The sequence below is a fragment of the Paenibacillus sp. 2KB_22 genome, assembly GCF_052115745.1.
In the GTDB taxonomy this organism is placed as follows: Bacteria; Bacillota; Bacilli; order Paenibacillales; family Paenibacillaceae; genus Paenibacillus.
On the sequence record NZ_JBFRHG010000005.1, the window covers coordinates 173,015 to 288,357 of the forward strand.

Annotated in this window: 109 protein-coding genes, 1 pseudogene and 1 riboswitch (2 of these 111 running past the window's edge); of the genes and pseudogenes, 41 read left to right on the forward strand and 69 right to left on the reverse strand. The window is 46.4% G+C overall.

Annotated features, from left to right (window positions below; genetic code table 11):
• Both AB4111_RS24750 and AB4111_RS24755 read right to left on the reverse strand, forming a co-directional pair.
• Positions 1-357 carry the 5' portion of a hypothetical protein gene (locus tag AB4111_RS24750; protein ID WP_442033612.1) on the reverse strand. Its footprint begins 63 nt before the window's first position, so the window shows 357 of its 420 coding nt (coding positions 1-357); it begins with the start codon at positions 355-357; the stop codon falls past the left edge of the window.
• A gap of 128 nt (positions 358-485) precedes the next feature.
• The gene (locus AB4111_RS24755; RefSeq protein WP_442033613.1) at positions 486-1,886 is read right to left on the reverse strand and encodes a phospholipase D-like domain-containing protein; all 1,401 of its coding nucleotides are present in this window, start codon (positions 1,884-1,886) and stop codon (positions 486-488) included.
• A 287-nt stretch (positions 1,887-2,173) separates the two neighbouring features.
• Positions 2,174-2,286: riboswitch (TPP riboswitch) on the forward strand.
• 220 nt (positions 2,287-2,506) lie between these two features.
• On the opposite strand from AB4111_RS24755, the gene AB4111_RS24760 reads away from it, so the two are divergent.
• From AB4111_RS24760 to AB4111_RS24780, 5 genes are all read left to right on the forward strand, one after another.
• Entirely contained in the window at positions 2,507-3,547 is a 1,041-nt protein-coding gene (locus tag AB4111_RS24760; RefSeq protein ID WP_442033614.1) for an ABC transporter substrate-binding protein, read from the forward strand.
• Positions 3,548-3,766: 219 nt separating this feature from the next.
• Positions 3,767-4,057 (forward strand): MTH1187 family thiamine-binding protein, encoded by a 291-nt coding sequence (locus AB4111_RS24765; RefSeq protein ID WP_105601532.1) that lies wholly within the window; start codon positions 3,767-3,769, stop codon positions 4,055-4,057.
• Positions 4,057-4,815: an ABC transporter permease gene (locus tag AB4111_RS24770; RefSeq protein WP_442033615.1), complete on the forward strand. Its 759-nt coding sequence runs from the start codon at positions 4,057-4,059 to the stop codon at positions 4,813-4,815. Before AB4111_RS24765 ends, AB4111_RS24770 begins: the two co-directional genes overlap by 1 nt.
• Positions 4,816-4,901: 86 nt before the next feature.
• Positions 4,902-5,810 (forward strand): ABC transporter ATP-binding protein, encoded by a 909-nt coding sequence (locus AB4111_RS24775; RefSeq protein ID WP_442033616.1) that lies wholly within the window; start codon positions 4,902-4,904, stop codon positions 5,808-5,810.
• Between the two features lie 105 nt (positions 5,811-5,915).
• Complete coding sequence (locus tag AB4111_RS24780) at positions 5,916-6,722, forward strand: TatD family hydrolase (protein ID WP_442033617.1); 807 nt, start codon at positions 5,916-5,918, stop codon at positions 6,720-6,722.
• A gap of 133 nt (positions 6,723-6,855) precedes the next feature.
• Here AB4111_RS24780 and nfsA read toward each other — a convergent pair whose 3' ends face one another.
• From nfsA to AB4111_RS24825, 9 genes are all read right to left on the reverse strand, one after another.
• Positions 6,856-7,599: an oxygen-insensitive NADPH nitroreductase gene (nfsA, locus tag AB4111_RS24785; RefSeq protein WP_442033618.1), complete on the reverse strand. Its 744-nt coding sequence runs from the start codon at positions 7,597-7,599 to the stop codon at positions 6,856-6,858.
• Positions 7,592-8,191, reverse strand: a complete 600-nt coding sequence (locus AB4111_RS24790) for a TetR family transcriptional regulator (RefSeq protein ID WP_091018425.1) — start codon at positions 8,189-8,191, stop codon at positions 7,592-7,594. Before AB4111_RS24790 ends, nfsA begins: the two co-directional genes overlap by 8 nt.
• Positions 8,192-8,346: 155 nt before the next feature.
• On the reverse strand, positions 8,347-9,507 hold the full coding sequence (locus AB4111_RS24795; RefSeq protein WP_442033619.1) for a YhgE/Pip domain-containing protein: 1,161 nt from the start codon (positions 9,505-9,507) through the stop codon (positions 8,347-8,349).
• A 354-nt stretch (positions 9,508-9,861) separates the two neighbouring features.
• Positions 9,862-12,348 (reverse strand): heavy metal translocating P-type ATPase, encoded by a 2,487-nt coding sequence (locus AB4111_RS24800; protein WP_442033708.1) that lies wholly within the window; start codon positions 12,346-12,348, stop codon positions 9,862-9,864.
• Between the two features lie 219 nt (positions 12,349-12,567).
• Positions 12,568-12,768, reverse strand: a complete 201-nt coding sequence (locus tag AB4111_RS24805) for a copper ion binding protein (protein WP_253429412.1) — start codon at positions 12,766-12,768, stop codon at positions 12,568-12,570.
• A gap of 59 nt (positions 12,769-12,827) precedes the next feature.
• A complete protein-coding gene (locus tag AB4111_RS24810) occupies positions 12,828-13,184 on the reverse strand; it encodes a metal-sensitive transcriptional regulator (protein WP_074096703.1) in 357 nt (118 codons plus the stop codon).
• 167 nt (positions 13,185-13,351) lie between these two features.
• Positions 13,352-13,843 carry a GNAT family N-acetyltransferase gene (locus tag AB4111_RS24815; RefSeq protein WP_442033620.1) on the reverse strand — a complete coding sequence of 164 codons (492 nt, stop codon included), beginning with the start codon at positions 13,841-13,843 and terminating at the stop codon, positions 13,352-13,354.
• Positions 13,844-13,965: 122 nt separating this feature from the next.
• A complete protein-coding gene (locus AB4111_RS24820; protein WP_036616704.1) occupies positions 13,966-14,151 on the reverse strand; it encodes a hypothetical protein in 186 nt (61 codons plus the stop codon).
• A 106-nt stretch (positions 14,152-14,257) separates the two neighbouring features.
• Positions 14,258-14,545: a hypothetical protein gene (locus tag AB4111_RS24825; protein WP_442033621.1), complete on the reverse strand. Its 288-nt coding sequence runs from the start codon at positions 14,543-14,545 to the stop codon at positions 14,258-14,260.
• A gap of 135 nt (positions 14,546-14,680) precedes the next feature.
• Here AB4111_RS24825 and AB4111_RS24830 point away from each other — a divergent pair, with 135 nt between their 5' ends.
• Positions 14,681-14,866 (forward strand): hypothetical protein, encoded by a 186-nt coding sequence (locus AB4111_RS24830; RefSeq protein WP_076329734.1) that lies wholly within the window; start codon positions 14,681-14,683, stop codon positions 14,864-14,866.
• A gap of 65 nt (positions 14,867-14,931) precedes the next feature.
• On the opposite strand, the gene AB4111_RS24835 is transcribed toward AB4111_RS24830, so the two are convergent.
• The 8 genes from AB4111_RS24835 to AB4111_RS24870 form a co-directional block, all read right to left on the reverse strand.
• Positions 14,932-15,102: a hypothetical protein gene (locus AB4111_RS24835; RefSeq protein ID WP_442033622.1), complete on the reverse strand. Its 171-nt coding sequence runs from the start codon at positions 15,100-15,102 to the stop codon at positions 14,932-14,934.
• 76 nt (positions 15,103-15,178) lie between these two features.
• Complete coding sequence (locus AB4111_RS24840; RefSeq protein WP_442033623.1) at positions 15,179-15,532, reverse strand: hypothetical protein; 354 nt, start codon at positions 15,530-15,532, stop codon at positions 15,179-15,181.
• 254 nt (positions 15,533-15,786) lie between these two features.
• Entirely contained in the window at positions 15,787-16,554 is a 768-nt protein-coding gene (locus AB4111_RS24845; RefSeq protein WP_442033624.1) for a nucleoside phosphorylase, read from the reverse strand.
• A gap of 1 nt (position 16,555) precedes the next feature.
• Positions 16,556-17,227 (reverse strand): sulfite oxidase-like oxidoreductase, encoded by a 672-nt coding sequence (locus AB4111_RS24850; protein WP_210109989.1) that lies wholly within the window; start codon positions 17,225-17,227, stop codon positions 16,556-16,558.
• A gap of 47 nt (positions 17,228-17,274) precedes the next feature.
• Positions 17,275-18,198, reverse strand: coding sequence for an ABC transporter permease (locus tag AB4111_RS24855; protein WP_076332630.1), 924 nt, complete (start codon positions 18,196-18,198; stop codon positions 17,275-17,277).
• Positions 18,182-19,249 (reverse strand): ABC transporter permease, encoded by a 1,068-nt coding sequence (locus AB4111_RS24860; RefSeq protein WP_105601547.1) that lies wholly within the window; start codon positions 19,247-19,249, stop codon positions 18,182-18,184. The genes AB4111_RS24855 and AB4111_RS24860 overlap by 17 nt, the downstream gene beginning before the upstream one ends.
• Positions 19,246-20,745 carry an ABC transporter ATP-binding protein gene (locus AB4111_RS24865; protein ID WP_442033625.1) on the reverse strand — a complete coding sequence of 500 codons (1,500 nt, stop codon included), beginning with the start codon at positions 20,743-20,745 and terminating at the stop codon, positions 19,246-19,248. The genes AB4111_RS24860 and AB4111_RS24865 overlap by 4 nt, the downstream gene beginning before the upstream one ends.
• 336 nt (positions 20,746-21,081) lie before the next feature.
• The gene (locus AB4111_RS24870) at positions 21,082-22,113 is read right to left on the reverse strand and encodes a BMP family lipoprotein (RefSeq protein WP_017691014.1); all 1,032 of its coding nucleotides are present in this window, start codon (positions 22,111-22,113) and stop codon (positions 21,082-21,084) included.
• Between the two features lie 277 nt (positions 22,114-22,390).
• Here AB4111_RS24870 and AB4111_RS24875 point away from each other — a divergent pair, with 277 nt between their 5' ends.
• The 3 genes from AB4111_RS24875 (at position 22,391) to AB4111_RS24885 (ending at position 26,786) form a co-directional block, all read left to right on the forward strand.
• Positions 22,391-23,812: a hypothetical protein gene (locus tag AB4111_RS24875; RefSeq protein ID WP_442033626.1), complete on the forward strand. Its 1,422-nt coding sequence runs from the start codon at positions 22,391-22,393 to the stop codon at positions 23,810-23,812.
• Between the two features lie 239 nt (positions 23,813-24,051).
• The gene (locus AB4111_RS24880; RefSeq protein WP_442033627.1) at positions 24,052-24,642 is read left to right on the forward strand and encodes a DUF5317 domain-containing protein; all 591 of its coding nucleotides are present in this window, start codon (positions 24,052-24,054) and stop codon (positions 24,640-24,642) included.
• A 311-nt stretch (positions 24,643-24,953) separates the two neighbouring features.
• The gene (locus tag AB4111_RS24885; protein WP_442033628.1) at positions 24,954-26,786 is read left to right on the forward strand and encodes a bifunctional diguanylate cyclase/phosphohydrolase; all 1,833 of its coding nucleotides are present in this window, start codon (positions 24,954-24,956) and stop codon (positions 26,784-26,786) included.
• A gap of 133 nt (positions 26,787-26,919) precedes the next feature.
• Here the strand turns inward: AB4111_RS24885 and AB4111_RS24890 are convergent, their stop codons facing one another.
• Positions 26,920-27,087 (reverse strand): hypothetical protein, encoded by a 168-nt coding sequence (locus AB4111_RS24890; protein WP_017691019.1) that lies wholly within the window; start codon positions 27,085-27,087, stop codon positions 26,920-26,922.
• Positions 27,088-27,391: 304 nt separating this feature from the next.
• On the opposite strand from AB4111_RS24890, the gene AB4111_RS24895 reads away from it, so the two are divergent.
• The 4 genes from AB4111_RS24895 to AB4111_RS24910 all read left to right on the forward strand — a co-directional run bounded on the left by AB4111_RS24895 (position 27,392) and on the right by AB4111_RS24910 (position 32,033).
• Entirely contained in the window at positions 27,392-28,222 is an 831-nt protein-coding gene (locus tag AB4111_RS24895) for a sensor histidine kinase (RefSeq protein ID WP_442033629.1), read from the forward strand.
• Between the two features lies 1 nt (position 28,223).
• Positions 28,224-28,880, forward strand: a complete 657-nt coding sequence (locus AB4111_RS24900; RefSeq protein WP_017691021.1) for a response regulator — start codon at positions 28,224-28,226, stop codon at positions 28,878-28,880.
• 251 nt (positions 28,881-29,131) lie between these two features.
• Positions 29,132-30,847: a copper resistance CopC/CopD family protein gene (locus AB4111_RS24905; RefSeq protein WP_442033630.1), complete on the forward strand. Its 1,716-nt coding sequence runs from the start codon at positions 29,132-29,134 to the stop codon at positions 30,845-30,847.
• 424 nt (positions 30,848-31,271) lie between these two features.
• Positions 31,272-32,033 carry a YcnI family copper-binding membrane protein gene (locus AB4111_RS24910; RefSeq protein WP_442033631.1) on the forward strand — a complete coding sequence of 254 codons (762 nt, stop codon included), beginning with the start codon at positions 31,272-31,274 and terminating at the stop codon, positions 32,031-32,033.
• A 206-nt stretch (positions 32,034-32,239) separates the two neighbouring features.
• On the opposite strand, the gene AB4111_RS24915 is transcribed toward AB4111_RS24910, so the two are convergent.
• The 16 genes and pseudogenes from AB4111_RS24915 to AB4111_RS24990 form a co-directional block, all read right to left on the reverse strand.
• The gene (locus AB4111_RS24915; RefSeq protein WP_442033632.1) at positions 32,240-32,671 is read right to left on the reverse strand and encodes a hypothetical protein; all 432 of its coding nucleotides are present in this window, start codon (positions 32,669-32,671) and stop codon (positions 32,240-32,242) included.
• 193 nt (positions 32,672-32,864) lie between these two features.
• Complete coding sequence (locus AB4111_RS24920; RefSeq protein WP_442033633.1) at positions 32,865-33,188, reverse strand: hypothetical protein; 324 nt, start codon at positions 33,186-33,188, stop codon at positions 32,865-32,867.
• A gap of 472 nt (positions 33,189-33,660) precedes the next feature.
• On the reverse strand, positions 33,661-33,987 hold the full coding sequence (locus tag AB4111_RS24925; RefSeq protein ID WP_442033634.1) for a hypothetical protein: 327 nt from the start codon (positions 33,985-33,987) through the stop codon (positions 33,661-33,663).
• 192 nt (positions 33,988-34,179) lie between these two features.
• Positions 34,180-34,488 (reverse strand): hypothetical protein, encoded by a 309-nt coding sequence (locus tag AB4111_RS24930; protein WP_442033635.1) that lies wholly within the window; start codon positions 34,486-34,488, stop codon positions 34,180-34,182.
• 548 nt (positions 34,489-35,036) lie between these two features.
• Positions 35,037-35,432 carry a hypothetical protein gene (locus AB4111_RS24935; RefSeq protein WP_442033636.1) on the reverse strand — a complete coding sequence of 132 codons (396 nt, stop codon included), beginning with the start codon at positions 35,430-35,432 and terminating at the stop codon, positions 35,037-35,039.
• A gap of 15 nt (positions 35,433-35,447) precedes the next feature.
• Positions 35,448-35,906: a hypothetical protein gene (locus AB4111_RS24940; protein ID WP_442033637.1), complete on the reverse strand. Its 459-nt coding sequence runs from the start codon at positions 35,904-35,906 to the stop codon at positions 35,448-35,450.
• 156 nt (positions 35,907-36,062) lie between these two features.
• Complete coding sequence (locus AB4111_RS24945) at positions 36,063-36,260, reverse strand: hypothetical protein (protein WP_442033638.1); 198 nt, start codon at positions 36,258-36,260, stop codon at positions 36,063-36,065.
• Between the two features lie 205 nt (positions 36,261-36,465).
• On the reverse strand, positions 36,466-36,756 hold the full coding sequence (locus tag AB4111_RS24950) for a hypothetical protein (protein WP_442033639.1): 291 nt from the start codon (positions 36,754-36,756) through the stop codon (positions 36,466-36,468).
• A gap of 1,386 nt (positions 36,757-38,142) precedes the next feature.
• Positions 38,143-38,310, reverse strand: a pseudogene (locus AB4111_RS24955) (RHS repeat-associated core domain-containing protein); the annotation flags it as partial.
• Between the two features lie 456 nt (positions 38,311-38,766).
• Positions 38,767-39,102 carry a DUF3969 family protein gene (locus tag AB4111_RS24960; protein ID WP_442033640.1) on the reverse strand — a complete coding sequence of 112 codons (336 nt, stop codon included), beginning with the start codon at positions 39,100-39,102 and terminating at the stop codon, positions 38,767-38,769.
• Positions 39,103-39,117: 15 nt separating this feature from the next.
• Positions 39,118-43,929 (reverse strand): RHS repeat-associated core domain-containing protein, encoded by a 4,812-nt coding sequence (locus AB4111_RS24965; protein WP_442033641.1) that lies wholly within the window; start codon positions 43,927-43,929, stop codon positions 39,118-39,120.
• Between the two features lie 33 nt (positions 43,930-43,962).
• Positions 43,963-44,184 carry an RHS repeat domain-containing protein gene (locus tag AB4111_RS24970; protein ID WP_442033642.1) on the reverse strand — a complete coding sequence of 74 codons (222 nt, stop codon included), beginning with the start codon at positions 44,182-44,184 and terminating at the stop codon, positions 43,963-43,965.
• 222 nt (positions 44,185-44,406) lie between these two features.
• A complete protein-coding gene (locus tag AB4111_RS24975) occupies positions 44,407-44,679 on the reverse strand; it encodes a hypothetical protein (protein ID WP_091018402.1) in 273 nt (90 codons plus the stop codon).
• A gap of 51 nt (positions 44,680-44,730) precedes the next feature.
• On the reverse strand, positions 44,731-46,023 hold the full coding sequence (locus AB4111_RS24980; protein ID WP_442033709.1) for a lipase family protein: 1,293 nt from the start codon (positions 46,021-46,023) through the stop codon (positions 44,731-44,733).
• 57 nt (positions 46,024-46,080) lie between these two features.
• Positions 46,081-46,362 (reverse strand): hypothetical protein, encoded by a 282-nt coding sequence (locus AB4111_RS24985; protein ID WP_143786547.1) that lies wholly within the window; start codon positions 46,360-46,362, stop codon positions 46,081-46,083.
• Between the two features lie 358 nt (positions 46,363-46,720).
• A complete protein-coding gene (locus AB4111_RS24990) occupies positions 46,721-47,977 on the reverse strand; it encodes a DUF445 domain-containing protein (RefSeq protein WP_442033643.1) in 1,257 nt (418 codons plus the stop codon).
• A 333-nt stretch (positions 47,978-48,310) separates the two neighbouring features.
• Here AB4111_RS24990 and AB4111_RS24995 point away from each other — a divergent pair, with 333 nt between their 5' ends.
• From AB4111_RS24995 to AB4111_RS25005, 3 genes are all read left to right on the forward strand, one after another.
• Positions 48,311-49,138, forward strand: coding sequence for an aldo/keto reductase (locus AB4111_RS24995; RefSeq protein ID WP_105601560.1), 828 nt, complete (start codon positions 48,311-48,313; stop codon positions 49,136-49,138).
• 278 nt (positions 49,139-49,416) lie between these two features.
• The gene (locus AB4111_RS25000; RefSeq protein ID WP_442033644.1) at positions 49,417-49,935 is read left to right on the forward strand and encodes a sigma-70 family RNA polymerase sigma factor; all 519 of its coding nucleotides are present in this window, start codon (positions 49,417-49,419) and stop codon (positions 49,933-49,935) included.
• The gene (locus AB4111_RS25005; protein ID WP_442033645.1) at positions 49,932-50,786 is read left to right on the forward strand and encodes a hypothetical protein; all 855 of its coding nucleotides are present in this window, start codon (positions 49,932-49,934) and stop codon (positions 50,784-50,786) included. The genes AB4111_RS25000 and AB4111_RS25005 overlap by 4 nt, the downstream gene beginning before the upstream one ends.
• A 74-nt stretch (positions 50,787-50,860) precedes the next feature.
• Here the strand turns inward: AB4111_RS25005 and AB4111_RS25010 are convergent, their stop codons facing one another.
• Positions 50,861-51,319 (reverse strand): cupin domain-containing protein, encoded by a 459-nt coding sequence (locus AB4111_RS25010; protein WP_076216501.1) that lies wholly within the window; start codon positions 51,317-51,319, stop codon positions 50,861-50,863.
• A 255-nt stretch (positions 51,320-51,574) separates the two neighbouring features.
• On the opposite strand from AB4111_RS25010, the gene AB4111_RS25015 reads away from it, so the two are divergent.
• On the forward strand, positions 51,575-52,426 hold the full coding sequence (locus tag AB4111_RS25015; protein ID WP_442033646.1) for an AraC family transcriptional regulator: 852 nt from the start codon (positions 51,575-51,577) through the stop codon (positions 52,424-52,426).
• A 153-nt stretch (positions 52,427-52,579) separates the two neighbouring features.
• Here AB4111_RS25015 and AB4111_RS25020 read toward each other — a convergent pair whose 3' ends face one another.
• Positions 52,580-54,193 (reverse strand): glycoside hydrolase family 28 protein, encoded by a 1,614-nt coding sequence (locus AB4111_RS25020; protein ID WP_442033647.1) that lies wholly within the window; start codon positions 54,191-54,193, stop codon positions 52,580-52,582.
• A 462-nt stretch (positions 54,194-54,655) separates the two neighbouring features.
• On the opposite strand from AB4111_RS25020, the gene AB4111_RS25025 reads away from it, so the two are divergent.
• From AB4111_RS25025 to AB4111_RS25040, 4 genes are all read left to right on the forward strand, one after another.
• The gene (locus AB4111_RS25025; RefSeq protein WP_442033648.1) at positions 54,656-55,408 is read left to right on the forward strand and encodes an amino acid ABC transporter ATP-binding protein; all 753 of its coding nucleotides are present in this window, start codon (positions 54,656-54,658) and stop codon (positions 55,406-55,408) included.
• A gap of 39 nt (positions 55,409-55,447) precedes the next feature.
• On the forward strand, positions 55,448-56,290 hold the full coding sequence (locus tag AB4111_RS25030; RefSeq protein WP_442033649.1) for a transporter substrate-binding domain-containing protein: 843 nt from the start codon (positions 55,448-55,450) through the stop codon (positions 56,288-56,290).
• A 102-nt stretch (positions 56,291-56,392) separates the two neighbouring features.
• Positions 56,393-57,115 carry an amino acid ABC transporter permease gene (locus AB4111_RS25035; protein ID WP_253429364.1) on the forward strand — a complete coding sequence of 241 codons (723 nt, stop codon included), beginning with the start codon at positions 56,393-56,395 and terminating at the stop codon, positions 57,113-57,115.
• 154 nt (positions 57,116-57,269) lie between these two features.
• Positions 57,270-57,920: an amino acid ABC transporter permease gene (locus tag AB4111_RS25040; protein WP_442033650.1), complete on the forward strand. Its 651-nt coding sequence runs from the start codon at positions 57,270-57,272 to the stop codon at positions 57,918-57,920.
• 355 nt (positions 57,921-58,275) lie between these two features.
• On the opposite strand, the gene AB4111_RS25045 is transcribed toward AB4111_RS25040, so the two are convergent.
• From AB4111_RS25045 to AB4111_RS25085, 9 genes are all read right to left on the reverse strand, one after another.
• Complete coding sequence (locus AB4111_RS25045) at positions 58,276-59,613, reverse strand: FAD-dependent oxidoreductase (protein ID WP_442033710.1); 1,338 nt, start codon at positions 59,611-59,613, stop codon at positions 58,276-58,278.
• A 68-nt stretch (positions 59,614-59,681) separates the two neighbouring features.
• Positions 59,682-60,536: a carbohydrate ABC transporter permease gene (locus AB4111_RS25050; protein ID WP_442033651.1), complete on the reverse strand. Its 855-nt coding sequence runs from the start codon at positions 60,534-60,536 to the stop codon at positions 59,682-59,684.
• A complete protein-coding gene (locus AB4111_RS25055) occupies positions 60,520-61,434 on the reverse strand; it encodes a carbohydrate ABC transporter permease (protein WP_442033652.1) in 915 nt (304 codons plus the stop codon). Before AB4111_RS25055 ends, AB4111_RS25050 begins: the two co-directional genes overlap by 17 nt.
• 278 nt (positions 61,435-61,712) lie before the next feature.
• Positions 61,713-62,423: a hypothetical protein gene (locus AB4111_RS25060; RefSeq protein ID WP_442033653.1), complete on the reverse strand. Its 711-nt coding sequence runs from the start codon at positions 62,421-62,423 to the stop codon at positions 61,713-61,715.
• A gap of 30 nt (positions 62,424-62,453) precedes the next feature.
• Positions 62,454-63,749: an ABC transporter substrate-binding protein gene (locus AB4111_RS25065; protein WP_442033654.1), complete on the reverse strand. Its 1,296-nt coding sequence runs from the start codon at positions 63,747-63,749 to the stop codon at positions 62,454-62,456.
• A gap of 102 nt (positions 63,750-63,851) precedes the next feature.
• Positions 63,852-64,619 carry a response regulator transcription factor gene (locus AB4111_RS25070; protein ID WP_442033655.1) on the reverse strand — a complete coding sequence of 256 codons (768 nt, stop codon included), beginning with the start codon at positions 64,617-64,619 and terminating at the stop codon, positions 63,852-63,854.
• Positions 64,620-64,624: 5 nt separating this feature from the next.
• The gene (locus AB4111_RS25075) at positions 64,625-66,448 is read right to left on the reverse strand and encodes a sensor histidine kinase (RefSeq protein WP_442033656.1); all 1,824 of its coding nucleotides are present in this window, start codon (positions 66,446-66,448) and stop codon (positions 64,625-64,627) included.
• 243 nt (positions 66,449-66,691) lie between these two features.
• Positions 66,692-66,880: an aspartyl-phosphate phosphatase Spo0E family protein gene (locus AB4111_RS25080; RefSeq protein WP_347397282.1), complete on the reverse strand. Its 189-nt coding sequence runs from the start codon at positions 66,878-66,880 to the stop codon at positions 66,692-66,694.
• 190 nt (positions 66,881-67,070) lie between these two features.
• Positions 67,071-67,340, reverse strand: coding sequence for a hypothetical protein (locus AB4111_RS25085; protein WP_340910929.1), 270 nt, complete (start codon positions 67,338-67,340; stop codon positions 67,071-67,073).
• A gap of 413 nt (positions 67,341-67,753) precedes the next feature.
• Here AB4111_RS25085 and AB4111_RS25090 point away from each other — a divergent pair, with 413 nt between their 5' ends.
• From AB4111_RS25090 to AB4111_RS25100, 3 genes are all read left to right on the forward strand, one after another.
• Positions 67,754-68,536 carry a hypothetical protein gene (locus tag AB4111_RS25090; protein ID WP_442033657.1) on the forward strand — a complete coding sequence of 261 codons (783 nt, stop codon included), beginning with the start codon at positions 67,754-67,756 and terminating at the stop codon, positions 68,534-68,536.
• 174 nt (positions 68,537-68,710) lie between these two features.
• On the forward strand, positions 68,711-69,079 hold the full coding sequence (locus AB4111_RS25095) for a PadR family transcriptional regulator (RefSeq protein ID WP_442033711.1): 369 nt from the start codon (positions 68,711-68,713) through the stop codon (positions 69,077-69,079).
• Positions 69,045-69,932 carry a permease prefix domain 1-containing protein gene (locus AB4111_RS25100; protein WP_442033658.1) on the forward strand — a complete coding sequence of 296 codons (888 nt, stop codon included), beginning with the start codon at positions 69,045-69,047 and terminating at the stop codon, positions 69,930-69,932. The genes AB4111_RS25095 and AB4111_RS25100 overlap by 35 nt, the downstream gene beginning before the upstream one ends.
• 18 nt (positions 69,933-69,950) lie before the next feature.
• Here the strand turns inward: AB4111_RS25100 and AB4111_RS25105 are convergent, their stop codons facing one another.
• The 4 genes from AB4111_RS25105 to AB4111_RS25120 form a co-directional block, all read right to left on the reverse strand.
• The gene (locus AB4111_RS25105) at positions 69,951-70,124 is read right to left on the reverse strand and encodes a Spo0E family sporulation regulatory protein-aspartic acid phosphatase (RefSeq protein ID WP_442033659.1); all 174 of its coding nucleotides are present in this window, start codon (positions 70,122-70,124) and stop codon (positions 69,951-69,953) included.
• 203 nt (positions 70,125-70,327) lie between these two features.
• Entirely contained in the window at positions 70,328-71,659 is a 1,332-nt protein-coding gene (locus tag AB4111_RS25110) for a hypothetical protein (RefSeq protein WP_442033660.1), read from the reverse strand.
• A gap of 29 nt (positions 71,660-71,688) precedes the next feature.
• Entirely contained in the window at positions 71,689-73,059 is a 1,371-nt protein-coding gene (locus AB4111_RS25115) for a helix-turn-helix domain-containing protein (RefSeq protein ID WP_442033661.1), read from the reverse strand.
• A gap of 243 nt (positions 73,060-73,302) precedes the next feature.
• On the reverse strand, positions 73,303-74,697 hold the full coding sequence (locus AB4111_RS25120) for a transcriptional regulator (RefSeq protein ID WP_442033662.1): 1,395 nt from the start codon (positions 74,695-74,697) through the stop codon (positions 73,303-73,305).
• A gap of 277 nt (positions 74,698-74,974) precedes the next feature.
• Here AB4111_RS25120 and AB4111_RS25125 point away from each other — a divergent pair, with 277 nt between their 5' ends.
• Complete coding sequence (locus AB4111_RS25125; protein ID WP_442033663.1) at positions 74,975-76,099, forward strand: LLM class flavin-dependent oxidoreductase; 1,125 nt, start codon at positions 74,975-74,977, stop codon at positions 76,097-76,099.
• 99 nt (positions 76,100-76,198) lie between these two features.
• On the opposite strand, the gene AB4111_RS25130 is transcribed toward AB4111_RS25125, so the two are convergent.
• Positions 76,199-76,777: a TetR/AcrR family transcriptional regulator gene (locus AB4111_RS25130; RefSeq protein ID WP_442033664.1), complete on the reverse strand. Its 579-nt coding sequence runs from the start codon at positions 76,775-76,777 to the stop codon at positions 76,199-76,201.
• Positions 76,778-77,074: 297 nt separating this feature from the next.
• On the opposite strand from AB4111_RS25130, the gene AB4111_RS25135 reads away from it, so the two are divergent.
• Positions 77,075-78,283, forward strand: coding sequence for an MFS transporter (locus AB4111_RS25135; RefSeq protein WP_442033665.1), 1,209 nt, complete (start codon positions 77,075-77,077; stop codon positions 78,281-78,283).
• Positions 78,284-78,426: 143 nt separating this feature from the next.
• Here the strand turns inward: AB4111_RS25135 and AB4111_RS25140 are convergent, their stop codons facing one another.
• Both AB4111_RS25140 and AB4111_RS25145 read right to left on the reverse strand, forming a co-directional pair.
• Positions 78,427-78,795 carry a VOC family protein gene (locus AB4111_RS25140; RefSeq protein ID WP_442033666.1) on the reverse strand — a complete coding sequence of 123 codons (369 nt, stop codon included), beginning with the start codon at positions 78,793-78,795 and terminating at the stop codon, positions 78,427-78,429.
• A 115-nt stretch (positions 78,796-78,910) separates the two neighbouring features.
• Positions 78,911-79,972, reverse strand: coding sequence for an oxidoreductase (locus AB4111_RS25145; RefSeq protein WP_442033667.1), 1,062 nt, complete (start codon positions 79,970-79,972; stop codon positions 78,911-78,913).
• A 156-nt stretch (positions 79,973-80,128) separates the two neighbouring features.
• Here AB4111_RS25145 and AB4111_RS25150 point away from each other — a divergent pair, with 156 nt between their 5' ends.
• The 4 genes from AB4111_RS25150 to AB4111_RS25165 all read left to right on the forward strand — a co-directional run bounded on the left by AB4111_RS25150 (position 80,129) and on the right by AB4111_RS25165 (position 84,324).
• On the forward strand, positions 80,129-80,992 hold the full coding sequence (locus tag AB4111_RS25150; RefSeq protein WP_105601586.1) for a LysR family transcriptional regulator: 864 nt from the start codon (positions 80,129-80,131) through the stop codon (positions 80,990-80,992).
• 65 nt (positions 80,993-81,057) lie between these two features.
• The gene (locus AB4111_RS25155; protein ID WP_442033668.1) at positions 81,058-82,641 is read left to right on the forward strand and encodes a helix-turn-helix domain-containing protein; all 1,584 of its coding nucleotides are present in this window, start codon (positions 81,058-81,060) and stop codon (positions 82,639-82,641) included.
• A 12-nt stretch (positions 82,642-82,653) separates the two neighbouring features.
• On the forward strand, positions 82,654-83,745 hold the full coding sequence (locus tag AB4111_RS25160; RefSeq protein ID WP_442033669.1) for an ABC transporter substrate-binding protein: 1,092 nt from the start codon (positions 82,654-82,656) through the stop codon (positions 83,743-83,745).
• A gap of 6 nt (positions 83,746-83,751) precedes the next feature.
• Positions 83,752-84,324: a nitroreductase family protein gene (locus tag AB4111_RS25165; RefSeq protein WP_405171357.1), complete on the forward strand. Its 573-nt coding sequence runs from the start codon at positions 83,752-83,754 to the stop codon at positions 84,322-84,324.
• 99 nt (positions 84,325-84,423) lie between these two features.
• Here AB4111_RS25165 and AB4111_RS25170 read toward each other — a convergent pair whose 3' ends face one another.
• The 4 genes from AB4111_RS25170 to AB4111_RS25185 all read right to left on the reverse strand — a co-directional run bounded on the left by AB4111_RS25170 (position 84,424) and on the right by AB4111_RS25185 (position 90,436).
• Positions 84,424-86,490: a methyl-accepting chemotaxis protein gene (locus AB4111_RS25170; RefSeq protein WP_442033670.1), complete on the reverse strand. Its 2,067-nt coding sequence runs from the start codon at positions 86,488-86,490 to the stop codon at positions 84,424-84,426.
• Between the two features lie 228 nt (positions 86,491-86,718).
• Positions 86,719-87,825: a Glu/Leu/Phe/Val family dehydrogenase gene (locus AB4111_RS25175; protein ID WP_442033671.1), complete on the reverse strand. Its 1,107-nt coding sequence runs from the start codon at positions 87,823-87,825 to the stop codon at positions 86,719-86,721.
• A 253-nt stretch (positions 87,826-88,078) separates the two neighbouring features.
• Entirely contained in the window at positions 88,079-88,708 is a 630-nt protein-coding gene (cdaS, locus tag AB4111_RS25180) for a sporulation-specific diadenylate cyclase CdaS (protein ID WP_442033672.1), read from the reverse strand.
• 213 nt (positions 88,709-88,921) lie between these two features.
• Complete coding sequence (locus tag AB4111_RS25185; protein WP_442033712.1) at positions 88,922-90,436, reverse strand: DUF6359 domain-containing protein; 1,515 nt, start codon at positions 90,434-90,436, stop codon at positions 88,922-88,924.
• 224 nt (positions 90,437-90,660) lie between these two features.
• Here AB4111_RS25185 and AB4111_RS25190 point away from each other — a divergent pair, with 224 nt between their 5' ends.
• The 3 genes from AB4111_RS25190 (at position 90,661) to AB4111_RS25200 (ending at position 91,934) form a co-directional block, all read left to right on the forward strand.
• Complete coding sequence (locus AB4111_RS25190; protein WP_091019997.1) at positions 90,661-90,954, forward strand: hypothetical protein; 294 nt, start codon at positions 90,661-90,663, stop codon at positions 90,952-90,954.
• 153 nt (positions 90,955-91,107) lie between these two features.
• Positions 91,108-91,263, forward strand: coding sequence for a hypothetical protein (locus AB4111_RS25195; protein ID WP_017691064.1), 156 nt, complete (start codon positions 91,108-91,110; stop codon positions 91,261-91,263).
• A gap of 122 nt (positions 91,264-91,385) precedes the next feature.
• Positions 91,386-91,934, forward strand: a complete 549-nt coding sequence (locus tag AB4111_RS25200; RefSeq protein WP_442033673.1) for a GNAT family N-acetyltransferase — start codon at positions 91,386-91,388, stop codon at positions 91,932-91,934.
• Between the two features lie 139 nt (positions 91,935-92,073).
• On the opposite strand, the gene AB4111_RS25205 is transcribed toward AB4111_RS25200, so the two are convergent.
• On the reverse strand, positions 92,074-92,850 hold the full coding sequence (locus tag AB4111_RS25205) for a Crp/Fnr family transcriptional regulator (RefSeq protein ID WP_442033674.1): 777 nt from the start codon (positions 92,848-92,850) through the stop codon (positions 92,074-92,076).
• Between the two features lie 375 nt (positions 92,851-93,225).
• On the opposite strand from AB4111_RS25205, the gene AB4111_RS25210 reads away from it, so the two are divergent.
• From AB4111_RS25210 to AB4111_RS25235, 6 genes are all read left to right on the forward strand, one after another.
• Entirely contained in the window at positions 93,226-93,657 is a 432-nt protein-coding gene (locus tag AB4111_RS25210; protein ID WP_442033675.1) for a GAF domain-containing protein, read from the forward strand.
• A gap of 104 nt (positions 93,658-93,761) precedes the next feature.
• Positions 93,762-94,412, forward strand: coding sequence for a response regulator (locus AB4111_RS25215; RefSeq protein WP_017691068.1), 651 nt, complete (start codon positions 93,762-93,764; stop codon positions 94,410-94,412).
• The gene (locus tag AB4111_RS25220; protein ID WP_442033676.1) at positions 94,405-95,520 is read left to right on the forward strand and encodes a PAS domain-containing sensor histidine kinase; all 1,116 of its coding nucleotides are present in this window, start codon (positions 94,405-94,407) and stop codon (positions 95,518-95,520) included. Before AB4111_RS25215 ends, AB4111_RS25220 begins: the two co-directional genes overlap by 8 nt.
• Before the next feature lie 268 nt (positions 95,521-95,788).
• Positions 95,789-96,283, forward strand: coding sequence for an Lrp/AsnC family transcriptional regulator (locus AB4111_RS25225; protein WP_062837151.1), 495 nt, complete (start codon positions 95,789-95,791; stop codon positions 96,281-96,283).
• A 12-nt stretch (positions 96,284-96,295) separates the two neighbouring features.
• The gene (locus AB4111_RS25230) at positions 96,296-96,883 is read left to right on the forward strand and encodes a chromate transporter (RefSeq protein ID WP_307540492.1); all 588 of its coding nucleotides are present in this window, start codon (positions 96,296-96,298) and stop codon (positions 96,881-96,883) included.
• Between the two features lie 2 nt (positions 96,884-96,885).
• Entirely contained in the window at positions 96,886-97,431 is a 546-nt protein-coding gene (locus tag AB4111_RS25235; RefSeq protein ID WP_442033677.1) for a chromate transporter, read from the forward strand.
• A 319-nt stretch (positions 97,432-97,750) separates the two neighbouring features.
• Here the strand turns inward: AB4111_RS25235 and AB4111_RS25240 are convergent, their stop codons facing one another.
• Positions 97,751-100,123, reverse strand: coding sequence for an Ig-like domain-containing protein (locus tag AB4111_RS25240; protein ID WP_442033678.1), 2,373 nt, complete (start codon positions 100,121-100,123; stop codon positions 97,751-97,753).
• Positions 100,124-100,333: 210 nt separating this feature from the next.
• Between AB4111_RS25240 and AB4111_RS25245 the strand changes: the two genes are divergently transcribed.
• Complete coding sequence (locus AB4111_RS25245) at positions 100,334-100,939, forward strand: class I SAM-dependent methyltransferase (RefSeq protein WP_442033679.1); 606 nt, start codon at positions 100,334-100,336, stop codon at positions 100,937-100,939.
• Between the two features lie 179 nt (positions 100,940-101,118).
• Here AB4111_RS25245 and AB4111_RS25250 read toward each other — a convergent pair whose 3' ends face one another.
• The 7 genes from AB4111_RS25250 to AB4111_RS25280 form a co-directional block, all read right to left on the reverse strand.
• On the reverse strand, positions 101,119-102,255 hold the full coding sequence (locus AB4111_RS25250) for a glycoside hydrolase family 88 protein (RefSeq protein ID WP_442033680.1): 1,137 nt from the start codon (positions 102,253-102,255) through the stop codon (positions 101,119-101,121).
• A gap of 57 nt (positions 102,256-102,312) precedes the next feature.
• Positions 102,313-104,277 (reverse strand): glycosyl hydrolase, encoded by a 1,965-nt coding sequence (locus AB4111_RS25255; RefSeq protein ID WP_442033681.1) that lies wholly within the window; start codon positions 104,275-104,277, stop codon positions 102,313-102,315.
• Positions 104,270-106,261 (reverse strand): heparinase II/III domain-containing protein, encoded by a 1,992-nt coding sequence (locus tag AB4111_RS25260; protein ID WP_442033682.1) that lies wholly within the window; start codon positions 106,259-106,261, stop codon positions 104,270-104,272. The genes AB4111_RS25255 and AB4111_RS25260 overlap by 8 nt, the downstream gene beginning before the upstream one ends.
• Positions 106,262-106,513: 252 nt before the next feature.
• Positions 106,514-107,170 carry an SGNH/GDSL hydrolase family protein gene (locus tag AB4111_RS25265; RefSeq protein WP_442033683.1) on the reverse strand — a complete coding sequence of 219 codons (657 nt, stop codon included), beginning with the start codon at positions 107,168-107,170 and terminating at the stop codon, positions 106,514-106,516.
• A 115-nt stretch (positions 107,171-107,285) separates the two neighbouring features.
• Complete coding sequence (locus tag AB4111_RS25270; protein WP_442033684.1) at positions 107,286-108,092, reverse strand: NAD-dependent epimerase/dehydratase family protein; 807 nt, start codon at positions 108,090-108,092, stop codon at positions 107,286-107,288.
• A gap of 100 nt (positions 108,093-108,192) precedes the next feature.
• Positions 108,193-108,522, reverse strand: a complete 330-nt coding sequence (locus tag AB4111_RS25275; RefSeq protein ID WP_442033685.1) for an AzlD domain-containing protein — start codon at positions 108,520-108,522, stop codon at positions 108,193-108,195.
• Positions 108,513-109,217: an AzlC family ABC transporter permease gene (locus AB4111_RS25280; RefSeq protein ID WP_442033713.1), complete on the reverse strand. Its 705-nt coding sequence runs from the start codon at positions 109,215-109,217 to the stop codon at positions 108,513-108,515. The genes AB4111_RS25275 and AB4111_RS25280 overlap by 10 nt, the downstream gene beginning before the upstream one ends.
• Positions 109,218-109,664: 447 nt before the next feature.
• Here AB4111_RS25280 and AB4111_RS25285 point away from each other — a divergent pair, with 447 nt between their 5' ends.
• A complete protein-coding gene (locus tag AB4111_RS25285; RefSeq protein ID WP_442033686.1) occupies positions 109,665-111,665 on the forward strand; it encodes a methyl-accepting chemotaxis protein in 2,001 nt (666 codons plus the stop codon).
• Positions 111,666-111,964: 299 nt separating this feature from the next.
• Here AB4111_RS25285 and AB4111_RS25290 read toward each other — a convergent pair whose 3' ends face one another.
• Both AB4111_RS25290 and AB4111_RS25295 read right to left on the reverse strand, forming a co-directional pair.
• Positions 111,965-113,146, reverse strand: coding sequence for a DUF2087 domain-containing protein (locus tag AB4111_RS25290; protein ID WP_442033687.1), 1,182 nt, complete (start codon positions 113,144-113,146; stop codon positions 111,965-111,967).
• 268 nt (positions 113,147-113,414) lie between these two features.
• Positions 113,415-115,343, reverse strand: the 3' portion of a protein-coding gene (locus AB4111_RS25295) for a methyl-accepting chemotaxis protein (protein WP_442033688.1). 45 nt of this gene lie beyond the right edge of the window; the window shows 1,929 of its 1,974 coding nt (coding positions 46-1,974); the start codon falls outside the window, past its right edge; the stop codon is at positions 113,415-113,417.

A 115,343-nucleotide genomic window follows, 5' to 3' on the forward strand; every position in this document is an offset into this window, starting at 1 on the left:
ATATCGGACGAGTGGTCCCAGAATGATCAACTGATATGGAAGTGCCAGACTGAAGTTACGAGTGACTGTATGAAGATACGTATGAAGTAAGAATAGTAAGGATACCCCATTTAATGGGTCCGCAAGATACGCTGAAATCATTCCGTACAAAGAGATGATCAGAACCATGACAATCACCATGAAAAATGACATAGCGAGCACGCCCAAGATTTTGTTGGACTTGTCAAAAGGTAAGGAAAATGTAATTTTTTTTGCTAAAGGCCCAACAATAAAGGACTCTACCAGGTGCCAAGTAACCCACTGTGCCATAAATTGAAAGTCATCTTGATGACGATTCCTGTACACATCATTAATCAAAAAACAATCTTTCCTTCTTGCTTATTGGCAATTCTCTCATCCTCTCTGTTTACCTTCGTAAATATCCTTCGTAAATATAGAGATGATAAACCGAAGAAAAATTCAATCTCAAGAGAATGCGGTTTTTTCTACAACATAAATTTCCACAGAAAAGACAGTTTGGATAACGCTGTGATTGCTATTCGTTTGAAAACAGAGCTTTTCTGATTCGTAGATTCTGCTGGATGCTCACCTTTAACCGCAAGTGTACTATGTGCTCGTTTGATATCCATAGCCTCTGTTAATTGGTTGGCGAATGCAGAACCGGAAATGACCACAGCGGATTCCGTATTTAGAAAGGCAGATCTGGGATCAAGATTATACGAACCAACCATGCTGAGGTAATCATCCATGACAAATGATTTGCCGTGTATGGAATAAGGGCCTTCGTATTCATAAATGGCCAGACTGGTATCAAGCAACCATTCCTTAGAGCTTAAGTATCCCGCGAAAGCCAAAGGGTTAGGGGTCTGTTGGATTGAATTCGTCAGCATGACCCATTCTGCTTTTGGATTCATCGACAGATGTACTGCTTTCTCCATTTTCTTGGTAGGAATGGCATATGGCGTCTGAAGGTACACTTTCGACTTTGCTTGATTGGCGAAATGAACAAATGTTCTCCACATGATGGGGTCTTTATACAGCCTTTTAATTGGATTATGAATGAAAGCAACGTGGTCAGAATGAAGCGCTCCTCGGGCCCATTCCTTTGGCAACTCTTTAACAAAAGGATCGCTCTGAGCCTGGGCTGTTTTATATAACTCAGCCAGCTCAGCCAGCTCTTTTAACCCTTTTGCATGATGCTGACGTTTTGCATGTTTTTCTGGTTTGGTGAATGGATGGTTCCATAACCGATCTATATATTGTTTCATTTCAACAACCGTGCTGTTCGTATTATCGTTTGGATTGTAAACAAGGACATCCCGATCAAAAACATAGTCTTTTGGGGGTTGCAACGCCATGTATTTATCACCAATATTTTGGCCGCCAATGATGCCATATGTGTTGTCAACAAGAAGGATCTTGTCATGCAGACGGTTATGCCATGTCCATGGCATAAATAGGTGGAGTGGTTCATAATATCTTAATTCCACATTGGGGTGAGCTGCAATGGCATCTGGAATATCACGCAATTCTCCGCGCATGCTGTGAAAAATCCCGTCTAAAATGATTCGAACATGAACACCCCGATCAGCTGCATCGAATAACGCAGCAAAAAAGAGTTGAGATGTTTTTCCTTTTTGAATGGAGTAATAGGCCAGGTCGATGCTTGTTTTCGCCTCTCGAATGGTCTGGATTCTCACCTGACCCGATTGAAAGCCGTCCTCCAGGAGCATTACGCGATCTGTTGTACTTCCTTCTGTTAACGATTTTTGCATATCCGTATTTTCAATAGCAGATGGAGACGGAACCAAAAATAAAAGGTAAGCTGTGAAAAAAACGTAGGCACTATAACACAGAATCATTGCGATTATGGTTTTTAGGATCATTCGGTACTCCCCCATTTTTATGTAAAAGTAATTATTTGTATAGCAGTACTATCTCCTTTTATCTCTAAATTATGTTGTTTAAATGAATCAAGCTGCTCCGCTCAAGGCCAAACGCTCAAAAACTAATCACCGAAGTGGCTTAGAAGCAAGTAGGCTATGACCCGAAATCCGATGCTTATGCATACAGTCAGCTCTACTTATATGATTCGCCACGTTCCCATCCAGTTCCTGACTGGACACGTTCGACCCGCTGGCCTATAATTACACCTAGTAATGCCCGTAACTTCATAGTTTCCCAGGGGAGTCGGAATTGGCCGGCTGAGAGTGTATCCCACCAAGATACTAACCCTTAGACCTGATCTGGATCATGCCAGCGTAGGAATCGGAGTATATCGAAATGGAACAGCCCTATGGCTGAACGCCACCTCTCTAACGCCTGCACGCGTCCCGGATTACGGGGCGCTTTTTTAATGTTCTTTTATATAGCCAGAGAGCTAAAAAAAAGTGACGTTATCCGGATCATAGCTGGTATAAATCTGTCGATTTATGCAAGAAGCTTGGATATGAAGCCAAGGAGTACCCGTGCCACTGGCCGGACATACCGAAGGAGAGAAATGAAGATGAGATGGCGTAAAATGATGGGCCTGCTGCTCTTGTGCGTACTTCTAGTGGCTGTGGCTGCATGTGGTGGCAAAGAAGCTGCACCTTCAGGAGAAAACGGCAGCAGTAACACCGAAAACAGCAATGAAGGTGACAACGCAGCCCTCAAGGATGTTAAAGTGGTGCTCGACTGGACACCAAACACGAATCATACCGGCTTGTATGCGGCCGTAGATCAAGGTTTTTATAAGGCCGAAGGCTTGAACGTGGAGATTGTTCAACCAGGTGCCGGCGGTGCCGATACGATGGTTGCTTCCAATGAAGTGCCATTTGGCGTAAGTTATCAGGAAAGTGTAACTCAAGCCCGTACACAAGGGGTTCCACTCGTCTCCATCGCAGCGGTTATTCAGCATAATACATCCGGGTTTGCTGCTCCGGCGGATCGGAATATTAAATCACCGAAAGATTTTGAAGGCAAAACTTATGGCGGCTGGGGTTCCCCAGTGGAAGAAGCCGTGATGCAATCCATTATGGAAGGCGAAGGCGCCGACGTATCCAAAGTGAAAAACATTAACATGGGTGATGCCGACTTTTTCACCGCTGTGAAACGGGATATTGATTTCGCGTGGATTTTCTACGCCTGGACGGGGATTGAAGCTGAACTGCGCGGAGAACCGATCGACATGTTATATGTGAAGGATTATTCAGATGCACTGGATTACTACACGCCTGTTCTCGTAACGAACGAGCAGACGATTCAGAACGATCCTGAGCTGGTGAAAGCATTCCTGAAGGCTACTTCGGAAGGATATCAATACGCAATTGATCATCCCGAAGAAGCAGCGAATATCCTGATCAAGGCCGTACCGGATCTGGACAAGGAATTGGTACTGGCAAGCCAGAAATGGCTGAGTCCGAAGTACACGGATGACGCCCCGCGCTGGGGAGAACAGAAACAGGAAGTATGGCAGAACTACACTGACTGGATGTTTAGCAAAAAGCTGCTGGATGAACAGGTCGACGTGAGCAAAGCATATACGAACGCGTTTTTACCCCAATAAAAAATTGCTTAAGTTTAACTTTTTTACACAAGAACGAAGAGTGCAGAACCCATCTGAAGAAGCGAAGCGCTCACCTTTATCCCCGGATTTCCTCCATTTTAAGTTTCATTAAAGAAATCCGGGGATAACAGTGATCGGAAGAGGGTGCTGCAATCGGAGTGATAAGTGTAAACCTGGTTCAATTCATGCAATTTATCACGAAAGGAGCCGTGATCTCTCATGGCAAGTACACTACTTAGCATTCAGGTTATTCCGAAAACGCCAAATGGCGAGAACTCTTATCCTTATGTAGATCGCGCCATTGAAGTTATTCAGCAATCTGGCCTGAAATATCAGGTGAACCCGCTCGACACCACGATGGAGGGGGAACTGGAGGAACTGCTGGAGGTTGTCCGCAAAATGCACGAAGTACTCGTCGAGGCTGGCAGCCCAAGCATCATCTCTCAGATCAAAATTGCCCATAGCCCTACTGGCTTCAGCATGGATACCCTGACGGAGAAGTACCGCTAATGAATGCCTATTTCAAAAGTGTATGGCCGCCCTTCGTGGCGGTTATTCTCTTTATAGCGATATGGCAGGGAGCCGTCTCCCTGTTCCATATCGAGAAATGGATGCTGCCAGCACCGTCCGATATCGCCCGCGAAGCGGCATCCCAGGCTGATCGGCTTGGCATGCATGCCTCCGCAACCATTCAGTTAACCCTGATCGGATTCGCGGCCGGCACAGCGGTTGGATTACTGATTGCAATGGTGCTGCATTTAGTTCCTTTTCTCAAGTCAGCCCTGTATCCTTTACTTATTCTTAGTCAAAATATCCCGACCATCGCGCTCGCGCCGCTCCTGTTAATCTGGTTCGGGTTCGGCTTGTTGCCCAAGCTGATTACCATCATACTAGTCTGCTTTTTCCCCGTGGCGGTGGCGGCTATGGACGGTTTGACCCGTACAGATGCAGCGATGATGAACTATATGCGCATGGCTGGTGCGAAACGTCACCATATCTTCTGGAAGCTGGAATTACCCCATGCCCTGCCATCCGTGTTCTCTGGTATCAAAATCGCCGCTACCTATAGCGTGATGGGTGCCATCATCGCCGAATGGATTGGTGCAGACAAGGGTATTGGTTATTATATGATGCTGCAAAAGTCAGCTTATCGAACAGATCGCTTATTCGTGGCGATCATGATTATTGTCGCGCTCAGCTTACTGCTCTTCCTGCTCATTGCCCTACTGGAGAAGCTTCTCGTGCGCTGGCGGCCACAGAAGCGGTAGCGACAAGGTCGAACTGTTCATATCAAGAGACGATGGGAAGATAAGAAATATATGATGTAATCTGTATATTAGGAAGTGATGAGCATATGAATCAGCAACAGGACGAACACGTCCAGCCTGAACGGGGAGCACGCGCATTGGAACCAAAGCACGGTGAAAAACTTCACTCGGCTAATCCTGATCTACCGACAAATACGACTGCTGCTACGGTTCCACCTGCACTGGATGTCGTGGATGTTCATGCATCATTCCGGGAACGACGGAGCAGGCTACCGGTTCTAAACGGCCTGTCCCTGACTGTGAAACAAGGTGAGTTTGTCGCTATCGTTGGTCCATCCGGCTGTGGCAAAAGCACCCTGTTCCATATCATCGGTGGTTTGCTGAAGCCACAGGAAGGGCAAGTGCTCATGAACGGTCACGATGTTACAGGCCAACGCGGCAAGATCAGTTATATGCCACAACAGCCTGCCCTTTTCCCTTGGCGCACTATTGAAGACAATGTACTGCTTGCTGGTGAAGTAGCTATAGATGCTCCTCCCCGGGCCGAAGCTCTTGCGGAGGCTCGAAAGTGGTTAAGCAGCGTGGGTCTTGCCGGATTCGAACAGGCATATCCGCATATGTTGTCGGGCGGAATGCAGCAGCGTGCTGCATTCCTGCGCGCCCTGCTCAGTCCGCAGGAGCTGATGCTGCTGGACGAACCCTTCAGCGCGCTGGATGCACTGACACGTAGTGACATGCAGCGCTGGCTGCTCGATATCTGGGAACAGAACCGCCGCTCGGTGCTGTTCATCACCCATAATATCGAAGAAGCAATGCTGCTTGCGGATCGGGTCTATGTACTATCCAACCGTCCTGCAACGGTGTTGCATGAGGTACATGTTCCTTTTGATCGCCCCAGACGGGAAGAAATTACGGAGGAATCGGCATTCCTTGAACGGAAACGGCAGATTGCACAGTGGATGAGAGAAGAACAGCAGAAAGCCCGCCTATCCTAATAGCGCGGGTTTTTAAGTTATTATTTTCCTTTAATGGGTGATCCATTATATGAAATCTGACGTACCATAATTAAACTATATATGAACACAAGGAGGATTTCCCTCATGCTTTCTCAAGCTTTCGCTCCATTAATTGATGCTCATATTCACTTGGATCAGTATACCCCTGACGAACTACGCGAGATGCTGCTATCATTTCCGTCCCAGCAGGTTGAAGCGGTCATTGCGGTATCCATGAATCTGGCCTCTGCCCAGGTCAATCTGGAGCTTGCAAATCAACATCCACGCACCATATATCCGGCCTTCGGTTTTCATCCGGAACAGGAACTGCCATCCGCTGCAGAGATGGACCTGTTCTTCCAATGGATCGAGAAGCATATGGGACAAGCCACAGCCATCGGAGAAGTCGGCCTTCCCTATTACAATCGTCTGGAGGCTGAGCAGGCAGGACAGCGCTTCGATCAGAGCGGGTATATCGAGCTGCTTGAACGGTTCATCCAACTCGCGAAAAAGCATAACAAACCGCTTGTCCTTCATGCCGTATACGAAGATGCGGATATCGTCTGTGATCTGCTGGAGCAAAATCATTTCCGACGCGCGCACTTCCACTGGTTCAAAGGGTCCTGCGAAACGGTAAGACGCATGGCAGACAACGGTTATTTCATCTCTTTCACGCCGGATATTCGTTATGAAGAAGAGATTCGGGAACTCGCCCGGCAGTATCCAGTAGAACAAGTCATGGCCGAGACCGACGGACCTTGGCCCTTCGAAGGGCCGTTCCAAGGACGAATGACACACCCTGCCATGACCAGACAAGTCATTCAGGCATGGAGTGAGATCACCGGCATGGGAACCGAACGGGCCGCCCGTCTCTTTTATCAGAATACAAAGCGTTTCTACGGCTTAACTTGATTACAGTCACGTAATTGCAAGCACTCTCACTTGCCCGTGCCCACACAACACAAAAAAGCCAGTCGTTTTCACCCCGACTGGCTTCTAATCTACATATATATAAGTGGAACAAAATTTTTACCTTCCGTTCAACTTAACGCTTCAAAAATCCCTTGCCTTCCAGGAACGGTCTCACCTGCAAACGTGTCGGCTCAGTCAGACGCTTCGCCATCAGTTCGGACCATGGGGTCGTTCGTTCTCCATTGGTCCGTTCTTTCATGTACGCGGTTGTAGTCTCATCATACTGCTCAACACCTTGGAGGCTCTGCTCGGCACTATATCGATTATGATGCAGAACGGCCTTCAATGGCAGGCGTGGCCGAATTCCCGTTTCCTGATCTGCAACACCAATACACATGCCGTACACTGGATATACGCCCTGCGGCAATCCCAACAGCTCAGCGACTTCTTCTATCCGGGTACGAAGCCCGCCAATATATACGATTCCGAATCCAAGGGACTCGGCTGCAAGAGCAGCATTCTGGGAAGCCAGTGCAGCATCAATCGTGGCTACCATGAAATTCTCGGTCGAATCGGCATACGATTCCTTCTCAGGAAGATGACGTTTCGCAGCATCACTCAGCCGGTACAGATCGGCACACCATACGAGAAACACCGGACATTCATTGACGTAGGCCTGATTGCCTGCCAGTTCAGCCAGCTTGGCTTTTTGCTCCGATTCAGTCACAGCAATCACGGTATAAGCTTGTACACTACTTGAAGAGGAAGCCATCTGCCCTGCCGATACAATGGCTGCAAGCTGCTCATCACTTACCGGGTCAGGTTTAAATTTTCGTACAGAACGGTGTTTCATCATCAACTCAATGGTTTCATTCATGGCGGTTCACTCCCAATCCTCGAAGTACGAACTCAATTGTCTGCTCCGCGAGCTCGTCTGTATTCATATGTTGATAATCAAAGCCAAATCGTGAATTCTTGGCCCGTTTGTGTGCCAAAGCCACACCCATAACCTGAAGCATTGCATAAGATACGGACTCGATCTGGAATAATCCCTGGTCCTTTCCTTCTTGCAGCAGTTCCCTCACACGTGTCCATACGGGGTCCAAAAAACGAAATACGGTAGCTGTGCGATGTGTACGCAGTGTAATTTCAAGCTGCACAATATCGCTCATCTCCCGATCTGTCATCGTGAACTTCACAACTTCACCAATAATTCGTCGGATACCTTCCACAGGCGAGGACATGGACTCTTCAGCCAGCGAGTTCATCATATGATCGGGGAAGAAATGTTCGAATAATGCCTCGAACACCTTTTCTTTGCCGCCAAAATGGTATGAGACCAGTGACACGTTCGCACCCGCCTCATCACAGATTTGACGAACACTCGTCCCGTCATACCCTTGCTGTGCAAAAAGCTTCTTGGCTGCAAGCAGTATCCTCGTTTTGATATCCAACTCCGGTTCCGTCATTCCGTCCCGCTCCCTCTTGTCCGTTCATTTCCTCTGCTTCAGCTCAAGGGCTGTAGTCAGGTACTGTATCTGTCTATTATATTACACCAAGCACCCCGATGAAAATCATCGGGGTGCTTGTCCTATCTCTGAAGCCGTTACATGCATCTGTTGTATTAGTTGTGTGCTTGAACCGGGCGTGGTGCACCAGCTGGCATGCGTTGTTTTTTCAACAACGTCACGACCAGTGACAAAGCAACTGCTACCAAAAGTACAATGACGATAGATCCTGCAGCAGACTGAACTCCTGGGCCTCCCAATTGCACGCTCAGAATACCCTGAACGGCGTATGTTGCAGGCAGGTACTGCCCAATGCCGCTATAGAAGCTGTTCAGCAATTCACGCGGTACCATAGCACCGGAAGATACCAGCTGCAAGGACAGTGAGATGATGTTGAACAGACTTCCTGCCGGTCCGAAGCAGATCAGGAAGAACTGGGAGAAGAACATGAACGTGCACAGGAAGAGCGCCTGGAACAACCAGAATGCAACGAATCCTTGTGCAATCTGTCCTCCCAGTGCCACGATCAGCGATGATCCCAGCAAGGAAACGACCAATGCAGAACCCACGTTAATGACGACTCTCGCGCCAAACAAAGTCAAGCGGGAATAGGTAGATGAGAGCATACCCATCGCTGTCTGGAGGTTCATCCCCATGATCATGGCACCTACATAGGAAGCCAGTACCATCATCATCGGCACCATCTGATTATTCATCCCGTTAACCGGGTTAATGGACGTTGTTGTTCCTTCCACTCGGGTAGCCAGGTTCGCAGCAGCTTCAGCAGCCTGTTCGGCAGGCGCACCTGAAGCGGTTAACACCGTCTGTACCCCTTGTGCTGTAGCTTGTTTGTTAATTGTGTTTGTCACGCTTTGTGACACACCTTGCATCATGCTTTTGATCGTAACTGGGTTCGCTTCATTAATGGTGTATTTAATCTCAGCGGTCGAGCCAGCCGTTTGAAGCAATTCGTTAAATCCAGCCGGGATATCCAGCACCATGTGTACTTTGTGATGATTCAACTGATCCAACGCTTCAGCTGCACTCAGGTTGGATACGGTATGGAAAGGCAGCGTTCCTGCAAGTGATTCTGCGATTCCTTTGGACATTTCGCCGTCCTCGTTCACAATCGCAACCGTCAATTCTTTTGCACGGTCATTTACTCCAGAATATGCGGTCATCCAGATCACGCTAAAGATCACTTGGAACATAAGTGCTGTTACGATCCCTACAATCACTGGCGGTTTTTTAAACAATGTACGTAAAGCCTGTAACATAAAAGGTGTCCTCCATTACTCAAAATAGTTCTAATTTGATTTAAACAGTTGTTTGAATCAAACGATCGTTTAAATTTTATGTGAATATGACCATATTGTCAACTCATTTTTGAAATATTCAGAAAATATAAGCTTTATTCATGAATGCAATTAATCCATTTTCACAAAAGAGCATAATGCTAACTTTTCTCCATAGAAAAGAACATCTAGACCAACGATTCAGCCCATACCTCTCCTGGCGATTCAAACTGTTTTATCTCAACAAAAAACACGGTCCGCCTTTAGCGAACCGCGCATGTATTATCCTCATTTTATTACAATGAGGCGTTGAATATATCTGTAAACATGGGTCGTTCAGCCATTTCTATTCAGCTTCATGCGTTGCAGACGCAGCGCATTCAGGACAACCGACACGGAGCTGAACGCCATCGCCGCCCCTGCCAACCATGGAGCCAAGAAGCCAACTGCCGCAATGGGAATACCAATAACGTTGTATCCGAGTGCCCAGAATAAGTTTTGTTTGATGTTACCCATCGTGCGCCGGCTCATCTCAATCGCATCTGCAATGCTGTTCAGATCACCACGCATCAATGTAATATCTGCCGCTTCCATCGCTACATCCGTTCCTGTTCCAATGGCCATTCCGATATCAGCAGTAGCAAGTGCTGGAGCATCATTAATACCGTCACCTACCATCGCAACTTTCAGGCCACTGTCCTGAAGTTTCTTCACTTCCGCAGCCTTACCTTCGGGCAGAACCTCAGCCAGAACTTTACCAATCCCTGCCTGTTCCGCTACAGCGCGAGCAGTCCGCTCATTGTCTCCCGTGATCATGATCACATCAATCCCCATCGCCTGAAGACGACCGATCGCTTCACGAGAGGTATCCTTGATGGTGTCAGCCACTGCCACAATCCCTGCCCACTGACCATCCACCGCTACCAGCATCGCTGTACGCCCCTGCTCTTCCAGTCGGTTCATCTGCTGAACGGTTTCCTCTGAGACATTGACCTGTTCATCCGCAAGCAATCGCCGTGTGCCGACCAGAATTTCCTGCCCTTTTACTGAAGCTCGCACACCATATCCCGGTATGTTCTCAAACTTCTCTGTTGGGGTCAGCTCCAGGCCCTTGGCACGGATACCCGCAACAATCGCCTCTGCCAGCGGATGCTCGGAACTCTGTTCCGCCGCTCCCACACGCTCAAGCAGATCGGATTCCGTCCAATTCGGAGCCGTGATAACATCGGTAAGCACGGGTTTACCTTGAGTCACTGTACCTGTTTTGTCGAGCACCACGGTCTGAATCTGTTGTGCGGACTCCAGATGTTCGCCGCCTTTGAACAGAATGCCGTACTCAGCAGCACGGCCTGATCCAGCCATGATTGAGGTCGGCGTGGCCAGCCCCAGTGCACATGGACAGGCAATGACGAGCACAGCAATGGCTTTTTCAAGGGAACCGGCGAAGTCACCCGGACTTGCAAACAGATACCAGATCAAGAATGTCAATACAGCTATGCCGACGACAATCGGAACAAATATGCCGGATATAACATCTGCAATCCGCTGAATCGGCGCTTTAGAGCCCTGTGCTTGTTCCACCACTTTGATAATCTGGGACAGAACCGTGTCGGAACCTACTCGGGTCGCACGCAGTCGTAATACTCCATTTTTGTTCAGCGTAGCACCTGTAACGGCATCTCCCGGTTTTTTATCCACAGGAAGGCTCTCTCCACTTAGCATGGATTCATCTACAGAGGATTGCCCCTCCTCAACGATACCATCTACTGGTATGCTGTCACCCGGCTTCACCAGAATGAGTTCTCCTACCGCAACATATGCAGCAGGAACCATAACTTCCTGTCCATCCCGGATGACACGGGCTTCACGTGGAGCCAACTCAATCAGGCTTTTGATCGCCTGTGAAGAGCGACCTTTCGCCACAGCTTCCAACCATTTTCCCAGTAAAATTAACGTAATTAGAATTGCACTTGTCTCATAATAGAGTTCTACCGAAGGCATGGCGGCTGTGCCCGTTCCCATTGCACCATGATCCACCGACGCAAAAGGCAAGTACCCACTGGATAACGTCAGATACAGACTGTAGAAAAACGCTGCGCTGGTACCCAGTGCGACAAGAACATCCATATTCGCGCTGCGGTTGCGAAGTGCTTTGTACGCTCCTATATAGAACTGCCACCCAATCACGAACTGTACCGGTGTTGCCAGCAGCAGTTGGAACCAAGGGTTCATGAACAGCTCGGGTACATAGATTCCGGATGTGAACGAGAAATGCCCAACCATTGCCCACAGCAAAGGAATCGATAACAAAGCCGATATCATCCATTTCCACTTTTTGCGTTGCAGCTCACGTTCACGAACAGATGTGGTCTCTTCTTGGGTCAATTGCAGTTCAGCACCATAGCCCATCTGCTTGATCTTGGCAGTAATATCCGAAGGTTTCAATGAGCCCGCGGCATATTCGATATGCCCGGTCTCCAGCGCCAGATTCACATTTGCCTGAGATACCCCCGGTAGCCGGGAAAGACCCTTTTCAATCCGCGCGGAACAAGCAGCACACGTCATACCGGTGATGTTCAGATCAACTGATTCGGACACCGTACCATAGCCAAGCGCCTCTACTTTATCCCGCAATGCATTCACGTTGGTTGTCTTCGGATCATAAGAGACAGTTGCCTGTTCAATCGCAAGGTTCACATTAGCCTGATGCACACCTTCCATTCGGGACAAGCCCTTCTCCACTCGTGTCGAACATGCGGCACACGTCATGCCCGTGATATGAAGTGTTGTCTTCAGTCCTGGTACTTCTGCCATAGGTGGCATGGGTGTAGGTTCTGATGATCCATCCATTGGTTTATTCGTTGAGTTATCCATCATGTCAGCTCCTTTCATATCGATTCAAATTAATGTATTGTTGCAATTAAGCATACCCCCAAGGGGTATATATCAGACAGAAAATTAGGCTTAAACCTGACTCGTAGGAAAAAAGACCACTGACCTCTTTTTACCCATGAGCATGTTCGGTTTAAGCCTATAATGCCGTTAGACTACATCGTATCCCTGATCTTCAATCGCAGCTTTGATCTGATCCACGTTCACTGTCTGCTCATCATATTCCACAGCTACCGTTCCCGCTGCCAGATCGACGTGACCACTCGCCCCAGCATTCTTCACAGCCTCTTCAACCGACTTCACACAGTGATTGCAAGACATTCCCGTAACGTTCAACGTAACATTAGACATTCTAAATTCCTCCTTGGGGTATATTAAAATGATAACTTCATTAGGTAAATCAATGTAGCTTACTTCATTAACTTCCGCATCGTAACCAGCAGTTCATCCACAACCTCATGTTCGCCAGCCTGAATACGTTCAACGATACAGCTCTTCATATGGCCTTCAAGCAGAAGTTTGCCTACCGAATTAAGAGCAGACTGAGCCGCCGCAATCTGCGTCAGCACATCATCACAGTACGTATCCTTCTCGATCAATCCCTTGATCCCGCGAATCTGACCTTCCACACGGTTCAAACGGGAAACCAGGTTACTCTTCATCTCCTGCGAATGGTGACTCTTGCGCACATGCTTCCCATCACTGCCTTCGGCATGACAGGATACTGCTTCTTGAACTGTAGCCGAAGCTTCCGTTGAATCGGACATGGAGGATTGCAAAGGTTCCTCGGGATGGCTCTGATGATCCATCATGAACACCCCTTTTCTTTCGTTCTTTTCTAAGAGTAACATACCCCATGGGGGTATTCAAGTTCATTTTGATATTTTGTTAAAAATAGATGATTGCTTGTTCGAATTATAAAGAGAAATGCATCTTACAAGGTATATTCCATCCTGCTGCTGCGAACGACCAGACCCATCTGTTCATAGAAAGCCTGTGCGCCCGAGTTAAAAGTCGACACGGATAATTCCACGCTGTCTGCCTGAAGCTCTCTTCCTAGCTCGATGAATGCCTGTATCAACTGTTTGCCCGTTCCTTGGCCCCGATGCTTGGTATCCACCACAAGTTCATGGATGTATAACATCTTGCGGTCCACCATCAGTGGGTTATCCTGAATTACACTTAACTGCGCACTCCCGTAACCCAGAATCAAGCCCGGTTCTAAAGACTCGGCAACATACAGGTAACGCTTGTCCGTTTCCAGTAGTTCGGTGAACTCCTTCTCCTCCATTCTGGTCTCTAACACTCTGTATAGATCCGGCCGCGCCTCAACATGCATCTGGTGTAGCTCATCCATCAACAATGACACGCCAGAGTAGTCCCTCATTTCTGCAGTTCGAATGCTTACAGTACCCTTCGTGCTCATCCCCATCACTCTTTCATCCATGAATTTTACATTATTATACAACCAAAAAGCAGATACCATAAGGGTACCTGCTTCGCTAAATTTATCTTCATTCCATCAAGCCCATATGATGCTCATGTAGATTATTTTTTCGAAGAAGTATTTCCTTCATTAAAAGCAACAGGTGATGGCTTCGCTGCCCATTCGTCCGCCTGCGGCTCAATGTCCACTCCGCTCAAGATTTTCTTTTTCTCCATCAAGGAATCCCCGTCTTCATCCAGCTTGTTGCGAATTTCCGCTTCATCCTGAGGTTGATTGTTCTGTGTCATCGTAGAGTCCTCCCTTTTTCGTATTCATGTTCATGGTGATGTTCCTTTATATAACTTACCCATTTTCTACATTATCATTCTCTGCGAGGGACAGACCGTCCCCAAGTTATGTGTTATTTGACGTAAACATTAACTTTATTAAGCTAAATCCATCTCTAAACCCTTGCTCATACATTACTGATTCTGCTGTACCCTGAAGAAGGGTTATTACATTACAATAGTCCAAAAATAAAGCCATACCCTCCGGCTTAACATAATCACATAGCTCCATAAATAAACGATCACTTTCTTGACTCAATTTTTTATATTCTTTTGAATTATAAATCACAAGATTTCCGATACTCTCCATACGCAGAGCTTTGAACTGGTTAAATATTTCTTCGAAGTCCTCCATGATCCCCTCCAAAAAAGTGACGTCACTATGAATATAAATATTATAGTGACATCACTTAGATGTCAATATGATTGTATATTGAATTATTTTGTAATGATACAATATGAACATTACTTTTTGAGGAGATTTTATTTCATGGCTACAGATAAAAGAGTCTTTACACTTAGGCTGCGAGAAAAGAATTTTGAGAAAATTAAAGTGATTGCGGACAAAAACAAACGATCTATTGCGATGCAGATTGAGTATCTTATTGAACAACATATTGAAGAGTTTGAGAAAGAACAAGGTGTTATTTCCCCAGATACACATAATGACGTATAGATTTTGCGCCCTTAGTACATGCGCATCATCCATACGTCATTTTTCATGATATATCCTGTTCCCCGTTAATCGAAATCAACCTGTTTATCCAAAATGATTTCCTCTACTTTGTATTCCAACTCTGGTATGGAGGGAATCAAGGAGAATCGAACGTTCTCCAGAGAAGAAGGAAGGGCAGGAACCACTCGGAAACTAATTTGCGTCTCCCCACCTCCTCCACGACTGCCATGTCTCATGGTGATATGCCTCTGTTCGCTGAATATTTCCAGAGCCAAATGTGGAACCATTTGTATACGCTCAGCTTCATTCCCTTTATATTGAATCTCCGCTTTCGCCTTCATATTGCATCGAATGCGTGATCATATACTCACACGAATCTTTAATCATTTTCTTCATAATCGACACCACACTCGTTAATTGAAGAGGTTCACTTGGAAAGTAGTGTCTTTGTGGCATCGGCTGCACGCTACGAAGAACATATCGGATATCTTCCTCCGTCATATCCAGTATGCTCACCCATTCATCAATGGTACTTTGAGGGGGTTGGTACTGGACCGCTCCGGTTATTTCCTTTCTAGCTGCAACCAGTTTCAAAAGTTGCTCATCAAGCCGCTGTACCTCATCGCTGTATTCATTAGGAATTTCACGTAATTCACTCCAGCCCATATATAATCACTCTCCTAATTTAATGACATGCCCTGCAAATACAATTCGCTACTGTACCTGTATACCCTCTTCTTTTTCAGTTCATTTAAAAGGCTCCACTGAACCAAAAACGGAGAAATTTAAAAGGAAAGGACGCCCCATAGGTCATATTCTTGACCTTCGGGACGCCCTTTTATATTGTCGACTTCAAATGGACAACATTTACTATTTTACTTTGTAACAAAGGACACAAAGTCTTCCTTGCCTTAACCAGGCTATGCCTGATCCTGACGAGCAATTGCCGCTAGCGCCTGTAGCGCTGCATTAATCTCGCGCTCGACCGCTTGTCCAACCGCATCCGTATGCGGATCATACTCAGCAGCCAGATCGCTGTCCGCAAACCCGTCAATCGCGACAATGGCTCCTGCACGAGCGCCACGCAAGGTGCTGACGATGTAGAGTGCCGCAATTTCCATCTCGGCCGCAAGTGCTCCAGCCTGCTTGTACTTGCGGTGTGGAATCTCTTCCACGCCTGCAAAGAACGCATCCAGCGTTACAGTGATACCCACACCAACTTTACCCGCTGCAGTCGCAGATTCGGCATTTGCTGCGTTCCCATGCTCACGAGCAGCTTCGATCAACGCTTGCGTCACCCCAATATCCGCTACCGCGGGGAAACCATCCGGCACCAGTTGGCGAGTCAACCCATCTGTACGAACGGCTGCTGTACTCACAATCACACTGCCTGCCGGATAATCAGCTGTATACGATCCCGCCGTACCTACACGAATCAGAGTCTTCACACCCGCACGGATCAATTCCTCGAAGCAGACAGCCGCTCCAGGTGACCCTACACCATGGCTGACCACAGCGATCTGTACCCCTTCGTACAAACCAACAAAAGTGCGATACTCCCGACTGAACGCCAGTTCTCTCGCCTGCTCCAGCTTGCGGGAAATCTTCTCCGCACGTGCCGGATCACCACAGACGATGGCATATGCCGGCATGTCTTCCGAATGAATCTGCAAAATAGGCATCAACATATCAATCAAACTCCTTTTTCGTCCACTCGTCTTCCGGAATCGGCAGATCTTCACCCGAGAAGCGCTGCTCCTTGAACGGATCGGCAAAATGGTGGAACCCATTCACTTCCCAGAATCCGTTACGGTCTTCGGTCATGAACTCCAGCCCACGTATCCACTTCGCACTCTTCCAGAAGTAGAGTTGGGGCACGACCATACGTAATGGAAAACCATGCTTGGGCGTTAGTGGCTCGCCGTTATATTTGAATGCAAGCAATACATCGTCATGCATTAATTCTTCGAGCGGTACATTCGTCTCATAATCATGATCCGCATGGATCATCACGTATTTCGCTTCCGGTTTAACGCCAAGAAGTTTCACAAAATCAGAGAAGCGAATGCCTTCCCACGGCGTATCGAATTTCGACCAGCGTGTGACACAGTGAATATCACTCACCGTGTTCACCTGTGGCATCGCCTGCAACTCAGCCAGGGAAAACACCTTCTCTTCTTCCACTTCGCCGAATACCTTCAAGTCCCAGGTGGACAGGTCATATTCTGGCACTTCCCCTTCATGCAGAATCGGGAATTTCTCCGTCAACATCTGTCCCGGCGGCAAGCGATCTCCATAATCATTGCCCGCTTTGGGTGCCGGGGCTTTTCCTTTTTTCAAACGTTCAGCCTTGTTATGCAAGTGGAATTCCTCCTTCTTCTTCTGCCTCTAGCATGGGCATTCAGGAATTAACGCGAGCTTCCGCCCGCTTTCAATGCATCTTGTGCATAAGTACGGTCTTTGAAAAAGAACATCGCGACCAGCGTCACAATATACGGCAGCATCAACGTGAAATGGGTTGGCAAGGAGAAGCCTTGCAGACGAATACTCAATGCTTCCATGAAGCCGAACAGCACACTGGAGCCCATGACGCCAAGCGGATTCGCTTGTCCCAGCATCGTTGCAACGAGTGCGATGAAGCCACGACCAGCGGTCATGCCTTCGGTAAACATCGTCACCTGACCGAGCGACAACTGCGCGCCAGCCAGAGCACACAACACGCCGCACATCAGAACCGCACCATACTGGATGCCGCGTACCTTGATCCCGATGCTCTGTGCTGCAATCGGGTTCTCACCGACAGAGCGCAAGCGGAAGCCGGATACACTTTTGAACAGATAGAATTGCAGTCCAATCACGAGCACAATGCCGAGATAGACCAGGGGACTATGCCCCGATAATACATCGCCCACCCACGGGATGTCCTTAATCAGCGGAATATCCCACTTGGGAAGTCCAACCATGTCTTTGTCGTAGTATGCACCTTTTACATCAAAAATCGCACGCAGTGCAAAGGTCGTCACTCCCGCAGCCAGGAAATTGAGCGAGATCCCGACCACGATGGCATTAGCCTTGAGATTAATACTTATAAAGGCAAAGAGCGCCGAGAACAACATCACAATTATAATGGAAAAGAGTACAGCCAACAGCACATTGCCAAACAGATAATTACCGACAATGGCGGAGAATGCACCGATCAAAACCAGTCCTTCAAGACCCACGTTGAACAGACCGACACGGGAACATAAAGCCCCACCGAGCGCTGCAAGCAGGATTGGAGTCATAATCCGCAAGGTTGAGCCAAACATGGCTGCATCAAACAGTTGTTGCATTGGACTTTTTCTCCTTTCTCCGCTTCAGGAATGAATAACCGATCTGAGCTGATACAAATAACGTCAATACTGCCTGGATGACACTGCCGACTTCCAGCGGCACATCCGTATTCCGTTCCATCCCCATGGCACCTGTCTGTAACGCAGCGAGCAAAATGGCTGCTACAGCTGTACCGAGTGGATGCGAGCGGGCAAGCAGCGTGGCCATAATGCCGCTCCATGCATAACTTGCCGATGACAACGAGCCATCAAGGAAACGGTACTGTGTACCCAGCACTTCTCCCGCACCTGCAAGTCCAGCAAGTCCACCACTAACGACCATGGACAGCATCATCATGCGAATGCGGCGAACACCACCGTAGGTTGCAAAGGACGGGTTGCTGCCGAGCATGCGGATCTCGTAACCCGTCACCGTTTTGTGAGTGAACCAGTAGATCAGCATAGCCGCGACAATGGCAATGATGAAGCCAGCATGCAGTCCCATGCCCTGGAACAACTTCGGCAACCAGATACTTTGGTCAATCATGGGTGTCTGAGCCATCGCTGCTGATCCAGTCCGATCCTTGAATGGATAGGAGACCATGTAACCGCCAAAATAGATGGCAATATAGTTAAGTAGTAAAGTTGTAATCAACAGATTCATGCCGAAACGAGCATCCAGCCAACCTGCAAACAGAGACCAGACTCCTCCGGCAACAATACCTGCTACAATCGCAGCAATACACACGAACCAGCCCGGGCCTGGCAGATAGAGCGCCGTGAGCGCGGCACTGAGCCCGCCAAGAATCATCTGGCCTTCGGCTCCCATATTGAAAAATCCGGCACGGAATGCCAAGGCTACGCCAAGTCCCGCCAAGATGATCGGTGTGGAACGAGCCAGTGTATTGGTGAAGAAGTAGAAGTTGCCGAAGGCCCCTTTCCACATCTCCGCATACGTATCCACCACATTACCGCCAACAATCAGAATCGCCACAGCCCCTGCAATCAGACCGATGAATACGGCAAGCAGCGGCTGTACGAGTCCGCGAAGTGTTTCTTTTACCCGATTCATATCCGCTCTTTCCCTCCTGCCATTAACAAACTGATCTGTTCCTCAGTTGCTTCCTCTGCTCTCAGTTCCCCGGCAATTTCACCTTCATACATCACAATAATGCGATCCGATAATTGCAAAATCTCAGACAACTCCGATGAAATGAGCAGAATACCCGCACCTTCACTACGTTTGCGTAGCAATTCGGCATGAATCGTCTCCATCGCTCCGATATCCACACCACGTGTTGGTTCGGCTGCAATCAGAAACGGTGTATCTTGTGCAAATTCACGAGCGGCAATCAGCTTCTGCAAATTACCTCCAGACAGAAACTGTGCCTTGGTCTCCGCAGAACCCGTCTTGATGCTGAACTGTTTGATCCAGCTTTCTACCATTGTTCTTGCTGCTTTGGCTTTGATGATGCCGCGCGACTGCAAGCGATGATGATGTCCCATCAGCCCGTTCTCGCGAACACTCGCATCCTTGGCCGCTCCCCACATGTAACGATCTTCCGGAATATGAGCAAGTCCATGCTCCCTTATGCGTCGTACAGGCCAGTTTGTTGTATCCTGCCCGGAGAGCAAGACACGACCACTGTCCGCCTTACGCAGTCCCGCAATCACCTGAATCAATTCAGATTGGCCGTTACCCGAGATGCCTGCTATACCAACGACCTCACCTTTACGAACCTCCATATGGATCTCCTTGAGCGCCGAACGATCCTTCGCTCCGGACAGATTGACCCCTTCCACCTGAAGCACCGCTTCGGCTGGAACCGATGGTTGCTTGTCCATACGCACAAGTTCACGACCAACCATCAGACGGGACAATTCCTCCACATGTGTATCTTTGGCTTCCAACGTACCCGTTACCTGACCATCCCGAAGTACCGTAATCCGGTCGGCTACATCCATGACTTCTTGCAGCTTGTGCGTGATTAGTACAAAGGTTTTGCCCAGCTTTGCGAGTGATTTCATGTTCGCCAGCAGTTCCTTTACTTCCAGCGGCGTCAGTACCGCCGATGGTTCATCCAATATAATGATGTCTGCGCCCTGATGCAGCACCTTGAGTATTTCAACACGCTGTTGCATGCCCAGTGGGCATTCGGACACTTTTTTCCACGGGTCAACCGGCATGCCATATTGTCTGCCAAGCTCATTCACCTGGGCGGCTGCTTTTTTACGGTCAAATGCACCTGCCTTCGCCGGTTCGCGCCCAATCACGATGTTCTCCGCCACCGTAAAGGAAGGGAACAGCATGAAATGCTGGTGCACCATACCGATGCCACTTGCCATCGCATGGGACGGCGTAGCGAAGCTCACTTCGCGTCCACGGACTTTGATTGTTCCTGTCGTAGGCTGTTCCATACCGTACAGCATACGCATCAAGGTTGTTTTACCGGCCCCGTTCTCACCTACAAGGGCATGAATCTCTCCCTCACGCAAATTAAAACGGATGTCCCGGTTAGCGGTGAAGTCGCCGTATTTCTTCGTAATGTGCTCCATCTCCAACAGCATATCTCGCGTTCGCTCCTCTCAGTTCAACTTAAAAGGTTACACTCGTCACTACGATGACAGAACAACCTTCCGATCGCTGTTATCCCCAGATTTTTCGATTCCCTTTATATAAAGGGGAAAATCCGGAGATAAAAGCGAGGTGTATGCTTCCGAAGTAGCTTTCTTTCAGAAAGCTTTTAGCTTAGCTTCTTCAGGTTATTTCTGTCCTCTTCGTTATCGTGTAAACGATAAGTTGAACATATACTGGTCATTTAATAGCAGCAAAACCGGCTGCCTGATCGGGCAGCCGGCTGATCATTTTTCCATCACTCATTCATTGAAAAAGAACTTTCAAAACTATTGTTGCAATGGATCTTTGACTACGATTTTACCGGATACGATATCATCCTTAATTGCTTTCACTTTGTCGATCACTTCTTGTCCAACAAAAGCATTCAGCGGAGATTCGCTATCACGTGTAACGTAAGTCAGGCCCACACCGTCTTCTTTCAAGCCGTAGTTCACTGCACCTGCTTTGAAATTACCTTCTACAAAATCTTTCACAGTCTCATAAGCAACCGTATCGGTTGATTTCAACTGAGACAATACGATATGTTCCGGGTCTTCAACAGTACGGTCCGTATCCTGACCTGAAGTATAGAAGCCTTTTTCTTTCGCTGCTTCGAACACACCAAGATCACCTACAGCGGATGCGCCAGCGATGAAGTCAGCGCCTTTGCCGAATTGTACGAGTGCCAATTCTTTTGCTTTGGCCGGGTCATTAAATCCACCTACATAGTTCACGAGGAATTCTGCATCCGGATTCACGGATTCCAATCCCGCTTTGAAACCTTCTGTATATTTCTTGATCAATGGTACGTCCATTGCTGCGATCATGCCGACTTTGTCTGTTTTGGTGGACAATCCAGCAGCTGCACCGAGCAGGTACGCCCCTTCATATTCACGGAAACCAACGCTACGTACGTTAGGCAGATCCACGGTTGTATCTACAATTGCAAAGGACTTGTCCGGATTTTCTGCAGCGACTTTCTTCAATGCATCTTCTGCCTGGAAAGTTGCTGTAATAATCAGATCATAATTCTCAGCAACCGCAGCACGCAGATTTTGTTCAAATGCTGCCGGGTCTGTCGATTCAATCGTCTTGGTGTCTACTTTGAATTCTTCGCCTGCTTTTTTGAAGCCTTCATCCATCTGTACAAAGAAAGGGTTAACCCCTATTTTTTCGGGAAGTACGAGGGCCATCCGAAGAGATTTCTCCGAATCACTGCCTTGGGCGGATTGTTCGTCTTTGGAAGCCGAATTCCCACAAGCTGCCAACAAAATAGCCAACATGATGATTGATAAGACGAACGATAAACCTCTTTTCATTTTGAAAATACCCCTTTTCAATATTCTTTTTTCTTATCCTAGCGGATACTGTCGATCCTTGTCAATAAATCTTTGAGCGTATACACTCAATTAGAATATATTTGATGATTTGCTTTCTACCAAGCTTTGGAAACCGCTTTATAGCAAGCTTTTTTTCCGTTGACATCCAGCGCGTCTCCGTGCTAAAGTCAATCCAATTATTCTATTCTGATAGGATTTGTCAGGATTATAACCAAAAGCTACTTATTTTCCAACCCATTTTAAGGAGGCTATTCATTTGAAAAAAATCACCCAGATCACGTTGGCGGCCCTGCTCGCCGCTCCGGTAACACTCGGCAGTCTAAGCTTGCCCGCTTCGGCTTCTGCAGCATCTGCAACTCCGGCTAAACCAACCACTTCACAAAGTGTCAAAGGACCAGTAGCTCAGGCTCCAGTCGCTTATACGGAAAGAGCAGCGGATTTTGCTCAATTCTTGCAAGCGAAATACAACATCCAATTGCCGCAACAGATAACCAAAGGTGATTTTATTCAAGCCATTGCAGCCATCACGGAAGCAACTCAAGCAAGTGACAGTGAAGCCAAAGTTCCTGTCTTTACCGATCTGGCCTCGGGTGATTCCTCTTATGATGCTGCCGTTTCCTTATACAATAGTGGGGTTCTTACAGGTACAGAAGTACGTGCCAAGGATCAACTGAGCACTTATGCTGCCGTCTTCATCGCGGTGAAAGCAGCCGGATTCAAGGAACTCGCTTATACATATCCCACAGAGAAAACGGCCAAAGCACTTGCCAAAGTCGGCATTAGCCCGAACCGTGTTCAGGGACAAGCCGCACAGGAACTGGCTGCAGCGATTGATACAGGCCTGATTCCCGAAAATCTGTACCCCGCTCTCCTTAAGGGTGGCGTAGCAAGTAAAGATTTCGCTAATACTTTGCTTGGACGCGTACTGGTCAGTCAAGGGAAATACAAACATGAGATTGGGCGTTCCGGCGATGCGGACATCTATTCCAAACTATATGCCGCATATCGCACAGCAGATCTGATCGAATCACCTGAGCTGAGAAAGATTGTGGATCAGGCCCTGCGAGATGATCTCGTCACAGGTTACAATCTGAAGGATAGCCGCTTTGATTCCAACTTTATCGATGAACTGACACTTACCTATGGACACGATAACATTCAACATGCTGTACAGTTGGTTGGTTTGCTTCGTAGCGAAGGCATTGACGCCGATGTACAATTCCAGCCGAAGACATCTGCCTTCATTTATTTGAAGGAATGGGGCGAGCCGAAGGAAACACCAGACTATAAAGTTACACAGATCGAGAACGGCAACTATATTGCTTCTGCAAAGGAATATGATATTCAGTTCGAGTTCAACAATGTGGCAGACAAAGTCCGCTTCAATGATATTGTTCTGAAATATGCCAAGAAGAACAGTGACAGTACATCTCCATTGATTCTCAGTTCCTGGTGGCAACCACTTTATTACTCACCAACGGCATTGGCCAGCTATCCGGTCATTTCCAATAATAAGATCGCGCTTGGCAATTACTATGCTCAGTCCTTCTCTCTGAAAGAAAATGCCAAATCCATTCGGGAAGGTTTCCTGAAGCTGGCTCCTGATGCGGATATTACGACGTACGACTTCTGGGTGGACCAGCCTTTCTTCAATTATCTGAACGGTGGTTCCGAATAAAATAAATCCCATTTCCAACCGTATTAAAGCTCGTATTTTGCCATGATAAGCAACCGTCTTTACCGAATTTTCCAGGGTTTTCGACCCCTTGATTCGTAAAGACGGTTTTTTGTTCAGCATTCTGCAAATTTCTTCTAAAAAATCATTTTTCTTATGCAGGAATTACCAATATCAGGTCGAATCATATATGTACACAAACACGCAATCACATTGCATATCTCCGCACGAAGGAGTTACTCATGGTATATGACGGTATTTTACTTGGCTTGATTGTTGGATTCTTTCGAGGCGGGCTGCGGCATGGGCTCCATCAGTTTGCAGCACTCAAGTTGCGAAGTGGCTGGATTTTCCCTGTACTGCTGCTAATCCAGTTCTTTATTTTCTATCTGCAGGAACGATTCGAATGGGTGGCATCTATTAATGGTTATCTCTTTGCTGCCGTCTACATTACAGGACTCGCATTTTTGTGGCTCAATAGGCACCACACCGGTTTTATGCTCATCTGGATTGGTGTGTTTCTCAATTTTGCCGTGATGGCTGCCAACGGTGGTCGCATGCCGGTTTCTGTGGAAGCCTCCTCTGTATTGGGACCCTATTATGTAGACATGCTCCGGGAAGGCGGAGCCGTATCGAAGCATTTTATGATGGATGCGTATACACGCTTGCCTTTTCTCGGTGATATCATCCCACTCTCCAGCCCTTATCCACGAACTCAAGTTATCAGCATCGGTGATGTGGTCATGAACGTTGGCATATTCCTTTTTATCCAGTACATGATGGTGAACCGGGAAAAAAAGGCTGTGCAACCTGCTAAAACTTATCAGGCTTAAAGAGAACCAGGTAGACTCCAAGGAAGGGAGGTCTTCTCCATGAAAAAATTTGAAGGTGTGAAATATTCCCGCATTGTCATCAACGTAATCATCGTGGCTTCTGTCGTTGTAGCATTAACTTCGGGATACAAGCTGGGCGGCTAGTATCCATACCGCCAAACAAGACAAACAGGCTGCCAGCGGCCTGTTTTTTCTTTCTGGATTTTTGCCAGGCAAATTGGTATGTTAAACATCTATATAATATATCCCAATACAAGAACAACAATTATATACACATCAAGAGTAGACTAAACCCAAGCAGGAGATTTTTTATGAACTTTATTCGTAACCTTATCCATAAGGCAGATCGAAGCAGTCTGTATGTTATTTTGCTTAGCTGTACCGGGATCGGTGTTTTTCTGTACATGAACAAGTGGTCTTACCTTCATCTAACCACGGCGGATTGGGTCATGGTCTACACCATGCTGGGCGCGGCGTTAATTCTGGATTATTTCACGTTCCAGATTCCACCCAAAGGCAATCAGCAATCCATGGATTCATCGGTATACCTTGCCTGTATATTCATGTTTGGCGGAGCTTTCAGTTTATCTGTACTGCTCCCTGTCTCCATCATCCTGTTAGTCAAAGATCGCAAGCTCACCTGGTGGAAACACATTGTCAATTTCAGCATCTACAGTCTCATGATTACGGGCGCAGCTGCTGTGTTTGAGTGGACTGGCGGGCAATCGGGAACGCTGGACGGCTATAATCTGCTTCCTTATTTTGCAGCGCTTGCAGCCTACTTCATCATCAACACGATCACACTTGGCTTCTTCTTTCATTTCTCAACAAAGGATGCATTACAGCAGATGAAGCGGGCATTCGTTACCGAATCCCTGCTGGTTTATTTATGTACGCTGATTCTGGCGCTAGTATTGACGATTCTGGTTGTGCACAATGGCGTGCTCGGTCTGTTGTTGTATCTGAGTCTCAGCATTCTGCTCTCCCATGCATTCAAGCAGTTGTTTGTCATGTATCAGACCATTGAGGAGAAAGCTAACACGGATCAACGCACAGGTCTGTTCAACCATAGTTATTTTGAAAGTATGTTGGAAAATGAACTGACTACCGCTCGTACGCAGGGAACACCGCTCTGTCTTGGACTGATTGATATCGATGATTTCAAAAAGTATAACGATCGGTTTGGCCACCTCCAAGGCGACAGTCTGCTGGCCCTGCTGGGGGATTTCCTGATGCGAAAGACGGAAGGTACACCTGTTACGGCCTTTCGTTACGGAGGGGAAGAGTTCACGCTGCTCATGCCAGGAATGGAATTGGACGAATCCTACAAGTTTATGAATAAGCTGCGCAAACAACTAAATGACACGCCGTTTGAAGGCGTTGAAGTGTTTCCGCACGGTTGTCTCTCCTTCTCGGGTGGTGTCGCACCCTATCAGGTGGATATGTATAACAAATCCCAGCTCGTGGATCAGGCAGATAAAGCACTGTATTATGCGAAGAAACAGGGCAAAAACAACGTGCACCGCCACGGAAGCAATGATGGTATGGAACACGAGATTGATCTGGTACAGGACGTTCGTGACATCGAGCAACAGCTCAATCTGTTCAGATACAAGGATATGGATACGTTTAAACATTCCAAACGGGTCTACAAATATTCACTGGATATCAGTGAATTGCTCGCATTGGACAATGCGGAGAAACGCCGTTTCGTGCTGGGAGCACTGATTCATGACATCGGCAAACTGGAGATTCCCTGGTCGATTCTGAACAAGAAAGACAAGCTCACCGCAGAAGAATGGGAAACGATCAAGGGACATGTCACCTGGGGCAAAAAAATGGTCATCACGAACGATCGCTTCGCCGATCTGATTCCGTATATTGAACTTCACCACGAGCGCTATGATGGCAAGGGCTATCCTTACGGCCTAAAGGGTAACGAGATTCCCCGGCTGTGCCGGATGCTGACCGTAATTGACTCCTTTGATGCCATGACGACAGAGCGGCCGTATCAGGAGACCAAGAACGTCGAGGAAGCTATTCGGGAGCTGCGCGCATGTTCGGGTTCACAGTTCGATCCAGAGCTTGCCGAGTTATTCATTCGATATATTGAGAAAAGAACCGCTCAGCAACAGTTGCTGTAAGATAAATGAAGCTTTCTATGTATGCTCTTAAAAAATCAAAGCGCTATCCCCGGTCTGATCGGAGATAGCGCCATTTTCATTTTCATGGAATGAATCGTACACCAGACATCTTCATTCTCGTGCAGATTCTACATTAAGATTTGGTATTCAGTTCATGTGAGGTCTGATGCAGCTCTTTGATCATCTGCTGCAAAAACATGTTGTCTTGGCGACTGATACCGTGCTGATTGTCTTGAACAAGCATCTGGTGAATGTTCTTTTTGAGCAATTCACTGCGACGTTCCAATACTTCTTGACTCATGTTGTTGCTTCACTCCTTAACATGTTTTGTAATGAATTCACGTTCTATATAAGTATAGAGGACCTTCTCCGATAGGGAAAACGGACTCAGCCTTCCTCAGCTGTTCACACCAACCCTCACCTAGCGTGACAACATTTCACCCCTTGTCGTTCTTAGATATCCTTCTAAATACTCCCTGATCCTCCCCAGCTTTCTCCAAACACACAGACTAGGGTCTTGGACAAGCTTGCGTTATAATGGTCCCATCCCTGTATAAATAAATTACCTTATTCCGTTAATCCTAGATCAAAGGAGTTCTGCATTCATGTCCTATAAACAAATCAAATGGATGATTCTGCTGATCCCCACATTTACGGTTGGCATCTGGGAATATATTCGCCATCAGTTTCTGATGCCGTACCTTTCAATGGATGCCGGGAACTGGTTAACGCCGGTCATCGTTTACCTCGTCAGCGTGACACTGCTCAGCCGATTGTTCCACATGCTCGAAGGTGCCAGGGCTGCTCTGGAGCAGGAACGCGCAGCGAAAGCAGCTCTGGAAGCTCGTGACCAATTGGCCCGGGAACTTCACGATGGCATATCTCAGTCTCTCTTCCTGCTGTCAGTGAAGACCGACAAAGCAGGCCGTAGTCTGGCAGGAACCGGACATGAGCATGAGATCCAGGAGATTCAAAAAACCGTGCATGAAGTCAATACATATGTAAGGCAAGCGATTGCCCAATTGCGTTATGTTCCTTCCTCTACCGTAACATCAGAAACTATTTCACTGCATGCGCAGGTCGAAATGCTCGTCAAGGAAACCGTACCTGGTGCAAAGATTCATTGGGACCTGAGGGGTGTAACGTTCTCTGCCAAGGAGCAAGTGGAACTGCTCGCCTGTATCCGGGAGGCTTTACTGAATGTACGCAAACATGCACAGGCTACCCACGTTCAGGTTCACGCGGAAGGTAACCCCATTGCCTGGTTCATTTATATTCAGGATAATGGTAACGGACTAAACGGAGATCCTCTTCATCTGAAGGATCGGTACGGACTGCGAATTACGAAGGAACGTGCTGCCGAGATGGGTTGGTCTTTCACCCTCGATTCAAGACCGGGGCATACACGAATGACAATTGGAAAGGAGCATGCTTAATATGGAACATGTACGTGTATTGGTTGTTGATGATCATGCGCATGCGCGTGAAGCGATCTGTAGCATTTTATCCGAAGACAGCCTGTTTGAAGTGATTGGCACAGCTTCGAACGGACAGGAAGCGTTGGAGCTCACCGGACAATGGATGCCTGACCTGATCCTGATGGACGTGCAGATGCCGGACATGGATGGGTTGGAAGCCACCCGTCAGATCAAGCTGCGATTCCCTTATGTTATTGTTGTTATGGTCACGGTATCGGATGATGTGACCTTCCTGTTCGAAGCACTGAAGCAAGGTGCTCAAGGCTATTTGCTCAAAAATCTAACGCCTTCTACCTGGCTTGAATACCTGCGCGCCATCGTCAGCGACGATGCACCGCTCAGTAAGGAACTGGCCTACCGGATTTTGCAGGAGTTTCCCGCACCACGCAGTGAAGATGTGCAAGATAATCCACTTACGGCGCGGGAGCTTGAGATTCTGCAATGGGTATCCGCAGGATATACCAATCGGGAGATCGCCGATCAGCTCGGTATTTCAGACCAAACGGTGAAGAATCATCTTAAAAACATTTTGCAGAAGCTCCAGCTTGAAAACCGGGTACAACTCACCCGCTATGCGCTAGAAAGCGGGCTTGCGGGACGTAAACTTCGCAAATAGCGTGGCTTCGTAGCAATATGTGAATGGTAGCATGAACGTATCCCACACCAATATGAGATTTGTAACATAAGACGAGATGGGTGCTCTGTACCATACACATTCATGCTTTTGTCACAATTATGCAGAACAAATCGTTTTTTTATAGCCCAATGTAGTCATACGCAGTCATTTTGGACAAAGTTATAATGGGTTAGATTGTGTTTAATGGGCCATGTATGACTACAAATCTATAACCTGAGGGTGATGATTTTTTGATTTTGACAAGCTTTACCCTGAAATGGGGCAAACGGCACTGGGCATTGGTCACCAGCCTGTTGCTTGTGTGCTGCCTTGTTATGCCACAGTGGGCATCTGCCCATGCTTATATTGTTAAGGCTTCGCCAGGAGAGAACGAGATACTCGTAACCGCTCCGGAGCGGCTGACGCTGGAGTTCAACGAATCCTTGCAGACGGCTTTTTATGATATTAAAATTACCGGGCCTGACGGTACTCAGGCAGATGACGGAACGGTACAGATTGATGCGAATCGACCTCATATTCTGGAGACTGGCCTGCGGGCTGGACTCGGGAACGGGACTTATGCCGTCAACTGGAAAGCTGTGTCTGCCGATGGGCACCCGATTCAAGGCGCCTATGTTTTCCATATCGGTGAACCATCCGGTTCTCCTGCCGGACTAAGCGATCTTACATCTGGTTCCGGTTCAACAGGTGGGCCGCTGAAATGGATCGTATCCCTGACAGACTGGATTCAGTATCTCGGATTGTCTGTCATCCTGGGGACACTTGCATTCTTGCTGCTGCGAATCGCACCAACATCCATGACAAGAGAACCTATGGACGTTCCGGGTAGCTACAGATTGTTATGGATCAGCTATGCTGCCGCTTCCTTTGCCGCGCTGGTCAGCCTGCCACTGAATACGTTATATGAATCTGGTGTGGCTCTGAACGAACTAAGTTGGGGACTGATTGGGAGTGCCCTCAAACTGACATCTTTTGGTCAGATCTGGATGTTACAGATGCTCATTGTCATGCTATTGGCCGTCACGATTCTCTCCGGATATGATCGTGATCGATCCATCCGTGCTCGCATCTGGTCTTCTTACGGGTCACTCGTGCTCGTGCTTGGATGGCTGTCCACTCATGCCATGACGGGACATCCGGCTGCGGCGGATCAACGTGCTCTCGCGATTGCCATGGACTTCGTGCACCTGATCGGTGCCGCTTTCTGGATTGGTGCATTGACTGCCATGGCGATATGTCTGCCTCCCCTCGCCGACAAGCTGCCTTCGAAGGTGCGAGGAGAAGTCTACTGGACTGCCATACGCAGGTTTACCGCTTGGGGGATTGGCGCCGTAGCCGCTCTGGTCGCTACAGGAATATACAGCAGTCTGATTATTCTACCAGCTCCTGTACTGACCTCCTTGTTCACTACAGCCTATGGTCTTGTTCTGATCGGCAAGATCGTCCTGCTGATTGTGATGGTTCTCTTTGCATGGCGTCATGCGCGACTCGCTAGAGCAGCAACGGGGAGCAGATTGTCCGGCAGCCTGAAAGCCGAGCTTGCTACTGGTGCTGTAATTCTTGCTCTTGCTGCCGTACTGACACATCTGTCTCCAGGACAACCGACGGCAGTTGGACCGTATCAGGAGACAAAGACTACAGATGATGGCTCGGCGATCACACTTCAGGTGAGTCCCAATGTGACGGGAGAGAACCAATTCGAAGTTGATGTCAAACGTGCAGATGGCAGTATCGTTAATGATCTGGAACAGATCACGCTGTCACTCACACATCTGGACATGGATATGGGGATCTATGAGATTACCATTCCGAAAAACGACACCGGTGTGTACAAGGCTGAAGATTACATCTCCATGCCTGGACGTTGGAATATCAAGGTACATCTGCTAACCAAATCGCTGGATGCACTGGATGCCGAGTTCGAGATCGACACCGCCAAACCATAGTTACACAACGTTTATATTGAAAAGTGACCCATTCTAAAATCAGTGTTTCTACTAACTGCAAATGTAGTGAAGGGAACGAAATTGATTCTGGAGAAGCGGAGCTAAAAGCTTTCTGATTTACACGAGAACGGAGAGGACAGAAATAGCGTGAAGAAGCGAAGCGTTCGCCTAAAAGCTTTCTGAAAGAAAGCTGCTTCGGAAGCATATGCTATCCCCGGATTTTCCCCTTTGAGAAAAGGGAATGCAAAAAATCTGGGGATAACAGCGATCGGAAGGCTATTCTGTCATCGAAGTAGCAAGTGTAACTGCTTTTAATCACTCGAAAGAACCATTCGTAACCGAAACGGCCTTTGCAGAGCGTAGACACTCATTTAAGAAAATGAGCCGCATCATATATGATAAGAACTGAGAGGGGTTATTTATTTTGAAGAAAACATCATGGATTTCCAAACTAACATCCACTATCGCAACAGGTACCGCGGCATTCATGCTATTCGCCGGTTTCGCTAGCGCTCACGTTACCGTTAGCCCATCCGTTGCACAGACAAGCGCATGGCAGACATACACGATTAAGATTCCATCCGAGAAAGATCTGCCTACAACCAAAATCACCATGAAAGTTCCGGAAGGTGTGGCATTCAAGCAATATCAGCCACTGGCAGGCTGGAAAATCACCACCGAGAAGAACGATTCCAATGAAGTCACATCGATCACATGGGAAGTTGAAGGCGATAACGAGGGCATCATCGCAGGACAATTCCAACAATTCAACTTTGTTGCACAGAACCCGAAGACCGAAGCTGAAGTTGCTTGGGATGCCTTCCAATACTACAGCGATGGCAGCATCGTAGAATGGACAGGCCAACCAAGTGACAACAACCCGCATAGTATTACAACGATTAGTGAAGATCCGGCTGCTGCTGGTAATGCTGCGGCAGGTGGAGATCATCATAGCGCCGGTACTTCCGATGAAGGACATGATAGTGCAGCTACCGATGATAGCAAAGCAAACGATGACACCACGCTGGGCGATGCACTCAATGACACCGTTACAGGTGAGCCGAATAACACGGATACAGACCCAGGTACATTGAAGCTTCAACAGGCCACATTGATTGTATCCATTCTGGCCCTGATCCTCTCCTTCCTGGGAATCGCTCTGGCGACACGTCGCAAAAAACGTTAAGAACGCTTAGCAGCACACATTAATTTGAAATAGCAAAGAAGCCTATGGCATACGGGAAACCCCGATATTAAATGTACCCTTTAATTTCAACACCATGGAACATTTCATCTTATAGGGTATTTTGTTTATAAAGTTGCCCTTTAATTTCTGACAAAAAAACCTTGAGGATGTTTCTCCTCAAGGTTTTTCATTAGGGTAAAAGAACTTTATACATGTTCTTGGTAAGAAATTGATTCAAATAAGGGACCAAATACAGGGATCAATTTGGTCATGTACCAATTTATATCAGTTATATTGATGTAAGCCTCTACTTCAACAACTTTACGGTTTATATCAGGACTCATTAAAAAAGTGCCGTTCTCACGAATTAAAAAAGTACCTCCTCTATTCGTATCTTTCCAAGTCATTCCAACCCCGATTAATTCTCTTTGCTTTTCTTTTGTACTTAGAATCTTTAACAAATCTTCTTTAGAAATACTTACGTGTTGCCAAGCATAATTATCATCGTCACCAATAGGCAGGAAAGTTGCATGTCCGTGATCGTTATACGACCAACCGAATTTTTCTAATTTGCTTAGAATAGTCATTCCTGATATTTGCTTTGATAAGCATATTTCAATAGATGATGAGATAGACATGGATCATCTCTCCTTTTAATCTAAGAATTCCTTAAGACAATTCTCTTCTTTGTAAGCCAATCCATAATCGCTTAAAGAACCCGCCAATTAGAGTATAGAGAGTAAGTGGCATCATTTTGTGTTTGAATCTCATGTCTAGCACTACTCATACCTGATTTAAATTTCGTAACTCCACCAAATATAGACCTTTCTTCTAATTTGTCATTCTTAAATAATCATCTAACTCACTTCCATCTAGTGAAAATAAGGACTCATAAATACACAACTCTTCTTCCTCATAAATAATTTCTATAAATACAGATACAAAACTAACCGGCTCGTCAAATCTATAACTAATTGTTAAGCTTATTTTGCTAATGTTTGTATCTAAAAGATTCAAATCCACATTATCAAATAACTCTCTATACTCATCCGGCTCCTCCATTTTATAGTTTTCCATATATGACCAAAAGGCTTTTTTAGCACGTTCAATTATATCGTTTGTTGAAGCCCAGTTTAAGAGTTCATCGGTGTTCAAACTTCTCAACTCCTTGATTATTAATGTAATCCCTTTTTAAATTGATCAAAAATAAATTTACCTGCCCCCAACCCCTCCAAAGGGTTCTTTGCCGGCCTTATGGACTCTCGGCTGGAGTCGACATAGATTAATGGATTGTTCTATACGTACAGGTTCAAACTCGACGGGGGTGAAAAGGTCATACCTCGAGCACTCCATTTGCTTAAATTAGATATTCTCATAGTTGCCCTGATAAGTACATCTCAATAGATAATGAGACAGACATCGATCATCTCTTCTCTTAATCTAAGGATTCCTTAAACCAATTCCCTTCTTTGTGAGCCAATCCTCAGTTGCTTGAGGAATATGAAGATTTGGGTATAGACAGTATCTCGTGCAACCCTATTTTATTTATTCGTATCACTGGTGATCTTTTAAATAACTTTCGATAAGTAAAAACTAACTAGTTTTATTTATCGAAACATACAAATTGTTATTTTATAAAAAAATCACCGATGCTACTTTTATCAATAGGTTTTAAATTTTCAAAATATTTTTGTTCATATAGCGCCTTAATCGTTAATTGAATATTCTCTTTACTTACTTCTCTCACTAAAACTAAATTTGGTTCAATTGAATAGTACCCGTAATTCTCCAATTCTGATTCGAAATCCTGTTGGAGCCTTACGATATCATATACGTATACACGGTATATAATATCTGAGACAGTAACAATGACATCGTTTCTATACCCTTTACTAATTGCTTCATATTCCGCTAATTCCGTGTCCTCAAGAAAATAAACTTTGATCTCATCCATGATCCCACCTCCATTATTTTACCGGTGATACTTTAAAGGGAAAATCCGGTGACAAAGGAGAACGCTTCGCTTATTGCAGCTTTTTCCTGATCTTCTCATAATCGTTTAAATGATTAGTTCAACTTATATATTACCCCTATCTGATTTGTTTTCCTAAATCCACCCAATTTCCCTCCCCACCTAGCTGCTTGGTTAAGCACTCCTCAAAGTCTTTCCAATTAGATCTTTAGCACTTGAAACCTTACAACAGCCGCCCGATTGCAACCCACTAATCAATTGATCTTCACCCAATGAAACAGGATATACATCCCCATCCTCAAACATATTTTTGATTGCTTCATCATAACTTTTTGCAAATTTCATGACATATGAATCAAGACCTTTAACAAATGTTATTTTGTAGAAAACTCCATTGTAGAATAATAAAGGAATGCCATTAACATTACTTCTCTCGAATTTCAAATCTTGAATTAACGAATCTATTCTCTTTTGAATTTCCATACAATCACCTTAACCTTTATTTCGGTCTGGACCAGCAAACAGCAAGCTCGTCATAACGTTCCTGGACGGTCATTCCGTCTGCACAAATTACATTAATTAAACGACCACCTGCTTTGAGCAGATGGTCGTTAAGGTATACTAAAGAGGTATTCTCACTATTCTAATCGTTGCTATCCAGTATATATGTCTTTATTACAGTATCCTGATCAAATACATAAATTCTCTCACAGTTTAAGCATCTCCATACATCATATCGAGGAAATGGTATTGTTCCTGGGTCAATTGCGTTCCCTAATTTTTAATATTATCCCACTCTTGTCGGTGTATACCCTTAATTCAACGTCATTAGGTGCTTTTGAGTTAGATAATGTTGCACCACATTTGCATTGTAACCTCGCCATAAAAACAATCCTCAGGGTGCACTTCAAATTTTATCGTTTAAACCTTGTTTTTTTCCCAATGTCTAATTCTAAAGGCAGGATCTTCAGCAATCTTCAAAACTTTTCACAAATCTAAATAAGCTTTATTTCTTAAAATATCATTCTTTGCTAAACATTAAATATTGAAATATACTCTATTGGCGCAGTGAGTTCATTCCATTCCTCAATATCCTCAAGCTCAAAACAAATTCCAGGATAATCTTGAAGTGTATATACATAATCTTCTTTATTATACCTGACACCAATCCGGCTTAAATCTAGCATGTTATTGCCTATCCCTATACATTCTAAGAATTTGCCGGAATAAGAACCGAAAGCCATTATTTGCGATATAACCTCTCTCTCTTTTAATATCCAGAACTTCAAGTTCTCCGTAGTTAGAGTGTAATGATTTTCCAAAGATTCTTCTGTATAATCCCCATAAATTTCTTTTTTTAAATCGTCCATAGTCCACCCAAGCTGATAACGCCCCATACACTTACTATTGATAATTTTTTCGGACAACGCGACCCACCTCATTTATTGTAATTTTATGATATTTATACCTTTGAATTCCTTACCTATGAAGAAGTCAATGACTTGGCCTGATTTAACATCAATAATAACTGTTTTCCCATCGTAAGTTATTGCTCGTTGAGTTGCTCCATTTAACGACCCTGAACCGTTCCAAGTTCCTTCAACAATACTGGACTTAGGGTTGTTTTGATTCTTTGTAGCAAATTCTTTAGCTGCTGCATCATAGGCTTTTTTAGATTCATACCCCATCCCCCTTCCGTGTTTATTAAAATGATCACCAAGTTGATACATTTTAGATTCAGAGACGTTGATAGCCTTAACTGATCCTTGACTCGATTGCCCGTGACTTGAAGTCGATGGCTTAGGCTTACTACCAGCCGATTCACTTCCACCTTTACTTCCGCCCCCCACCAAAACTTCCTCCAGATGATCAACCTGCACCAGCACTGGTACTTCCTGCACCCAATACCTCCAAAGAGTTCTTTACCGGTCTTTTGGACTCTCTGCTGAAGTCGACATAGATTAACGAGTTCTTTTCCACATACATATACATGTTAACTCTGTTCGGTTCTGCGTTATCCCCTTCTTAGGTATCCTCATTGAGGAAACGCCACAGGTTCAGATCATACCAACGTAAATATCAGAGTCCTGTTTCCTCATCCCAGTATTTACCGCATATCGGAGCACATTCGGGGTCTCTTCTTCCATCACTCGTGGATTGTCCCACGTATCATAGGTATAACGATTTAGTGTATCACCTGCTGCATTTTTCAGTGCGTTGATCTCCCGGTAACCGTTCTTCCAGTACGTTTGCATTCCGTTCTCACCCGGCACTTACCGATCTTGTAGCTCCACTTGAGTTGTGCACCTAACCTGTTGTGATTAAATACATTAAGCAAGATTTTTCTTCAAAGTCTTATTCACCTTGTTATCTTTATTGATTCTCCAATGAAGAGTAACCTTAAGCAACCTGTTCTCTATACATTGCTTAAAAAGCCCTAAAAGAGAACCTTCAGGGCTTTCACATACCTAAATTTGATTCATCTCTGAATGCTTCAGCTAATGCAACACCTTTTAGCTCTAATAATTTTTTATAATTAATTTGTTCGTTCTTAATCCAAATGTGTGCTAAAGACTCACCACAACTTGCCACTACCATCTCATCATAGCAATTATTGTTTGAAACATTAATTAGAAAATCGATTGTCTCCTCATCTTGAAAATTAATTCCCAAGTCAATTACTGCATCATCTTTCTCTGCATCACTTGTTTTAGGATCTAACAAGATTTCCAATAGAATCTTTTTATTCATACTAATCAGCTCCCAAGGGGATTATGTGTACCTATGCTTCGATCACCCATTTCACCAGTAAAAGGATTGATATATGATCCCTTATCATCTAATCTTGCATCAAAACGAGGTTGATTACTTCCTGCTTGTAAGCCTTCTCTTGTACTTGCTTCAGATTTAATTTCCAGCCCCCAACTAAATACTCCATCCTTACCTTTTATTCCCCATTGTTCGACGCCTCCTGAAGTATTTTGTTGTACCCAACCTTTTGCTTGCGCCCATTTTCTCAGGTTTGCAGTGTTCTTAGAAATACTACCAGTATCTTTGACTAGACCATCACTAGTAGGTTTCGTAGACTGACCACTACTTGAACTCGATGGCTTACTACCAGAAGAGCCACCTTTACTTCCGCCCCACCAATTTGATAACTGATCTTACCGAGACGACCTGAGACCTGAAATCATTTCTCCCAAACCATACGTTCTCATCCCTGCTCCAGCCGAAGGCTAGCATGCGGAGAGCTACTGATTAATTCTTTATAAGAAAACAACCTTAAGGATGTTTCGCCTCAAGGTTTCATCAGGGGAAAGAACTTATACATGTTCTTCGTAAGAAACTGACTCAAATAATGGACCAAATACAGGGATCAATTTGGTCATGTACCAATTTATATCAGTTATATTGCTGTAACCCTCTACTTCAACAACTTTATGATTAATATCAGGATTCATTAAAAAATGGCCGTTCTCATGAATTAAAAAAGTGCCCCCCTATATTCGTATACTTCCAAGTCATTCCAACTCCGATTAATTCTCTTTGCTTTTCCTTTGCACTTAGAATTTTTAACAACTCTTCTTTAGGAATACTGATGTGTTGCCAACAATAGTCATCTTCGTCACCGATGGGCAGAAAAGTTGTATGTCCGTGATCGTTATAAGACCAACCGTATTTTTTCTAATTCACTTAGAATAGTCATTCCTGATATTTGCTTTGATAAACAAATTTCAATAGATGATGAGAGAGACATGGATCTCTCTCCTTTTAATCTAAGAATTCCTTATAAGCAATTCCCTTCTTTGTGAGCCAATCCATAATCGCTTAAAGAATCCGCCAATTAGAGTATAGAGAGTATCTCGCGCAATGCTATTTTATTTATACCTATCACTGGTGATCTTGTAAATTACCGTAATTCTCCAATTCTGATTCGAAATCCTGTTGAAGCCTTACGATATCATATACGTAGACACCGTATATAATATCTGAGACAGTAACAACGACATCGTTTCTATACCCTTTACTAATTGCTTCATATTCCGCTAATTCCGTGTCTTCAAGAAAAAAACTTTAATCTCATCCATGATCCTACCTCCATTATTTTACCGGTGATACCTTAATTAGATTCAATTACGTATCTTCATTAATGAAGCGGGCCATGGACGGGTCATACCAACGTGCTCTTAAATACTGTAGCTCCGTCACTTCGTCCCAATACTCTCCGGCATAACGCAAGACGTTCGGGATGGTTTCCTCTGTTGTTTCCGGGTTGCCCCAGATGTCATAGTTGTATCGGTTCATACGTTCCCTGATACGGCTGGATGTGTGGATGCGGTTCAGCTTGTCTTAATAGATAAACAATCCAGCGTGTTCACCTGCTGCATTTTCAACTACATCCAACCTGTGCCCTCCGATTTACCTTCTGCCATAAGCCCATCACCATTTAGCGAAAGCGAACCCTGCCTTCATCGTACCTACTTCGGTCAGATGATTTCGTTGATTACAAATGTATTTTTTCAGAAGGATCAGATCGATGCCAAATTGTAATTTATTTTTATTTTATATACATAAATACACCTAATGGTTTTAATAACATCAGGAATTTTGTGAATATATAATATTATCTGAAGTAATTAAGGATTAATTCATAAGAAAGGGAACTCCAACTGGCATTAGGCCAATCAGAATCCCTTTATATGATGGTTTATTATAAATCTTTATTATTTAAACTAATTTGAGAAACCGCCTTGAGACCTATCATTTAAATAGTTTTTCAGTGGGTATGTTTGGGGCCGGTAACTGCCTTAATGTGTTGATAGTATCCTCCTTAAGCCCTGAAATAGTAGATTGTAATTTTTGCGGTATTAAACTCTCAACATCCTCCAGTTCACACCCAGATTTAATTATTTCTATTACTGCATTCTCTAAGACCATATTCTCTAAAATGTCTACTGTAAATGGATTAAACAAATATCCTTCTATCTCTTCGAGATTGACCACACCCTCTTCAAGAGCAGTTAGCATCCCTAATCCTAGAATTGATACAATCCTTTCTATTTGAACTTTATCAGAAACTTTTAAATTCAATTCCATATTATTCTTCACTCCTTAATTGTTACTCCAACCAAACTTAACCTTAACATCAAATACCTTTCCTGAGGCACTCTCAAAATAATGAATTGACACCTCTTTACCGCTGGCATTGTAACCATCCTTATATACTTTTTTCCACTGTCCAGATTCTACGTTTCTTAATTTTTCAAGAACATCCTTATTATTAACATTAACTTTTTTTGTTCCATTTTGAACACCTTTGAATCCTTCAGGATACTTGGGAGCCTTTTTGATAGAATCGTAGACGTTATTAATTTTCCCAGTCCCTTGACTCGTCTGACCACTACTTGAGGTCGATGGCTTACTACTACTTGATCCGCTGTTACTGCTTCCTCTACCCCCTCCTTTACTTCCGCCACCACCAAAACTTCCTCCAGATGATCGACCTGCACCAGCACTGGCACTTCCGCTCCCAGATGCTAACCCCTCTAAAGAATTCTTTGCTGGTCTTTTGGACTCTCCACTAGAGTCGACATAGATTAATGGATTGTTTTCCACATACGTGTATAAATGCAAACTCAGCGGATTCGTGAGTTCCCCTTCCACCGTATCTTCATTAATGAAACGGGCCGTGGACGGATCGTACCAACGAGCTCTTAGGTACTGGAGGCCCGTTACTTCATCCCAATATTCCCCCGCATAACGCAAGACATTCGGGACGGTCTCTTCTGTTGTTTCCGGGTTGCCCCAGATATCATACGTGTATCGGTTTAATACATTGCCGGACGCATTCCGGATTTCCGTCACATCCCCGTGACCATTCGTCACATAGGACTGGAGTTGGCTCTCTCCGGCGATCTGCCGGGCGGTCAGTTTTCCAGTGGCATCATAGACGTACCCTACCGTGATCTGCACCGCTCCTGTACTGCCGACTGTACCTTCGGCCACCAGCAGTCCACGACCATCATAGTAGTAACGAGTCGTCTGACCTCCCGTACTTCGTTCAGTCATCAGACCGTCTCCATTGTAACGGTAGCTCACCGTCTGGGCGTTAACCGTAGCACCTGTCAGTTGATTGCGAGCATCGTAGGTGTAAGAAGCTGGCACAGGCGGGCTCCACTCCCGGTCACTTTCCAGACTGCTTCGGTTATCCCGCACATCGTAGGTATAGGTCTCCTGATACGGACTGGCGGTTTTGATACGGTTCAGCTTGTCATACGTGAATTGGGATGCGATCCCCTGATCTGTTTTGCTCGTCATATTTCGGTTGTTATCATAGGCATAGCTGTAGCTCGGACCGTTTGTTCCCTGGAACGTATGGCTCAGCCCGGTCAGATTCAGTCCGTTGTATGTGTAGGTCTCTTTCCAACCAGACCCGGCACTTTGCTCGGCCAGACTGTTGTTGCCCCGATAGGTGTAGCCGAAGCTGCCTAGGACCGTTCCGCTACCATTGGTTACGTTCAGTGATGCCGGAAGTACAGAAGCTCCCTTGTATTTCGTACCCAAATTGAGCGTGTAATTACCTTGCTGGAAGGTCTGATTAGTTCGTACGCCTCGGGCATCGTAACCCATCGTCAGCGTAGCTCCGTCTGGATACGTGATGCTCTCCAGTTCACCGACCGGCGTATACCCATATTGGGTGTTTCCGGTGGTATCGACCATGCCGGTTCTCCGACCCATGGCATCATAGGTATACGAGAGCGTGCCGTCACTAGCCCGGTTCTCCAGTAGGAAGTTGCGGCTGTTGTATACGTAGGTGCGTTCCTGCCCTTTGCGATCCAGCACCTTCGTCACATTGTCATTCGCATCATACGTATAGGTCGTGACTTGGCCTAGCGGATCGGTCTGGACCAGCAAACGGCCCAGCTCATCATAACGTTTCTGGACGGTCTTTCCGTCTGCATAGGTTACTTTGGTTAAGTCACCACCCAGATTGTACGTGTAACTTGTCTTTTTATTCTCGGCATCGGTCACCAAGGTGAGACGCGACAAGGCATCATAGCTGTTTGTGGTCAGGTTGCCGTTTCCGTCCGTGACAAAGATGACGTTGCCCACGCTGTCATACGTGTAGGTGGCCAAAGCCACGTTGCCGCTAGCCTTAAGCTCTTCCTTTTTAATAACTTGGCCCATGACATTATGGGTCTCTCGAATGCGGTTGTTTTCGCCATCGGTGATGGTCAGGGTGCGTGCTGCATCATCATAAGCCATTTGAGTGGTGGACGTTCCATCCTGCTGGCGAATGACCCGATCAAAGGCATCATACATGTACGTGATCGTTTGTCCTGTGGGGTCCGTCTGAGCGATCATCCGGTCATACACATCATACGTGTACGTTTTGCTACCCCGTACATTCGTTTCACTGGACAACCTGCCCAGCGGGTCAAATCGGTATACCGTTTGGCTAAGATCAGGTGTCTTGACCGTCAACGTATTATTGACATCATCATAGACCAGGGTGGTGATGCTTCCGTCCGGGTTCTTCTCGGACGTGACACGTCCCAGCTTATCGTAGGTGGTCGTTGTTGTATTCTGGTTGCCGTCGGTATAGCTGTTCATTTCGCCAGTGTCGTTATACCCGGCTTGCACCGTAACGGTAGAACTCTTCCCGGCCGCATCCGTAACTTGGACTTCCTGCCGGGTAGGCAACATCGATTTGTAACCAAACTGCTGACGAACGATGGTATCCGCCGTCTCTCTCTTCAGTTGGAGAACGATCGGGTTTCCGTATCCATCATATTGATAATTCGTCTGGCCTAGAAGATTGCCTTGACTATCCCGTATGACGGACTGTGTTAATGAACCGGTAACCGAATCATAACTGTAATTCGCGGTTGCCTGCTGGCTGCTACCGCCCGTTTCCGTACTTTGAGTAAGTACAATGACTGGAGATAAGTCATACCCGCTTAAAAACTTCATTTCGTAGGTGGACTTGACGGTGGCTCCAAGTGGATTCGTCTGGGAGATCACCTGCCCCCAATTGTTGTACTGCAGGGTCGTGACCGCTGCACTGGAAGCCCCGGCTGTATCATACGAACGTTCTTCAATCCGGGTCGGTACATTCCGGTAAGTGGCTTCATTGTACGAATAGGCTGTAACCCGCCGCTGATTCCCTAGAATTGCCCGGTTACTAGTTTGTGTATTATAGACCACATCCGGTTTGTCATGTGCGACAAATTGTTTCTTGAAACTGTACTCGGTTCTGGTTAGTCCATCCTCTACCGTGGTCGTAAAGGAATTGTTTTGTCCGTATACTGCACCAATATCGCCGCTATAACTTACATTGATTTGGCTGGATACTTCCTGTCCTGCTGTGCTGTAGTACACTCTGCGCTGACCATATCGAGGTTGGGTCTCCGCACCAGTCGGTCCCAGCTTGCGCAGGACGGTTCCACCAAAAGTATATTGCGTCATCGCTTTGGTTGGATGCTCAATGGAGGCCAACACGAGCCAGTCATTCCATCCCCAATAGACCTGCTGATCCACTCCTGTGTAATCCTTATAGAAATCAATCAGGTTGAAAAGTAAGCCATTCCATCGAAGATACCCATACTTTGTTATTCTTCCTTCTGCATCAATGACGTGATCGAGCAAGCGTTGAGTACGATTGTTGCTCGTCACATTTCGTGTTTTATAGGTAACCACTCGATCATTAAAGGAAGCTTTGACCTCATTCGCGCTGTATGAAAAATCCATCGTTTGCACGGGCTGCCCCTTGCCAGCCCGAGTCATAACAAAACTAAGAACGGTGCCGTAATTTACGTTGGTGGTGTAGTAAAATTCAATGGTGTTATTATACTGATTACGAATTTGCAGAATGTTGCCCGCCTGATCAAAATATTGAACAATTCCGGTATTGTAATCTGTTAAAACATAATAAGCCTTTTCTCCTGATACATAGAGATCGGAGTGTACAAGTCCAAAGTCCAGATTCTCCCATGGATAGCCTGCTAGCCCACCTCTGTCAGAATCGGCGAATGTACCGACTCCCGGAATATGAACATACGTCCCACCGCCTTCATGCTTCACATAAGGTAAATCCCAAGTCCAGCCTTTACCAATTGGAAATTTTTGTTCTTCTGTTGTCGATTCGGTTGTGTTTTTAAAATCGGGATTTACTCTTGCACCAATCTGGTCCTTGCCCAGCGAACTGTCATACTTGCGACGCAGAGTAAAATCAAGACCGTTTACCCCCGGCATGACCAGATCCACCACGCTTATATTGAGCGAGCCATCGCTCGTGGAGATACTATCATTTACCGATCCCACTCCATAAGGAGCCTGGTCGAACTTGATGGACTGACGCTGTAAGGCGATGTCATCATAACCGTTGGCAGCGAGAGCGAATGAATGAGGTGATGCATACACCTCATCTGTTACAGATGCCGTCTCAGAAGCCTCAGGATCATCGTATGTAGCCTCTGTCACCGAAGGCTCATCCACCCGTCCCAACGAACCGGCTTCATTGTCAAAGGTTACCGATTCAGAACTAGCCGTGAATGACTGATTTAAGACATCGGGATACCTCTCTTGTATGTATACCTCATATGAATCCCCTTGTTCCTGAGCAATCAACGCCTGATAGATTTCATGTAGTGCGTATCCTTTGCCCAGTTCAAGGATGATCCAATCCCGTTCCACTTGAAAACGTTCCGATACGCTCGTAATGGTAATAAGCTCATTCGAATCCACAGCGCCTCCCAACGCGGGGTTCAATAAGTCATCGCCGTATACATCTTCTGTCACACTCACGGTATTCCGTGTGTCATCTGATGAAGAAGCTGCGGCATGTTGTATCCCAAGTTCGGGTGGAAATAATATCGAAGCCAAAAATGTGAAAATCAGTAGAATGGATAACCTTCTTTTCATATCATTAGTCTCTCCTCGTATGAATTGTACTTATCACTTGGTTGCACTCTGAACGATTTTCAATAGATTTCCGTTGGTATCATACTGGTATGTATATACCTTTCCACTCGCGGTCGTCACCGATGTTAATCGATTGTTGGCATCATATACATAGATCGTTTTCCCAGCCGCATCTACAGACGAAGCCATGAATAATATCCCCAGACCTAATACGCATGCTCCAGTCCACCTTGTCCATTTCCCTTTGTTTTGCAATTTGATTCCTCCCTATGACAGATTAATTGGATCTTCCTAATTATAGTAAAACCTTTTTGTAACTTTCTATCAAAATATGTCATTTAATCCATAATATCCAGAATAATTGTGGCAATCGCAAAGAAGCCTATGGCATACGGGGTCAACCCCGATGTACCATAGGCTTCTTTTTGTCTATCCATGCTGATTGCCATCCGCAATATGGCATCAGCCAACCACTCTTTAGCGTTCCTGATCCGTCTGGATCATAATTTCAATATATTGCAGCAAGCTTTTCTTCTGCATTTCGATGGATTGAATACGTTTGGACAGGCCCGCAAAAAACTCTTCAATCTGCTGCCTTGTATAATCAGCAGACTGCCCTTTCCAATCGTTCAGGCGACTGTATAGCGCCCTCGCTTCCTGTTCATCGGCTTGCAGACGGGCAAGCAGCTGTGTCAGTTCTTTTTCCGCAATTCGAAGATCATTCAATTCCACCAGCAATTGTCCACCCACTTGCGTTCCCCTCCCCCATGTACGTGATAGCGACACTAACCAACCTGATTCCTAATTAAAATGAACCGGACTCTCGTCCGCCTGCCGGAAGGCATCTGCTTTCTCATCAATAAAGTTCAGGAACTGGCTGGTATGTTTCATATGCCATGTGCTAAGTTCTTGAATCGACGCGTCCAGTTGGGTGACAATGGGCTCCAGCCTGCGACTTCGGCTTGTATGCAGGTATTGAGCCATGCGGCTTCGTACCTGATTCAGCTCAGCATTGCATTGCTGTGCATTTTGCTTCCACCGGGAGGCGACACTTTTCAGTTCTTCTGGCGTTACCTGAATCAAGCCGGATGCACCTGCCCCAAGAGCCATACCGCCGCCAGACCTGAAACCTAACGGACCGAGGTTCTTGCTGAACGGCCCCATGTGATCCATAAGGCGTGGTGAATAGCGGACTCTCTCTCCAGTAATCGGATCATACAGATCATTGGATATGTATCCATTTTTGAAATTATATTGATCCAGACTGTGATAGTTCTCTCCGCCAAATGAGTTCTTGGCTTTATCAATAATGCCCACTCCATCGTTTGCATCCTCATAATTGGAATTAATGTAGTACGTCGATCCCACATGCCGATCATATCCGCCCAGCGTTCCGCTGGCTACCAGATCACTGGGATTGGCATAGTTCACAACCTGCCCGTCGAACTCACCCGCTTCAGCCCGGCGACGCATTTCTGGCGTCAAATTGCCCATTACCGATGGTGCACTAAACGTTACGGCTGGAATTCCGGTATAAGCAGAAGCATATTGTGCATTTCCCCCACCCAAGGAATGTCCGGTCATCGAGAAATTCAGATCCTTATGCTTGTTCTGCATGTGACTTGCGTAGTCTTCTGATTGATACATCTGATTGGCCCAGCCTGTCGGGGAAACGGTTTTTTCAATATCTTTTACGCGATCACCGGTCCAGTTCTCCACGTCTCTTACCCTGTCACCAGCCCAATTCTCCACTTTGGATATGCCCGTAAAATCCTTGACGCCTTGCACCCCTTTGTCGAGCCAATCCGGTGTAAGATTATCAACAAAATTCCCGGCCTCCTGCTGACCCTTGCGAATCAACTCTCCGCACCCAATACGACCATCCATGACAAAGTCTGGTACCGAACGATCCAGAGACGCACTTCCTTCTGTACCACGATAAGCAATGACGGCTTCCTTGGTCTCGGGATTATAAAATGTTACGGCATCAAAACCGGAAAGTTTGTTACTTTCCGTCCCTTCAAGGACCTCCCATCCGGGAAGTTCCGTTAATTTGTCTCCAGCCTTTTGATCCTGATAGGCCAGATCAGACATCGTTTTATACGTTTCATCATCAATGTTGGACCCGTTACTCAATAACTACACCTCCCTTTATTTAGCGTATGGATCATGTCCCTTGGCCATCATCACTTCTTCAATCTCAGGGCTAATGACCAGGTTCTTGGTTACCTTCTTTTTGTAGTCATACGAAATGCCAAAACTCTGATCTTCGTGATCTTTCACATGGCCTTTCAGCCCAATCTGGGACACTGCCATCTCCGGCAACAACTCTTTGCTTGTAATCACAACATCCAGCTCGAACTTCTGCTTGAAGTGCTGAATTACGGTTGCTTCAGCTTCCTTGTATAGCGCTTCCTTCTCACTTGCATTCATGTTCTGACAACCTCCCAGAAATATAGTCAACACCATCATTAGTGTGAATAAACCCTTCAACCATCCTGCACGTTTAATACGGATTCCTCCTCTGGGTAGAATCAGGGTGTTCACCATATGTGAAGTACACCCTATTCATCTGTTACCTGCATCATAGTACAAAATCAACATGAGCCATATCGGCTAACAGGATCGTTTTCATGTAACTTTCTTCCTATATGATTCATTCAGGGTACTTTGGTGTACATTACCCCGTTTCCTAATTCTTGCAACAGATACATGAGATTTTTCCCATCCACGACAAAAAGAGCCTGCTCTTTGTAAGAGCGGCCCTCCTTTTTGCCATTATCAACTGTTCCTATTCAAGCACCATCCGCAGAGCGGTCAGCGCAATCCCGATAATAAATCCGGTGACGGCTCCGTTGATCCGAATCCACTGCAGATCCTGCCCCACCTTATCCTCAATCATTGAGATCAAGGAGGCATTGTCCATTTTATCTACATTTTCACGCACGAGGTTACCGATTTTGGAATGATTTTTCTCCAGCAGTGTTGTGACGCCATCTACGATCTTGGCATTCATGCTTGTCATCAACTCGTGATCTGACCGCAGATCAACCAATACCCGTTCAATGGCAGGCAGAGCATATGTATCTACATACTGTCCATCTTCCATCGCGGCGAGCGCTTTTTCTCTCAGTTCGATGAGTTTGTTCAGCACCGTTTCCTCTGCGTTCCAGCCCTCAAGCATATTGTTCTTCCAGCCGTTGATTCCATCTTGCATAGCCTCGCTCATGGCCAATCGCACCGTCTGGGTACGTACCATATCAAGCACTTTGTACCTTAGAGCGCTGCCTTCACGTTTCATATCCTCTACCCGATCGAAGAGATATCCTTGTAAAATGCCACCCAGACGCTCCTCGTTCATATAACCAAGGAACGCATTCATCGCGAACTGCATCAAGCCGTTCATTTGAATGCCGCTGATCGCTTTCATTCCGCCTTCACCCAAAAACATCACCGTCTCGGGTTTAACCAGCCACTCCTCGGCTTGCTTCAGCCCATAGTCCAGTGCTTTGGCATCGTAACCCCGCTCTGTCATCTGATGAGCAGCCCGTTCCAGAATCGGACCCAGATCAAAGGCCCCCGCCTGTGACTTGATCTCAGCTGCTACGAGTGGAGCAATCTGCTCTAACGGCAGACCCGCCAGAATTCGTTTGCAGAGCGTATCAATCATGGTTTTAATCCCGTCATTGTGAAGCTCACGTGTCAACGTATCGAGCACTGTCTCTGCTGCTTTGAAATCTGCAATTTTCTCGGTAATGCTGTCTTTGTTGAGCAGGTTATTCTCTACTGCGGAGACCAGGCCTTCCGTCATTTTATCCCGATTTTTCGGCAGCAATGCCGTATGCGGAATTGGAATACCGAGCGGGTGACGGAATAGTGCGGTAACTGCGAACCAGTCCGCAAGTCCACCCACAAGTCCCGCTTCAAACGATCCTACCAGCAACTTGCCCACGGGAACGCCCTGGAACGGCAAGGATGCAGCAAATCCCGCTCCCATCACCACGAGAGACCAGGCTGCTGCTTTTTTGGTTTGTTTAGGTTTAGCCATTGTATTCTTGCTCCTTTATCATTAAATCGCACGGCCCGGCCTGTACCCGATTCCGCACTTCGTCTGTTCTTATGTAAACTCTCCAATAGCAAAGTCTTAACTTCCATATATCGTATACTTCATCTTATCACCCACAAGCGTCAAAACCAAACCTCTGCTTGGCGAAAAAGGACATTTGTTGTGTTACGTCGTAAAACGGACCGCTCCCTTTTCCTATACCAGGAATAATTTAGTATAATCAATCATAACGGCCCTTTGATATCGATTGGCTGCTGAACAGCAGGGTAATTACATAGTGGAACAATGAATCAATCAGAGGAGGAATTTCGGACCATGAAACACGTGCAGGACACAACCACGCTCTATAACGGAGTCAAAATGCCATGGCTAGGTTTTGGGGTATTCAAAGTTAAAGACGGAGACGAAGTCGTTCATGCTGTCAAAACGGCCATTCAAGCTGGTTATCGCAGCATCGATACAGCCAAAGCGTATAACAACGAAACAGGTGTCGCTCAGGGTATTCGTGAATCTGGAGTAGCCCGTGAAGATCTGTTCATTACTACGAAAGTGTGGAATAGCGATCAGGGATATGAATCCACACTGGCCGCCTTCGAAGCAAGCATGGAACGACTCGAACTGGAGTACCTGGATCTCTATCTCATCCACTGGCCAGTCAAAGGCAAGTACAAAGATACATGGAGAGCGCTGGAGAAACTCCACAAGGAAGGACGCATCCGCGCAATCGGTGTGAGCAATTTCCAGATTCATCATCTGGAAGACCTCATGATTGATGCCACGGTCAAACCTGCAGTCAATCAGGTCGAGCTTCATCCACTTTTGATTCAATCGGAGCTTCGTGAGTATTGCAACAAACATCAGATTCAGATCGAAGCCTGGTCTCCGCTTGGACAAGGTCATCTGATGGATCATCCGTTGCTTCAGGACATCGCCGCCAAATACAGCAAATCCCCCGCACAAGTCATTCTGCGCTGGGATCTGCAGAACGGCATCGTGACCATACCAAAATCCGTCACGCCTGAGCGTATTCGCGAGAACGCCGATCTCTACGATTTTGAGTTAACTCCGGAAGAAGTAGAGCAGATTAACGGACTGAACGAGAACAAACGCTTTGGTTCTGATCCCGACAACTTTAATTTTTAATATAAACATCATAATTCGATTACACCCGCCTTCGATCTCAGAAGAGCGGGTGTTTTGTCATGTGATGTTATAGGCAATCTATTCGTAGTTAAGAATGGAGGCGAGGACAGCTATTCAGTACCGAATCTGTGCCCAAAAAAAGTTTTTTTGACAGTTTAGAACTATTTGATCTCCTCATCAGTCTAACGAGTGTAAAGCGAACTCAAGCACTTATATAGAATCCAGGCCTGGAACGAGCGGTGACTTGAATATTTAGGTTTATCATGGGGGGATCAGGAGTGATAAGACTGAACCATAGAAAGACAAAAGAAGAACAGTTCAGCGAAAAAATAACAGAGATTCAAAATAAATTATATCGACTGGCATACTGCTATGTTAAAAATGAACAAGAAGCGCTGGATATCGTATCCGAAGCGGTCTATAAAGGGTTCATCGCTTATGGAAAGATGGACTCCATGACTTATTTTGATTCCTGGATGTCACGAATTGTGATTAACACAGCGATAGATCATATTCGACGCAACCAGCGAGTGACCTATATGGAGGATCATGTACAGGAGTTTGTGGCTCCAGAACGAGGGGCATCCGCGGAAGAGAAAATGGATCTGTATGATGCACTGGATCGACTCGTGCCCGAAGATAGAGCTTACATTATATTAAAGTTCTTTGGTAATATGCGTTTTCGAGAGATTGCTGAAGTGCTCTCCCTGTCGGAGAATACCGTTAAGTCAAAATTCTATCGGATTATCAACAAATTAAAAATGGATTTAATCGAAGGAGAGGTTGGAGATCTATGACTAGTAAAGAACGTTATGAAAACATTGAAATTCCAGCTCAACTTCCAGATGTTATTCGTCGTGCCCAGCAAAAGGCTGCCGCTCGCAAAAGCTCATCCCGTATCATTCGCTACGCTTCCAGTTTGGCAGCATGTGCCGCTTTGCTGCTCATTATCAACATTCCTACTGTCGCCAACGCCATGGTCAAAATACCTGTGGTCGGAACGATTGTTCAGGTGCTTCAATTCGGCGATGGCGGCAAGATTACGGATGGGGTAACCGTAGGTTCAGAAGCAACTGAAAATACGCTTAAAATTAATTTCAGCACCAATGAACAGGATCAGGCCAATGATGCACCTTCTTATAATGTCGAACACAAAGAAGCACCGAATCGTGTCCTCTTCACGTTTAGCGGTGCACGTTACATGGATGTAGAGAAAGTCAAAGCCGACTTTATGACCCAACCTTTGGTGAAAGATGTATATGGTTCCATGATTTTAGACGACTCTTCCGTCGGATTCGTAGTTGTTTTAAAAGAAGGGGTACAGTACGCCGTAACGGAATTCAAGAATCCCGGCTACCTGGAAGTGGAATTGACTTCCGATGGCAAACCAGTCACACCTCGGAAGGTATACTCGCTCCGCACAGAATCAATGCCTTTTGGAGAATCGATGGGAATAATTAAAGAATCCTATCCCGATGAGGACATCTCCTTCCTCAAAACGTCCTCTGGTCAGTTTACAGCAGTTATTGGAGAATATCCTACCGCTGAAGAAGCTGAACAGAAGCTCAAAGAACTCGCACAGCAGCCAGATTATCATGAGGAGTTTTATGTGGACAACTGGATGAGTAACGAGAATCCAATGGATTAGTCATTGCCAAAAGAAAAAAATCCCGATTCGGATGCGTCTGCACCTGGATCGGGATTTTGCGATAAAAGTTATACTTAACCTTTGGATACCAGCTTGAAATCATCAAAGTGGAAACCTGGCGCAACTACGCAAGTGACCAGTACAGGCTCATCACCCAACGGGCGTGCTGTCTGCCATACGCCGGCAGGAACGAGCACCTGTGGTGATTGACCTGCAGCAATATCCATTCCCAGAACAAGAACTTCCTCGTTCTCCGGGTTCTCCCCGTTGCCGCCCAGCTTCAGTTCAACCGGACTGCCGCTATGCCACAGCCAAAGTTCATCGGACAGAACTGTATGCCACTCGGAGATTTCATGTGCGTGCAGCAAGAAATACGTCGAACTTGCCGAGAATCTTGGGCCGGAATATGTATCCGGCAGAACAGACTGTGGAATCTGATAGGATGCCTTCCATTCTTCCTTATACCAACCGCCTTCAACGTGAGGCTGCATATTGAGCGCAGCAACCAATGGCGATAATTCATGTGTCGTCATAACCTGTTTCCTTCCTTCTACATCATATTGGAGACACTCCTTAACCAGAGTTTCGCCTCTCTCCCCTACTCTAAAACATCATTCAAGTTTTGTCACCTTGACAGCTCACATGGGCCATGCCAGATTCGGTCACACGGTATTTTACATATGATTAAAGAAATGTTTCATTTCCAATGATAGCGTTTACAAAAAGATGGATTTTCCGTTATGATATGGATATCGTTGTTAATCCGTGAAGCAGAGGGGAGCTGTACCATGAGTCTCATAGAAGATCGGATTGGACCCAAATATCGAATCGGTGAACATTCATTTACCATTGAACATATGCGCAGACATGATGGGAACGGTATGCCTCAGCCTCACGCTCATCCATTCTACGAACTGTATTACCTGCTTGAAGGTGAACGCGTTTATTCCATGAATGGTCAGATTCTGTCTGCCCGCAAGGGTGATTTTATTCTAATTAATCCACACGATGTACATACCACCTCCAAAGGAAGCATTCCGGGCTTCGAACGGATTTTAATCGGTTTTTCGCCTGCTTTTGCAACGGGGATGGAACTTGGCATATGTGGTCTGCTGCCTTTTAATTGTTCAAGACTCCTTCGCCTGCCGGAAGCGGAACAGCCCGAGATGGAGCGTATATTGTGGCAGATGCTGCAAGAATGCAAAGAGCGGCGCCCTCACTATGAGATTGCCGTAAGAAGTCTGCTTGCCCAACTTTTGATCCGTATTCATCGCGTGGAGGAGGACATCCGGCAGTCATGCCCTGGTCCTTTACATCCGATGCAGGACAAAATCAGTGAAATCGTTACATATGTGAACAGCAACTACACCCAACCACTTACGCTGGAGGGTGCAGCAAATCGTTTTTATATCAGTCCATCCTATCTGAGCCGAATGTTCAGCCGTTTTACCGGGTTTCGGTTTAGCGAATACCTGCGTGTTGTTCGTGTCCGAGAGGCACAACGAAGATTGCTGTCGACACAAGAGCGTGTACAAATGATCGCAGAGAAGGTAGGTTTTGAGCATACGGCTCATTTTAACAAAACATTCAAACAAGTCACCGGCACAACACCGCTGCGCTATCGCAAGGAACACCGGTAGATCATCAGATCACATCATAAAAAAAGCCGAGTGGCTAGCCTTGCTCCAGAGATTACCTATTGCTTATATCGAAAGGCAACACGATCACTGGATCTATGGCTACGCCACTGCGGCTGAATTGGACCCAATTGTATAAACCCTATTACATACTTCTTACCTGCGAATGATCACACCACTTCGTACTTCAGGACCAACAGAGATCTGGCGACCGTCTGTATCCGCATCACTTTCTCGGCACACAATGCCTGCGGATTCGTGTCCTGTTACCATCAGAAGTCGGCCATCCGCACCCTTGCCCTGAATGCTCTCTAACTCCGCCCCTTTGCACTGGTGCAAATGAATTAACGGACCTTCGGTAATCCGGGCGTTCAGTTCTGTAATCCGCAGATGCTTCGCCTGAGCACATTGAATACCTGTGCGGGCTTCTACATGGTATCGTTCAATAACTACGCCATCCAAAGGCAGTTCCGGCAACCCACTTATGAGCAACGCAGTGTCAGCACCGGCACAGACCACATCCGATATTCGAATATCCCGGAACACCGGCGTCTCCTCGCTAATCTCCTGAGACAGGTCACTGCCTCGAGCAGAGCCTTCCTGATTCGCATAGAAAAAGGAAAACGAGATCGCTTCCATAATGATATCTTTCATATATATGCGCTCGATCTGAATATCCTCAACCACTCCACCGCGCCCACGTGCGCTTTTGAAGCGAAGTCCAATATCCGTGCCGATAAACGTACAATCCGACACTCGCACATGCCGCACACCACCAGACATCTCGCTACCAATGACGAAACCGCCATGCCCATGATACACGGTGCACTCCCGAATGGTAATGTACTCCGAGGCAAGACCCAGTTCACGGCCTTCTTCATCCTTGCCTGATTTCAGACAGATCGCATCATCACCGACATCGAATACACTCTTCTCCACCAACACATGACGGCAGGATTCAATGTCCAGCCCATCTCCATTCTGTGAAAACCATGGATTACGCACACTCACGTTACGAATGGTTACATGCTCAGATGCCCAGGGGTGCAGATTCCATGCAGGCGAGTTCTGGAACGTTGGACCGTCCAGCAGTACCCGTGTACATCTGCGCAAGCTGACCATGTTGGGACGTAAAAAGTCTCTGGCTTGTTCATAGGCAGTGACATCACGTACCTGCTCCTTATGCAAACGATTTGCAATGATACCACCTTCAAGTGCAGATGCGGAAGGCCACCAGATTTCTTCTTCCCCACCCGATTGCTCTACAACACCACCAGAAGCGACCAATTGGTTCCATTGTGAAGTGGTCATTTTGGAGCGTTTCACCGGACGCCAGGCTTCACCGCCTCCATCCCAGATCCCCTCACCGGTAATCGCAATATCCTCCAGTTGATCACCATCGATCGGGGATTGACAACGTACAACCTGCCAGCCTTCGAAGCTTGATGCAATCAATGGATATTGATCAAAATCTCGGCTAAACGTCACCAGTGCCCCTGCTTCCACATGTAGTTCGATACGGCTGCGCATTACAATCGGACCTGTGAGCCATACCCCGGCAGGGATAACGATTCTGCCTCCTCCTGCTTCAGCGCACGACGCGATTGCAAGGCGGAACATCTCCGTATTATCTGTTACACCATCTCCAACAGCTCCATAGTCTGTAATTCGAAAATCCTGAGCCGGAATGACAGGCAAATTGGCTTCATAAGCTCGAACATCAGATTGGGCACCTGTCCCTGTCGACATTGGGGAGTGATATGTATTCATCGTGCAGAATCATCCTCTCTACCTGTAATGGAAATGGAATCGTTATGGGATCAACAATTTGTTTCTACTTTCTTAGTTTACTTTCAGACAGATACTCTCTCGCTCCATCATATCAATGGCATGATGAACTAGGTTGAGCTTTTTTGCCATGTACAGTTAGAACTTGATGGAATTTGTTTTTATGATCAGAGTCATAAATGAAACATCATTTCTAGTATACTCTATACATCTATTCCAAAGGTTGGTAAACCACTAGGAGAATAGATTCAATTTTCTGTCAGGATTCGTCACAAGAGATTTGATAACATAACAGATATATAACACAATTACTGTCCATAGCCCTAGAAAGTCTATTACTTATGTCATGTTTTATCACAAACCAATTGCCATTAGCAGGATGAGTATGTATGATTAAATAACTAGTTTCAATTAATTCCTTATTATTCCTTTTACAAACAATCGTTGCAGAAAGGATGGGGTCTACTCTTGATTGAATTTAGGGGTGTTCAAAAGCATTTCGGTCATTTTCATGTCCTCAAGGATATCCATCTTCACATCGAAGAAGGAGAGGTTGTCGTCATCATCGGACCTTCCGGCTCCGGCAAAAGCACGTTACTCCGCTGCATTAACCGCCTGGAGACCATTACCGAAGGTGAACTTGTTGTCAGTGGGGTCCCTCTACATCAGAAAAAGGTGGACATTAACCTCTTCCGCCGTGACATCGGTATGGTATTTCAACACTTCAATCTTTATCCTCACAAAAAAGTCATCGATAACATTACCCTTGCACCCATGAAGGTGCGCAAACAACCTAAAGAACAGGCAGCCTCAACGGCAATGAAGTATCTGACCCGGGTGGGCATTGCCGACAAAGCAGACAGTTATCCCTCCCAGTTGTCCGGTGGACAGCAACAACGGGTAGCCATTGCCAGAGGACTCGCCATGGAGCCCAAAATCATGCTTTTTGACGAACCGACCTCTGCACTCGATCCCGAGATGATCGGAGAAGTCCTCGATGTGATGCGTTCCCTTGCCCATAATGGCATGACCATGGTCGTTGTTACCCATGAAATGGGATTCGCTCGCGAAGTTGCGGACCGGGTCATCTTCATGGACGAAGGCCGAATTGTAGAAGAGGCCTCTGCCGCTGAATTTTTTGACAACCCCAGAGAAGAACGAGCACAGCAATTCCTGAGCCGTCTGATTCATCATTGAGAATAATCCAATATTCCATTTTGAAAGGGGTCTTTATTCATGAAGAAATTATTGAAGTGGCCGTCATTTATACTTGTCCTTATTCTCTCGCTGGTATTGTCCGGTTGTAGTACAGTTGAGGAGAATAGCAGTAGCGGCGGTAGTGGCGGTTCTGGCGGGGATGCCGTAGCCAAAGGAACAATAGAGCAGATTAAAGAGCGCGGCAAACTTATTGCCGGCGTGAAATATGATACGAAGCTATTCGGACTGAAAGATCCCGCAAGCGGCAACGTTGAGGGGTTCGATATTGATATCGCCAAGGCACTCGCCAAACAGATCCTTGGAGATGAGACAAAGGTCGAACTGAAAGAAGTCACTTCCAAGACACGTATTCCCATGTTGCAAAACGGAGACATTGACATCATCATCGCCACGATGACGATTACGGATGAGCGTAAGGAACAGGTGGATTTCAGTGATGTTTACTTCGAGGCAGGCCAATCCCTGCTGGTGAAAAATGATAGTCCAATTACTGGCTTGGAAAGCCTCAGCGGGGTGAAAGTACTCGCGGTGAAAGGCTCCACATCCGCTCAGAACATTCGCGAGAAAGCCCCTGATGCTGAAGTGCTGGAATTCGATAACTATCAGGATGCATTCACTGCTCTCAAAGCAGGTAAAGGCGAAGCGCTGACCACAGATAATATCATCCTTATCGGCATGCAACAGACAGATAACAGCTTCCAATTGGTTGGTGGCAATTTCACAAGTGAACCTTATGGTATGGCCATTCGTAAAGGCGACACTGCCTTCGTAGAGGAAGTCAACAAGCTGCTCAAAAGCATGAAAGACAGCGGGGAATATGACACACTACATGAGAAATGGCTGGGCTCCAAGCCCGAGTAACCCCGATTAATGATGAGCACGCGGCGAATTCGTCTGCTGGATGCAATGCATGAGCAGACGTAATCGCCGTTTCTACATCTGGAGAACGGAGGCTTTGCCTATATGGGCACATTGGATTTCAACGTACTGATGCGACACTCGGATCGTTTTCTGGAAGGATTCCTGAATACCATTCAAGTGAGCATTATAGCTCTCGTTGGCAGCTTTATTCTCGGCGCGATTCTGGCGATCTTTCGGATATCCCCTGTGAAACCGCTGAACTGGATTGGCACGGCTTTTGTGGAGTTTATCCGAAACATTCCCCTGCTGTTGGTTGTGTTTTTCTTCTATCTTGGACTGCCTGCACTCGGCATCTCGCTGGACGGATTTGTCTCCGGTACTCTGGGTCTGACCATCTATACCGCCGCTTTCATTGCCGAAGCGATCCGAGCGGGTATTCAAACGGTGCCACGTGGGCAACTGGAAGCCGCAAGATCTTCTGGTTTGTCCTATGTACAGGCCATGAATCTGATTATTCTGCCTCAAGCGATCAAGATTGTCTTGCCGTCCATCGGCAACCAGTTTATTAATCTGGTCAAGAACTCATCCATTCTGGCCGTTGTCGCCGGTATGGATCTCATGTATTTTGCCGACCTCGTTAACTCGGATACGTTCCAACCGCTAAGTGTATACACTGTTGTTGCGCTGTTCTATCTAGTGCTGACACTACCACTCAGCTTTCTGGTGCATTATATGGAGCGTAGATTCGGACAGAGCGATGCAGAGGCGCGCAGCACCAAGGGCAAACCGAAGAAGAACAAACCGACAGGTCAGGTCACCATGTAATAGATTGGCCTATACATGCGCAGATTTTTAGGGAGTTATATTGGCTATTTCAGACCTTTCGATAATTTTATTGGTCCGTTATTTTGGCTAGTCCATGCCCCATCTAATGATCTTAGATATTCTATTCCTGCATACAGAAGGAGGCTAATAAAATATGGACTTTAGCGGGGCCTATGCGTGGCTCAACCTTCGTTTCCTGCTTCAAGGATTCTTGATTACCCTACAGGTAGCAGGGCTATCCATTGTATTCAGCTTCATACTCGGCACCGTGCTGGGTACTGTCCGGTTTACTCGCATCCCCTTTCTGTCACAGATCGTAGCGGTAATCGTGGATACGATTCGGAATCTGCCACTGCTGCTCATCATTTTTTTCATCCACATCGTACTCCCGCAGCTCGGGATCAAAATGTCCGTCTTCTGGTCAACGGTCGTTGGACTAAGTCTATTTGAAGGCGCGATGATCGCCGAGATTGTCCGTAGCGGTCTGAAGTCCGTTGAGCGCGGTCAGGTGGAAGCTGCCCGTTCTTCCGGCCTGAGCTACATGCAGACCCTCGGTGGCATCATCATGCCACAGGCGCTACGCCGCATGTCTCCGCCGATGGTCAGCCAGTTCATCTCACTGCTGAAGGATACTTCACTGGCGATCATCATCTCTCTGCCGGAGCTGATGCACAACGTGCAGATCCTCGGCGGCCAAAGTTTCGATTATATTATCCCTGCCCTGCTGCTCGCTGCGGTATTGTATTTTGTCATCAACTACACGCTGTCCATTGTCGCAAAGCGACTTGAGGCACGCATGAATTGAATGACTGAATGAATGAAATGAGCTTCCCACCGATTTTCTAACGAACCGGGGGAAGCTTATTCAGCCATTTTGGGGACAGTTTCTAATCTAACGAATCGTAGACTATCTATTCTTCCGATTCACCCCGCTTTTACCCTCTATTTTAGGGTTTTGAGTAGTATAGCTTCACTGAGATTCGTTACAGTTTTCATCTCAGCTTATAGCCCCATATTAGACGTCTCAGGTTCGTTAAAACTTATGCCATCCGCGAATTAAATAAACATCCACGCCACGCCTACTATTAACGATTCATGCCGCTCCCACGACTAATACTTCGTCCAATCCGCCCCAATTTCTGCCACAATCAGCTCATCCGCTAGATCGCCGCTCCGTGGTGACGTAATTCCGCCTGTAGTAGCTCAATTGGCAGTCCCACCGGATCAAGCTTCATCTTCACGGTTAGTGCAGCCGCTGTCCCTGCCGCCTCCCCTGTAGCCATACAGCTTGGAGTCAGCCTTGTCGTTGCATGCGCCTCATGTGTGGTGGAGATGCAGCGTCCTGCCGCCAGCAGATTGCGGATATTGCGAGAGATCAGACAACGATATGGAATATCGTACGCCCCGTCCCCTTTTATAAAGGCAGCCACAACACCTTGACCCGAAGGGTCATGAATATCAATGGGATAACCGCTTCTGGCAATCACATCCTCGAACTTCCGTCCTGCGACCACATCCGCCTGGGTCAACGCATAATGACCGATAATTCGCCTGGATTCACGGATACCAATCTGAGGTGCTACCGCTGAGATGGAAGCCCGTTCGAATCCAGGCACATCACGCTGCAAAAACTCAGCAATCATCAGCACCTGCTTCCGCCCTTCCTGTTCAGCAGAGGTCAGATCCTCGGCATCCGTCGCATCGAGTCCCTGCACCCGGGTACAATTAATCAGCACTTCATCGTCAGCCGGTCCGGTAAAAAACAGCACTTGGTCGCGATTAATCGGCACACCTGCTTTTTTCCACTGGGAATAGAAACCACTCACCCCGGTTAACGGAATGCTGTCAAGCTCTGCAAAAGGCGTTTTCACATAGAAATCCTCCGGATGCTCCTGCATGTATTGCTTCACTCGTCCAAGATCCACACCACGCATGCGAAATTTCATGGTCATCGGCTGAGACTGGTTATCGCCATCTCTCCCCTTCGCCACCGAAGCCCCTGCAAGATAAGCCAGATCCGCATCACCGCTTGCATCCACGAATACGTTCGCCTGAAACTCCTTTCGTCCAGACTTGTTGGTCACTCGCACCGCTTCCACCCGATCATCCCCAACGACCACTTCATCCACGAAGCTGTGCAATAACAGCCGGACACCAGCCTCCTGCAACATCTCTGCCGCAACCACCTGAAAGATGGCTGGATGGTACGGCGTGACACTGTGCACAAATCCAACCGTATCACGCAAATGCCCCGGGGAGCCGCCACGCATCTGCAAACGATCCACAATCTCCTGTGCAATACCTTTAATGACCTGCTCACCACGTTCCGTATGGAAAGTCATCCAGGGATAGACCATAGCGGCAGTGGACATCCCGCCCACGAATCCGTATCGCTCCACCAGCACTGTGCGGACACCCTGTCGTGCAGCGGCAATGGCTGCCGCTATACCCGCTGGGCCCCCTCCCACAATAACGACATCTGCTTCTTCCTTTTCCATGCTCATCCGTTCACGCAAATGTTGTCCCTCCTTCCGTTCTATTGCACGTATTGCACGTATTTCATGGCTTACTCTTTCAGTCCCGTCATGGCAACCCCCTCAATGAAGCGCCGTTGTGCCAGGAAAAAGACAATTAACAGCGGCAGGGTCGCCATGACGGTGGCGCTCATCAGATATTGCCAGGCTGTACCCACTTCATCTGTAAACAGGGATAACCCAAGTGGCAGCGTCATTAGATCACGCGAGTTAATGAAAATCAACGGATCGAAGAACTCATTCCAGATCGTCACAAACGTGAAGATCGTCAGCGTAGCCATACCCGGCTTGGCAATAGGCAGCATAATTCGCGCATATATTCGGAATCGGTTGCAGCCGTCGATCATCGCCGCTTCCTCCAGTTCCGTTGGCACGGTAATGAAGAACTGCCTCATCACAAAGATGCCAAATACACCGCCCGCGCCAAATATCGGTAACAATATCAGCGGTAGGTGGGTATCAATCCACCCCAGCTGCCGCATGAACAGGAACATCGGAATTGCCGTCACCTCATGGGGAATCATCATGGCACTCAGCAGGATGAGAAATACCACATTACGTCCCTTAAACGGAATTTTGGCGAATGCATAACCGGCGAGAGAAGCAAAAAACACCGTTCCCAGCACAACCAACGCAGAAATGTAGATACTGTTCCAATAAAAACGGTGAAATGGAATCAATCGGAACACATCGATGTAGTTCTGAAATCGGAATGATTCCGGTATCCACTGTGGTGGATAGGTGAATATGTTCTGGGGCTCCTTGAATGACGTCGATATCATCCAGATAAACGGAACAATCATGATTAGCGAAATCAGTGTCAGCAGCAAATACGTCCCCAGGGTACTTCCTATCTTCCTCCCCGAAGAATTAGGCATCGCCTTCATTAAATACCCACCTCTTTCGGAGCTGCCATTGCAGCAGTGTCAGGATTAGTACGATGAAGAACAGCACATAGGCAAGAGCGGAAGCATAGCCGAACTGGAATAGTTTGAATGCTTTTTCCCAGATATAATAAACCAATACCTTTGTGCTGTTACTCGGCCCGCCCTGTGTCATCACATAGATCTGTCCGAATACTTTGAGTGAACCAATCACGGTCATGACCACAGTCAGAAACACCGTTGGTGTAATCATAGGCAGTGTAACGTGAAAGAAGGTTCCCCTTCTGCCCGCACCGTCCAATGTTGCTGCTTCGTACAGTGAACGCGGTACCTGCTGAATGGCTGCAATGAACAGCACCATATTCAGACCTACATTTTTCAGCACACTGGTCACAATCACTGCCGGCATTGCCAAATCTTCATTGTATAGCCACGCCGGACCCTTGATGCCCGTCATTAATAGAAGCTGATTAATCAATCCTGATTCTGTTGCATACATCAGCTTCCACACGATGGCCCATACGATCAGTGAAGTCATGACCGGAACAAAGATCGCTGTTCGAAAAATTCCGATCCCCCGCAGATTCCTGGATAGCAGCAACGCAAGCAGCAGGGCGAGCACAATATTAAGCGGTACCAGTCCCACTGTGAAATAAACCGTATTGGCGAGCACTTTCCAGAACATCGCGTCTGTCATAATATTCCGGTAATTCTCCAGTCCGATAAAATGATGGTCCCCCAGCAGCGGCCAATCGGTCAGGCTCATGTATAACGCGAGACCCATGGGAAACAACAGCAGCAGGGTAAACCCAAGCACCATCGGTGATACAAACAGCCACCCCGCGATCTGGGCTTCTCTGGTGAGCGGCCCCCTTCTTTTGCGCTTGTGTGGATGGGTCACAATTAGCCACCCCCTTTTTATTCAAATTTCCTCCGAAGCTGAACTCTGTGACGATTCTATATAAGGTGAACTATACATTTACACAAGAACGTAGAGGACAGAAAAAACCTGAAGAAGCGAAGTGGTCGCCTAAAAGCTTTCTGGAAGAAAGCTGCATCGGAAGCATATGCTTATCCCCGGATTTCTCCCTCTATATAAGGGATTCAAAAAAAATCTGGGGATAACAGCGATCGGAAGGTTGTTCTGGCATCGGAGTACAAGTGTAAATATCCTTTAGTTCAACTTATATAGTCTGGACGGTTCAGACTGTCCACCACATTGCGGAACCCGTTCACAGCCCTTCGCAGCTCTTCCTCCGTGTTGCCTGTCACAACCGCTCCAAGCATAATCGCTTTGACCCCAGCATGGCTTAGCACCCGAACATCCTCCGGTACCAGCTTTCGCTGGGAAGGAACCAATACTGGAACCTGGGCTTGCAAGACCAGACGGCGATACTTGAGCACATCCGCGAAGCTGAGCGGTGTACCATATTCATTTCCAGGTACAATAGATGCCTCCAGAGCAGTGAAGCCGAAGTGAGCTGCCGAGGTTACGAGGGAAGCATCATATTCTTCATTGATCGCAAATGTTGGGTCCAGCCCCAAGTCACTCAGCATGAAGGAGGGCAAGTGATGTGCATAGATGGAATAGAAATCAAAACCCAGTCCAGCAAGGCGCTCCACATCCTCCCTTCGTGCTCCATCTATACATCCGGAAGGTACAATCCCAAGCGGACCACCAAACTCACTGCGGATCGCCCGAAATACCTTGGCATACCTGTCCAATGGGCCAAAATGATTCCCGCTGGCGCGATGACCGACATTATAGTGCACCTTCAGTGCATCAGCACCCTCTTCCATGGCTGCCCGAGCCAAAGCAAGTTCATTCTCAGGCAGACTTACCACCAGGGACAGCGGTTTCCGCTCAAGTAATTCTTTGAATTTGCCCATTATTCTCACCTCCGGTTTCAATCGACTTACTTAGGGTTGCAGCATGCTTTGGATCTCTTCTTGCATTTGTTTCAGGTTATCCTCAGCTGTCGCTGTCTTGGCAAACAGTCGGTCGAATCCCTGCAATACCGCATTGTCGATATCCTGCCATCGGATATGTCCGGGAATTAAGCGCGCTTTCGGCATTTCATCAATGACGGCCTGCACAATATGCTCCTTGCTTGGGTTATTCGGCTGAAGAATGAATGCATCCGAGTTCAGAACAGAAGTACGAGGAGGCACAAAATAGGTGGCTGTTGCCTGAATCCCCTGCTCACTCGCAAAATACTTCAACAGCTTCTTCGTTTCCTCTGGATGTTTGCTATCGTTGAACATGGCATATCCGGCCTGCCCCAGCATCGGTACACTGCCTTGTGAACCGGATGGCATAGGAGCGATGCTCCATTCATAATCCGTAATCTCCCTTGCTTTGGATACATAGCTGTAATTATCGAAGAACATGCCCACATTACCCGCATCGAAGCTAACTTGTTCACCCGCCTTCGGATGTGATTCATCGGTGAACATCATGCGCTCCAGTAATTCAAAAGTCTGCACACCATAGGCATCGTTCCAGGTGAACTTCGTCATACCTTCGTCGAATGGACCGCTTCCATTGGACCAAGAGTAGGAGGAGAGCACCGCCCAGGTCTTCCAGTCGCGAAAAAAGTTGGCTCCATAGATTCGGTTGGTCGCCTCCTTACTTGTCATCGCCTTGGCAGACGCTTCGAACTGTTCCCATGTCCATTGTCCTTGGGTGGCAAGTGTGTTTGGATCCGTCAGGCCGGCTTGGTCGAACAGCGTTTTATTGTAAAACATGACCACCGGAGGTGTTGAAAAAGGTAGCCCCAGCAGCTGATCGCCATCACGGAATAGATCAAGCGTACTTGGAATGTAATCATCCAGCTTAAACTGTGTATCATCCTTGAACTCGGATACATCGGCCAGAATGTGATTGGACTTGAATTGTGGTACCATTCGCTCCGATACCCAGGCGAGATCGGGAAGTGAGCCTCCGGCGGCAAGCACAGAGATTTTTTGCTGGTATTCTGCGAAAGGTACGGATTCCATCGTGACTTTGATGCCTGGATTTTCATTGGTGAAGTCAGCGATCAGTTTGTTGTATACATCCATATGCGCCTGATTGCCCCACATCATGAACTTCAGCTCAACCTCTACATTCTCTCCACTTGCACTGCCAGACTCACCGCTGGAATTGGCGCTAGTGCACGCGATTGAAGCCACCATCATGAGTACAAGCATCAGTATCAGTCCTGCCTTTTTCATGGAAATCCCCCTTATGGACGTTGTGGTAACAGGTGCAACCAAAGTATAACGAAAGCTTCGCTCCCTCATAAATCACGTCAACTACAGAAATGGTATGGTATTTCAAGAAATACTGAATCGGTCTCGGTATTCTCCCGCAGTCCATCCCACCTGCTGCTTGAACACCAGCATGAAGTGTTTGGGACTCTGATGCCCGGATAACCGTGCCACATCATAGATTTTGAGACCCGTGTTGATTAGCAACCACTTGGCCCGCTCCATACGTGCCTCCGTGATGTATTCGGAATAATTAATACCTATTTCGTTTTTGAACAACTGGCTCAAATAAGTAGGGTTTAAGTTAACGACATCTGCGATCGTCTGAAGCCGCAAATCTCCATCGGGATGTTGCTTGATGTGCTCCTTCACATCTCGGATAATCTTCCGCGTATCTCCACCAGCATGTTCTGCTTTCCCAGATGGCTCCGGGATCGAAAGGGTTGAAATACCGTATCTGCGATCCAGCAGCAATTGAATCTTTTGTATGCATAATGCCAGTTCATAGCGATCGATTGGCTTCAACAGGTAGTTCAACACCCCGAACTCCATCGCTCTGCGTGCATACTCAAACTCGCCATAGCCGCTAATGATGAGCATGAGCAATTCAGGGTACATGTCTCTGGCTTTGCTTACCAGAGTTAAACCGTCCATTCCACGCATGCGGATATCCGTGATTAACACATCCGGCACCTCACATCTCAGAAAATCCAGTGCCTCGGTACCGCTCGACGCTTCACCCGTTACCTGAAACTGGGAAGACACTTGTACGATCAGCTCCCTCAGTCCCTGACGGATGACCGTCTCATCTTCTACAAGCAATACTTTATACATGCGCTTCAATCCCCTTTCGGTAGAAGTTGAATGGATATCGTGACCACCAGGCCCTGCCCGGGACTTCCATCAATGCTTAGGCTGCCGCCTTTTCCATAGATGAGGCGAAGCCTCTGGGCGATATTGTTAAGCCCCAGACTGTCCCCGGCATGGCAACGTAATGCCTGACTGGAAGGCTGTTTCGTTATGGACTCGTTTAACTCGTCAATCTTAGCCTGAGTCATTCCCTTACCGTTGTCTCGTACGCTAATCAGCAGCTCATGGTCGAATCTCAAGGCAGATATCCAGATTACTCCTCCATTTTCCTGCCCTTCAATGCCATGGTAGACTGCATTTTCCACCAACGGTTGCAGTATCAGCTTCGGAATCGCACATTCCGTTATCTCTTCTTCAATGTCATAGTTAACCTCCATCTTACCGTTGTAACGTACCTGCTGAATGCGTACATAGGACTGTACAAAAGCCAGTTCTTCCCCAAGCGGAACCATCCGGTCCACCTTATCAATCGTATAGCGCAGCAGCTTGCCAAGCGCCGTCACCATGTCCGATACCTCAACATGCTTCTGGCGAATAGCCATCATGTTAATGGACTCCAGCGTGTTGTATATAAAGTGAGGATTCATCTGGCTTTGCAACGCTGACAACTCTGCCTCCCGCTCTTGAATGCCCAGCAGAAACACCTCATTGAACAGTCGATGAATCTCTTCCATCATTCGGTTAAAGCCCCGGCTAATCTGTCCGAATTCATCACTGCTGAAGTGTGATACACGCTGGCTAAAATCTCCCTGCTCCACCCGAATCATGTGGTGCTTCAGTCGAATCAGTGGCCGGGTGATACGATAGGATAACAGAACCGCCAGAATCGATATAGCCGCCATACACAATACAGCGAACCATATTGTGAAAGTGAGCATCTCACCCGACTCCTTTTGAATCACAGCAATAGGTGTAAGACTGATCACCGAGAGCCCGGAATAGGTGGAATGGTGTTGTACATAGAGATAGGACTGCCCATCCAGAACAATTTTTTGGTTTCCTGCATAGCTTTGAAGCTGTCCATTCGTTAGCAACTGGTCGTAAGCAGACATTCCTCCGGTGGAGATCCGCTCGAACAGAAGGCGCTGCTTGCTGTCGACAATCATCAGGCTTGCATCTTGCTCATAATTCAGATTGGATAACAGTTGGCCGAAGGCTTCCAGACGGATGTCAATCAGAATGTACCCCAATCGCTGGAGCGTACCCGGATCTCGAAGCACTCTGCCCACCGATATATACGATTCTTGCTGAACGCCCGTGTAGTAGCCGGGGTCATGCGGAGGAATCAGGCGCCACGTCCCTTCCGAGTCTTCAAGCTCTGCAAACCAGTCATCCTGTCTGCTGTCCCATACCGGCTTGACTGCCAGTGAATCGAGATTGGAGAACAGGATGCCGCTGTTGCTGATCAGATGAATTCCCCGAATCTCGGGTCGGTCATAAGCTTGACCAGATGTATAGAGCTTCATTTTCAGATAATCCTCAGACCTCGCCCATATACCTGACCCCATTGAAGCGTTGTATTTGCCCAGAATGCCAAGCACCATCTGATCGTAAAGCGGCAAGAGCGACAACCGCTCAAAGTCCTTCAGCAGCCGATTCAGATTGGCGTTAATCTGGCGCACCAGTTCAATGGTGAACTGCTCGGTCTTGCGATCCATCGTCTGCGAGAAATGCTTGTAGTTCATCACTCCCTGCAAGCCTAGCGGCAGCAACGTCAGCGCCAGGAACAACAGGAGCAACTTGGTGCGCAGGTTTACGTTTTTTCCGAAAAAAATGCGTACCTTGTCCATCATTTCCGTTCATCCCTCCCTCTCCCGATCATTGTATGAGCCCCCTTCACAGATCAATCTGGATATAACTGGGGTCATCATATCCAGTTTTAATGATCATTCGCTATCCTGCCAACCCTGGAATTGGTACGGAATTTCAAGTTATGCGCATTGGTATCAGGGTGAACGCAAAAAAAGCCGACTGTATCGCTACAGTCGACTACGCTATTTCTATAGAACACTAATTAGACCAAAAATCCGACTGCATTATGCAATCGGTTGTCTGTTTCTGAGATGGCTTTTATATTTGAATCGATTATATTCATTAATCAGCTCGTCCAGCACCATGGATTGTCGGAGGACTTTGTTGTCTTGCATGCCATGATTCTCCGCCAAACGACTCAATTCATGCCTGTTGCGTTCGATTTGGTCTCTGATCTGTTTCGGTTCACTCACAGCATGCACCCCCTCTTTTTTAAATATTTTAGGATACATTGCCAAAAAATTAACATTATATTCCTTTGCAAGGTAAAATGCTTATTTCCATAAGTTTTCAAAGAAATTCAGCCTTTTTCATACTTATATGTTGAACTAAAGATTAAATTGTAAATAAGAAAAAAGTATTCGGGACCCGAATACTTTTTTCTTATTTACTTCGTAATGAATTTGCTAAATACAACATTAACATCCCTACAAATATCAATAATATTCCTTCAATTTTATACGACCAAATCTCTGAGTTTATAAAACTACCAAAGATATCAGAGGTATCAGACTTTACATTTTGGTATTCTGCAAGAACCAACATAGCTTTGTCCATACCCCAATCAGTACTCTGAGCAATAAACTGGAATCCAATAACAAATAATATAAGTGAACAGATAAGGGCTACTAAGGAAATCATTTTACTTTTCAAATTTAAATTCTCCTTTGATAATACAATATTGGAAATGGGAACTTCAAAACTCAATTAAAGTTAAATATCATCTCAGTCTATTTCATGTTACGTATAATCTCAACAGATTCTATTTTCCACGTGATATTATTGCCAGTCATCCTAAAAATTAGAGCGCCCGATTTGATAGCAAATATGCCAAAATCACCTCTCTAATTATTTTTTACATTATTATCACTATTTTCATCAAAATAACAAAAATAATATTATGCAAATAAACTTATCATCAAAACAGGAGGTGTTATTATCTAAAATTATTCTTCAAACAAGGCAAAATCATCATATAAGACTTAATTAAGTCTATCTAGTTCTAGCCTAAATTAACTTGAGGAATATTTAATCTGACTAAAAAACTAAAGGAGATGCTAATCAAAATGATAAGAAAACTGTTAATCCCTTTATTGTCTTTAACCGTTACTCTTGGAGGCGTTTTTTATTCTACCACCGTTAAGGCATCCGATAATCCGGAAGTAGCTGCTAAATTAGTTGTACAAAAATTTTTCGATACTATGTCTGAAGGGAATTTCGCTGAAGCTACAGAGTTAGTTGTAGACTTGAGATACCCAAGTAAAGAGAAACAAATCGCAAAATACAAACACTACAATTCTGTAAGTGACTTTGAATCGATGAAAATCATTGATGCACATACAGAGAATGAATCGACAGTTGTTGTAACATTTCAGGGTAACGTTTCGGGAGTTGAATCCAAAAACGAACTATATGTTAAAGAGTCTGAAGATGAATGGAAATTGATTTTAGGTGATGATGATCCCGCTACTGTAGCGGCCTTAAATGTACCAGAATTCAGTACACATGCTATGGTTGATTACTATTCTTTTACTGGTTTTAATTATGGAAGAGCTCACTATACCATTAACTCTTTTTCTACACAGGGTAATGCTGTAAGTCTCATAGGTTGGCAATATGCTAGCAGTGATTACCATGCAGATGTTTCTTATCAAGTCGCTCAAGATTCTTTTATCGGATGGAAAACATTCGGAAATGCTTCTTCTGTTTACGGTAACTATACATCCGCTGCAGGTGATCGTTTCACAATTTCTTTAACAGGTGTTCCCAAAGGAAATGATTATCACATTCGCATTGTGAATTGGGCACCAGTATCCGTTGATGGTGCAGGGAATGTTTATACTAATTAGAATTCATTAATATAAATTGCCCACTCGGCACCTTTATTTCTAGCAAAGGTTACGAGCAGGGCTTTTTTATGCTTTCGTTAAGAATAGATACAACTTTATAAAAGATATAATTCTTGACCTTGAATTATTTTCAAATATATGTTAATTTAACTACATAGAAATACATAGTAGGTGGTGTATGAGTTGAAGAATGAGATGATTAAAGGATATATCGATGGCATTATGCTCTCCATCCTGAGTCAAAAAGATGCATACGGTTATGAGATATCTCAATATATAAATCAAGTAACCAACGGGGCATTTCTACTCAAGGAAGGTACACTGTATCCCGCTTTAAAACGACTGGAAGCTAATACTTACATTGAAGGCTACTGGGGTGAACAAGAAGGCGGGCCTAGACGAAAATATTACAGGATAACAGATGATGGCCAACTTCGACTGGAAGCAATCAAAACCTCATGGGAACAAAATACACATATCATTAATATTTTCTTAGGAGGAACGGCGAATGGACATTCAATCCTATTTAGATCAAGTTTTTAAGAGATCATTCTTATCTAGACGAGAGCGTAGCGATTTAGCCGAAGAAATGGCTACTCATTTACACTCGTCCAAAGAGCATCATATGAATGAGGGATGTACTGAAGAACAAGCCACCACAAAAGCCATAGCATCTTTTGGCGATCCGATCACCTTAAGAACTAAATTGACTCAAGAGACTTATGGTCTATCAAGTAAGCTGATCCTACAGTTTATAATCATGAGCTTAATCCTGTATTTAAGCTCCCTGTTCATAGGAATAGTTCTTCATTATTATGATGTTCATAACAGAGTGGTCGAACTTTTCCCAATAGCCTTCATTACACTATGTGCCTTGAGCAGTGCTTTGCTGCTAACTCGCAAAAACATTGATCGTTGGTGTCTATTGACAGTTCCCATTTTATTTGGATTAGGATATTTGCAGGCATATCTGGGTCTTTTCAAAAATATGTTTGGTGCCCTCGATTCATTTACGCTTTTTGAGAATTTATTTTTCAGCGGCGCTTATGACTATTCAGGGCGCAGTAGCTTCCTGCTTATTGGTGGTCTGATCCTAGCTGTTCAAACACTCATTTTGTTTGTTATCAGTAAAAATATCTACATCTCTTTGACTCCCTTCGCCTTCTCTATTTTGTATACAGTTTCTCATATGGTCATTTTCGGATCATATTATCTGTTCTTTGGGGATCATTTTAGTTCATCTGTCACCAATGGATACAATGTTTTTGCCGCCGGTAACATTCAACGCCTCTCAGATATCGGTGTGAAATTAGGTATGTGTCTTGGATTGTTTTTCACTTTAAGCTCAGTAAAAAAGCTAATCTTTAAATCTAAATCTAAGCTCCAGGCTGGATGAGTTAGAATGACATATTATTTACTTTTTCAGGTTCATTCCAAAGGAATATCGATTATATTCATTAATTAGCTCATCCAACGCCATAGACTGCTCAAGCACTTTCACATTCGGGATTCCATATTGATCTACCAAGCGACTCAACTCTTGCCGACCTTGCTCGATTTGGTCTTTCAAGATACTTAGTTCTCTCATGGCTGTACCCCTCTAGGACATTCTAGAAAAATATTTAATGTGAGTTTGCTATTAGTTTCGCTAATGACTATAAGTGCTTTTTAGAACATAATACGTTTTGCATAATATTGTAAAAATAAAACTTTAGAAAAGGCATTGCTCTCTGCCTAATCCTTTTTCAAAACACAAAACAGCCTACCTCAGAAGCAGATAGGCTGTTTGTTTTATTTAATATTTATCGTCTTTAATAATTGTGAATACGTCTCTTGCTGAGACAAACTAGCTTGCTGTCTGTAAGTTCCGTATAAATCAACGCATTTTACTGTCATGTGATCGTCTTGGTTCAATGTTGAAAGAGATAAGTTATAAAGTATTATATCTATACCGTTTTGGTAATCTTGTCGATTGCATTTATACTTTGCAAGTTCATAATTAAACAACATATATCTATGAGTCATTATCCGTGAATTGCACCCTTCATCTAAATAAAATCGTTTGATTTTGTTCTCATATTTTTCTAAATCAAACTCAATTTTAAGGGATTGTTCATTAGCAACTTCAATAATATTAATAAAAGCAGTTAACGTTTCCTCAGAGTAAAGTTCCAGGTAATTAAGATACTCAAGAATGAACTCTTGATTTCCAGACATTAGATTAATTGTTATGCGATTTCCTTGAGCCCATCTCTTAAATTTGGCGATCATAATCCCTTCTTCTTCTGATGGTTCAGGAATATCAACTACTCTCTCATAAATATCTGTATATTTTAAAGCCATTGCATATTCTTTACGTGCTTCAAACACACTTGCCTTTAGCAGGCTTGCATAAGCTTTGTAAGTAATTAAAGGATAAACCGTAATACGTTTAGTCTTTCCTCGCGACCTAAAACTTAATAGAGCATCAGATTTTCTTTCTAATTCTTCTGCCAATGAATAAACTTTTTCCCATAAGTGCATTGTACTATATACATTAGCCAATTCCTTGATCGCATCCAACTGTACCTCTTCATTCAGCTTCTCTACATAAATCTCTAAACGAATGGCTGCATTAAGATTATCAAATTTTTTTAAGCTTATACTAATCAGAAATATACGAAATTGGCACATAGCCAAACGTTCAGAGTGCTGATATTTTTCGCATTCAGACACACATTCATACAGTATAAGTGCTGCTTGCTTCATTCCTTTGTTATACAAATCTTCAGCTACTTCAAACAACTCATCAATGTAGGATTGGTCATCTGTCACATGAGTAATGACTTGTTGTATAATATCTAGCTTACCAAGTTCAGCACAACGAAATAAATACGGTTCTAATCGCCTCCAATGGGGCGCAGATTCAATAAAACATTCAACTCCATACATTTCATAAAAGTATCCCTGTTCCAAACCCATTGCTGATGTGATTTGGTCTAGTTGATTCATTGACATAAGTCTGCTTCCTTTGATGATCGCACTTAATGTACCAACATTAATGTCAGCCATTTCTGAAAATTGCTGTAGCTTATATCCCTCATTCTTCAAGTAATCTTCAATATAGGAACGTATATTGGACATTGTCTTCATCGTCCTCCCCAGATGTTTTACTATTGAAAAGTTGGTACACCTAACTTATCTATTAGTTTTGTATACTGCTCTTCCTGGGTCTTACTGGCGCGATCTCTATATTTTCCGTATAAGTCTATGCATTTGATACACATAAAATCTTCATTACATGAAGAAGAACGTTCTAAACTAGTAATTAGATGTTCTATTCCCTGTTCAATTTCGTTCTGTTTCAATCTGTATTTTGCTAGTTCGTAGAACAAGCGTATATATCTAAAATTTGTTGCCTGTTCGTTATATACTCCTTGTACATGGCTTTCCGCTTTAATTTGATCAATGTGATTTTGGAATCTATTCAATGTATAGTCAATATTGTAAGAATACTGATTTGCCGCCTGAATAATATACGTGAGTGCTGTTAAAATTTCAGCATGATTAATATCTAGGTAATCCAAATAACGATTTAAAAATTCGAAATCACCAGATAGTATTTTGTATAAATATCGATTCCCCTCAGCCCAGCCCTTGAATCGCTCTATCAATTCTTGTTCTTCCTCTGTCGGGTTTTCAATTCCATCCACAATATCCTCATAAACATCTGTGTACTTCAAAGCTTGTTTATATTGCTTACGTTCTTCAGATACATTTGCCATGAGCAGATTAGCATACGCTTTGTAAGTAAATAGAGGATATGAGGCTACTCTTGGTTTTCTTTTCCGTCTCATAGATTGAAGTTGAACTTGAAATTCAGCTCTTCGAATCAATTCATTAGCCAGCTCAAAAACCTTATCCCATAGATTTATCGCGCCATACAAATTAGCTAAATCTTTAATTGCATCCAGCTGTACTTCTTCATTCAATTTGTCGATAAAGGGTTCAAACTTTATTGCAGCATTCAGATTATTGAATTTATTCAGTGTTTTATGAAGCAGGAAAATGCGGTACTGGCATAAGGCCAACCGCTCCGAGTGTTGATATTTCTCACTGTCTGCAACACATCTGTATAAGATAAGAGCTGCCTCATTCATTCCTTTACCATAGAGAATCTCTGCAACCCCGTATAATTCTTCTATATAGGATCGATCGTCAGTCACATGAGTAATAACTTGTTGTATACAATCCAGCTTACCAAGTTCAGCACACTCGTATAGATATGGTTCCAAACGTCTCCAGTGGGGCGCAGATTCAATGAAAGACTCTACTCCGTAAGTTTCATAAAAATAACCCTTTTCTAATCCCATTGCAGAAGTGATCTGATTCAGTTGGTTCATAGACATAGGCCTGTTGCCTTTAAGAATAGCGCTTAATGTCCCAACGTTAATTCCAGTAATATCGGAAAATTGCTGCAACTTGAGATTTTGTTCTCTCATGTATCTTTCAATATGTACTCTTATCGTAGGTAGCGATTCCACGATCTCACCTCCGCCACAAAATCTCTTATAATTCAATAACATATAATAAATGTTATTTTAATCCTGTATTTTACATCGGTCAATCTAAGCAAATAAAAAAGCGTCCTACTTCCAAATAGGAAATAGCACACTTATCAGCAATATATTCTCTGTCCTTCTTAGTATCCACCTAATCCGTGATCAGAAAGTAACCTTATAAAAATATCTATACTATCATTAGAACTTTGCAATAGAATAAAAGAACTAAACAGCATTAATACCAATGCTACTTTTTTTTTCATATCGACCATAGACCTCCTTGATAACACTTTTATATTGGGACTCTATTGATTCAGAAGCCTGACTTCTGTACTCTTCAAATAAACTGACACAATATATTATAGTAGAGTCATCATTGATCTTATGGGCAATCGTCAAACAAATAAGCAAGTTTCTAAATCCCTCCTGGTACCTCCCTTTAGAAAGTTGGTACAGGGCTAGATTCCCCCAAAACTTGGTGTGTTGCTTGTTCTGTATCACTGTACTATAACTACTTTGATAGTTAAGTTCATTAAGTAGTTTGTGAATAAACAGATCAAATCTTCGAAGAGCGTGATCAATATTAATGTGATACAAATTTGCTGCTTCTATAACTTTAACAAGACCAAGTAGAGTTTCGTTTTCATTAGTTTCTATAAAATCAAGATAGGAATTAAGTGCGTCAATGTCACCCATCATCAACTTGCACGAGTAGGTATTCACTTCAGCCCAATCTTTGAATCGCTTTATAAAAGATTGATCTTCTAAAGTAGGTTCTTCAATAACTATATTTGAATAGAGAGAAATATACTCTAGTGCCTTCTCATACTCTTTACGTTCACTCCACACCGTAGCCATAATCAAATAAGCATAATATTTATAAGTAAATAATGGGTGTTTGGAAATACGATTATTATCTATTCCCTTTTTCTTATTCTTATATTGTTCCAAAAATTTAACTCGTTGCAACAATTCCTCAGCTAGTTGGAATACTTTATCCCAGTAATTTAAGCTTGCATATATATTAGCTAGCTCCCTTATCGCATCCAGTTGCCTCTCTTCATCCAAACGATTAATATACGGCTCGAAGTGCACGGCAGCCCGGAGATTCTCATGCTGGTCCTGACCGAGAGACAGCGTGAAGATGCGATACTGGCACAGAGCCAGACGTTCCGAGTGTTGATATTTCTCACACTCCGCTACACATTCGTACAACATCCGTGCAGCCTTCGTCTGTCCACGTTCAAGCATGCCTTCGGCCATCTCGAACAACTCCGAGATATACGAGCGATCATCCGTCACTTCCTGGATAACCTTCTGAATACATTCCAGCTTGTCCAATTCAGCACAGCGCTGCAGGAATGGTTCCAGTCTTCTCCAATGGGGTGCCGATTCCACGAAACATTCAGCCCCATAAATCTCGTAGAAATACCCCTCTTCCAGCTTCATGCCTTGGGTAATCAGATCCAGTTGAGCCATAGCAATGGGCCGAGTCCCCTTAATAATTGCACTAAGCGTTCCGGCGTTAACTCCCGATATATCGGCAAAATACTGCAGGGTGTACCCCTGTTTCCTGATGTAGTCCTCAATATATGAGCGTATCGTAGTTGTAGGTTCCATGTATCCCACCTCCACAATGAAAATCCATAATTTTGAATTTATATGATAAGCACAATTTTAATCCTAAATTTTACAGCGGTCAATAAAAATCGTGGCAATTTCCTTCACATATATGCAAGAAAGCCTGGAGGCTCCTGCTTATAGAAAAAATCCATTAGAAGAATCCGTGAGAACATGATACATTTAATCCACTTACATATCCTACTATTTCAATAGGATTATACGACACAGATATTATCAATTCAGTTCAATCAATTCAGTTCAAGGAGAAGGTCAGATGAAATTTGCCTTGTTTAGTCTCATGATGAATCTGCCTAATGCCGTAACCGGGGAAGCTCTGACGACTCAGCAGAAATTCCACAATATATTAGAGCAAGCGAAGCTGGCTGAACAACTGGGTTTCGATGCCTATGGGATCGGTGAACGACACGGTGCGCCTTTTCTATCTTCCTCGCCACCTGTCGTATTAACCGCAATAGCCGCAGCAACCACACGTATTCGGTTACTAACCACCGTCACTGTTCTTAGTATACTTGATCCAGTCCGGGTTGCCGAGGATTATGCCACGTTGGATCAATTATCAAGCGGACGGTTGGAGATGATCATCGGGAAAGGCAATGACCCTCGACACTATCCGCTGTTTGGCATAAGCGAAGAGGAACAATGGGACTCACTCGATGAACGGTATCATTTGCTAAAACGGCTGTGGTCTGAAGAGAATGTCACCTGGCAGGGAACGTATCGCCCTCCGCTTGAGGGAGTGACCACGTGGCCCAGGCCGCTTCAGCAGTCCATCCCAATCTGGCATGGTAGCGCATCCAGCACAGTCTCAACTGAACTCGCTGCCAAATATGGGGAACCGCTCTTCACGTCGAATTCTTTTCACCCTCAGGCCAAATACAAAGCGTTAATTGATCATTATCGGGAGCGTCTCGATTATTATGGTCATGATCCGCAGCAGTCAGTGATTGGCTCTGGTGCCGGCAGTCTCTATCTTGCCGATACGGGTGAAGAAGCCATTCGCCGCTATAAGCCATACTATGAAGCGTTCCACGCCACCGCCGCCGCACAGCATAATCAGTCGCCCTTCACCGATCTGGAGGATAACATTGCACGAGGTCCTGCGTTAATCGGCAGTCCGGAGCAGGTCATTGAGAAAATTCTGGACTATCATACCGCTTACGGACATCAGGTGCTGAGTATCAGCGTAGATGGACTGACGCATAGCGAGCAGTTGGAGCAAGTGGAGCGTTTTGCCAAGGAAGTGGCCCCTGTATTACGCCGTGAACTGCCAAGTTCGGTATGGAATGAACCCCCGGTGTTAACCCAGCACTCATCCTTCCTTTCCTCTAATGCTACAGATTCATGGCCCACAGCCATCTCACCTATATTCCAGGTATAACATTCTCCCACGAACAATACACGCGTGCCCTTCCAGGGTGATTCCTACGAATCGCCCTCTTCCCTCTTACTCCCGCTTGTATCGCGACTATCCCTATATCTAATTGGACTGAATGCCTTCAAACAATGAACGGAGCATCACATCTACAAACGCATCATCCATCGCTTCCCCCGTCACTAACATGCGATAGAAGACCGGTCCATAGATCAGATCAATGTACAGTCCAATGTCTATCCCACTCTTCAATTCGCCGCGCTCCACACCCTTCTCCAGAATTCCCCGAGCTTCACGCCGACGTGGTTGGATGTATCTTGTGCGATATTCTTCCGCAAGCCCTTCATCCGATTGCCCTTCTCCGATAATCTGCGTAATCACTTTTCCTTCCCGACTGGTCAAAAAACGAACCAGATTACTCGCATGTATACGTATATCTTCCAATACCGAGCCTGTATCCGGTACTGGTAATCTTGCCGTTGCGGCAGACATATATCCGTCCATGATGACGGCGCCTTTGTTCGGCCACCATTTGTAGATCGTGGCTTTGCTCACTTGTGCGCGCTCAGCAATCTTCTCAATCGTAACAGCCCCGAATCCGTGTTCCAACAACAACTCATAGGATGCGTTAAGAATGGCATTCTGGGTTTCCATGTTACGTGGACGTCCTCTTTTGGCAGTCATCTTGAGCCCTCCTGGATATAAAAAATATATTTTATCATCAGTAATATTCATAAAAACGATACGTTCATTATACTAAAATGCATTGCGTACACACAATTCAATCTCCGCTCATTTTTACATCTTCATTTTAATCTTCATTAAAATATGTTTAGCCTATTTACAATACTAAACGTTTAGTTTATTATATGTTTGTAATTAGTGAACACAACGTTTAGCAATTAACATTTTAAACAGCACCCGTTTATCTGGAATATCGAATTTTCAATACGAATATGAAATCTGTGGAGGATGATTAAGATGGATATGAGACAACAAGTGAAGAAGGCACCTGTACCTGCCTGGATTATTTTTTTGCTAGCATCCGCTTGTGGATTGATCGTGGCAAACCTGTATTATGCTCAGACCGTTATCGGACCGATTAGCATGACCACGGGCCTTTCTTCTGCCGCTGCCGGATTGATCGTAACGTTGACTCAGATTGGTTATGTTATTGGTTTGTTATTCATCGTGCCGCTCAGTGACATTATCGAGAATCGACGCCTGGTCGTCCTTTTCCTCATCGTACTGGTTGTTGCCCTGATTGCTGCGGCTTTCTCGCCCACTGCTGTTGTATTTCTAACTGCCTCTCTATTCATCGGCATAGGTTCTGTTGTCGCTCAAATTCTAGTGCCCTATGCGACATATCTTACTTCCGAGGAACAACGCGGACGGGTTGTTGGCAATGTAATGAGTGGTCTGCTGCTGGGCATCATGCTGGCTCGTCCTGTCGCAAGCTTTATCACAAGCCTCTTCGGATGGCAGACGGTCTTTGTATTCTCCGCCATTGTCATAGCACTTCTAATGCTGCTCCTATCACGTGCTCTTCCTGCTCGCCAGCCTGAACCCACCTTGAAATACGGTCAATTAATCGTTTCATTGGGCACACTGTTCAGAACGATGCCTCTGCTGCGCCGCCGGGCGTTCTATCAGGCCAGTTTGTTTGGTGCTTTCAGCTTGTTTTGGACCACGGTTCCACTCAGGCTCGCTAACAATTTTGGCATGTCACAGCAAGGCATTGCCTGGTTCGCACTGGCTGGTGTCGGAGGTGCTATTGCCGCTCCCATTGCCGGGAGACTGGCGGATCGCGGACTAACGCGCATTCTGACAGGTGCTGCCATGGTGATCGCTGCTGCTTCATTCGGTCTTGCTTATGTGTTCCAGAGCCACTCCACGTTTGCATTGATCCTGCTTGTGATCGTGGCGATCACACTGGATATGGCTGTCTCGGGAAATCTGGTGCTGGGTCAACGCATCATCTACTCCTTAGGAAGTGAAGCCAGAGGGCGTGTGAATGGCATATTCATGTCGATCTTTTTTGTTGGCGGTGCGATTGGTTCATCTCTTGGAAGCTGGTCTTATGCTAACGGAGGCTGGAGTCTCACAACGCTGATTGGACTGATCATGCCGCTGCTCGCTTTGGTGTATTACTTTACGGAAAAGAAAGCTGTAGTCGTCAGCCATGAATAGAATGAATTAATCGTTTAATCCGAACGACCAAATAAGGGCAGACTGATCCTAAGGATCAGTACTGCCCTTGATGTTGTAATCAACACTTGGCTCCCTATGACAGAGCAAGGTATCACTATGATTAAGATGGATACATCTGCGTATTAGGCTTTACTGTGAAGGGTAACTTGGTACCCATCTGGGTCGGCAAATGTAAAGGTTCGCCCGAATGGTCCATCTATGGGTGCAGATGTAATCTTTACGCCTGCTGCAACAAGTTTGTCATGAATCTCTTGTGTATCAGGAGCATGAAGCCAAAGAGCGATGCCCAGTCCTGGCTGAGTACCTGAACCGAGTTCGGTTCCTGGCAATAGATCACGTAGAGCAAATGTAATGGGCTTTGTTTCAAAAACCACCGCATGAGGTGGTCCCGCCTGTGAGCGTACCAGTCCGAGATAGGTTTGATAAAATTCTGCAGAGCTTTCAAGATTGCTCACTTGAAGTGAAATGAAATCGGGTCCAATTGCTGACATAATGTAATGTCCTCCTTAGTATTTGTATACCTTGATCATACAAGGACGCTCTTGCCAACAGTATGTCAGTAGCGTTCAGTCTTTTTTTGATTTTTCTTTGACTCGGTTTTCTCTTTTATACCAACACGGGCAGATGCTTAGCTGCATCATACTCCACCAATGGCTCACCAGCATTCAATTTTTGCACCAGATCGGGGTTGGAGATAAAAGGTCTTCCGAACGCGGCCAGATCTATGCTTCCCTTACCAATCGCTTGCTCTGCGGTCTGAACATCCAAATCCCCCACACCAATGATGATTCCATCCCACCGACTACGAATCCGCTCGTGAAAGGACTGCTCCGCTGCCCACGCTTTCGTATATTGATCTGTTGAGGGATGCAAAATCGTAATTCCCGTCTCGCGGAACAACTTCAGATATGCATCGATCATTCCAGCTTTGTCTACCCATGCATAGGATGCATCATCATCCTTTTTCTCGGAGAATCGTACCGATATGCGATCCACACTGATCTCTTTTTTCACAGCCACAATAAGATCCCGCAGGAACTGCAATCTGCCCGCAGTGTCGCCTCCATATTCGTCTGTTCTGTGGTTGGTCTTCTCATTGATAAACTGGTCGATCAGATACCCATGCGCAGCATGAAGCTCAATTCCGTCAAAACCTGCCAGAACCGCATTGCGGGCGGCCGTCTGAAAATGCTGAATCGTATCCGCTATATCCTGTGAACTCATCGCTTGGGGAATCTGATACGGCTTATGCAGCTTATGCACTCTTCCCTCTGCCGCAAGGCTGGAAGGTGCCAATGGAACAGCTCCGATCAGATCGGAGTGGGACAATCTGCCGACATGCCACAGTTGAGCAATAATGGTGCCACCATGTCTGTGAACAGCATCCGTTACTCTTTTCCAAGAAGTCGTCTGTTCATCTGTATATAAGCCGGGGATGCCATAAGTGCCTTTGCCTGCCAGATTCGGGTTAATGCCCTCGGTAATGATCAGTCCCACACCATCCCGCGCACGCTGCTCATAATATGCCACCATCTCATCCGTCACGGTCCCCCTCTGGTCATCAGCAAATCCCCGGGTCAACGGTGCCATCACCATTCGGTTCCTTAATTGCCACTGATGAATCGTCACCGGGCTTAATAGTGTTGAACGTGTATTCATTTTATCCATGTTATATCCCTACTCTCTTCGTCATTAGGGATATTGTACGGCGGCTCTGATATATCGTAAAATGATTGTAATATATAGTTGTATCTCTCAGAGAGATACCTAACATGAACATCTGCGGAAGCAATGTAAGTTAATCCACGTTCAGGAGGATACAGCATGGAACTTTCTGATATCGATATTATTCTTGCGGTGGCACGTTCAGGCAAAATCTCACAGGCCGCCAAAGAATTGAATTACGCCCAGTCCAATGTCACTACACGCATCAAAAAACTGGAACAGGAATATCAAATCCAGTTGTTCAACCGATTTCCCAAAGGTGTTGCACTGACCTCCAAAGGAGAACAGTTCGTCCAGTACGCCACACAGATTCACAACCTTTTGCACGATCTGAAGCAGGATATGACCGATCCAGGTGAACCTTCTGGCACGCTAAAAATCGGCATTGTGGAAACAGCGGCATCCAGCCGCTTTATGGAGATTCTGAATGAATATCAAATAACCTACCCGGAGGTGTCCATCTCACTCGTTAACGCCACTTCACCCAAAGTACTGCGCAAGAAAATACAGGACTATGAGATTGACGGTGCTTTTATCAGTGGGGCTTGTGTGAAGGAGGGGCTGAAGGTGGAATATGAGATGCAAGACACGGTTCATATCATCTCCAAGCGGATGGATATACCACCCGCAAGCCTGTGCCAAGTATCCTGGGTTGTTTTCCCCGAGGGCTGCCCATATCGTGAAATGACTGAAGAATTCCTGCAAGAAGAAGGGTTGTCCGCACGCAATATCATTGAAGTGAGTACGATGGAAAACCTGCTCAGCTGTGTGGAATCTGGCATTGCTTTTACCATTATGCCGTGCAGCGTTATTCACAAGAAACCGGATGATTTCTCCGTATTTGATCTCGCAGATCGTTATACTCATACCACGACAACCTTTGTCCGCGGTGAGGATCGTTATGTCAGCAGTGCGCTGGATCAATTCATGAAGCTGCTCAATCAGAAGTGCATTACATTTTGATAGAGATAACTTGCCATAAACATTACTATAGTATTGTACATTCGCAGCAGTCAGGAGAAGATCAGATGAAACTCACGAATCTTTTATATAGGCTCATTGATGCCCGGCATATCGACAACAATGCTGAACAAGTGTCCTTTCCATCCCGTCCACATCATACGCTGCTAATTATGATCAAAGGGAGCTTAACCGTCAAAGTCGAAGACAAAGTCATCTTTCTATGCGCTCCTCAAGTCCTTTCCATCCCGCCTTCTCACACCTGTAACGCAACTACCGAGGTACAGCATGACTTTGAATGTGTCACCTTAACCTACAATGTCTACAACGAAGAACTGGATGGCAAGATGCAGCGAGTTATTGATCCACATCTTGAATTCATTCCCGCTGTTGTTCCCTCAGCTCCCGTGCTCGCCATTCAAATCCATGAAGGTGGGCAGAAGGAAGATCCATGGGCTGGAATGGCACGTCAGATCCTCTTTCAGGAACTGTGTCTTGTCCTCTTGAAGCAGAAGAAGCAAAAATTTCAGGAAGATACAGCAAGTGAAGCGGTAAAGCAGAGCCAAAAATATATCAATACACATTATCAGGAGAGCTTCACACGCGAAAAACTGGCTGAATTGGCTGGACTGAGTATCACCCGTTATTCCAGATTGTTCAAAAAAATGATTGGACAAGGCCCCATCGAATATTTGAACGCCGTACGCATCCGGGAAGCCGGTGATCTACTACTGGCCTCAGACAACACGATCAAACAAACAGCCCGTCAGGTCGGGTATGAAGATGAATTCTATTTCAGCCGAAAATTCAAAGCAACCACCGGATTGTCTCCCATGGTCTATATTAAAAAGCATCGCTCCGTAACACGTATCGCTTCACTTGCCCATCCATATACGGGGCATCTGCTTGCCCTTGGTATTGAGCCTTATGCGGCACTGATTAATCCGGTCCATAGAACCTCATATGAATTCAAAAATGTGATTCAAGTGGGCAGAGATCAGCCTGATCTGGAACTATTAATGAACGCACACCCGGAACTGATCATTGGGTATGAAGGAACCGATTATGAAGAGCCCAAAAAAGCCGAATTATTTCGGCATATTGCCTCCACTTGTACCATATCTTTTGCAGGAGATTGGCGTAAACAGTTGTACTCCATTGCACAATCCGTTGGCAAAATAACAGCTGGTGAAGAATGGCTGGAACGTTATGATCTATCGGTCAAACAAAAAATCTCCAGTATACAGCATGCCATCGATGACCGCCCTGTGGCTGTGGCGCAATACGAAGATGGACAGTTCAGGGTCTACGGCAACCGTAATCTGGGGACGGTTCTCTATGATGATTTGCAGTTATCCGTACCCCAAGCTCTACACCACGTATCCCATTCCCGTTTAATGTCACTGGAACAGCTGGTTCAGTCGGATATTGAATACTTCATTCTGTTTACAAGTGGTCACGCAGAAGAGCGTACGCACACTGTAGCGTCGCTTATGCAAAATTCAATCTGGCAGCAATGGGAGGCGGTCCGTATGAATCAAGTCTATGAATTGGGCGATTCCTCCCCCTACTCCTGTTATACTTCCTTGGCTCATAATCTGTTTCTGAATCGGGTTAGTCAATTGTTCCTGAGCCAAACGTCCATGCATTAAACAGGAATATCCATGGATTACGATTTGGAATGGACCTATAATTATTTTGATAATGATAATCAAAATCAATTAAAGGGTGTGTACAACGTGTCTTTACCTAACAAGCAAGTCTTCTCTACCTTTTTCAAATCGGGACGATTCCTTATAACCATTCTTCTTCTATGCAGCATGCTTGCAGGCTGTGGAACTTCCCAGAACAGCGGGAACTCCGCTTCACCCGAGTCCAATGGGGCAGAGCCCTCAACCGCTGAACAGGGAAGTGAGAATACACGCACCATTTCTACGATCAAAGGGGATATCGAAATTCCTGCTGAACCAAAAAAAATTGCGGGTATGCTCTACGTCTTTGCTGACCAATTACTCGCTCTCGGCATTGAACCAACAGCCATGGTAACGTATAACGATCTCGGATTCCCTGAATACCTGGCAGATCAGATGAAAGATACCACTGCCGTAGGTTCCGGCGAGTCTCCCAATTTTGAAGCATTGCTCCAGGCTGAGCCGGATCTCATTCTGGCCTCCAAAACGTTAAATGAAGCAAACTATGAGCAACTCTCCAAAATTGCCCCAACGATCCTTTTTGATAATGAAGAAAAAGGAGACTGGGAGCGATTCATGGAAACGGCAACCGTTCTTGGCAAAGAAAAAGAAGCCCAAGCGGTCAAAGACGCCTATGATGCCAAAGTCACCCAAACCCATGATGAGCTTGCCGTAAAGGCCAAAGACGAAACGGTGGCCTACATGCGTGTGCAGGATAAACAGCTTCAGTTGATTAAACCTGATGATAACTTCACTCTGTTTGGTGCTCTGGGATTAATCCCTGCTTCAGTAGACAGTGTAGATTTCGAGGGATCATGGAATGTTGCAATTTCCGAGGAAATTCTGCCTGAACTGAACCCGGATCGACTGTTTATCATTCTCCGTCCAGGTGAAGAAAACAAGGTTGTGCTTAATAACATCATGGATACATCCATCTGGTCCAATCTGAATGCAGTCCAGAACGATCATGTATATATCGGTGATGCCAACCTGTGGTTTGCAGGATACGGTCCCATCGGACTTAGCAAAATTATTGATGAGATCGCTGCTTCCTTCGAGTTATAGAGGGACATGATGAAACCTAAAACAAGTCTTAGGCAGACCGTGATCGAACGACGGACGATTCAGGAATTTAATGGCCTACCCATTCCCTTGGAAACGATTCATGAGATTCTGGAGGACGCGATATGGGCACCTTTTCACTCCAAAAAGGAACCTTGGCGCTTCATTCTGTTTATGAATGAGGGCAGAGAAACATTCGCAAGCGCTGTATTGAGTACACGCAATCCTGAATTTGTAGCAAAGTACGGACAACAAATCAGAGCGGCCTATTGTGCGCAGACACCTGTGCATCTGGTTGTGGTTATGACAGCCAACCTGCCCTCCAAGGCGTGGGAAGAGGCTTTTGCTGCAACCTCGGCACTGATCCAGAACATACAGTTGCTCGCCTGGGAACAACACATCGGCGTCGTATGGAAGACAAGCCCTTTTAACGAAAGTCCGCTATTCTGTGAAGCCATTGGTGTGACATCTGAGGAAAAAATAGTAGGTACACTTCACATGGGGTATTTTAACGCTGAAGATCAGCCTATGCCCAAGCCTCGCACACCTCTCCCTCAACTGTTGCATCTCATTGATCACTAAATGGATTTGGAATACATTGAATTTAGACTATAAAAAAAGAAGGCAAAAGACACTCATAAAGAGTGCCTTTGCCTTCTTTCTCTCTATATCACATAACGCTTACTCCACCTTGAAACGCGCAGCCGATTCAGCCAGTTTTTGCGTCAATTGATCGATCGTATCAACCATGTTGGCCAACTGCTGTACCGTTGAAGACTGCTCCATCATGGTTGCTGTTACCTCTTCAACCGAAGCAGATACCTGCTCTCCTGAAGCCGACAAACTATGGGCCGACTCCAGTACATCATCCTTGTTCTGTAACATCTCCTGCATCTGTCCTGCCATCGTGGCGATCTGTTGATTAATGACCGTAACCTTCTCCAATATCACATCAAATGCCTGACGAGTCTGCAAGACAAGCTCATCCTGCCTGGACGAAATGGTGTGAATTTCCGCAACACTTTGGTTGTTCTCGGCAACATCGGCCAGATTCTGCTCGATAATGCTGGAGATTTCCTTGGACTGGCGGGAACTCTGCTCTGCCAGGTTGCGGATCTCCTCAGCTACAACTGCAAATCCTCGGCCATGCTCCCCAGCCCGTGATGCTTCAATTGAAGCATTCAATGCAAGCAGATTGGTCTGCTTCGCAATCTGGCTGATGGCTTCCGTGATCTGACTAATACTGCCCGAACTCGTTTGAAGTTTGACGGTAATCTCCGAGATCTTCTCCACTTCGCGCTCGTTCACCTCATTGATACGCATCAATTCATTGACGACTTCATTCCCGTTGTGGAATACAGATTCGATCTCATCTGCTCTTGCCTTCACATCCTGTGCACTGCTGTTCATGGCAGCCACTTTATCGCCAAAGCTGTTGAATTTGCCTGCAATCTGCTCGGTATCTTCCGATTGGGCCTCCATGGCTTTGGCAATCCCCATGGACGTCGCCGATGTCTCATCAATGGACCTTGCCGTCTGCCTGGACGTTTCCTCCAGCTCCTGGGTGCTGGCTTGAAGAACATGGATCGAACTATTCATATCGGTGATCAGGTTTCTGTTCTGCTCCACCATGCCATTGAAGCTTTCCGCCAGATCCTTGAATTCACTGTTATATCTACCATTGGCCTTGACGGTCAGATTCCCTTGAGCAAGCTGTTGGAACAGCCCGATCAGACGAACGATAGGTCTCGTAATACTACGAGAGATCAATAATCCTACGCCAATAGCCAGAGCAATTCCGATCAATGTCACGATAACCATCTGGCGTTGCATATCCTCTAATGGACGTTTGATATCATCATAATCGTCAATAATGACCACGGAGAGATCTGCGTCAGGAATCTGATTAACACGGTAGTAGATATCATCTCGATCCATCGAAGTGATTTTCACTTTGTCAGTGGCTCTGGCCTCGATGATTCCCATCGCTTCCTTGTCCGCTTCCAGCGTTTGTCCCACAATGGAAGGATCCAGTGAATCATACATGATGATGCCGCTCCGGCTCAGCACTTCAACTCTGCCTTCGGCATTGATTTTAATGTCTCCCAGTTGCCCCAGGAAAAAGCTGCTGTCCACCGACATGGCGAACACACCTAGTATATTCCCCTGTTCATCGGTGATAGGCTCCGAGAATACAATAATGAGCTTCTTGCTAGTCTTAGAGACGACCGCGTCACTGATGAAGGATTTCCCCTGTATGGATTCCTTAAAATATTCCCGATCTCCCCGTGACTGCCCAATGACTTCCGGCATGGTTCCCGCAACCATGGTTCCTTCCTTGTCAAACACAAACAGATCCGGCTTGGTGCCTCCCGTGTCAGTTATACTGTCGGTGAGAATCGTATTCGCTCTGTTGAAATATGGATTCTCATCTGTGAAAAAGGTCTCATCTGTCATTTCATTGGTATCACGTAACTTCAAGAGTTCTTTAAAAGTACTATGTACGGATATCGCATGACTCATCTGCTGTTGAAGCTGCATCGCTGTCCAAAGCCCTTCCCCAAGGCGGTCAGCCATCACATTAATCTCATCCTTGCTTTTCTTGACCACAACATCAGATGAAATCATATAACTTGTGGTTGTTGCACCAAGCAGAACCAACACAACCAATACACTGATCATGAAAGGCAGCTTGATTTTAAGCGACATATTTTTGAGCTTATACCCTATACCTTTTCTTTTCCCCATTTCCTTCTCCCCACTTCCCTGAACCATCTGCATCTGAACGATGTACATACATTATCGGAAAAATCCATAGTAAAATTGATCAATTAGGGAGATATTGCCACTGTTTTTCTTTTTTTTAAAATTCTGATAGCAACATAAAAATGGCCTGTCAGATCGACTATCCATCTTGGAATGGATGTTGCCGTTATCTAACAGACCGTTTTAAGTTTTTTTATGATTCAATACCGTTTACTTGCGCAATCTCCGGGAACTCAGCGCGTGGTGCCCATTCTGCAAGAATGTACTGCGCGTATTCTTCATCTGTTCGATTCGTCGCTCAGCCAGACGATCTGCGGCAACATAGGTAGCGATGCCCTCGGTACGTGAGCTTTCGAATATTTTCTCCAGATTGGAATAGATCTCTCCGATCTTGCTCCACGCCCGATCCGCATTATAACCATTCAGCTCATCCGCAATGTTAATTACGCCACCTGCATTGATAACATAGTCAGGCGCATATACGATGCCCATATCATACAACTGATCCCCATGACGGGTCTCCAGCAGCTGATTATTGGCACAGCCCGCTACAACCTTCGCCTTGAGCGTTTTGAGTGTATCGTCATTAATCGTGCCGCCCAGTGCACATGGTGCATAGATATCGCAATCCACACTAGTGATGTCCGCGGGATCAACAGCTGTTGCGCCGAAGCGATCCACAGCCTGTTTCACCGCGTCCTTATGGATATCCGTAACGATCAGATGTGCACCTTCCTCATACAGATATTTGCACAGATGCATCGCCACATTGCCGACACCTTGGACCGCTATCGTCTTACCCTCCAGCAGATCGGTACCAAATGCTTCTTTGGCTGCTGCCTTGATCCCACGATATACACCCCAAGCCGTTGCAGGTGATGGATTACCGGATGAACCATAACTCGCCGAGATGCCTGTCACATAGTCCGTTTCCTGATAGATCAGGTTCATGTCCTCTTCCGTTGTTCCCACATCTTCGGCTGTGATATAACGTCCGTTCAACCCTTGAATATATCGTCCAAACGCTCGAAACATTGCTTCGTTTTTGTCGCGCCTTGGATCTCCGATAATAACGGTTTTGCCGCCGCCCAGATTCAGTCCGGATACCGCATTCTTATATGTCATACCACGGGCAAGGCGCAGGGCATCTTCAATGGCTGCTTCTTCTGAAGCGTAAGTCCACATCCGTGTGCCTCCCAACGCAGGGCCGAGTGTTGTGTCATGTATGGCGATGATTGCTTTTAACCCTGAATTTCGATCCTGGCATAGAACCAGTTCCTCATAATCGTGATGCTCCATTGCTTCAAACCAACTCATGTGCTAACCGTCTCCTCCAACCATTTTTGCGATCCAATCGCATTGTTCTCTATTCATTGACCATCCTCTATTGTACCCATGAATACCCAGTTTGTGCAAAATCACATCGCAATGTTAGAGAAGCATCTAATGATACATCTCGTACGGCAGGGGTCTATTAATAGAAAAACCTCTCTCCCATACAGAAGAAAGGTACACTTCCCTTAGCTATTTCAGCATAATTGCCACGAGGAATTCCATGCATCACTCACATTTAAGATAACGTCTCAACCACATTTATCGGATGCAGATCTCCATCCACCGCGAATGAAGCTTGTCCCGTCTCTTCAGAGACAACCAGTACAACCGCATCCGTCAATTCACTGAGTCCCAATGCAGCCCGATGACGAGTGCCTATTTTTCGTTGATGCACTTCCGCTTGCGACAACGGCAGCACATTACCAGCGGATACAATCTGATTGCCACGAATCAACACGGCCCCGTCATGCAATGGTGCACCGGGAATGAACAGGGATTCCAGCAGCGCATGTGTCACTCTGGCATCCACCGCCACTCCTGAATGAATGATCGACTCCAACGGAATCTCCCGTTCAATCACAATTAATGCACCATACCTCCGGTCAGATAGATGCTGTACGCTCGATGTTAATTCGGCAAACTTCTCGGTAAAGGGCGACAGATAACAATCCAGATAAAACGAAGAGGCGAGCACCTCGATCTGCTTGATCTCCGCTCGAATCTCTGCAAATTGCCCCAGCAGACAGGCACTGTCATTGTCAAACCGGGATAACGTCAGATTCATACGTTCTGCTACACGATGGAGATCCGCTTTGAGCTTGTGTCTCATCGTGGAACTGTCACAGTCTGCTTGCCGATTCATCATACGTCGCCTCCTCCTTTGGTTCGATTATTGCCTCGCACACATCCTGAATACCCATACCTTCCCCTCAGGAGCAAGTATATATACAATGACAGGGCGGTATGAGCCAATCATGATTGTCATTGCAACTTTTATAACAAGCAAAAAAGAGCCTGTCCGCGAACAAACTTCCACGGTCAGGCCCTATTCGGCATGATGATTTGATATCTATTTCATTTATTGTGCTTTTCCGTATGAACCTGTCTTAAATGTAGTCGGATCATACCATTTGTATCCCGCCGCAGGTGCAGCCCATGGCTCAAGTTGCGGCTCGGTTGATGCAGCCGGAGCTTCCATGGAAAGCAGGCTTGTGGCCGTATCCAATGTCAGTCCTGGCACTTGTGCCAGACTGGTATAACTTTCTTTGACCGCGAGCCATTTCACGGTATTCACAAGGAAAGTTGCATCGTCTACTTCTTTGAATCCATCATAGGTCTTCTTGGTCGCACCGGTCTCTTCACGCAAATATTTCGGAGTAGCGTCTTCTACAGGTGAAGAGTCGCCGATAAATGCAGCTTTGCCCGCACCAACCTTGGCAATGGCGGCATAGGCCCCTTCAGCTCGTCCACCACCGTTATATACGCCCTGATCGACAGCATTGCCCCACTTGGACACACCACTTGGTACATATACCAAGCCTTTGGCCTTGTTAGGGTCGATAATTGCAACGGTCGATCCCGCATGCATGGCTACAGCATTAACACCTGCCGTAATGCCGAAGGATTGTGCAGGTGCGACGATATCCGATGCATTGACATCTCCAAGGGCATTGTAACGGAAACGTACACCAAAGTTCGTCGCCAGCCAGTCTGAACTCGTCACACTCTGCATCGCTGGTGATTCGGCTTCCGCCGAAGACATGCCTTTGGCCGGATTCAGGAAGGCTCCGCGGCGATAGCCGTTGAATACTTCGGAGGAATCCCAGCGGTTTTTGTTGCGGTCTGCATTATAGTGGTCGGAGATGAAGAAAACACTTCCTCCGTTCTGCACGTACTGCACCAGCGCAGCCTGCTCTGTTGCTTTGAACGGCACGTTGGCTTCGCCAATGACAAAGACGTCGTAATCTTGCAATTTATTATAGGTGATGGCTTGCTCACCGAATGTATACGGAATGCTGCGTTCCAGCTGATTCACGACAAAGCCTGCGTTTCGCAAACCATTGGCAAAATCCGAAAATGCCCCGTCAATAATCCAGTCGGCAGCACCTGCTGTCTGGGCATGGGTATTATCGAACAATACTTTTTTACCGGTACCATCGGGTAATGTTGTACCTGGGTTCGGTTCTGGATCAGGGTTCGTTGTTCCGGAGGAAAATGTAATGGACGTTGGGTTTTTGACTCCTGCATAGCTGTTGTAGGCACCGAGAGTTCCGGTTACGATGATCTTCTTGCCTACAAGACCGGGATTGGTAGCCAGTCCATATTGCGAACGGAAAGAAGCGGGAATCTGCACATCCAGTAATCTGGCGTTGGTTCGCTCTGACGCTGAGTCCGCAATCAGAACATTAAAATCATTGGCATACGGAGATGTAAACTTCGCGGTAAGTGACCCGGTAGCATGTCCAACAATGATTCCTTCAACCGTCGCTGTTCCTCCACCGCTCTGGGCAGCGATGGCCTGAGATACCGTAAGTGGTGCTGCAGCTTGTACCGGACTTTGCGAACCCGGCCCCAGCAGTGCGGTTGCCATCATGATAAAGACCAGGAATGCCCCGATCCAGTGCTGCCATAACGCCTTCTTCATATTCCCTTTCTCCTCCTCCAAATTACCTGATAATGGGTTATCCTCCTTTATTTTAATTGTTCATATGATGAATTCCTCTTTCTTTTTGTAAAATTGTTGAAAAAGTTTTGAGATGGCACCCATTTGCCCATACTGACTATCATTAGAATCCCATTTTCCGAAGGAGTAAAACGATGATGAAATTGGTATTTTTGGTGCTCTTGTTAGTTATCCCGCTAATTATGGTTTATCTTGCTCTTCGTTCCCGAATGGTTACGCGGCTATTCCACATCCTTGCATTGCTCTGCTTCTATAGTGCGGCAACCGTCATCGCTGGTGATGTGTATGCAACGAATGCTCATATGACCACGTTCACCACCGAGATTCATCAATTCCTGATGAATGGCTGGTTCCTGTATCCGTCTGCATATCTCGGTGTGTACATTCCCTATGTGATGTGGAGAAGCCTATTTTCAGAAAAAAGTTAACTTCGTTGCGGACTTGATATTGCATTTTGCCAGCGTTCATTGCATAATGAATATATAAACGTGATAATGATTATCATTCTTGAACTTGTCTCCATGTAACTTTCTACTGCATATGATTTTACGATTTTATAGATAAAGGGGAACGAACATCGAATGAATACAACTCTGCAAAAGGCTGATCTGCAGCTTGACGATTATTTGGATCTTCTGAACCTGGCAACCAATCTGGGTGATACGAGATGGCAAAAGGAAATCATCCGTAAGCTGGCGTATACTTATCCCGCAGTTCAATGTAAACAACCACAATAGCATTCCATATATCATAGATCTACATTATGGCTCATGACCGATTCATTCGTTGAATCTGTTATGAGCCATTTTTGTTGTACAATGTACAGTAAGTTATTCAAATGTGAAGGAAGTGAACAACGATGCAACTGGAGACGGAGAGACTGATCATCCGGGATATTCGGGAGACCGATTGGGAGAGGATTCATGCCTATACTTCCATGCCGGAAGTCACACAACATACCGCATGGGGGCCGAATACGGAAGAAGATACGCGAGAGTACGTGCAGTTTGTGTTGGACATGCAGCAGACACAACCACGAGAAGGTTATGAGCTGGCGATATGTTTAAAAAGTGACGGGACTCTTCTTGGCGGAGTGGGCATTCACGTGATGGAGAAAACCAATGCAGAGATTGGTTACGTCCTTAATCCTGCCTACCAAGGAAAAGGTTATGCCTCCGAAGCAGCCAGTGCGCTGTTAGGTTTCGGTTTCAACGAACTCGGCATCCACCGGATTTACGCCAAGTGTCGCCCGCACAACACAGCTTCGGAGAACGTCATGAAGAAAATCGGTATGCAGCGAGAGGGATTATTACGGGAGCACTGGTACTACAAAGGTTCCTTTCATGACTCGGTGATCTATTCGATACTCGCCAGTGAATATGTGCAGCGGCCCATGGAGACCGAATGATACATATATCATTTTCCGTATACACCATATCCGTATACACCAAAAAGGCTGACACCGATGATACGGATGTCAGCTCTTTTTATTATTCTCCGTAACGACCCCAATCGCCAATGGAGGTAAAACCTCGGATCACTCTCTGTTACAATCGGCACAGCTCTACCGGGCAGCTAGGGAATGTCGGACATCCGCACATGCAGCGCAGCGCTGCCAGATCCCGAATCATCAATTTGCCGTCCATCATATCCAGCGTACCTTGCTCCTTCCATGCCCCAAGCATCCGCGTTACGCTCTCCCGGGTTGCTCCGATCATCTCGGCAAGATCGGTATGGTTCAGCTTCATGTCGAGCACAATACCATCCGGCGTAACCCTGCCATACGAATTGCTGGCACGGATCAGTGTCGAAGCGAGCGCACCCGCCTTACCATAGAGCAGCAGATCACGGAATCTCGACTGGGTGATCCGCTGCGACAATGCCATCCATTGCAAGAATTTCAAGGCAAGGTCGCCATGTTTACTGAGTATACTTTCCAGATCGCTAAGCGAGATAATGGCCAGTTCCCCTTTTTCCGCCATCTCTGCACTGTAGCTATGATTCAATCCACCGATGCCGCCGAATTCACCGATGAGATCGCCGCTTTGCTGAATGGATAAAATAATTTCCTTACCATCCTCCGTCGACTTGGTCATTTTCACTCGTCCCGAACGAATGTAGTACAGATATCCGGCTTCATCGCCTTCGAGAAAGAGACTATACCCCGACTTCACCCGTTTGGGTTGCATTTTTGCTTCAATCAGGTCCCATTGCTCAGATGTCACAAACGAAAGGATTCCGCCTGTTTCTCGTGTCATTTTGCCCGCCTCCGTTTGTTTCTGCGCTGTTCTTTGGGTTGTTCTCTCCACAAATACTGTACCCATAACCTTCGTCCCCCTCGGTGATTCCTTATGTATCCATCATACCGCGAAAGGAGCGCCATGGTTATCGGGGGATTACCTGATCCTTAACGAGAAACTCCCTGAATTTGCTGTGAGAAAAGTCACATTTCACCGATATGCCTCATCCTTCGCATTCCTCCAATCCCTTGGTGTACCTGGTTCAGGAGTCCTCCACTGCCCAGGTTCAGTAGATTACGGAACGGAAATAGGGGTTTTCCCTGAATTACAATGACCGAGAAAGGGTCTACAATAGAGCTACCATCGTAATCCCCTTACTTAAGATGATCCTGTTCGAAGGTTAATGATAATAATTACACGTTACGTACGTTATAATCCGAAAAAAGGAAGTGTCCTCTCATGCATGATGAACTGCCATCTGGCATTCAGGAGATGATCGACGGCCTGCGCCTGAACACATCCAGTGACTTCTGTGGACTTGCCTGTCTGAACGGGACAATGTTGCGCTGGAAGTATACCTCTGGGGCCAGCAATGAACGGGTGAAGCGCATGGAAATGCGCCCCGGACAAGATCTGGTAGGCACAGCCCTTCGGACTGGACGCACAGCCCGATCTGATGCACAATCCACCGGAGATCATACACCCGGTCGTTGCCCGTTAATGCTTGCTGAGCGGCTGGTAAGTGCTATAGCGGTACCAGTGTTCCAAGAAGGAAGCGTGCCTGGTGCCGTGCTGCTCGTTGGCAGCAGACTGCCTTGCACCTTTTCACCGAACATGGTCCGACAGACGGAGCAAGTCGCTCTACATCTTCAGCCGAAGGTGTTTGGATAGAAAGTTTGAAGTAGCGCGAGAAGCGATTCAGAGAATTAACCTCTGAGCCGCTTCTTTTTGTTATGATATAGATAGAACTGAGGAAGCGGACAGGGGGAAATCATGTGATTCAACTATTAGTTGTAGACGACCATGTTGTCGTGCGATCCGGGCTGATTGCTTTACTTGAAGGAAAGAATGATATACATATCGTTGGGGATGCCGCAGATGGTGATGAAGCCATTGCCAAAGCTCAAGAGTTAAAACCGGATGTGGTCTTGATGGATTTTAGCATGCCGCCAGGCAAAGACGGTCTGACCGCTACCGCTGAATTGAAGAAATTGATGCCAGATGTCTCCATTCTGATACTGACCATGCATGACGATGAAGAATATCTGTTCCGCGCCATCCACGCGGGAGCATCCGGATATATACTCAAAAGTGCGCCGCATGAAGAATTGCTTGCCGCAATTCGTTCCGTAGCAGAGGGTAGCGCCTATCTGTACCCCAGTGCGACCAAGCGGCTGATGAGTGAATATCTGGACAAAGCCAAACAGGAAAACGCTGGACCGTATGACACGTTATCCGAGCGGGAGAAAGAGATTTTGTCCTGGATTGCCAAAGGTTACGCCAACAAGGAAATCGCCGAACATCTGATCATCAGTGTCAAAACGGTCGAATCCCACAAAAGCAATCTGATGGAGAAACTTGGCCTGCGTACACGACCGGAACTGGTGAAGTTCGCCATGAAAAAGGGGTTGCTGAACTTTGAGTAGTGCACGCAAGAACAGATTAAGTGGACTCGCAGACCAGCCCGTACGTCTCCTGCTGAACGAAATCGATAATCACATTACGGATAATGAGTTTCGCAGCAGGTTGAAGGGCTCCCTGCATCAACTGAGTGATCTGAAGTTTGCTCTGGATGAGTCCTCCATTGTAGCCCTAACAGACCGCAAGGGGAAAATCCAGTATGTGAATGATAAATTCTGTGAAATCTCGCAGTATGAGCGTGAGGAACTGATCGGTAAGGATCATCGAATTATTAATTCCGGATACCATGGCAAAACCTTTATGAAAAACCTGTGGGACACGATATCCTCAGGCAAGGTATGGAACGGGGAGATTCGCAATCGTGCCAGAGATGGCAGTTATTATTGGGTCAACACCACCATCGTGCCTTTCCTCGATAACGACGGCGAACCATATCAGTATTTGGCTGTACGCAGCGAGGTCACCAAGCTGAAATCGGTTGAAGCCGAATTGCAGAAGATGATGTCCCAAGTCATGAACATTCAGGAAGAGGAAAGACGCCGGATCTCGCGTGAACTGCATGACGGGATTGGACAGAGTCTCTTCTCTCTGGTCATTCAGATGGACCGACTGCTGGCAGACCAGCCTCACCCCGGAGTTGAAGCCCTTCGCAAGCAGGTCACGGGTATTATGGAAGATGTGCGCGGTATGGCATGGGAACTGAGACCATCCGTTCTGGATGACCTGGGTGTTGTTCCGGCGATTCGTACGTATATTGAGAATTACACCCGTCATTATGGAATTGAAGTTGATCTGGAATGTAATTTGCGTAAACGACTGGAGATGAACCGGGAGATCGCCATCTACCGGATTATTCAGGAAGCCTTAACCAATGTTGCGAAATATGCCGATGTTGCCGAGGCCCGTGTTACTATAGAAGACGCTGAGGGCATGACGATGGTTATCATTGAAGACCAGGGTGCCGGATTCAGCAAAGCAACCGCTGGCAATGGTGTTGGATTGTTCAGCATGGAAGAGCGTGCCCGTGGTGCAGGTGGAACGTTGAGAGTTTCTTCCGAGCCTGGCGAAGGCACAACCGTTACCCTTTTACTGCCCAAGACAGCACAGCGATAACGGGATATGCTTCGTATCGTGCTTGATGCTACACTCCAGCTCTATCTATTAACCGGCTGCTCGCCATTAGATTGTGCGAGTGGCCTTTTTATTTTCGATTGGTGGAAATGACAAAATGAAGGCTCAAAATCGGTTAAATTCAATAATCATGATAAATAGATTGACTCCAGTTACGATTCGTCATTAAACTATGAATGCCACATACACATTGTATGTTCAGTAAAATTTCATTGTTCATTTCATATAGCGAAAGAAAAGGATGGTCAACATGTCAGAGAAACGCTCCTCCAAAGGGGGAGAAATTCCGCAAATGTACAATCTGGACGAGATGGATCGTAAAATTATCGCCGCACTTCACAAAAACAGCCGAATCTCCTATACGGACTTGGGTACACAGATCGGGTTGTCACGTGTAGCTGTTCAGGCGCGCATTAATGCGTTATCCGAAAAAGGAATCATCGAACGCTTCACCGTGGTGATCAACCCTGGCAAGGTTGGGCTTCAGGTCTCCGCCTTTTTCAATGTCGATGTTGAACCGCCCTTCCTGGATGAAGTCGCTGAGAAACTGGACGAAGAGCCTGCCGTTACCAGCCTTTATCATATGACAGGCCCGAGTACCCTGCATATGCACGGTATTTTTGCAGATATGGAAGAGATGGAGCAGTTCTTGCTGGAGAAGCTCTATAAGATGCCGGGTATCGTCAAAGTGGAATCACAGCTATTGTTGAAACGTTATAAAAGCCGGATGGGCATGAGACTCTAGGAGGAAATCAGCATGGGTTGGAAAGATTACAACGGTCTCGTCATCGGAATGGTACGGACCGGAATTCTCGGATATGGCGGCGGCCCTTCGGTTATTCCCTTGATCCGTTACGAAGCCGTTACGCGTTACAAATGGGTCAGTGATGAGGAGTTCGGCGAGATTTTGGCTATCGCCAACGCCCTGCCGGGTCCAATCGCGACCAAGATGGCCGCATATCTCGGTTATAAAACCAAAGGTGTACTGGGCGCGATAGTGTCCGTACTCGCTCACATTTTGCCGACTAGTATTGCCATTATTGCTCTGCTCGGTTCCATGTACGCGCTGCGCGAGTCAAAAGTGGTCGCAGGCATGGTAGCCGCTGTTCGACCGGTTATTTTTGTCATGCTGGGCATGATGGCTTATGAATTTGCCATGAAAGCCTGGAAGGGACTCGGCAAAGTTTTTGCCGCTCTATTCGGGGTAATTGCCTTTGTATCGTTACAGCTTCTGAACATCCATCCAGGGATTGTTATCGCAGTTTTCCTTGGATATGGTGTCTTCCATCTGGATCTGGTCCAGCGCTTCAAATCCAAAGGCAATTCCGATAAGGGGGTGTCCTAAGGATGCTCCAGACATGGTGGGAATTATTTTGGGGATTTTTCGTAGCAAACATATTGGGATATGGGGGCGGCCCGGCGTCCATTCCGCTAATGCAGGAAGAGATTGTGAACCATTACCATTGGATGACCACAGAGCAATTCGGGGATGTGCTGGCGATTGGTAACGCCCTTCCCGGCCCGATTGCAACCAAAATTGCTGCATTCGTCGGGTATCACGTGGCGGGCTGGTTTGGGGCGTTTATCGCAACTTTTGCCACAATCGTGCCTTCCGCAACCGCATTAATTTTATTACTTCGTCTATTGAACAAACACCGCACGTCACCCAAAGTCAAAGGCATGACTCTACTCGTGCAGCCTGTTATCGCTGTGCTCATGATTCTGCTCACATGGGAATTCGGGCAGCTATCCACCGATTCCATCGGCATCTGGCAGACATTGGTCATTGCCGGCATCTCGCTCTGGGTCATGACCAAGACCAAGCTGCATCCAGCCATTCTAATCGTGATCGCTTTTGCCTATGGTGCACTGGTGCTGTCTCATACGATGTAGTTATAGCCCATAGTGGGTAACTTTGGCGAATGGCAAGACTATTTTCATTTTCATTTTCTAAGGAACTGAGAACGTCTTATTTGGCATTAAGGTCCTCTTTTTAAATTGTAAAGAACATCAGACACGTTATTTACCAAAATCACCAGACAAAAGCGCTATAAAAGACTGTATTTTCCGATATAGCGTGTCTCAGATTCTTTAACGCTCCATGTTCTGTTTAAGCTCTAGTTTATAGAACAAAAAACGGCGACCTCAGCTATCAAGCTGGGGTCACCGTTTTTTTATATTGCGCGTTTCACGCTCACATTAAGAAAAGCAATTACTTCGCTTCAACCACTACCGTTACTTTGGTTTTCACACCTGCAAATGTCACCGTGATCGTTGCTTTACCTTTACCATTTGCCTGAATGACACCATCTTTCACCGATGCTGTTGCAATACGGGAAGATTTCCAGAGAGCCGGTTTGGATACATTGGCTTCACTGCCATCGGCATACGTTGCAGTTGCCGCCACAGTTACCTTTTCACCAGGTTTCATGGTCAACGTTACTTTATCCGTCTGCAAATATTTCAGTGTATCCACATCTACAGCAATCGTGACAGACTTGCTGCCGTATTTGGCTGTGATTTTGGCTTTACCTGAACCAGTAGCTTTGACTTTACCTTTGGTCACTTGAGCTACTTTGTAACTGTTGGTTTTCCACTCCGCTTTGTCCGTAACATCACGCTCGCTACCGTCGCTCAAGAAGGCAGTTACTGTCAGATCAGCTGTATCGCCTGATTTCAGGGACAGAGCCGGCTCGGAAGCTTCAATACGTGAGATGACATCCACTTCAACCTGGATCGTCACTTTTTTGGAGCCGTATTCTGCTGTGATGTTGGCTTTACCACTGCTGTTACCCGTGATCACGCCTTTTTTCACATCCGCTACACGTGCGTTACTGGATTTCCAGGTTGCTTCGGATGTAACATCCAGCGTGTTGCCGTCCTCATCCGTTCCTGTTAGAAGGATGTTCTGTGTTTCTTTGGTAGACAATACGACGAAGTTCACATCGGCTTCCAGTCCACTAGCCATACCTACTTCAACAGGCAGAGTCAGCGTTTTGCCTTCAATCTTCGCTGTGATGGTTGCTTTACCTGTAGCAACACCTGTGATAACCCCTTTGCTATCTACCTCAGCGATTTTGTCGCTGCTGCTGCTCCAGGTTGCATCTTCGGATACATCCTTGGATGTCTCACCGTAAATCGCCAGTACTTTGGCATTGGTCGTTCCACCAACAGCTACTGATGCTTTTTTCTTATCCATTTCATACTTGTCCGGAACGTCAACATTTACTGTAAACTTAGCTGTTTTACCACCATAAGCTACAGTGATCGTCGCAGTACCGGATTTGTATGCGATCAGATCGCCGTTGGATACATATACAACATCCGCATTGCTTGAAGTCCACGTTGCTTTGGAAGTTACAACTTCTGTGCTTCCATCAATATACTCTGCATTGGCTACCAATGTCTTGGACTTGTTATCACCCGTAACACTCATAGCGAGTTTGTCATTTACATCTTTGATATCCAGATATCTTGCCGTATCAACATCCACAGCGATTTCTACAGTTTTGCCACTATAGGTTGCCTTGATCGTTGTTGAACCTGCACTAATGGCTGTGATTTGTCCCTTAAACACCGTTGCAACCTTCTCGTTGCTGGATGTCCATGTTGCCTGATCCGTTACATTCACATCGCTGCTATTCGGATACGAAGCAGTTAGAACGACATTAGCCGTTTTGGTTGTCTCACTCAAACGGAAGAAAATGCTCTGTTTCTGCACACTCAGCTTGCTGGTCAGATCCACATCCACGTCAACGGATACGGACTTCGTACCGTATTTGGCTGTAATCTTGGCAGATCCTGCCGAGTATCCTGTAATTTCGCCTTTGAGAACGTCTGCGACCTTCTCATTGCTGGATGTCCACTCCGCCAGATCGGTTACATCTTTGGTTGTACCATCTGGATACGTAGCCGTCACTTTCACACTTTCACTTTTGTTCAACAACAGGTTAACCTGCTGTTTATCCACATCTACACGTTTAACCACTTCAACGTTAACATCCACCGTCACGCTTTGGCTGCCAACTTTGGCTGTGATTACAGCTGTACCCGCGCTTTGTCCAGTTACTTTACCATTCACAACGGTAGCAACCTTCTCATCACTGGTAGACCATTCTGCGGTACTTGCTGCTGCATTATTTGTTTCATTATCACTGTACGTTGCTGTCAAAATAATTTCTTTCGTATCTCCCGTGCGCAAGTCCAGACTTTGCACGTTTTTCGAAAGGGCTTTGACCTTCTTCGTCACTTTCACTTGAACGGTCTGACTCTGACCCTGGTAAGCTGCGGTAATCGTCGCTGTACCTTCTTTTTTGGCTGTAATTGCGCCATTATATACAGTTGCTATCGAAGTATCACTGGTACTCCAGGATGAACTGATCGTTACGTTTGCTGACGTATTATCAGAATATACACCTGTCACCGTAACGGAACTGGAATCACCAACTTCGAGCGACATCTCATTCTTGGAAACCACAATTTTGGACAGTTCTTTATCTGCCGCAGCGGCCAAGCCTACGTTGGAAATACTCAGCATCAACACCAGCATCATCACCATGTACTTGGTCAATCTTGGCTTTAACATCATTTCCCCCCGATTATCATCATTTTTTTCCTTATGTTTAATGTCGGCAAGTCCTTTCCAGATGTTTAGACTTTCAGGAAATTTTCAGGGAATTCTATGGAAATTAATTTATCTTCTATTCCGGTTTCAACCGTTCATACCTGCGATTAACGTGCATAACCTATGTATATCGACTGTCTTGAACTTCTTTTAACAGGATTGGGGGAGCATATGCGTCAGCCTTTTGATTACATCGGGTATTGGGAGCAAACATATCGTTCGGGTAAGACTTCTGGGAGGGGCTCCTACGGAGTATTGGCCGAATTCAAGGCCGAAGTCGTGAACGGACTGATTCAGCGTGAAGGAATTCATCGAGTCCTTGAGTTTGGATGCGGGGATGGCAACCAGCTGCAATACATGAATTATGAGGAGTACCTGGGCGTTGATGTAGCTGCTTCTTCAGTGGAGCGTTGTGCTTCCCAATTTGCCGGGGATTCGTCCAAGAGCTTCATGCTGTATACACCAGGTCTGTGGATTAATCGGGGTTTTCTGCAAGCGGATCTCACGGTCTGTCTGGATGTGCTGTATCATATTACGGATGAAACGGATTTTCGCAATACCCTCTATGATGTTCTGCACGCTTCTACAGCATGGGTGGTCCTATATACACGTTTGAAAGAAAACGACACCCCCGGGGTTGATACCATCCAGGATCGTAATCTGTTCCATTATCTCTACGACTACCCTGATTTCAAAGTACATGAGATTATTCCGCAGCGATATCCGGATCAATCTTCGGCCGACTTTGTTATCCTGAGACGCACGCCTTCGAAGTGAGATGAATTCTTTTCATAAGGTTATCATACGCCTGTCCGCTGATCTTGATTGGTCTATCTCTGGATCAAACTTGAGTATAGGCCGCCTTCAATAGAAGGAATATCGTTCCTCCAATTGAAGACAGCCTCCGCGGACAGGTGATGATGAATTACATCGTTCTCAGTTCTCAATTCCTCTTTTTAAAATAAACCCTCACGTCCACGCAGCTTCGCCAGCGCTTCCATATAGAAATAATCGCCGTATATAATCGGCACATTCAGTCCTCGCCCTTCCGGGTAATGCACTGTTCCCTGCATGATCAGACCTTCTTCCGCTGCCGAGTCGCCGGAGCTATAGTTCTCATGCAAGCCGCGGACGATGCGCTCTCCCGCGGCGGCATAGGTTTCCCCGCGTGGCGACAGCTTCGCCAGCTCTATAAGCCCGCTTGCGGCAATCGCCGCAGCGGACGAGTCCCACGCCACCTGATGCTCCGCAGGTGCGCGGAAATCCCACACCGGCACGATCTCTTCGCCAAGCATGGCGAGGAAGAAATCGGCCGCACGCTCCGCTGTCTCCAGATATCGGGCTTCGCCCGTATACCGGAAAGACAGCGCAAACCCGTGCAACGCCCAGGCGGTGCCCCGCGCCCAGGCGGAACCTGGAGCATGGCCCTGTCCGCCATGCTCTCGCAGCTTCTGCCCCGTGTGTGGATCGAACTCCACCACGTGGCAGATGGACCCGTCAGCGCGGATGAATTCGCGCGCCACGGTGTCTGCATGTGCTTCCGCCAGCCAGCGGAAGCGAGGATCGCCGCTCTGCTCGGATGCCCAGTAGAGCAGCGGCAGATTCATCATGCTGTCAATGATGGCTACGCCGCGCGTATCCATTGCTGACGAGCTGAAGTTCCAGGCGCGGATGAACTCACCGCGCACATGGAACCGGGCAGCGAGCAGGTTGGCGGCAAGCATTCCGCGCCGCCGTCCATCCATGCTGCCCGTCTGGCGGTAGTTGGCTACGCCACTAAGCAGCCAAATGAACCCCAGATCGTGATCGACCGATTCGGGATCATGCAGACAACCTTCCAGTTGCCGCTCACAACTTTCAGCAATGCGATGCAGCGGAGCGACCGCTTCACTTTCCGGCGCATCTCCATGGACCAACCATAACAGTCCAGGCCAGAAACCTGCTGTCCACCATTCCGGATCATTCCGGTCATACGTCCCTTGCGGGGCGATGTGTGGAAATGTATCCCTGATCCGCTTTGCATTCCGAATCGTTTTCGCAGCTCCCTGTTGCCACGCTTCGTCGAGCCATTTTACCGACGTTGATGTGTTCATGAACATATCCCTCCTCGATTCAATACTGGACATCTTTGCTTGATGCTCCAGTTCGACCTAAACGCCTTCATGTGTAACCTCGCCCAATCGGATCGTAAATGACAGACTATGTGCTCCGTTCACTTCAATCCGCGCTTCTTTCAGCAACCCATTACGGGAAGCCACGGCCTGATCCTCCAGATGAATAATGGCTTCCTGATCCAGCGCTGTAGATTCGACATATGCCCCCCGATACTCCGTTCGCACACGATGATCCGTATGGGTAATCACCGCCTGTTCACGACCATCATGGAACATCAACGGTATGAGTGCACCTGCCGCCGCAATCTCTCCTTCGAATTCATACTTTATGGTCAGCAAGTCTGCCTGCTGCACATAATGAGTGCGCAATGTCTCAATTCCAGGCAAGGGACCAACCCATGTCACAGCAAAAGAATTCTTCGAGGTGTTTACTCCCTCTTCCGCCGCTCTTTCCGCCAGATGTCCCTCTACTTGATTCGGCGTATCCTGGTCCACTTTTTCATACACGATTGACCCACCTCCCTGAGCAGGGTCTAATCCAACATCCCGATCATACGCACCACCCGATGGAATACCCTCTGCAAGGCTGTGCCATACCCCATCTGGTGTCTTCCAGGCAGGACAATAGCTGAGCGGACGGACCACCCCTTCGGCAAATTCCGTGAATCCGGCCTGCACATGGCTGGCAGCGGACGGACCAATCAGACCAGGTAGCCCCGTCTGCTGAATCCGTACCAAACCAGGGATCGTATACGGATCATTCATCGCCGTGTGTAATACCAGTTGCTGGCCAGGTACGGATGCAATTACGGTTTCGAACCACCCATCGGTCTGCAAAACTCGGCTGCCCACCTCGGAAGGAAGGTACACTTCACTCACATGGTCTCCCGGATCACTGAGACAGGCGTGGGCCAGTGCTGCTGCTGTCCACAAGTTGTAACAGGTATGGTTGGTATAAACCTCATAGCCGTGGCGATCTTCTGGCGCGTATTCATTGCGCACGATTTTCAGGCGCCCATCATCCATTTTCCAGCGCTCCACAGCAGCAAAACACCGATTGGCCGCACGGGCGAATGCGCCCGCCATCACCGGATCTCCCGCCTCAAGAGCCTGCGTTGCATGTGTAGAACATACATAAGCTGCTGCCGCTTCATTCCACTGGTGCTGGGAGCTGCGACCACGCGGTGGAATCTCACCTAGCGGCGAGAGCGTCAGTAGCGTGCTGAAGGCACCATGGCGCAGCTGCTCACGTAACCTATCGGCAGTGGCTCCCTCGTAACCCGCTTCAAGCATCACCCCAAGGTGATAACGGGTGGCAATATCATAGGAAAATGGACAGTTCGGACGGTCCAGCGGTCCATCCTGATACAATCCAAGTGCCGTAAATCGAGGCACATGATAGGCTTCCAGATAACGATCCATCCACGCTGTATCTTCACTTGCCAGCTGTTCATGCCACCGCAGATATTCGCCAGAGATCATAATGGCGTTCCAGTTAATCATGCGATTGGCGTTGTTTATATTGCTCATCGTAAACACATAATCTTGTTCAGGATGAATCGTCTTGAGTGCCTCAGCCCAGATCTTTGCTTGTTCAGGCAGAAGTGACTTCAACAACATATAAGCTCTCATCATGAGCACTGGATAAAAATCAGGGTGATTGTCAGGTGCACTACGATTGACCACGGCATCAATGCTCTGAGACAGGGCTGCCGCTGCGGAGTCAAGCAGATCTGTCCGCCCCGCGTCAACCAGAACCGCCGCAGCCATCGCATACGCTGGTGTAGAATAATATCTCTCCACACCCGAGAACGGGTCGATAATTGCACCATGGTTGTCTTGATAGGGTGTGTAAGCGCGAACAATACTCTCCACAAGTGCCAACTTACGATTCCGATTCCAGCCGTCTGCCGGAGGGGGGCCCGCTTGTTCTGCCAATGTACGGTAACGTTTGAGTTCATCTTTCCATGGATACGTGGACGCAGATGTATATTTACTCATGCATGTTCACCTCGGTTTCTCCCTTTTTCGGTTCAATGATGAAGCGTACCTCACATACCGTTTCAAGTGGGTCATAACCTTCGATCCGATGATCGCTGTCGCCCACTGCCCCTATCCATGATAGTGACGTTCGATAGAATGTGACTGGAACATTGTCATGATCGACGATGTTCATTGCCTCCGTAAATACTTGCCAGTGGTTGGCATCATACACCATATGGACCGTTCCTTGTACACCTTGCCAGCAAAGGATACCGCTCTTCACCACTTCAGGCTGCACTCTGCTCATCCATCGTTCTACAACGCTTGAATATCCTGCATCTGAATCATCCGCCGAAGAGAATGGTTCTGCCGAAGACTCCCTCCTGCTCTTCCATTGAAAACGGTCAATCAGACGCAATTCTGCTCCATTACTGCTACCGCCAGAAGCCATCTTCCAATGAAATTGGCGCGTATAACGAGCCAGTGAAGCAGCTCCAGGGTATGCAGATGTCAGATCCAATGTTGTATTCAGCTCACCGCCATCCGCTGCCAGTTTTGCCTCTAACACATGGGCTTGCGCTTGCCGGCCCGAGCTTTGCTCCTGCCCTTCAATGAGCGGAACGTTATGCCCGGATGACGAGATGTGGAACAGGCGCTCTCTGCCTGGCGCAAAATACGCTTGGGTATACAACCCTGCTCCCGGATCACATAGGATATTCTCACCACCGCAATGGATAATGAACTGACCCAGATCATTATGGTTGTGAGGTTCATCGTTATGCCCGCCTTTAACGGAAATAGCCACATGAAGGGGCGCGCCGCTGGAACGTTGATTACTCGGAGAATGAAGCACCCCCTTCGCAACCATCCAGCCCAGATTTTGAAAAATAAATCCACATTCAACCTGTCCAGAGACTCCTTCATCACCGTATACTGCCGGATCGCTCCACATCACATTCCTCGCTAGATGTGCCCAGCGATGACAGGGATCATCGGTAAGCAGTGGAATATGAAGCGGCAGATCTACCTGCAATCCCACCCGGGATGCGAGCAGGGAGAGTAATCCGGAAGGAATCTCTTCCTGCTCGGCACTGTCCGAATAATTCACGAATGTGCCGCCCGACAGATGAACTCGCAACGGGAAGGCTGCGATGGCTGCTATTTTGGAACCTGTCAGCAGATCTAGTTCACCCTCACTGTACTCACGAAGCATCTCGGCATAATAGATGAAATAACCAAATCCATATACCCAATATCCAATGCCTTCAGCACAGCCGCCATCCTCGCCATAGCCGCTCAGGAATGCGTTCATACAACCGACCGTATGGGAGATCGATTCCCTCAGCGTGGTCTCATCCTCTGACAGCAACAATGCGGCCATGCCGCAGCAGCCACCACAGACCGCCGACCAATTGTGATCCGCTGTCTGCCAGTGAAACTTCTGCTGATCTCGGTAAAGCGGGGCGAAGATTCGCCGCTCTGCTTCAAACCTGATCCGTTCTATGACAAGACGATCCAGCCGATCGGCGTGAATGGTCACCATCTCTGCCAGCATATGTACTGTCTCTGCGGCGAACAGATCAATGTTTCCATTCACCTGATCGACCTCTCCCGTACCCAGATGTGCGGGCAAGCACCACGTATACTCATCACACACGTTCCACAACATTTCCTCCAGCGCTTGCAGTGCATCCGGCCTAGCCGGATCCAATGCGAGCATCGCCACAGCAGCCAACCTGCCCCTTCGATCGAAATAAGCCTGCTCATAGGCTTTCCGCTCACCCGCATCACTGAACTGGCGATATAGACGGAACGATAAGGAAGGCAAGGGTTTCTTCAAGGCGCGTTCCCCATAAGCCTTCAAGTCGGTGTATAACATAGCCAATTCAGGCCGCAACAACTTCTCTAAGAGTCTGTCAGCACTTAGGGAGCTCACTGCTTTACTCTCATTTCCACGTTGGTTTATATGTTCATGTTCGACTTCGTGAATGGAATCTTCCACTGGATTCACCACTCTTCGTTAATGGATTGTCATAACAACATTATCATGTAATCGATCTCATTTTACCGGATATGGTAGCACTTTTGAAGAATTATCCATTAGAATCCTTTCCACCACGTTACGTCCTTCTCCTTCCCAACCAAAAGAACGAAGAACCTTTGTCAGGTCCTCCGTTGCATTCCGCCTGTTACCACAGGCTTTTTATGGCTATCTCATATTCTTAACTATCTTATATCCTCATTACGTATAAGTTTACACAATCGCAAGCCGAGAATTCTGTACAACAGACAACCACTGACGTGCAATCAGCTCATGACCTGCCGCGGTTGGATGTACGCCATCCCATAACCAGTACGCTGCATCCGCCTGCTTCAGAGCATCATTAAACGTCTGCTGCAATGGCACCCACACCGCTCCGAATTCTTCCGCAAGACCTTGAGCCAGTTTCTGATATTGACCGATATACGCCTCCCAGGCTCCCCATTTCTCAGCAGTCGCCCCGGTATTCAGGATAAACGGCTCCATCAAAACCAGCCCCGTGTCCGGCATCACTTCCCGTGTCTCTTCAAGCAAATGGCGATACGCCCGTCCAAAACGATCCGTTACCCCGCTAGGTTCATTATTCATTGTGCGCCAGGCATCATTAACCCCGATTAGAATGCTGATCAGATCGGGTTTCAGACTAATGGTATCCTCATTCCAGCGTGCGTACAGATCGGATGCCCGATCCCCACTGATGCCTCTGTTATAGAAGGTCTTATGCTTGCCCGCCAGTTCCATACCCAGTTTGCTGGAGATCAGATACGCATATCCATGTCCGAGAAAATGATTCGGATCATCATTGCGTGATCTTCCCCCATCTGTAATCGAGTCTCCCTGAAACAATATAACGGATGGACTTGTACTCATGATTGAAATCGTTCCTTCCTCTTGTGCAAAATGGAAACACTGAACACCTCAGTCTCCATTTTATCCCTTTCGGCTACAATAGAAAATAGCGTTTTCATCACAAAGTGTCGCCTTCTTAAGAATCCTTCGGTTCTTTCTCCACATGGCCTCCGCCCTGAAAGGCGGTCTCATCCTGTTTATCGGGTACGCCTCTAAGTTTTGCCTCTTCCCACAGCTGGGCCGCATCATCCTGTGGACGGTATCCAATCTTCTGAGCCAGATAGCCAATATCATAGTAATTGTCTGTATTCGCTGAAGTCCCGTATAGATTCAGATACTTCATATCCGAATCCGCTTCAATACAGCATTCAGCGAGCTGGACCATGTCCCTTGGCGAGATCCAGATGTGAGCCGAGCGCTCCGAGTGCGGGTATGTATCACCGGAGAAGTTTCCAATCCGAATGTTGAAGGAGGACAGATTATATTTGTCAACGTAATACCGTCCCAACAGTTCAATATAACATTTGCTAAGTCCATAGAAGCTGTCCGGTCGGTACGGGTCATCCACTTCAATATCCTCACCAGTAGGATAGAAGCCAGTCGCATGGTTGGAACTTGCGAAGATTACCCGTTGAACACCGTTCAACCGTGCTGCTTCATACACATGGTATGCTCCGGTTACGTTGATCGGTAGAACTTTGCCCAGAAAATCTTCCTCATCCTTGGCCCATGCAATGTGCAGAACTGTGTGAATCCCCTGCATCAGTTCTTTCAGACGTTCCCCGTCTGTCACATCCATGGCTACAATGCCAGCTTGCTCATCCTCACGCAGATCTGCAGCAACGATATCATACGTACCCTTGGCTCTCAGCCCCTCCAACAGACTGCGACCAATGACTCCGGCAGCTCCTGTAATTAACAGCTTGCGCTTCCGTTCACTCATGATTCCAGCTCCCTTCGCTCAGATAGGCTATCTGTCCTTTATAGAACAGTATTAACCGATCAGGGGAAGGAATTACCGGATATTACAATAGACTTGGCAACTATACGATCCAGTATCGCAAGATCATCATAGCCACAATACCGACCAATACGGTGCCAAGCAGACTGCGTGTCCAGATCGCTACTGCAATCGTCGGCAGAGAGGCCCACAGAGCTGCATTGTGCGTAATCGGCACCAACTGGTTGTCCGACATGAACAGTTCCTGACCAATCAATGCTGCCATGACCGCTACGGGTACATACTCCAGCCAACGTAACAACCACATGGGGATCTGTATTTTGCTGAACAGCATCAGTGGCAGTACACGAGGAATAAATGTCAACAGCGCCGACCCCATAATAATCCAGAATACATCCCATCTTACTTCCATCGTTCCATGAACACTCCCATCGTTGCCGCAATGACCGCAGCCACAATGACACTCATGCTGCCCAGTGAAGCCATGCTGGCGAAGATTACACAGACCACAGCGATGATCGCCACATTAATGTGTATTTTTTTGTTTTTACGATGTACCAACTGGAGTACAACCAGTCCAATAAACATCGCTGGCAGGGCATAATCCAGACCCAGTCGTTCCGGATTGGTGATCCAGCGTCCAAAGTATGCTCCCGCCATATTAGCCACGAACCAGTTCAGATATGCGGTAATATTCAGACCGTGCATCCACCGTTCACTGAGTCTTTCCCTGCCAATGGCACGTGTCATCGCCACGCCGAAAGACTCATCCGTAAGCAATGAACCGATCCACATATTTTTAAGCGGGGTCAGATGCCGAAAATACGGTGATACAGCTGCACTCAGCAGCAAATGACGAAGATTCACGAAAAATATGGTGAACATGATGGCTAGTGCTGATCCATTCGATGCGAGCATGCCTGCTGCAATGAACTGAGCTGATCCTGCATATAAAATCAGGCTGAGCAGAGCCGTTTCTGCCAGACTCAGACCTGCGGTCATTTCAATGACACCCGCTGCAAAGCCAATACTCAAATAGCCAAGCAGCGTTGGGATACAATCTTTGACCCCTTGCATGAATGTAGCATGATCCTGGACCTCTTCCATGTTCTCCTGTCCAGATATCTGTAGTGTACTTTGGTCCAACTGCGGTACAACCCCTCTCCAATTTTTGTCTCCATCAACCGATATATATGGATGTAGATCCATTCAGGTCCATTCTTCATGAAAACAACTTCTTTGTGTATTCAACATGATCAGGTACATGCCTTGTGGATTTGGCAATTTGCAAAATTTCATTTCACATTAATTCAGAAATATACCACAAGATGTGTACTAAGGGAGAGACAGATTCCTTTTTATAGAACAGATGTAATCCTAAATACCTATAAAACCGAAAAATATTTTCATAAAACTCATAAATAATGTTGAATAAACTCGAATTTTGTCATACGATAGCACCAGAAACATCTGGAAAGGATGGAATGAACTATCTTTTACCGGATTGACTTGTCCACCAGACATAGGGATGGGTTACACAGAGGGGGAATGTGTATGAAGAAGATTAATAAACAAAGGGCCAGAAGAACGCTGCAGATGAGAGAGAAACTGATACTGTCATTTGCCATTGTTCTACTCATTCCCACAATCAGTCTGGGCATTATCTCGTTCCAAACAGCCGAGGCCAAGGTCGAAGAGAAAATGTATGAGAACGCAATTAGCAATGTTACTGTGCTCAACCAAACCATTGATCAGATCATTGGCGCAACACGTAAGAATGTTGATTTCTTGGCAAGTCAGCTGGATGCAGGCAATGTTGGACCTAACCAAGGTGACGAGACGGATACCATACGTACCTTGCTTGACGCGTATAAGGAAACCCATGATGACGTGGAACTTGCGTCTATCGGCACGGATCAAGGCGTGTATATTAACTCCCCTGTAACAGCGGTGAACAAAGAAGGATACGACCCGCGCGAACGCCCGTGGTATCAGGCTGCTACGCAGAACAAGGATGTCCCTACCGTAATCACCCCTTACATATCAAGCAATACCGGCAATGTTGTTGCTTCGGTAGCTCAGACCTCGGCAGATGGACACGGTGTCGTCTCTGTAAGTCTTTCGCTTGAGGCCCTCTCCCAGACGGTTAATTCCACAAAGATCGGTGAGAAGGGTTATGTCTATATCATTGATAATGCCAACAAAATCATTGTACATCCTACCGAAAAACCGGGAACCGAAGGAACCATGGAACCCTATAAAGATATTTTTGCACAGAAGAACGGCAGTCTGACTTATACGTTAAATGGAAGCCAGGAACACGCCTTTTTCGCCACCAATGAAACGACGGGCTGGACCGTGGTCGGTGTCATTGATAGTGGTGAAGTAACGGCATCTGTCCGGCCTATCCTGTACACCACACTTATCGTTATTGCGATTGCGATCGCTGTAAGCTCCATCATTATTTTCTGGATTGTGCAATCCATCACCAAACCACTGAACCGCTTGGTGAAGGCATCTGACGAGATTAGTAATGGTAATCTGACCATCGAGGTTGCTGTATTGGGACAAGATGAATTCGGCAAGCTGAGCACCAGTTTCAATAAAATGAGTGAATCCTTGCGAACCGTTATTCAGGACGTGCGACAGACGGCTGACGAGTTAACCACCTCTTCCACACAGTTGGCAGTCAACTCATCGGAGACAACCAAAGCAACAGAGCAAGTTGCCCTGATCACGGAAGAATCTGCAGCTGGACTTGAGAAACAAACCAGCAGCCTGAAACATACTGCACAGCAGATGAATGAGCTTGCTGGAGGTGTGGGACAGGTAACGAATAGCACACAGCAAGTATCCGAAGCTGCCATGCAAGCCAGTGAGCTTGCAGACAAAGGAAATGCCACCATGCAGACGGCCGTATCCGAGATGAGTTCCGTTAGTCGCTTTGTACAAGGCATGGCAGATACTGCTGGACGACTTGGACAGCATTCCACATCCATTGGCGAGATGGTATCTGTCATTACAGATATCGCTGCACAGACCAATCTGCTTGCTCTCAATGCTTCTATCGAAGCAGCACGTGCAGGTGAGCATGGACGTGGCTTCTCCGTTGTTGCCAGCGAAGTTCGGAAGCTCGCGGAACAATCCAGCCTGTCCGGTCAGAAGATCGTAGAGATGGTCGGAGCGATTCAACAGGAGATTGCAATGGCCAATCACAATGTACAGGTCGGGCAACAGGATGTTAGCAACGGTATCCGTGCCGTTCAGTTTGCAGATGAAGCTTTTGCCCAGATTAGTCAGGCCGTCGGGGTCGTCAATCATCAGCTTGAGAACATTGCGGCTGCCTCACAGCAGATGTCTGCAAGTACAGCAGAAGTGGTGCAATCCATTGATCAGATCCACGCGATATCGGAAACGAATGCCGATGGAACAGAGAACATCTCCGCTGCTACGGAGGAACAGGTGGCCTCCATGCAGGAGATATCTTCCTCTGCCGATTCCCTTGCCCATCTGGCCCATAAGCTGCAGAAGCTGGTGGAACAATTCAAGCTGTAATCTTTGAACTAAAGATTATTACACTGACACTACGATGACAGAACAACCTTCCAATCGCTGTTATCCCAGTTTTTCGATTCCCTTTTCCATAGGGGAAAATCCGGGGATAGCGTATGCTTTTTCAGGTTTTTTCTGTCCTCTCCGTTATCGTGTAAAAGACTGGTTCAACTTATATAACAAGTAGTCTATGATACAAAAGCCCCTTTGCCATCATATTGGCAAAGGGGCTTTTGGGTTATATTTGAGTTATAAGGAACGGGCATCCTAGAGTGGAAATGGGCCTCCTATTCAGTAGATTGCTATTTATTTCCGTGGTACCCTTGATCTCCATAGGGCTCTAACTGTTCAAACCAGCGGTTCAGACATTTGGCGAGGGCATCTTTGGGGTCGTAATACGGGTTATCATCTGGCTTCAATGTCTCCAACACTTCAATTACGAAGGCATTCTCCCCATATTCATTCCATTCAGCCTGCAACCTCCGATTCAGATGGCTACCCATCTGTAGCATAAACCGTTGTCCGTTAATGGTTTTCAAGTTAAGCGTGCTGTCGATATAGACTTTACCGTTACGTTCATTTCGAATCTGGTAGACACCAGCTTCCGTTTTGACTTCTTTGGCCTGTTCCTGTAATTCTTTGCGACGATCCATGTTCTCCTGCTCCCCCTTTTCTTTGCGTTCCTGTTTTCCATCTCCGGCACTCTGTTCATCTGTGTGGCTTCCCAGCCAATACCGACTACCGTCTGGCTCACGTTCCAGCAAGCGATAATCGACCAGATATCTCCGTATTTCTACGTAATCGTCATGAACCTCCTTCAGCAGCTCATTGACCTGTTTTTCGGAATATTGGCGCTCTGGATCGAATCGTTTGGCTATCTCAGTGAGCACGATATATTTATGCTTTTGCTGCATATGAAACGTCGTCAGTGGCCCGCCAGTACCCTCAGAAAAATATTTATTCAGTACCTTCTCCCGGTCCTGTTCTGTAATATCAAATGAGCCAGGATGGATCGTATGTCCATGTCTTGTCACCGACGACACCCATTCGGCTGGAGCCTGGGTATCCTTGCTTTTGAGAAGTTCCATTAATGCAAGGAATATCTTGGCCTGCCGTTCCTTCTCCTTCAATACAAACCGATGATTCCGAATCGTGGAAGCACTCCCGATACCCAGGGCCTTCTGTACTTCAACATCCTTCTTTCCTTCATGAAATTGAGCCAATAGGCCACGCTGGACATCGGATAATCCGGTTACACTTTTATCCAGCTCCAGCAAATACTCAAATACTGATCCATGAATCTTCTCAATATGCACTCGCATATAGCGTGCTGCCTCATAGAGCACTCCTTCTTCAGGGTAGATAATCCCCGCTTCCGTCCTGTATCCGCAGCAGACGCATGTATAGGCAGCACCCTCCTCCATATAACCACGCTTGATCTCTTCCAATGAAGCGGTTTGCAACCAGCTTTCCGATGATTTCATGGCAAAGCTCCTTTTATTGTTATGGTCATTTCAACCGAATAATATTTAACTTTATATGTTTATGTTTGTTTATTTATAGACATATTATAATTTTGTTTATAATATGTCAACATTACTGAAAAGGATACTGTGTTTGAGGACATAACGGACACCTCATGTTCAACAGAAAAAGACCGCAGGGTCACAACCTGCAGTCTCATCGCAGAAAGGGCATCTCAGCACCTTCCCTAAACATTTATCCTCAATTATTGGCTCACTTCAATCACGATTACAACTTAAATCGTTCAATCATGCTTTGCAGATCTTCAGCCATACGTGACAATGCTGCCGAAGATGCTGCGACCTCTTCCATTGTGGCCAATTGCTCTTGAGCCGCCGCCGATCCATCTTCCGTTCCAGAGGCAATTCTGTCCGACAGAACCATTGTATCACTTACTGCCTTGTTGATATGACTCATGCCGCCATCAATCTGACGGGAAGCTGCGGACACTTCTCCAGCTTGCGCAGCCACCAACTGTACCGCAGTACGAATGTTATGGAATGCTTCGCCCGCTTCTGTAACCATCTGCGAACTCTTCACCATACCTTCTCCTGTACGGGCAAAAGTGGATTGCACCGCATTGGTTTTCTCCTGCATCTCATGCATAAGCTCATTAATCCGCTCGGCTGAAGCGCCTGAACTGTGAGCCAGTGTTTTCACTTCGTTGGCTACAACAGCGAATCCTCGCCCTTGCTCGCCAGCTCTTGAAGCTTCAATGGATGCATTTAAGGCGAGAATGTTTGTCTGTTTGGCAATGGCCGTAATCTCGGCCACAATCACCAGAATCTCTTCATTTTTCGCACGCAGATCCTCAATGACCACAGACATGGCTTTGCTCTCGTCATTCACCTGCTGAATATGGGTAACCGCTTCTTCCACTGTCACCATGCCCGCTTCCGACTTGGTGGAAGCATCAAGAGCGATACGAGCGGTGTCTTCAGCACTTGATGAAATTTCTTTGACTCCAATAGACATTTCGCCCACGAGTTGGCCTGTAGCAGCAAGACTGTTGTTTTGTAAAGTCGTTCCTGCAGCTGCATCTTGCATCAGTTCAGCCACCTGTTCTGTGGCTTTTGATGTCTGCTCGGAACTTGCCATCAGCTCTTCCGAAGATGCTGCCAGCTGGCTGGAAGTATCATGTACTTCTCCAAGCACATTACGTAGTGAAGTTGTCATCGTGTCGAAGCTTTCCCCAAGCAGTCCGAACTCATCCTTGCGCTGCAAACCTACCCGAACGGTTAAATCACCGGCACTTACTTTCGATGCTGCCTGTGTTAATTGCAGTAATGGCCGATGAATGCTGCGGATAATGAAAACAAGCAGAATCAACCCGATAACCATTGCAGATGCCACAATTGTAATGGAACGAATCAAAATAGGCATTACGGCTTCCGTTGCTTCCGAAGGAACCATCTCGCCAACAATTTTCCACCCCGTCACCGGATTGGTGAAATACACAGCTTCCACTTCGTGACCATCATATGTATACTTCACGGTTCCGCTTTCTTTCGTATACATCTCATTGATGTAAGGTTCATCCGACTGTGTACCGGATTCAATATTGTAATGGAACAGGAACTTACCCCCGTTATCCAGCATGTACAGTTTTCCTTCTTTACCAATACGTATCTGATCTACGGATTCTTTCAGATGATTGAGACTGACATTGGCCCCGAATACCCCTTTGCCATCAGCCAGCTTGGCCGCCGCGGTCACAACCCATTCACCCGTCGAAGCCGATTGGAATGTATCTGAGATTACAGGTTCATCCTGAGACATGCCCATCTTATACCATGAACGCTCTCGAGGATCATAATTCTGTTCCTCGGATTCTGGGGATTTCATCCAGCTGCCATCGTCCGCACCTGCGGTGAGTACACCCAATTCCTTATGATTCTGAGACATCCGATCCATCTGCCTTTGAAGTGCAGGGGATTTATTAATGATATCGTTTGAAGTCATACCCGCAGCCATCTGCGCTGCGTTATCCTTCTCCATATCCAGCATTTGATTTATCTGCAGACTAAGCATTTCTGTTTTGGCCTGTGCGGAACGAATAATTTCCTGCTTAACCTGGTCAGCAGCTTTTTGATAAGACAACCAACCAACGGTAAAGCTCGGAACAATCAAGAACAGGAGCAATGCAGCGATCAGGCG

Coding starts and splice junctions, on each gene's coding strand:
- AB4111_RS24755 (WP_442033613.1), bottom strand. CDS start 1,886: ATGATCCTAAAAACCATAATCGCAATGATTCTGTGTTATAGTGCCTAC.
- AB4111_RS24760 (WP_442033614.1), top strand. CDS start 2,507: ATGAGATGGCGTAAAATGATGGGCCTGCTGCTCTTGTGCGTACTTCTA.
- AB4111_RS24765 (WP_105601532.1), top strand. CDS start 3,767: ATGGCAAGTACACTACTTAGCATTCAGGTTATTCCGAAAACGCCAAAT.
- AB4111_RS24770 (WP_442033615.1), top strand. CDS start 4,057: ATGAATGCCTATTTCAAAAGTGTATGGCCGCCCTTCGTGGCGGTTATT.
- AB4111_RS24775 (WP_442033616.1), top strand. CDS start 4,902: ATGAATCAGCAACAGGACGAACACGTCCAGCCTGAACGGGGAGCACGC.
- AB4111_RS24780 (WP_442033617.1), top strand. CDS start 5,916: ATGCTTTCTCAAGCTTTCGCTCCATTAATTGATGCTCATATTCACTTG.
- nfsA (WP_442033618.1), bottom strand. CDS start 7,599: ATGAATGAAACCATTGAGTTGATGATGAAACACCGTTCTGTACGAAAA.
- AB4111_RS24790 (WP_091018425.1), bottom strand. CDS start 8,191: ATGACGGAACCGGAGTTGGATATCAAAACGAGGATACTGCTTGCAGCC.
- AB4111_RS24795 (WP_442033619.1), bottom strand. CDS start 9,507: ATGTTACAGGCTTTACGTACATTGTTTAAAAAACCGCCAGTGATTGTA.
- AB4111_RS24800 (WP_442033708.1), bottom strand. CDS start 12,348: ATGCCACCTATGGCAGAAGTACCAGGACTGAAGACAACACTTCATATC.
- AB4111_RS24805 (WP_253429412.1), bottom strand. CDS start 12,768: ATGTCTAATGTTACGTTGAACGTTACGGGAATGTCTTGCAATCACTGT.
- AB4111_RS24810 (WP_074096703.1), bottom strand. CDS start 13,184: ATGTCCGATTCAACGGAAGCTTCGGCTACAGTTCAAGAAGCAGTATCC.
- AB4111_RS24815 (WP_442033620.1), bottom strand. CDS start 13,843: ATGAGCACGAAGGGTACTGTAAGCATTCGAACTGCAGAAATGAGGGAC.
- AB4111_RS24820 (WP_036616704.1), bottom strand. CDS start 14,151: ATGACACAGAACAATCAACCTCAGGATGAAGCGGAAATTCGCAACAAG.
- AB4111_RS24825 (WP_442033621.1), bottom strand. CDS start 14,545: ATGGAGGACTTCGAAGAAATATTTAACCAGTTCAAAGCTCTGCGTATG.
- AB4111_RS24830 (WP_076329734.1), top strand. CDS start 14,681: ATGGCTACAGATAAAAGAGTCTTTACACTTAGGCTGCGAGAAAAGAAT.
- AB4111_RS24835 (WP_442033622.1), bottom strand. CDS start 15,102: ATGAGACATGGCAGTCGTGGAGGAGGTGGGGAGACGCAAATTAGTTTC.
- AB4111_RS24840 (WP_442033623.1), bottom strand. CDS start 15,532: ATGGGCTGGAGTGAATTACGTGAAATTCCTAATGAATACAGCGATGAG.
- AB4111_RS24845 (WP_442033624.1), bottom strand. CDS start 16,554: ATGTTGATGCCTATTTTGCAGATTCATTCGGAAGACATGCCGGCATAT.
- AB4111_RS24855 (WP_076332630.1), bottom strand. CDS start 18,198: ATGCAACAACTGTTTGATGCAGCCATGTTTGGCTCAACCTTGCGGATT.
- AB4111_RS24860 (WP_105601547.1), bottom strand. CDS start 19,249: ATGAATCGGGTAAAAGAAACACTTCGCGGACTCGTACAGCCGCTGCTT.
- AB4111_RS24865 (WP_442033625.1), bottom strand. CDS start 20,745: ATGCTGTTGGAGATGGAGCACATTACGAAGAAATACGGCGACTTCACC.
- AB4111_RS24870 (WP_017691014.1), bottom strand. CDS start 22,113: ATGAAAAGAGGTTTATCGTTCGTCTTATCAATCATCATGTTGGCTATT.
- AB4111_RS24880 (WP_442033627.1), top strand. CDS start 24,052: ATGGTATATGACGGTATTTTACTTGGCTTGATTGTTGGATTCTTTCGA.
- AB4111_RS24885 (WP_442033628.1), top strand. CDS start 24,954: ATGAACTTTATTCGTAACCTTATCCATAAGGCAGATCGAAGCAGTCTG.
- AB4111_RS24890 (WP_017691019.1), bottom strand. CDS start 27,087: ATGAGTCAAGAAGTATTGGAACGTCGCAGTGAATTGCTCAAAAAGAAC.
- AB4111_RS24895 (WP_442033629.1), top strand. CDS start 27,392: ATGTCCTATAAACAAATCAAATGGATGATTCTGCTGATCCCCACATTT.
- AB4111_RS24900 (WP_017691021.1), top strand. CDS start 28,224: ATGGAACATGTACGTGTATTGGTTGTTGATGATCATGCGCATGCGCGT.
- AB4111_RS24915 (WP_442033632.1), bottom strand. CDS start 32,671: ATGTCTATCTCATCATCTATTGAAATATGCTTATCAAAGCAAATATCA.
- AB4111_RS24925 (WP_442033634.1), bottom strand. CDS start 33,987: ATGGATGAGATCAAAGTTTATTTTCTTGAGGACACGGAATTAGCGGAA.
- AB4111_RS24930 (WP_442033635.1), bottom strand. CDS start 34,488: ATGGAAATTCAAAAGAGAATAGATTCGTTAATTCAAGATTTGAAATTC.
- AB4111_RS24945 (WP_442033638.1), bottom strand. CDS start 36,260: ATGCAAACGTACTGGAAGAACGGTTACCGGGAGATCAACGCACTGAAA.
- AB4111_RS24950 (WP_442033639.1), bottom strand. CDS start 36,756: ATGAATAAAAAGATTCTATTGGAAATCTTGTTAGATCCTAAAACAAGT.
- AB4111_RS24960 (WP_442033640.1), bottom strand. CDS start 39,102: ATGGAATTGAATTTAAAAGTTTCTGATAAAGTTCAAATAGAAAGGATT.
- AB4111_RS24965 (WP_442033641.1), bottom strand. CDS start 43,929: ATGAAAAGAAGGTTATCCATTCTACTGATTTTCACATTTTTGGCTTCG.
- AB4111_RS24980 (WP_442033709.1), bottom strand. CDS start 46,023: ATGTCTGATCTGGCCTATCAGGATCAAAAGGCTGGAGACAAATTAACG.
- AB4111_RS24985 (WP_143786547.1), bottom strand. CDS start 46,362: ATGAATGCAAGTGAGAAGGAAGCGCTATACAAGGAAGCTGAAGCAACC.
- AB4111_RS24990 (WP_442033643.1), bottom strand. CDS start 47,977: ATGGCTAAACCTAAACAAACCAAAAAAGCAGCAGCCTGGTCTCTCGTG.
- AB4111_RS24995 (WP_105601560.1), top strand. CDS start 48,311: ATGAAACACGTGCAGGACACAACCACGCTCTATAACGGAGTCAAAATG.
- AB4111_RS25005 (WP_442033645.1), top strand. CDS start 49,932: ATGACTAGTAAAGAACGTTATGAAAACATTGAAATTCCAGCTCAACTT.
- AB4111_RS25010 (WP_076216501.1), bottom strand. CDS start 51,319: ATGACGACACATGAATTATCGCCATTGGTTGCTGCGCTCAATATGCAG.
- AB4111_RS25015 (WP_442033646.1), top strand. CDS start 51,575: ATGAGTCTCATAGAAGATCGGATTGGACCCAAATATCGAATCGGTGAA.
- AB4111_RS25020 (WP_442033647.1), bottom strand. CDS start 54,193: ATGAATACATATCACTCCCCAATGTCGACAGGGACAGGTGCCCAATCT.
- AB4111_RS25030 (WP_442033649.1), top strand. CDS start 55,448: ATGAAGAAATTATTGAAGTGGCCGTCATTTATACTTGTCCTTATTCTC.
- AB4111_RS25035 (WP_253429364.1), top strand. CDS start 56,393: ATGGGCACATTGGATTTCAACGTACTGATGCGACACTCGGATCGTTTT.
- AB4111_RS25040 (WP_442033650.1), top strand. CDS start 57,270: ATGGACTTTAGCGGGGCCTATGCGTGGCTCAACCTTCGTTTCCTGCTT.
- AB4111_RS25045 (WP_442033710.1), bottom strand. CDS start 59,613: ATGGAAAAGGAAGAAGCAGATGTCGTTATTGTGGGAGGGGGCCCAGCG.
- AB4111_RS25050 (WP_442033651.1), bottom strand. CDS start 60,536: ATGAAGGCGATGCCTAATTCTTCGGGGAGGAAGATAGGAAGTACCCTG.
- AB4111_RS25060 (WP_442033653.1), bottom strand. CDS start 62,423: ATGGGCAAATTCAAAGAATTACTTGAGCGGAAACCGCTGTCCCTGGTG.
- AB4111_RS25065 (WP_442033654.1), bottom strand. CDS start 63,749: ATGAAAAAGGCAGGACTGATACTGATGCTTGTACTCATGATGGTGGCT.
- AB4111_RS25070 (WP_442033655.1), bottom strand. CDS start 64,619: ATGTATAAAGTATTGCTTGTAGAAGATGAGACGGTCATCCGTCAGGGA.
- AB4111_RS25075 (WP_442033656.1), bottom strand. CDS start 66,448: ATGATGGACAAGGTACGCATTTTTTTCGGAAAAAACGTAAACCTGCGC.
- AB4111_RS25090 (WP_442033657.1), top strand. CDS start 67,754: ATGATAAGAAAACTGTTAATCCCTTTATTGTCTTTAACCGTTACTCTT.
- AB4111_RS25100 (WP_442033658.1), top strand. CDS start 69,045: ATGGACATTCAATCCTATTTAGATCAAGTTTTTAAGAGATCATTCTTA.
- AB4111_RS25105 (WP_442033659.1), bottom strand. CDS start 70,124: ATGAGAGAACTAAGTATCTTGAAAGACCAAATCGAGCAAGGTCGGCAA.
- AB4111_RS25110 (WP_442033660.1), bottom strand. CDS start 71,659: ATGTCCAATATACGTTCCTATATTGAAGATTACTTGAAGAATGAGGGA.
- AB4111_RS25120 (WP_442033662.1), bottom strand. CDS start 74,697: ATGGAACCTACAACTACGATACGCTCATATATTGAGGACTACATCAGG.
- AB4111_RS25125 (WP_442033663.1), top strand. CDS start 74,975: ATGAAATTTGCCTTGTTTAGTCTCATGATGAATCTGCCTAATGCCGTA.
- AB4111_RS25130 (WP_442033664.1), bottom strand. CDS start 76,777: ATGACTGCCAAAAGAGGACGTCCACGTAACATGGAAACCCAGAATGCC.
- AB4111_RS25135 (WP_442033665.1), top strand. CDS start 77,075: ATGGATATGAGACAACAAGTGAAGAAGGCACCTGTACCTGCCTGGATT.
- AB4111_RS25140 (WP_442033666.1), bottom strand. CDS start 78,795: ATGTCAGCAATTGGACCCGATTTCATTTCACTTCAAGTGAGCAATCTT.
- AB4111_RS25145 (WP_442033667.1), bottom strand. CDS start 79,972: ATGGATAAAATGAATACACGTTCAACACTATTAAGCCCGGTGACGATT.
- AB4111_RS25150 (WP_105601586.1), top strand. CDS start 80,129: ATGGAACTTTCTGATATCGATATTATTCTTGCGGTGGCACGTTCAGGC.
- AB4111_RS25155 (WP_442033668.1), top strand. CDS start 81,058: ATGAAACTCACGAATCTTTTATATAGGCTCATTGATGCCCGGCATATC.
- AB4111_RS25160 (WP_442033669.1), top strand. CDS start 82,654: ATGGATTACGATTTGGAATGGACCTATAATTATTTTGATAATGATAAT.
- AB4111_RS25165 (WP_405171357.1), top strand. CDS start 83,752: ATGATGAAACCTAAAACAAGTCTTAGGCAGACCGTGATCGAACGACGG.
- AB4111_RS25170 (WP_442033670.1), bottom strand. CDS start 86,490: ATGGGGAAAAGAAAAGGTATAGGGTATAAGCTCAAAAATATGTCGCTT.
- AB4111_RS25175 (WP_442033671.1), bottom strand. CDS start 87,825: ATGAGTTGGTTTGAAGCAATGGAGCATCACGATTATGAGGAACTGGTT.
- cdaS (WP_442033672.1), bottom strand. CDS start 88,708: ATGATGAATCGGCAAGCAGACTGTGACAGTTCCACGATGAGACACAAG.
- AB4111_RS25185 (WP_442033712.1), bottom strand. CDS start 90,436: ATGATGGCAACCGCACTGCTGGGGCCGGGTTCGCAAAGTCCGGTACAA.
- AB4111_RS25190 (WP_091019997.1), top strand. CDS start 90,661: ATGATGAAATTGGTATTTTTGGTGCTCTTGTTAGTTATCCCGCTAATT.
- AB4111_RS25195 (WP_017691064.1), top strand. CDS start 91,108: ATGAATACAACTCTGCAAAAGGCTGATCTGCAGCTTGACGATTATTTG.
- AB4111_RS25200 (WP_442033673.1), top strand. CDS start 91,386: ATGCAACTGGAGACGGAGAGACTGATCATCCGGGATATTCGGGAGACC.
- AB4111_RS25205 (WP_442033674.1), bottom strand. CDS start 92,850: ATGGGTACAGTATTTGTGGAGAGAACAACCCAAAGAACAGCGCAGAAA.
- AB4111_RS25210 (WP_442033675.1), top strand. CDS start 93,226: ATGCATGATGAACTGCCATCTGGCATTCAGGAGATGATCGACGGCCTG.
- AB4111_RS25225 (WP_062837151.1), top strand. CDS start 95,789: ATGTCAGAGAAACGCTCCTCCAAAGGGGGAGAAATTCCGCAAATGTAC.
- AB4111_RS25230 (WP_307540492.1), top strand. CDS start 96,296: ATGGGTTGGAAAGATTACAACGGTCTCGTCATCGGAATGGTACGGACC.
- AB4111_RS25235 (WP_442033677.1), top strand. CDS start 96,886: ATGCTCCAGACATGGTGGGAATTATTTTGGGGATTTTTCGTAGCAAAC.
- AB4111_RS25240 (WP_442033678.1), bottom strand. CDS start 100,123: ATGTTAAAGCCAAGATTGACCAAGTACATGGTGATGATGCTGGTGTTG.
- AB4111_RS25245 (WP_442033679.1), top strand. CDS start 100,334: ATGCGTCAGCCTTTTGATTACATCGGGTATTGGGAGCAAACATATCGT.
- AB4111_RS25250 (WP_442033680.1), bottom strand. CDS start 102,255: ATGAACACATCAACGTCGGTAAAATGGCTCGACGAAGCGTGGCAACAG.
- AB4111_RS25255 (WP_442033681.1), bottom strand. CDS start 104,277: ATGAGTAAATATACATCTGCGTCCACGTATCCATGGAAAGATGAACTC.
- AB4111_RS25265 (WP_442033683.1), bottom strand. CDS start 107,170: ATGAGTACAAGTCCATCCGTTATATTGTTTCAGGGAGACTCGATTACA.
- AB4111_RS25270 (WP_442033684.1), bottom strand. CDS start 108,092: ATGAGTGAACGGAAGCGCAAGCTGTTAATTACAGGAGCTGCCGGAGTC.
- AB4111_RS25275 (WP_442033685.1), bottom strand. CDS start 108,522: ATGGAAGTAAGATGGGATGTATTCTGGATTATTATGGGGTCGGCGCTG.
- AB4111_RS25280 (WP_442033713.1), bottom strand. CDS start 109,217: ATGGAAGAGGTCCAGGATCATGCTACATTCATGCAAGGGGTCAAAGAT.
- AB4111_RS25285 (WP_442033686.1), top strand. CDS start 109,665: ATGAAGAAGATTAATAAACAAAGGGCCAGAAGAACGCTGCAGATGAGA.
- AB4111_RS25290 (WP_442033687.1), bottom strand. CDS start 113,146: ATGAAATCATCGGAAAGCTGGTTGCAAACCGCTTCATTGGAAGAGATC.